At 52.4% G+C, this 115343-nt stretch carries 87 protein-coding genes, 1 tRNA gene, 1 pseudogene, 1 CRISPR repeat array and 1 riboswitch (2 of these 91 only partly in view); of the genes and pseudogenes, 46 read left to right on the top strand and 43 right to left on the bottom strand.

What is annotated here, in order from left to right:
- The 4 genes in view from cas3 to cas7c are tightly spaced (at most 57 nt apart) and all read left to right on the top strand, a layout consistent with a single transcriptional unit that may run on beyond the window.
- On the top strand, nucleotides 1-972 hold the 3' end of the coding sequence (gene cas3 / locus SH302x_RS00825) for a CRISPR-associated helicase Cas3' (protein WP_479366625.1). Its footprint begins 1326 nt before the window's first position; only the last 972 of its 2298 coding nucleotides appear in the window; its start codon lies off the left edge, out of view; it ends in the stop codon at nucleotides 970-972.
- A 48-nt stretch (nucleotides 973-1020) separates the two neighbouring features.
- Nucleotides 1021-1677, top strand: coding sequence for a type I-C CRISPR-associated protein Cas5c (cas5c, locus tag SH302x_RS00830; protein ID WP_479366626.1), 657 nt, complete (start codon nucleotides 1021-1023; stop codon nucleotides 1675-1677).
- On the top strand, nucleotides 1674-3449 hold the full coding sequence (gene cas8c / locus SH302x_RS00835) for a type I-C CRISPR-associated protein Cas8c/Csd1 (protein ID WP_479366627.1): 1776 nt from the start codon (nucleotides 1674-1676) through the stop codon (nucleotides 3447-3449). Before cas5c ends, cas8c begins: the two co-directional genes overlap by 4 nt.
- 57 nt (nucleotides 3450-3506) lie before the next feature.
- Nucleotides 3507-4385 (top strand): type I-C CRISPR-associated protein Cas7/Csd2, encoded by an 879-nt coding sequence (gene cas7c, locus SH302x_RS00840; RefSeq protein ID WP_479366628.1) that lies wholly within the window; start codon nucleotides 3507-3509, stop codon nucleotides 4383-4385.
- On the opposite strand, the gene SH302x_RS00845 is transcribed toward cas7c, so the two are convergent.
- Entirely contained in the window at nucleotides 4382-4639 is a 258-nt protein-coding gene (locus SH302x_RS00845) for a hypothetical protein (RefSeq protein WP_479366629.1), read from the bottom strand. The genes cas7c and SH302x_RS00845 overlap by 4 nt on opposite strands.
- Between SH302x_RS00845 and SH302x_RS00850 the strand changes: the two genes are divergently transcribed.
- From SH302x_RS00850 to cas2, 4 genes are read left to right on the top strand one after another with little or no spacing between them, the layout of a single operon-like run.
- Nucleotides 4638-5132 (top strand): hypothetical protein, encoded by a 495-nt coding sequence (locus SH302x_RS00850; protein ID WP_479366630.1) that lies wholly within the window; start codon nucleotides 4638-4640, stop codon nucleotides 5130-5132. The genes SH302x_RS00845 and SH302x_RS00850 overlap by 2 nt on opposite strands.
- Nucleotides 5133-5159: 27 nt before the next feature.
- Nucleotides 5160-5888: a CRISPR-associated protein Cas4 gene (cas4, locus tag SH302x_RS00855; protein WP_479366631.1), complete on the top strand. Its 729-nt coding sequence runs from the start codon at nucleotides 5160-5162 to the stop codon at nucleotides 5886-5888.
- Nucleotides 5888-6916 (top strand): type I-C CRISPR-associated endonuclease Cas1c, encoded by a 1029-nt coding sequence (gene cas1c / locus SH302x_RS00860; protein ID WP_479366632.1) that lies wholly within the window; start codon nucleotides 5888-5890, stop codon nucleotides 6914-6916. Before cas4 ends, cas1c begins: the two co-directional genes overlap by 1 nt.
- Before the next feature lie 3 nt (nucleotides 6917-6919).
- Nucleotides 6920-7210 (top strand): CRISPR-associated endonuclease Cas2, encoded by a 291-nt coding sequence (gene cas2, locus SH302x_RS00865; RefSeq protein ID WP_479366634.1) that lies wholly within the window; start codon nucleotides 6920-6922, stop codon nucleotides 7208-7210.
- Nucleotides 7211-7387: 177 nt separating this feature from the next.
- Nucleotides 7388-14724: direct repeats of the CRISPR family, unit length 33 nt; unit sequence GTCGCGGCTCGTACGAGCCGCGTGGATTGAAAC.
- Nucleotides 14725-14779: 55 nt separating this feature from the next.
- On the opposite strand, the gene SH302x_RS00870 is transcribed toward cas2, so the two are convergent.
- Both SH302x_RS00870 and arfB read right to left on the bottom strand, forming a co-directional pair.
- Nucleotides 14780-16345 carry a DUF4332 domain-containing protein gene (locus tag SH302x_RS00870; RefSeq protein ID WP_479366635.1) on the bottom strand — a complete coding sequence of 522 codons (1566 nt, stop codon included), beginning with the start codon at nucleotides 16343-16345 and terminating at the stop codon, nucleotides 14780-14782.
- Between the two features lie 16 nt (nucleotides 16346-16361).
- Complete coding sequence (gene arfB, locus SH302x_RS00875) at nucleotides 16362-16787, bottom strand: alternative ribosome rescue aminoacyl-tRNA hydrolase ArfB (RefSeq protein ID WP_479366637.1); 426 nt, start codon at nucleotides 16785-16787, stop codon at nucleotides 16362-16364.
- A gap of 169 nt (nucleotides 16788-16956) precedes the next feature.
- On the opposite strand from arfB, the gene SH302x_RS00880 reads away from it, so the two are divergent.
- Both SH302x_RS00880 and SH302x_RS00885 read left to right on the top strand, forming a co-directional pair.
- Nucleotides 16957-18204: an outer membrane protein assembly factor BamB family protein gene (locus SH302x_RS00880; RefSeq protein ID WP_479366639.1), complete on the top strand. Its 1248-nt coding sequence runs from the start codon at nucleotides 16957-16959 to the stop codon at nucleotides 18202-18204.
- 24 nt (nucleotides 18205-18228) lie between these two features.
- A complete protein-coding gene (locus SH302x_RS00885) occupies nucleotides 18229-19431 on the top strand; it encodes a hypothetical protein (RefSeq protein ID WP_479366640.1) in 1203 nt (400 codons plus the stop codon).
- A gap of 813 nt (nucleotides 19432-20244) precedes the next feature.
- On the opposite strand, the gene SH302x_RS00890 is transcribed toward SH302x_RS00885, so the two are convergent.
- Nucleotides 20245-20754: a glutathione peroxidase gene (locus SH302x_RS00890; protein ID WP_479366642.1), complete on the bottom strand. Its 510-nt coding sequence runs from the start codon at nucleotides 20752-20754 to the stop codon at nucleotides 20245-20247.
- A gap of 35 nt (nucleotides 20755-20789) precedes the next feature.
- Complete coding sequence (locus SH302x_RS00895) at nucleotides 20790-21701, bottom strand: sugar phosphate isomerase/epimerase family protein (protein WP_479366644.1); 912 nt, start codon at nucleotides 21699-21701, stop codon at nucleotides 20790-20792.
- Nucleotides 21702-22200: 499 nt separating this feature from the next.
- Here SH302x_RS00895 and SH302x_RS00900 point away from each other — a divergent pair, with 499 nt between their 5' ends.
- The 4 genes from SH302x_RS00900 (at nucleotide 22201) to SH302x_RS00915 (ending at nucleotide 28677) form a co-directional block, all read left to right on the top strand.
- Nucleotides 22201-23367 carry a DUF1573 domain-containing protein gene (locus SH302x_RS00900; protein ID WP_479366645.1) on the top strand — a complete coding sequence of 389 codons (1167 nt, stop codon included), beginning with the start codon at nucleotides 22201-22203 and terminating at the stop codon, nucleotides 23365-23367.
- 40 nt (nucleotides 23368-23407) lie between these two features.
- Complete coding sequence (locus SH302x_RS00905; protein ID WP_479366646.1) at nucleotides 23408-24328, top strand: hypothetical protein; 921 nt, start codon at nucleotides 23408-23410, stop codon at nucleotides 24326-24328.
- Between the two features lie 35 nt (nucleotides 24329-24363).
- Nucleotides 24364-25290 carry a hypothetical protein gene (locus SH302x_RS00910; RefSeq protein ID WP_479366647.1) on the top strand — a complete coding sequence of 309 codons (927 nt, stop codon included), beginning with the start codon at nucleotides 24364-24366 and terminating at the stop codon, nucleotides 25288-25290.
- Nucleotides 25291-25563: 273 nt separating this feature from the next.
- On the top strand, nucleotides 25564-28677 hold the full coding sequence (locus SH302x_RS00915; RefSeq protein ID WP_479366648.1) for a hypothetical protein: 3114 nt from the start codon (nucleotides 25564-25566) through the stop codon (nucleotides 28675-28677).
- 884 nt (nucleotides 28678-29561) lie between these two features.
- Here the strand turns inward: SH302x_RS00915 and SH302x_RS00920 are convergent.
- From SH302x_RS00920 to SH302x_RS00930, 3 genes are read right to left on the bottom strand one after another with little or no spacing between them, the layout of a single operon-like run.
- Nucleotides 29562-30629, bottom strand: coding sequence for a PfkB family carbohydrate kinase (locus SH302x_RS00920; protein ID WP_479366649.1), 1068 nt, complete (start codon nucleotides 30627-30629; stop codon nucleotides 29562-29564).
- A complete protein-coding gene (locus SH302x_RS00925; protein ID WP_479366650.1) occupies nucleotides 30622-31269 on the bottom strand; it encodes a bifunctional 4-hydroxy-2-oxoglutarate aldolase/2-dehydro-3-deoxy-phosphogluconate aldolase in 648 nt (215 codons plus the stop codon). The genes SH302x_RS00920 and SH302x_RS00925 overlap by 8 nt, the downstream gene beginning before the upstream one ends.
- Before the next feature lie 55 nt (nucleotides 31270-31324).
- A complete protein-coding gene (locus SH302x_RS00930) occupies nucleotides 31325-32302 on the bottom strand; it encodes an L-threonylcarbamoyladenylate synthase (protein ID WP_479366652.1) in 978 nt (325 codons plus the stop codon).
- A 106-nt stretch (nucleotides 32303-32408) separates the two neighbouring features.
- Between SH302x_RS00930 and SH302x_RS00935 the strand changes: the two genes are divergently transcribed.
- Nucleotides 32409-33494 (top strand): YihY/virulence factor BrkB family protein, encoded by a 1086-nt coding sequence (locus tag SH302x_RS00935; RefSeq protein WP_479366653.1) that lies wholly within the window; start codon nucleotides 32409-32411, stop codon nucleotides 33492-33494.
- Nucleotides 33495-33672: 178 nt separating this feature from the next.
- Here SH302x_RS00935 and SH302x_RS00940 read toward each other — a convergent pair whose 3' ends face one another.
- A complete protein-coding gene (locus SH302x_RS00940) occupies nucleotides 33673-34338 on the bottom strand; it encodes a Uma2 family endonuclease (protein ID WP_479366655.1) in 666 nt (221 codons plus the stop codon).
- Between the two features lie 242 nt (nucleotides 34339-34580).
- Between SH302x_RS00940 and SH302x_RS00945 the strand changes: the two genes are divergently transcribed.
- A complete protein-coding gene (locus SH302x_RS00945) occupies nucleotides 34581-35663 on the top strand; it encodes a DUF1559 domain-containing protein (RefSeq protein WP_479369227.1) in 1083 nt (360 codons plus the stop codon).
- Between the two features lie 3 nt (nucleotides 35664-35666).
- A complete protein-coding gene (locus tag SH302x_RS00950) occupies nucleotides 35667-36041 on the top strand; it encodes a hypothetical protein (RefSeq protein ID WP_479366656.1) in 375 nt (124 codons plus the stop codon).
- A 62-nt stretch (nucleotides 36042-36103) separates the two neighbouring features.
- On the opposite strand, the gene SH302x_RS00955 is transcribed toward SH302x_RS00950, so the two are convergent.
- Entirely contained in the window at nucleotides 36104-36310 is a 207-nt protein-coding gene (locus tag SH302x_RS00955) for a type II toxin-antitoxin system HicA family toxin (RefSeq protein ID WP_479366658.1), read from the bottom strand.
- Nucleotides 36307-36498, bottom strand: a complete 192-nt coding sequence (locus tag SH302x_RS00960) for a hypothetical protein (protein WP_479366659.1) — start codon at nucleotides 36496-36498, stop codon at nucleotides 36307-36309. Before SH302x_RS00960 ends, SH302x_RS00955 begins: the two co-directional genes overlap by 4 nt.
- A gap of 342 nt (nucleotides 36499-36840) precedes the next feature.
- Nucleotides 36841-36989, top strand: a riboswitch (glycine riboswitch).
- A gap of 88 nt (nucleotides 36990-37077) precedes the next feature.
- Between SH302x_RS00960 and gcvP the strand changes: the two genes are divergently transcribed.
- The gene (gene gcvP, locus SH302x_RS00965; protein ID WP_479366661.1) at nucleotides 37078-39924 is read left to right on the top strand and encodes an aminomethyl-transferring glycine dehydrogenase; all 2847 of its coding nucleotides are present in this window, start codon (nucleotides 37078-37080) and stop codon (nucleotides 39922-39924) included.
- A 158-nt stretch (nucleotides 39925-40082) separates the two neighbouring features.
- On the opposite strand, the gene SH302x_RS00970 is transcribed toward gcvP, so the two are convergent.
- A complete protein-coding gene (locus SH302x_RS00970) occupies nucleotides 40083-41258 on the bottom strand; it encodes a transglutaminase-like domain-containing protein (protein ID WP_479366663.1) in 1176 nt (391 codons plus the stop codon).
- 282 nt (nucleotides 41259-41540) lie between these two features.
- A complete protein-coding gene (locus tag SH302x_RS00975) occupies nucleotides 41541-42416 on the bottom strand; it encodes an NAD-dependent epimerase/dehydratase family protein (RefSeq protein ID WP_479366664.1) in 876 nt (291 codons plus the stop codon).
- A 387-nt stretch (nucleotides 42417-42803) separates the two neighbouring features.
- Here SH302x_RS00975 and SH302x_RS00980 point away from each other — a divergent pair, with 387 nt between their 5' ends.
- The 5 genes from SH302x_RS00980 (at nucleotide 42804) to SH302x_RS01000 (ending at nucleotide 49110) form a co-directional block, all read left to right on the top strand.
- Complete coding sequence (locus SH302x_RS00980; protein WP_479366665.1) at nucleotides 42804-43928, top strand: S1C family serine protease; 1125 nt, start codon at nucleotides 42804-42806, stop codon at nucleotides 43926-43928.
- Nucleotides 43929-44002: 74 nt separating this feature from the next.
- The gene (locus SH302x_RS00985) at nucleotides 44003-45217 is read left to right on the top strand and encodes a PDZ domain-containing protein (RefSeq protein ID WP_479366666.1); all 1215 of its coding nucleotides are present in this window, start codon (nucleotides 44003-44005) and stop codon (nucleotides 45215-45217) included.
- Nucleotides 45218-45461: 244 nt separating this feature from the next.
- Nucleotides 45462-46667 carry an ATP-binding protein gene (locus SH302x_RS00990; RefSeq protein ID WP_479366667.1) on the top strand — a complete coding sequence of 402 codons (1206 nt, stop codon included), beginning with the start codon at nucleotides 45462-45464 and terminating at the stop codon, nucleotides 46665-46667.
- A 134-nt stretch (nucleotides 46668-46801) separates the two neighbouring features.
- Nucleotides 46802-47770, top strand: a complete 969-nt coding sequence (locus SH302x_RS00995; protein WP_479366668.1) for an ABC transporter ATP-binding protein — start codon at nucleotides 46802-46804, stop codon at nucleotides 47768-47770.
- Nucleotides 47767-49110 carry an ABC transporter permease gene (locus tag SH302x_RS01000; protein WP_479366669.1) on the top strand — a complete coding sequence of 448 codons (1344 nt, stop codon included), beginning with the start codon at nucleotides 47767-47769 and terminating at the stop codon, nucleotides 49108-49110. The genes SH302x_RS00995 and SH302x_RS01000 overlap by 4 nt, the downstream gene beginning before the upstream one ends.
- Before the next feature lie 9 nt (nucleotides 49111-49119).
- On the opposite strand, the gene SH302x_RS01005 is transcribed toward SH302x_RS01000, so the two are convergent.
- The 5 genes and pseudogenes from SH302x_RS01005 to bioB all read right to left on the bottom strand — a co-directional run.
- Nucleotides 49120-50100, bottom strand: a complete 981-nt coding sequence (locus SH302x_RS01005) for a tetratricopeptide repeat protein (RefSeq protein ID WP_479366670.1) — start codon at nucleotides 50098-50100, stop codon at nucleotides 49120-49122.
- 130 nt (nucleotides 50101-50230) lie between these two features.
- On the bottom strand, nucleotides 50231-50800 hold the full coding sequence (locus tag SH302x_RS01010) for a hypothetical protein (protein ID WP_479366672.1): 570 nt from the start codon (nucleotides 50798-50800) through the stop codon (nucleotides 50231-50233).
- A 220-nt stretch (nucleotides 50801-51020) separates the two neighbouring features.
- Nucleotides 51021-53468 carry a fused MFS/spermidine synthase gene (locus SH302x_RS01015; protein WP_479366674.1) on the bottom strand — a complete coding sequence of 816 codons (2448 nt, stop codon included), beginning with the start codon at nucleotides 53466-53468 and terminating at the stop codon, nucleotides 51021-51023.
- Between the two features lie 290 nt (nucleotides 53469-53758).
- Nucleotides 53759-53833: transfer RNA gene (locus SH302x_RS01020), tRNA-Pro, on the bottom strand.
- A 333-nt stretch (nucleotides 53834-54166) separates the two neighbouring features.
- Nucleotides 54167-55171, bottom strand: a pseudogene (bioB, locus tag SH302x_RS01025) (biotin synthase BioB); the annotation flags it as partial.
- A 436-nt stretch (nucleotides 55172-55607) separates the two neighbouring features.
- On the opposite strand from bioB, the gene SH302x_RS01030 reads away from it, so the two are divergent.
- Nucleotides 55608-56432 (top strand): hypothetical protein, encoded by an 825-nt coding sequence (locus SH302x_RS01030; RefSeq protein ID WP_479366676.1) that lies wholly within the window; start codon nucleotides 55608-55610, stop codon nucleotides 56430-56432.
- Between the two features lie 324 nt (nucleotides 56433-56756).
- Here SH302x_RS01030 and SH302x_RS01035 read toward each other — a convergent pair whose 3' ends face one another.
- Nucleotides 56757-57851 (bottom strand): 3-oxoacyl-ACP synthase III, encoded by a 1095-nt coding sequence (locus SH302x_RS01035; RefSeq protein ID WP_479366678.1) that lies wholly within the window; start codon nucleotides 57849-57851, stop codon nucleotides 56757-56759.
- 529 nt (nucleotides 57852-58380) lie between these two features.
- Here SH302x_RS01035 and SH302x_RS01040 point away from each other — a divergent pair.
- Nucleotides 58381-59130, top strand: a complete 750-nt coding sequence (locus SH302x_RS01040; protein WP_479366679.1) for a gamma-glutamyl-gamma-aminobutyrate hydrolase family protein — start codon at nucleotides 58381-58383, stop codon at nucleotides 59128-59130.
- A gap of 93 nt (nucleotides 59131-59223) precedes the next feature.
- Here SH302x_RS01040 and SH302x_RS01045 read toward each other — a convergent pair whose 3' ends face one another.
- The 3 genes from SH302x_RS01045 to SH302x_RS01055 form a co-directional block, all read right to left on the bottom strand.
- Nucleotides 59224-60021, bottom strand: a complete 798-nt coding sequence (locus SH302x_RS01045) for a hypothetical protein (RefSeq protein ID WP_479366680.1) — start codon at nucleotides 60019-60021, stop codon at nucleotides 59224-59226.
- A 64-nt stretch (nucleotides 60022-60085) separates the two neighbouring features.
- Nucleotides 60086-60226 carry a hypothetical protein gene (locus tag SH302x_RS01050; RefSeq protein WP_479366681.1) on the bottom strand — a complete coding sequence of 47 codons (141 nt, stop codon included), beginning with the start codon at nucleotides 60224-60226 and terminating at the stop codon, nucleotides 60086-60088.
- Nucleotides 60223-61128, bottom strand: coding sequence for a DUF1559 family PulG-like putative transporter (locus tag SH302x_RS01055; RefSeq protein WP_479366682.1), 906 nt, complete (start codon nucleotides 61126-61128; stop codon nucleotides 60223-60225). The genes SH302x_RS01050 and SH302x_RS01055 overlap by 4 nt, the downstream gene beginning before the upstream one ends.
- Nucleotides 61129-61520: 392 nt before the next feature.
- Between SH302x_RS01055 and SH302x_RS01060 the strand changes: the two genes are divergently transcribed.
- From SH302x_RS01060 to SH302x_RS01075, 4 genes are all read left to right on the top strand, one after another.
- Entirely contained in the window at nucleotides 61521-62363 is an 843-nt protein-coding gene (locus SH302x_RS01060; protein ID WP_479366683.1) for a glycosyltransferase family 2 protein, read from the top strand.
- A 456-nt stretch (nucleotides 62364-62819) separates the two neighbouring features.
- Complete coding sequence (locus tag SH302x_RS01065; RefSeq protein ID WP_479366684.1) at nucleotides 62820-63734, top strand: hypothetical protein; 915 nt, start codon at nucleotides 62820-62822, stop codon at nucleotides 63732-63734.
- A 136-nt stretch (nucleotides 63735-63870) separates the two neighbouring features.
- Nucleotides 63871-65358, top strand: a complete 1488-nt coding sequence (locus SH302x_RS01070) for a hypothetical protein (protein ID WP_479366685.1) — start codon at nucleotides 63871-63873, stop codon at nucleotides 65356-65358.
- A 104-nt stretch (nucleotides 65359-65462) separates the two neighbouring features.
- Nucleotides 65463-66266, top strand: coding sequence for a DUF4058 family protein (locus SH302x_RS01075; protein ID WP_479366686.1), 804 nt, complete (start codon nucleotides 65463-65465; stop codon nucleotides 66264-66266).
- Nucleotides 66267-66314: 48 nt separating this feature from the next.
- On the opposite strand, the gene SH302x_RS01080 is transcribed toward SH302x_RS01075, so the two are convergent.
- A complete protein-coding gene (locus tag SH302x_RS01080) occupies nucleotides 66315-68426 on the bottom strand; it encodes an ATP-dependent DNA helicase (RefSeq protein WP_479366687.1) in 2112 nt (703 codons plus the stop codon).
- Nucleotides 68427-68559: 133 nt separating this feature from the next.
- Between SH302x_RS01080 and SH302x_RS01085 the strand changes: the two genes are divergently transcribed.
- On the top strand, nucleotides 68560-69144 hold the full coding sequence (locus SH302x_RS01085; RefSeq protein ID WP_479366688.1) for an HAD family hydrolase: 585 nt from the start codon (nucleotides 68560-68562) through the stop codon (nucleotides 69142-69144).
- Nucleotides 69145-69531: 387 nt separating this feature from the next.
- On the opposite strand, the gene SH302x_RS01090 is transcribed toward SH302x_RS01085, so the two are convergent.
- The 4 genes from SH302x_RS01090 to SH302x_RS01105 form a co-directional block, all read right to left on the bottom strand.
- Nucleotides 69532-70704 (bottom strand): RHS repeat domain-containing protein, encoded by a 1173-nt coding sequence (locus SH302x_RS01090; protein WP_479366689.1) that lies wholly within the window; start codon nucleotides 70702-70704, stop codon nucleotides 69532-69534.
- A gap of 118 nt (nucleotides 70705-70822) precedes the next feature.
- Complete coding sequence (locus tag SH302x_RS01095) at nucleotides 70823-71734, bottom strand: hypothetical protein (RefSeq protein ID WP_479366690.1); 912 nt, start codon at nucleotides 71732-71734, stop codon at nucleotides 70823-70825.
- A 24-nt stretch (nucleotides 71735-71758) separates the two neighbouring features.
- The gene (locus tag SH302x_RS01100) at nucleotides 71759-73657 is read right to left on the bottom strand and encodes an RHS repeat domain-containing protein (RefSeq protein WP_479366691.1); all 1899 of its coding nucleotides are present in this window, start codon (nucleotides 73655-73657) and stop codon (nucleotides 71759-71761) included.
- A gap of 6 nt (nucleotides 73658-73663) precedes the next feature.
- Nucleotides 73664-74488, bottom strand: a complete 825-nt coding sequence (locus SH302x_RS01105; protein WP_479366692.1) for a hypothetical protein — start codon at nucleotides 74486-74488, stop codon at nucleotides 73664-73666.
- Nucleotides 74489-74580: 92 nt separating this feature from the next.
- Between SH302x_RS01105 and SH302x_RS01110 the strand changes: the two genes are divergently transcribed.
- Nucleotides 74581-76044, top strand: coding sequence for an IS701 family transposase (locus SH302x_RS01110; protein ID WP_479363345.1), 1464 nt, complete (start codon nucleotides 74581-74583; stop codon nucleotides 76042-76044).
- 725 nt (nucleotides 76045-76769) lie between these two features.
- On the opposite strand, the gene SH302x_RS01115 is transcribed toward SH302x_RS01110, so the two are convergent.
- Nucleotides 76770-77303, bottom strand: coding sequence for a hypothetical protein (locus tag SH302x_RS01115; protein WP_479366693.1), 534 nt, complete (start codon nucleotides 77301-77303; stop codon nucleotides 76770-76772).
- Between the two features lie 217 nt (nucleotides 77304-77520).
- Here SH302x_RS01115 and SH302x_RS01120 point away from each other — a divergent pair, with 217 nt between their 5' ends.
- On the top strand, nucleotides 77521-78753 hold the full coding sequence (locus tag SH302x_RS01120) for an ISL3 family transposase (protein ID WP_479363897.1): 1233 nt from the start codon (nucleotides 77521-77523) through the stop codon (nucleotides 78751-78753).
- 21 nt (nucleotides 78754-78774) lie between these two features.
- On the opposite strand, the gene SH302x_RS01125 is transcribed toward SH302x_RS01120, so the two are convergent.
- Complete coding sequence (locus SH302x_RS01125; RefSeq protein WP_479366694.1) at nucleotides 78775-81009, bottom strand: RHS repeat domain-containing protein; 2235 nt, start codon at nucleotides 81007-81009, stop codon at nucleotides 78775-78777.
- Between the two features lie 168 nt (nucleotides 81010-81177).
- The gene (locus SH302x_RS01130) at nucleotides 81178-82560 is read right to left on the bottom strand and encodes an MATE family efflux transporter (protein WP_479366696.1); all 1383 of its coding nucleotides are present in this window, start codon (nucleotides 82558-82560) and stop codon (nucleotides 81178-81180) included.
- Between the two features lie 177 nt (nucleotides 82561-82737).
- Between SH302x_RS01130 and SH302x_RS01135 the strand changes: the two genes are divergently transcribed.
- Genes SH302x_RS01135 through SH302x_RS01145 form a run of 3 tightly spaced genes read left to right on the top strand, consistent with a single transcriptional unit; the run spans nucleotide 82738 to nucleotide 85549 of the window.
- Complete coding sequence (locus SH302x_RS01135) at nucleotides 82738-83997, top strand: hypothetical protein (RefSeq protein ID WP_479366697.1); 1260 nt, start codon at nucleotides 82738-82740, stop codon at nucleotides 83995-83997.
- Nucleotides 83998-84021: 24 nt separating this feature from the next.
- On the top strand, nucleotides 84022-84441 hold the full coding sequence (locus SH302x_RS01140; protein WP_479366698.1) for a hypothetical protein: 420 nt from the start codon (nucleotides 84022-84024) through the stop codon (nucleotides 84439-84441).
- A 52-nt stretch (nucleotides 84442-84493) separates the two neighbouring features.
- Complete coding sequence (locus SH302x_RS01145) at nucleotides 84494-85549, top strand: Rpn family recombination-promoting nuclease/putative transposase (protein ID WP_479366700.1); 1056 nt, start codon at nucleotides 84494-84496, stop codon at nucleotides 85547-85549.
- Nucleotides 85550-85598: 49 nt separating this feature from the next.
- Here the strand turns inward: SH302x_RS01145 and SH302x_RS01150 are convergent, their stop codons facing one another.
- Nucleotides 85599-86558 (bottom strand): alpha/beta fold hydrolase, encoded by a 960-nt coding sequence (locus SH302x_RS01150; RefSeq protein ID WP_479366702.1) that lies wholly within the window; start codon nucleotides 86556-86558, stop codon nucleotides 85599-85601.
- A gap of 211 nt (nucleotides 86559-86769) precedes the next feature.
- On the opposite strand from SH302x_RS01150, the gene ribA reads away from it, so the two are divergent.
- Entirely contained in the window at nucleotides 86770-87987 is a 1218-nt protein-coding gene (gene ribA, locus SH302x_RS01155) for a GTP cyclohydrolase II (protein WP_479366704.1), read from the top strand.
- 442 nt (nucleotides 87988-88429) lie between these two features.
- On the opposite strand, the gene fusA is transcribed toward ribA, so the two are convergent.
- A complete protein-coding gene (fusA, locus tag SH302x_RS01160) occupies nucleotides 88430-90520 on the bottom strand; it encodes an elongation factor G (protein WP_479366705.1) in 2091 nt (696 codons plus the stop codon).
- Between the two features lie 349 nt (nucleotides 90521-90869).
- Here fusA and SH302x_RS01165 point away from each other — a divergent pair, with 349 nt between their 5' ends.
- The 3 genes from SH302x_RS01165 (at nucleotide 90870) to aqpZ (ending at nucleotide 93508) form a co-directional block, all read left to right on the top strand.
- Nucleotides 90870-91724 carry a purine-nucleoside phosphorylase gene (locus tag SH302x_RS01165; protein ID WP_479366706.1) on the top strand — a complete coding sequence of 285 codons (855 nt, stop codon included), beginning with the start codon at nucleotides 90870-90872 and terminating at the stop codon, nucleotides 91722-91724.
- Between the two features lie 96 nt (nucleotides 91725-91820).
- Nucleotides 91821-92597 carry a TrmH family RNA methyltransferase gene (locus SH302x_RS01170; RefSeq protein ID WP_479366707.1) on the top strand — a complete coding sequence of 259 codons (777 nt, stop codon included), beginning with the start codon at nucleotides 91821-91823 and terminating at the stop codon, nucleotides 92595-92597.
- Between the two features lie 161 nt (nucleotides 92598-92758).
- The gene (gene aqpZ / locus SH302x_RS01175) at nucleotides 92759-93508 is read left to right on the top strand and encodes an aquaporin Z (RefSeq protein WP_479366708.1); all 750 of its coding nucleotides are present in this window, start codon (nucleotides 92759-92761) and stop codon (nucleotides 93506-93508) included.
- Nucleotides 93509-93547: 39 nt separating this feature from the next.
- Here the strand turns inward: aqpZ and SH302x_RS01180 are convergent, their stop codons facing one another.
- Nucleotides 93548-93994 carry a hypothetical protein gene (locus SH302x_RS01180; RefSeq protein ID WP_479366709.1) on the bottom strand — a complete coding sequence of 149 codons (447 nt, stop codon included), beginning with the start codon at nucleotides 93992-93994 and terminating at the stop codon, nucleotides 93548-93550.
- 429 nt (nucleotides 93995-94423) lie between these two features.
- Here SH302x_RS01180 and SH302x_RS01185 point away from each other — a divergent pair, with 429 nt between their 5' ends.
- Complete coding sequence (locus SH302x_RS01185; RefSeq protein ID WP_479366711.1) at nucleotides 94424-95014, top strand: response regulator; 591 nt, start codon at nucleotides 94424-94426, stop codon at nucleotides 95012-95014.
- Between the two features lie 331 nt (nucleotides 95015-95345).
- Complete coding sequence (locus SH302x_RS01190; RefSeq protein ID WP_479366712.1) at nucleotides 95346-96332, top strand: sensor histidine kinase; 987 nt, start codon at nucleotides 95346-95348, stop codon at nucleotides 96330-96332.
- Nucleotides 96333-96447: 115 nt separating this feature from the next.
- Here SH302x_RS01190 and SH302x_RS01195 read toward each other — a convergent pair whose 3' ends face one another.
- Together SH302x_RS01195 and SH302x_RS01200 are read right to left on the bottom strand one after the other, a co-directional pair.
- A complete protein-coding gene (locus SH302x_RS01195; RefSeq protein ID WP_479366714.1) occupies nucleotides 96448-97410 on the bottom strand; it encodes a tetratricopeptide repeat protein in 963 nt (320 codons plus the stop codon).
- Between the two features lie 267 nt (nucleotides 97411-97677).
- Nucleotides 97678-100320 carry a hypothetical protein gene (locus tag SH302x_RS01200; protein WP_479366715.1) on the bottom strand — a complete coding sequence of 881 codons (2643 nt, stop codon included), beginning with the start codon at nucleotides 100318-100320 and terminating at the stop codon, nucleotides 97678-97680.
- 111 nt (nucleotides 100321-100431) lie between these two features.
- On the opposite strand from SH302x_RS01200, the gene pdeM reads away from it, so the two are divergent.
- The 3 genes from pdeM (at nucleotide 100432) to SH302x_RS01215 (ending at nucleotide 103599) form a co-directional block, all read left to right on the top strand.
- On the top strand, nucleotides 100432-101121 hold the full coding sequence (gene pdeM, locus SH302x_RS01205; RefSeq protein ID WP_479366717.1) for a ligase-associated DNA damage response endonuclease PdeM: 690 nt from the start codon (nucleotides 100432-100434) through the stop codon (nucleotides 101119-101121).
- 83 nt (nucleotides 101122-101204) lie between these two features.
- The gene (locus tag SH302x_RS01210; protein WP_479366718.1) at nucleotides 101205-102620 is read left to right on the top strand and encodes a sulfatase family protein; all 1416 of its coding nucleotides are present in this window, start codon (nucleotides 101205-101207) and stop codon (nucleotides 102618-102620) included.
- Complete coding sequence (locus SH302x_RS01215) at nucleotides 102607-103599, top strand: DMT family transporter (protein ID WP_479366719.1); 993 nt, start codon at nucleotides 102607-102609, stop codon at nucleotides 103597-103599. The genes SH302x_RS01210 and SH302x_RS01215 overlap by 14 nt, the downstream gene beginning before the upstream one ends.
- A gap of 26 nt (nucleotides 103600-103625) precedes the next feature.
- Here the strand turns inward: SH302x_RS01215 and SH302x_RS01220 are convergent, their stop codons facing one another.
- Nucleotides 103626-104594, bottom strand: coding sequence for a glycosyltransferase (locus SH302x_RS01220; RefSeq protein ID WP_479366721.1), 969 nt, complete (start codon nucleotides 104592-104594; stop codon nucleotides 103626-103628).
- Nucleotides 104595-104647: 53 nt separating this feature from the next.
- Nucleotides 104648-104833 carry a hypothetical protein gene (locus tag SH302x_RS01225; protein ID WP_479366722.1) on the bottom strand — a complete coding sequence of 62 codons (186 nt, stop codon included), beginning with the start codon at nucleotides 104831-104833 and terminating at the stop codon, nucleotides 104648-104650.
- A gap of 77 nt (nucleotides 104834-104910) precedes the next feature.
- Here SH302x_RS01225 and SH302x_RS01230 point away from each other — a divergent pair, with 77 nt between their 5' ends.
- On the top strand, nucleotides 104911-105372 hold the full coding sequence (locus SH302x_RS01230; RefSeq protein WP_479366723.1) for a hypothetical protein: 462 nt from the start codon (nucleotides 104911-104913) through the stop codon (nucleotides 105370-105372).
- Between the two features lie 604 nt (nucleotides 105373-105976).
- On the opposite strand, the gene SH302x_RS01235 is transcribed toward SH302x_RS01230, so the two are convergent.
- From SH302x_RS01235 to SH302x_RS01255, 5 genes are all read right to left on the bottom strand, one after another.
- Nucleotides 105977-106915: an ABC transporter ATP-binding protein gene (locus SH302x_RS01235; protein WP_479366724.1), complete on the bottom strand. Its 939-nt coding sequence runs from the start codon at nucleotides 106913-106915 to the stop codon at nucleotides 105977-105979.
- Between the two features lie 8 nt (nucleotides 106916-106923).
- The gene (locus tag SH302x_RS01240; protein ID WP_479366725.1) at nucleotides 106924-109191 is read right to left on the bottom strand and encodes a hypothetical protein; all 2268 of its coding nucleotides are present in this window, start codon (nucleotides 109189-109191) and stop codon (nucleotides 106924-106926) included.
- A gap of 22 nt (nucleotides 109192-109213) precedes the next feature.
- The gene (locus SH302x_RS01245) at nucleotides 109214-109882 is read right to left on the bottom strand and encodes a 3-keto-disaccharide hydrolase (RefSeq protein ID WP_479366727.1); all 669 of its coding nucleotides are present in this window, start codon (nucleotides 109880-109882) and stop codon (nucleotides 109214-109216) included.
- A 120-nt stretch (nucleotides 109883-110002) separates the two neighbouring features.
- Nucleotides 110003-110407 carry a hypothetical protein gene (locus tag SH302x_RS01250; RefSeq protein ID WP_479366728.1) on the bottom strand — a complete coding sequence of 135 codons (405 nt, stop codon included), beginning with the start codon at nucleotides 110405-110407 and terminating at the stop codon, nucleotides 110003-110005.
- Nucleotides 110408-110664: 257 nt separating this feature from the next.
- Nucleotides 110665-113823: a serine/threonine-protein kinase gene (locus tag SH302x_RS01255; protein ID WP_479366729.1), complete on the bottom strand. Its 3159-nt coding sequence runs from the start codon at nucleotides 113821-113823 to the stop codon at nucleotides 110665-110667.
- A 125-nt stretch (nucleotides 113824-113948) separates the two neighbouring features.
- Here SH302x_RS01255 and SH302x_RS01260 point away from each other — a divergent pair, with 125 nt between their 5' ends.
- Nucleotides 113949-114275 (top strand): Rieske (2Fe-2S) protein, encoded by a 327-nt coding sequence (locus SH302x_RS01260; protein WP_479366730.1) that lies wholly within the window; start codon nucleotides 113949-113951, stop codon nucleotides 114273-114275.
- A 254-nt stretch (nucleotides 114276-114529) separates the two neighbouring features.
- On the opposite strand, the gene SH302x_RS01265 is transcribed toward SH302x_RS01260, so the two are convergent.
- Nucleotides 114530-115343: the 3' portion of an ArnT family glycosyltransferase gene (locus SH302x_RS01265; RefSeq protein ID WP_479366731.1), read on the bottom strand. The gene runs 674 nt beyond the window's last position; 814 of the gene's 1488 nt are visible here — the last part of the coding sequence; the start codon falls outside the window, past its right edge — the gene reads right to left on this strand; it ends in the stop codon at nucleotides 114530-114532.

Genomic DNA, 115343 nt, shown 5'->3' on the forward strand with positions numbered 1-115343 from the left:
GCCCAAGAGATCATCCCAAAGTCGATGAATTTGTTCGACCGAATGCGCCGCGTAAACGTGAGCTACATCGGGGAACGCACAATAGAATCACTTGCGTCCGAATTGTCAGAGAGTGAACAATTCCTTTGTATACAAAATACGCGACCAGATGCTACGAAGACCTATCGTGCTTTGCAAAATATTCAAGCTGACGACGGACTGTTCATGCTCAGTACGTTCATGTGCCCGCGTCATCGTACGCAAACCTTAAAGAAGATTCGCCGTCGGCTGAAAGAGGGAGAGTCATGTAGGGTTGTAAGCACGCAGTTGATCGAAGCCGGAGTTGATGTTGACTTCCCAATTGTCTATCGAGCTATCGCTGGCCTTGATTCAATCGCGCAAGCAGCAGGCCGATGCAACCGCGAGGGCAAACTATCAACTGGCCAAGTGCGAGTATTTAAATTACCGAACCGACTGCCGCCAGGAATGCTAACCAGCACAGCGGATACAACCCTCGGCTTGCTCGATCAATTTCAAAGCGACTTGATCTCCCCTGAAGCGGTCGAGTCATATTTTCGTATGCACTATTGGCGGAATGAATCGCTTTGGGATCGCTATGACATCCTTTCAATGCATAAGGATGCGAGGGTTGCTCATATTGAGTTCTCCGATATTGCGGAGGCCTACAAAATTATTCGCGACACAGCAGTTCGAGTCTTTGTTCCATATGGCAAAAAGGGGAAGTGGTTGCATGATCGCATTCGCAAGTCACATCCAATGGTTCATCCTCTGACTCGAGAAGAACGAAAAGAAATTGAGCGATATAGCATATCACTCTTCGAAAATATCGTCATACCGAACATCGGCAAGGACTTCGAATATGCCTACGACGGCCAATACATTCTGCTGTTAAATCCAAGTATGTATGACGATGAAGTCGGTTTCGACGGTAGCAAGCATGGCTTCATCGATTTTGGTACACTCGTCATTTAATACTCGAAATCGATGGCTTTAACACCAGTTTATTGAAAAGGTCTATCTATGTCACGAAAAATTCAATACTTCGCACTTCGGGCTTGGGGCGATTTCGCTTGCTTTACACGGCCAGAAATGAAGATCGAACGAGTCTCGTACGACGTAATCACGCCATCGGCTGCTCGTGGCATCTTCGAAGCAATCTATTGGAAACCGGAAATTCGTTGGTGCATCGATCGTATTCATGTCCTGACTCCCATTCGGTTTTCGAATATTCGGCGAAATGAAGTCGCCTCCAAAATTCCAGTTGGCTCAGTTTCGGCAGTTATGAAAAGTGGTGGGCCACTAGCCCTATATATCGAATCTGATCGACAGCAACGAGCTTCGATGGTCCTTCGGGATGTTGAATACGTCTTGGAAGCTCACTTTGAATTACGCTCGGGCACAGACAACTTGCAAAAGCATTCCGAGATGTTCAAGCGGCGTGCAGAGCGTGGGCAGTATTTTCATCATCCCTACCTCGGATGCCGCGAGTTCCCAGCCAATATCGAATTGGTTCAAGGCGAGATACCACCCTCCAGTTTGACCGGAGCTACCGACCTTGGCTGGATGCTTAACGACCTTGATTTTGAACATGGAATGCAGCCCATGTTTTTTCGTGCTTCCATGATCAATGGTGTTATTGACGTGCCACGTACCGAGATGCAAGGAGTCAAGGCATGATCCTTCAGTTACTGGAAGCCTACTATCAACGCCTTGCGAGTTCGGGTGATGAGTCACTGATTGTTCCCGGCTACAGTCGGCAAAATATCACGTTTTGCATCACACTGAAATCCAATGGCGAGTTGATTGGAATCTTTGATGAACGTGATGCGACTGGCAAGAAAGCGGTGCCTCGAAAACTGCAGGTGCTTGGGGCTGCCAAACCATCTGGAAGCGGAATCAATCCTTGTACGCTCTGGGATAACATGGCATATCTGCTTGGATTCAAGCCGGATGACGAAAAGCCCGAACGGACTCGACAAACCTTCGAAGCTTCACGCGAACATCACTTGAGCCTGCAAGCATCGATCAATGATCCGGAGTTCGATGCGGTTTGCAATTTTTTTAAGGCATGGCATCCCGAGGATTCGTCAAACCATCCGATTCTGGCGGATCTTTCAACCGGTTTTGGAGTCTTTCGGATCGTCGATCAAACGCACTTCGTACATGAGTCGACGGGTGTAAGCAAATGGTGGCAATCGCAACTTAGCAAAAAATCGGCAGAACCTGAAACGCCCGATTTTACAAACTCGATGCAGTGTCTCGTTTCTGGCGTGCCATCGATGATCGCACGCATACATGAACCCAAAATCCAGGGTGTCAACGGTGCGCAATCAGCCGGAGCATTGCTGGTGAGCTTCAACTTCGATGCTGCCGAATCGTATTCGCGAAAGCAGAGCTATGTAGCACCTGTTAGCGAGCAATCCGCGTTTCGTTATGCGGTGGCCTTGAATCGGTTGTTGGATCGCAACCTTGGCCAACGCATCCAAGTCGGCGACACAACCACCGTATTTTGGACAGCTCAGGCCGCTCCAATTGAGAACTTCTTCACTAGCTTGATTGATTCGGGGACCGTTGAAGACGAGCAACTGAAAGCTGACTTGCTCAAAACACTGAAGCGAATTAGCCGCGGCGAATATGTCAGTGAACTTGGAGATCCAGCCACAGAATTTTACGTGCTGGGACTTTCACCAAACGCGGCTCGTATTGCCATTCGTTATTGGTGGCAAGGAACCATTGGCGAAATTGTCAAGAATATTGGGCTGCACTTCGAAGATTTGGCAATTACAAAGCCGGTCAAAGCACCAGAGTTTCCGGCGGCGTGGCAAATACTTCGCGAGACAGCGAGAGAATCCAAAGACGTACCCCCGAATCTCACAGGGGCACTCATGCGTTCTATTCTTGAAGGCATCGCCTACCCTGCCATTCTGTTCCAATGTCTGATGCGACGTATCAAAGCAGATGCGAATGTTTCTCCAATTCGAGCTGCTGCAATCAAAGCGTGTCTCAACCGATCTTTCCGTCTCAATCCCAGTCGTTCTGTTTTAGCGAGGAGCTTAGAAATGTCACTCAATAAAGACCGTCCCGAAGTTGCCTACCAACTTGGTAGATTGTTTGCCCTGCTGGAAAAGACGCAGGAAGACGCTTCTGGCGGGAATCTGAATGCAACTATCAAGGACCGTTTCTTCAGTGCGGCTTCCGCCACGCCAGCAATGGTTTTCCCACGGTTGATTCGCATGAATCAGCATCACGTTGGCAAGCTCTCCTCTCCGGCATTTCAAGTGAATGCAGAGAAGCGGATGCAAGAAGTTTTCGATCGGATCGATACTTTTCCAAACCATCTCAACATGAACGACCAAGGCTTGTTTGCAATTGGTTATTACCATCAACGTCAGGACTTCTTTACCAAGAAGGATACGGAAACGCCCATCCAAGAAGTTGCTACAAATTAGTCACATACTCCTCAGAAATTTCACATCTCATTTTTCTTACACTGAAAGATTACTTCCATGAATCGATACGACTTTGTTTATTTATTTGATGTTCTTGATGGCAATCCAAACGGTGATCCAGATGCCGGTAACCTGCCTCGTGTGGATGCAGAAACAGGGCAAGGGTTGGTTACGGACGTTTGCTTGAAGCGAAAAGTCCGAAACTATGTCGGATTGACGCACGGAGAGAAGCCACCATATGAAATCTATGTCAAAGAACGAGCGATCCTCAATGGTCAGCATGACCGAGCATGGCAAGCGATAGAACCTAAAGCAGACGCAAAGACCAAAAAGAATCTCCCCAAAGATGCGGCCAAGGCCAAGCAGATTGTTGAATGGATGTGCAAGAACTTCTTTGACGTGCGCGCCTTTGGTGCTGTGATGACAACAGGAGTCAACTGCGGACAAGTGCGTGGCCCAATCCAGCTTTCCTTTTCTCGCAGCATTGATCCAATCGTGTCAGCAGAACATGCCGTTACTCGCTGCGCCGTGACGACCCAAGCTGAATCGGATGCGCAAGAAGGCGGCAACCGTACGATTGGTCGAAAGTTCACAGTGCCATACGCACTCTATCGCTGCCATGGATTCATCAATCCGCATTTGGCAAACCAAACGTCTTTCACAGACGAAGACCTAGCTTTGTTTTGGAAGGCTCTTGAGAACATGTTCGACACCGATCGTTCCGCGTCACGCGGACAAATGGCGGCTAGAAAACTCTATGTCTTTAAACACAAAGATGCCTTGGGTAACGCCCCTGCCCACCGACTCTTTGACCGCATCAAAGTTGGCCGATCTAACGGACAGATTGCTCCGCGAAGCTTTGAAGAATACCAGTCGGGAATTTCAATCGACCAATCACAGATGCCCGAAGGTGTTGAGTTGATCGAGATGTTTTAGCGGTTCGCTGAACGATTCGACTCAAAGGTAAATCGGCGAGTCTCGGATTTGTTATGATTCGTAATGCGGACGGGCCAACGGGATGACTCGCCGTCGATGATTGTTTCCAATTCCACGTTACAATCATGAATGACTTGAGGCTGGCGCAAGATCGCAAAATCAGGACCTAATTGGCCAAGCTCGATTACCTGTGTAGACGTGTGCAGTCGAAGCTTCACATCCGCAGAAAATGTCTTGTTGACGTTAGCAATCATGAGTATTCCTGTTATTGAATTACACGCTCAATTGTACGCCGAACGCGCTGGCGCGAAGATCGATTCATGCTTAGGGACTGGTACTCAAGGTACCGTTTTTGTCCTGAACAATCTATCCCAATCGCGGCGGACCGCTGTCAAATTCCACCAACACAAGATTGCATTCTACAGAGAAGTTGGCGTCTATGAACGATTATCCGATTTAGCGATTGATGAGGTTTGTGGATTAATGGTCCCACAACTAGTTGGCTATAACGAGGAATTCTTGGCCATCGAAATGACGATCGTGAGCCCTCCGTTTTGCCTGGATTTTGGTGGAGCTTACCTGGACCATCCTCCCGACTACAGCGAAGAAGTGTGGGACGATTGGCGTTCTATGAAAGCGGAACTGTTCGAAGGGAATTGGTCTACGGTCGAGGAAATCCTCGCGGAATTTCGTTCTTTTGGAATCTTCATTGCCGACATCAATCCAGGAAATATTCGTTTCAAGTAATCGCTACCAGGCTAGGTTCGACTCAATATGCAATTTACCGAAGACCGACTATTGCCGATTTCTGCCTTACAACACTTGGTCTACTGCAAACGCCAATGCGCTCTGATCCATATCGAACAAGTATGGAGCGAAAACTCTCTCACCGCCGAAGGTCAAATCCTTCACAAAAAGACCAATACTGCTGCCGATGAAACGCTTTCTGGCAATCGAATCGCGCGTAGTATGGACCTTGTCTCGCTGCGTTTGGGATTAGTTGGCATATCGGACGTGGTTGAATTCACCGCACCAACTGGCGCATCGCCTTATCGAGCCCTTCAAACTGCCTTGCACAGCGATGCTCCCGATCGATTCAAGGACTGGATCATCACGCCCGTCGAGTTCAAACGCGGCAAACCAAAGACCTCCAAAATCTGGGGCGATTGCGATCGAGTTCAATTGTGCGCCCAAGCTCTTTGCATCGAAGAGATGTTAAGCGTCTGCATCCCGTCAGGTCAGCTCTTCTATGGCACACAACGCAGACGATTCGATGTTGCGTTTGACGAAGCTTTGCGATCAAAGACAGAAGCACTCGCGAAAGAGTTACATGAGCTACTTTATCAGCCCGCTCTCCCGTCTCCAGTCAACGACAACCGGTGCAAACGCTGCTCGCTGATCGAACTCTGCATGCCCAAACATTCACAATCCTCTAGAATGGCCAGCCAATGGCTCCATCGGCAACTGAAATTCCAGCTTGATTCAGAAAACGACGATTTATAATGAAGCAGCATCTCAACACCTTGTTTGTCACTACCGAGGGAGCATACTTGGCCAAAGAGGGAGCCGCTGTCGCCGTGCGGATTGAAAAGAAAGTACGCCTAAGACTTCCGCTGCACAATCTAGATGGGATTGTGTGCTTTGGACGCGTGGGCGCAAGTCCAAGCTTACTAGCAGCATGTGCCAATGCCGGCGTGACGCTATCTTTCTTGACGACTTATGGAAAGTTTCAAGCAAGAGTGCTGGGCTTCACATCAGGAAATGTCATGTTGCGCCGCCAGCAATATCGCATGAGTGATAGCGAGCCAGCGTCTTTGTCGATTGCAAAATCCATTGTGTACGGCAAGATCGCCAACTGTCGACATGTGCTGATGCGAAGTGCTAGGGATGCTGACGATACTGTACGTGGGCAATCGCTCCGCAAGGCCTCCGATGATTTAAAGCACCGTCTGCGATATGCCAAAGAATCGACAAGTCTCGATCAGTTGCGTGGTGTCGAGGGTGAAGCCGCCTCAACCTACTTTTCCGTATTTAATCAGATGCTCTTTGGCGATCCGGCGTTGACGATGAATGGCCGCAGTCGTCGGCCACCGAGAGATCCGGTCAATGCCATGCTTTCGTTTTTATATGTAATTCTTGGCCACGATATTCGTAGTGCCTGTGAATCCGTAGGGCTCGACCCTCAAGTTGGCTTTCTGCATCGCGATCGCCCCGGGCGACCCAGTTTGGCATTAGACCTTATGGAGGAGTTTCGCCCGATTCTTGTCGATCGGTACGTTTTGACATTGATTAATCGTCGCCAAGTTACCGCTAGTGACTTTGAAACGCAGCCTTCTGGCGGAATTGTCATGAAGGATTCCGCAAGGAAGCTTCTCTTAAAAGGTTGGCAGGAACGGAAGCAGGAAAACTTGCTCCATGAGTTTGCTGACGAGAAAGTATCGGTGGGTTTCTTCCCACACTTGCAAGCTCGATTATTGGCCAGACATATTCGAGGCGATCTTGATGCTTATCCTCCTTGCTTTTGGAAGTGATCGATGTACATGCTAGTGACCTATGACGTTTCAACGGTAGACAAAGCAGGGCAAAAGCGGTTGCGAGCGGTCGCGAAGATTTGCTTGGAGTATGGGCAGCGAGTTCAGAATTCGGTATTCGAGATGAAGCTTGACCCGTCACAGTGGGCCGCTTGTTCTGCGAGGTTGAACGAGACGATTGATCCGACGCAGGATAGTCTGCGGTATTATCATCTTGGAAGTAACTGGAGCAATCGTGTGGAGCATATTGGATTGCGCCGCGATCTAGACATTGACGGATTTCTAAATATTTAGGGTGCGAACCTTCAGTGCAAGCTCAATCTATGCAGGTTTCGCGGAGCCGTAAAGTCTTCTGCGACGGCAGCTTACAGAAAAGTTCTTTACGGGAAAGCAATTTTGTGGGCAGATCTTTTAGCTTTCGCGGAAAAGGCGAGCTAACTCTATTCATGAGCACGGTTTACAATGTCCGCAGTCGCGGCTCGTACGAGCCGCGTGGATTGAAACATGAGATTACCTCGTACGATACGACTGATAGGGGTCGCGGCTCGTACGAGCCGCGTGGATTGAAACAGACGTTGGTCCTGCGTGATGGCTACAAGTGGTTTGTCGCGGCTCGTACGAGCCGCGTGGATTGAAACATCTACGTCAGGCTCCCAGCAGAACGCGTCACGAGTCGCGGCTCGTACGAGCCGCGTGGATTGAAACCGCAGCGGCCAGAGCACTTGCCACGGCCACCGTGTCGCGGCTCGTACGAGCCGCGTGGATTGAAACTGCTAGATCAACCAGCGGTTTGTCACTCATCCTGATGTCGCGGCTCGTACGAGCCGCGTGGATTGAAACAAATGCTCTACAACATAACCACGCTAAACTTTTCGTCGCGGCTCGTACGAGCCGCGTGGATTGAAACAGTCCTGCGAACACCGAACGCGTCAAGGCGATCCAGTCGCGGCTCGTACGAGCCGCGTGGATTGAAACCACCGGCCATTGAGCCGGTGACGCTGGACGAGATGTCGCGGCTCGTACGAGCCGCGTGGATTGAAACCTGCAGTCAATCATACGCCGGGGCTGATGGCGTGAGTCGCGGCTCGTACGAGCCGCGTGGATTGAAACAAACCGGGGATCGATGTACCTTTCGGTGGTCCGGTCGCGGCTCGTACGAGCCGCGTGGATTGAAACAACGCTTCGCAACATTCTTCGCAGTTGCATGGCGTCGCGGCTCGTACGAGCCGCGTGGATTGAAACGACATGGAGATTTTCGCAAAGGCTTGGCAGGACGTCGCGGCTCGTACGAGCCGCGTGGATTGAAACGGCATTCGGCACGGCAAACCGGCATCGCGCACCACGTCGCGGCTCGTACGAGCCGCGTGGATTGAAACAGTCTTGTCCATCCGGTTTGCGTCATCCTTGCCGAGTCGCGGCTCGTACGAGCCGCGTGGATTGAAACTGAACCAATTCATCAGCCGCCCTAACCGTCAACGTCGCGGCTCGTACGAGCCGCGTGGATTGAAACAGTGAATCAGTGGCTAAAAAAGCGTTGGTTGCTGCGTCGCGGCTCGTACGAGCCGCGTGGATTGAAACTGTCCTGAATGAGTGGGAGCGAAATTGCCTCAAGGTCGCGGCTCGTACGAGCCGCGTGGATTGAAACGCGTACCGTCCGTTTCATGGACCGCCGCTAGGGCGTCGCGGCTCGTACGAGCCGCGTGGATTGAAACACATTTGGCCAAAGTTACGGCTTTTTGCGTGGGAGTCGCGGCTCGTACGAGCCGCGTGGATTGAAACCTTAGTCACTAATCCATCCCCCAAGCAGTAAACAGTCGCGGCTCGTACGAGCCGCGTGGATTGAAACGATTTGTTTTCTTATTTGAACCAAGCCCCGAAGCGTCGCGGCTCGTACGAGCCGCGTGGATTGAAACATTTTCTGCGATCACTGACGGGCATACTCACGAGTCGCGGCTCGTACGAGCCGCGTGGATTGAAACAAACTTGGTCCCGACTCCGCAGCCATGGGGCTCGTCGCGGCTCGTACGAGCCGCGTGGATTGAAACTTTCTGCTGTTTGTGGCCATGCTGTGGTCATTTTGTCGCGGCTCGTACGAGCCGCGTGGATTGAAACGATATACTTAGCGCAAATTGGCGCTAGTTAGTCTGTCGCGGCTCGTACGAGCCGCGTGGATTGAAACATCGCAGGCTGTAAAACCGATTCAATCTGGACGAGTCGCGGCTCGTACGAGCCGCGTGGATTGAAACGACGTTAGCCGGGTGAGCCATGCGGGCTAGCCGGGTCGCGGCTCGTACGAGCCGCGTGGATTGAAACTTGGGCCGGGAGCCGATGGTGAGTGATCTGCAGCGGGGTCGCGGCTCGTACGAGCCGCGTGGATTGAAACTTTGTTGCGCGAGAAATCGACAATCATCTTCCCGTCGCGGCTCGTACGAGCCGCGTGGATTGAAACCTCGAGCTGCCTTCGAACGGATTTGATGCTATGTCGCGGCTCGTACGAGCCGCGTGGATTGAAACCGCTCAAGCTCGCGGTACGGCTCCAACTCCCGGTCGCGGCTCGTACGAGCCGCGTGGATTGAAACAAATATCGTGTCACCGCCTGCTGGGGATACTTGGGTCGCGGCTCGTACGAGCCGCGTGGATTGAAACGATCAGTGCTCTACGCATCGGACGAGCAGCTAGGTCGCGGCTCGTACGAGCCGCGTGGATTGAAACTTGTTAAAGAACTGACCAAGCTTGACGAAATCGGTCGCGGCTCGTACGAGCCGCGTGGATTGAAACCTGCTCCGGGCTCCGGATGCACCGTGCTTTAGCGTCGCGGCTCGTACGAGCCGCGTGGATTGAAACTGGTGGGCGTCGTATCATCCGGGGCACCCGGCGGGTCGCGGCTCGTACGAGCCGCGTGGATTGAAACATCGTTAAGGATGGCTGGCTTGTTCCGTACGCTGGTCGCGGCTCGTACGAGCCGCGTGGATTGAAACGTGGAAGGGGACCGAGGGGCAGGCGGTTCTGATGCGAGTCGCGGCTCGTACGAGCCGCGTGGATTGAAACAACATGAATAACCATGTGAAGATTGCGGCAGACGTCGCGGCTCGTACGAGCCGCGTGGATTGAAACGTTTTCAGGTCCTCAAGCGTTCGAACCGCCGGAGGTCGCGGCTCGTACGAGCCGCGTGGATTGAAACATAAAACCTCCGGGCAAGCGTGCGTGCACTTAGGTCGCGGCTCGTACGAGCCGCGTGGATTGAAACAGCAACCATCCGACCTCGTCGCATTCATCCAGCGGGTCGCGGCTCGTACGAGCCGCGTGGATTGAAACCATCTGCTGCTGCAACCGCGACTCCAACTGAGCCGTCGCGGCTCGTACGAGCCGCGTGGATTGAAACACTGTGGAGCGTGCGAGCTCGATTAAGCGGCTTGTCGCGGCTCGTACGAGCCGCGTGGATTGAAACCGCAGGAGCGGGATGTGATCAATCTGGTTGAGCTGTCGCGGCTCGTACGAGCCGCGTGGATTGAAACAAAGGTTGAGGCGGACTCGGCACGGGCAATTGAGGCGTCGCGGCTCGTACGAGCCGCGTGGATTGAAACAACTCGAACGGCACGACCTCCCAGGCCTCGAACCGTCGCGGCTCGTACGAGCCGCGTGGATTGAAACTCATCCTTAACCGGAGGATTGATCAGATCGCCCGTCGCGGCTCGTACGAGCCGCGTGGATTGAAACGATGTGGGTCGGTGCGTCGAGTATCGCTGGCTTGTCGCGGCTCGTACGAGCCGCGTGGATTGAAACGTGCAGTTGCGCGATGCTGGGAACGAGCGTGCTTGTCGCGGCTCGTACGAGCCGCGTGGATTGAAACGAGGGGTTGGTCGCGCTTACCAAGATGATGGAGGTCGCGGCTCGTACGAGCCGCGTGGATTGAAACCGTTTATGTGAGGTGCCGTGTGTTGCGTGCTTTGGTCGCGGCTCGTACGAGCCGCGTGGATTGAAACATTTTGCCCTCGCAGTACACTCGATCCCCAGCGCGTCGCGGCTCGTACGAGCCGCGTGGATTGAAACACACAGAGGCATAAGGCAAATCCCTAACTTTTAGGGTCGCGGCTCGTACGAGCCGCGTGGATTGAAACTAACCGCCTTCCCGCGTACTAGCAAATAGTCCTTGTCGCGGCTCGTACGAGCCGCGTGGATTGAAACTTTGTGCACGCGAACGGTGCGAGGCCTCACGGGTAGTCGCGGCTCGTACGAGCCGCGTGGATTGAAACCTGCTCCCCTAGCACCTCCATCGGCTCCAGCGACGTCGCGGCTCGTACGAGCCGCGTGGATTGAAACAACGCCGCCGGATCAAGCTTGCCCGCAGCCGAACTGTCGCGGCTCGTACGAGCCGCGTGGATTGAAACACGCCACAGCCCCGTCACCGACGTACCCGAGTACGTCGCGGCTCGTACGAGCCGCGTGGATTGAAACCGGATCGGCGGCGATGAGTTTGCTTACTGCGGGCGGGTCGCGGCTCGTACGAGCCGCGTGGATTGAAACAATGTTATTAGACGACAGGACCAGTCCGCTGGGCGTCGCGGCTCGTACGAGCCGCGTGGATTGAAACCTCAGCCATCCCCACCCCTCCGCAACACGCCAGCCGTCGCGGCTCGTACGAGCCGCGTGGATTGAAACCTGGTACGCAATATTTTCTGCGTGTTGGGTCGCGGGTCGCGGCTCGTACGAGCCGCGTGGATTGAAACCACGTATCGAGCAGGTTGTAGTTTTCAACCCAAGTCGCGGCTCGTACGAGCCGCGTGGATTGAAACCATTGTTTGGCAAAGGGCGTTCGAGTTAGTGAGGTCGCGGCTCGTACGAGCCGCGTGGATTGAAACATATCGCTTTCTAGCGCGCTGTTGCAACTGGACGTCGCGGCTCGTACGAGCCGCGTGGATTGAAACCCGCTGCCGTTGATCAGGATCCAGCACCGCCAAGTCGCGGCTCGTACGAGCCGCGTGGATTGAAACGTTCCGGCCGGAGGCTGGTGTGGTCCAGATGCCAGTCGCGGCTCGTACGAGCCGCGTGGATTGAAACGGTTATGTCGTGGTAGGTTGGGTCCAGATAAGTGTCGCGGCTCGTACGAGCCGCGTGGATTGAAACCACGTAAACGAGTATTCAAACGCCAATGCTGTATGTCGCGGCTCGTACGAGCCGCGTGGATTGAAACGGTCTATGTTTGCGATTCTGCTTGTTCTGATACTGTCGCGGCTCGTACGAGCCGCGTGGATTGAAACGCCGCGAGTGTGAAGCTTGGCAATGGAAGGTTGGGGTCGCGGCTCGTACGAGCCGCGTGGATTGAAACGATTTGATGCAACGGGTACTGTCACGAGTTACTCGTCGCGGCTCGTACGAGCCGCGTGGATTGAAACATCGCCTGATGGCGACGTTTGCGGGGAAGCTGCAGGTCGCGGCTCGTACGAGCCGCGTGGATTGAAACACAAGATCCAAACCCTGTGTCGCAAGTTTGGCAAGTCGCGGCTCGTACGAGCCGCGTGGATTGAAACCTTTGGCAAAGCTGTTGGCCTCCAGGGCCTCGTAGTCGCGGCTCGTACGAGCCGCGTGGATTGAAACCATCGAGCGTGGGAAACTGAGCGGCCGGAGGATGTCGCGGCTCGTACGAGCCGCGTGGATTGAAACTTTTCACCCGCACCGCTATCGTTGCTGATCACCGTCGCGGCTCGTACGAGCCGCGTGGATTGAAACCGGCTGCATCAAGGGGCGTGGTTGTGTTGGCCTTGGTCGCGGCTCGTACGAGCCGCGTGGATTGAAACTCACGCATATTGCCAGGCAGCGCGGTGGGACCGCGTCGCGGCTCGTACGAGCCGCGTGGATTGAAACGCCGAAAGTCATTTAGCGCCATCAATGCAGGAAGTCGCGGCTCGTACGAGCCGCGTGGATTGAAACCATCCGGATCCGGACGTGTTGCTCAAGGTCAGGGGTCGCGGCTCGTACGAGCCGCGTGGATTGAAACAGCGTAAAGCGCTCTGCCATCTGTCGATACTCGGTCGCGGCTCGTACGAGCCGCGTGGATTGAAACTGGTACGCACCAGCTCTTCGCCCCTAGAACTAAGTCGCGGCTCGTACGAGCCGCGTGGATTGAAACATTGCGACCGCTTCGCTGTTGCCGATCCAAGCGGGTCGCGGCTCGTACGAGCCGCGTGGATTGAAACTATGTGCCAAAGCCTTAGAAGCGTCGACGCTCACGTCGCGGCTCGTACGAGCCGCGTGGATTGAAACCAGTACCGAGGCAAGGCGATCTTCGGCCCGCATCATGTCGCGGCTCGTACGAGCCGCGTGGATTGAAACGCTAATTCAAAATCAAAACGAAGCCATGCGTAAGTCGCGGCTCGTACGAGCCGCGTGGATTGAAACGTCTTCAGCAAACGGCAAACGCTGCTGCGGGTCGTCGCGGCTCGTACGAGCCGCGTGGATTGAAACTTCGGCTATCATCCCCAACTGAATTTCCCTGGGTTGTCGCGGCTCGTACGAGCCGCGTGGATTGAAACATTTTGGGGTGGACCCCGGCAAGTCGGGGGCGAGTCGCGGCTCGTACGAGCCGCGTGGATTGAAACTCGTTATCGCGGCACACTAAGAATTGTTTTCGCGTGTCGCGGCTCGTACGAGCCGCGTGGATTGAAACCGCGCATTGCTAGAGCTAACCCGCCCAAGCCTGCGTCGCGGCTCGTACGAGCCGCGTGGATTGAAACCTTTGAACTTGCCGCTGGTGTTGTAGGTCGTTGGGTCGCGGCTCGTACGAGCCGCGTGGATTGAAACATCACTTTGTTCCGTGTCCTCTCCGCTGACGTTTGGGTCGCGGCTCGTACGAGCCGCGTGGATTGAAACTCTCGTAAAGCATCAGGCATCCTCCGACAGCCGCCGTCGCGGCTCGTACGAGCCGCGTGGATTGAAACTGAATACAACCTGATCGAGATCGACAAGCTTGTCCCGTCGCGGCTCGTACGAGCCGCGTGGATTGAAACGTCCATCATTGATAACCTCAAGCGGTTGGCAGGTTGTCGCGGCTCGTACGAGCCGCGTGGATTGAAACAGAGTGCAGGCAGTTGATTGAATCTGAATGGTATGTCGCGGCTCGTACGAGCCGCGTGGATTGAAACAGGGCAAGGCGCTCAGCAAGCTGTATCGCAAAATCTGTCGCGGCTCGTACGAGCCGCGTGGATTGAAACCTCTATACCTTCCATTGCCAATCGCTGCCGTTCAAGTCGCGGCTCGTACGAGCCGCGTGGATTGAAACCGAAAAGCGATCTTGCGACAGGCGACTTTGTTAGTCGCGGCTCGTACGAGCCGCGTGGATTGAAACATGTTTCGCCAGCCGCTGGTACTGCGTGATAAGCCGTCGCGGCTCGTACGAGCCGCGTGGATTGAAACTTTATGAACACAGAAAGCCGTCCACTTTGTCTAAAGTCGCGGCTCGTACGAGCCGCGTGGATTGAAACCATCATCACCGCGCACCGATCATCGACGGCGAAGTCGCGGCTCGTACGAGCCGCGTGGATTGAAACAATTTGGTGATGGGTCGCGGCGCTTAATCGATTGGTCGCGGCTCGTACGAGCCGCGTGGATTGAAACTCTTCAAGTCGTGATGGACGGTACTAGCCATTGGTCGCGGCTCGTACGAGCCGCGTGGATTGAAACGTTGACGCGGCCTGTCACGCTCGATAGCGGGATGTCGCGGCTCGTACGAGCCGCGTGGATTGAAACTTCAAGGGGCGTTAGGAAACGCTGGGCCTTTGGTCGCGGCTCGTACGAGCCGCGTGGATTGAAACGGTACGCTAGCACGCCACCGTGACGGCTAGGAGCGTACCTGGATCATCCGCCCGATTACAGCAGTTGAGTTTGGGCCGATTGGATCCAGCGGGCGATGGTGGCAAGGGGTGGGGGGGCTTTGTCTCGCAGAAGTCGCTTGGCTTCGGCGGTCTGGCTGATAGCGTGCAACTGCTGATATAACTCTTGAGGGTCTTGATTGGCCAGCGTTTCGATGGTCGTAATCCCTAGCATCACTAGCAGGCCTGAACCAACCGCCGATAGTCGCTCGACGCCTAACGCCAACTCCGCTTGTGCTTGCCATTGATCGATCAGCTTGGTGTTGATCCAAGTAGTCTTTAATCTCGCTACCAACTCCTCTGCATCACGGCTCAAAAAGTCTTGCACTGTAGATATGCCGATCGCGTGAAACCGGGCGGCTGTTTTAGGACCAATGGCCGGTGCATCAACGATTGGACTAGACAGAGTGAGCCCCGATCGGCGCTCGGTCGTTGGAACTAACTTGCGTACAGGTCGCTTGTCGCCAGCGATGGTCCGACGCGGCTCAGTATGCGGTTCGCTGTGTGGAATTGATGTTTGCGTTTTTGTAGGCAGGTCGACGATTGGCAGCGACGCAACCGCCTTTGGCTGCTGGTTGAGAATCGCATCGGGTAGAGGAAGAGTCGGCGCAAATAATTCTTGCGATTGAGCACGCTGGATCTCTTCACTGGAGGGACGCAGATTGGGTTGTTCCTCACGGATGCGTCGCACCGTTCGTTGCTCGATCGGCAAGTTACGAGTGACTTGGCCGGTCGCTAAGTACTCATCCAAGATGCGTTCGATTTCTTGACGCTGCTGTGAAGACTCGATCGATTTGAGCAATCGTTTGGTGGGGATTTGGATGCTGGCTATCAGAGTCGGCAGCTTTAAGGACATCTCAGGAATTACGATGCTAGCCTCTGCGGCGATGCGTTCCAAAACGCTTCCCCACGCGGTGATGACCCACGTGAAAATTTGAGCTAGCGTCTGTTTGGACTTATGGCCAAGGGCTTGCGCAGGAAATCGGCGCGAAGACTCCATGTCGTAATCGTCCATCAAGTGCTCATAATGCTGGTAACTCAGCCTCGCTCCACCATGGATCAGGTCGGTCAGCCAGTGTTGCGTGTTAGGCAATTCCAGCGGCTGAATGTCCGGTCGTTGACAGGCGATGTTGTAGATCTCCTGGTAGGCACAGCAGACGCTCCATTCCAGCGGTCGGTGCATCGTCGTTTCACGCGGCGACTGCGCGGTATGCAACGGCATGAAAGGATCGGTAACATAGTGGCTTAACACGCCGATCCCATAAGCTGCATCGCTCCATTTGGCCGCCTGCAGATCTTGGTAGATTTTTACAAGCCATTTGTTCGCGGCCTTAGCAGCTCCACCCCAATAATTGTCAGCGACATGAACGACGTGATTTTCGAAGTCTTTGAAGACCGTGTCGGGGTCTTTGGCTCCGCGCAAGTAGGGTTCATGGTTGGCCAGCAACATGTTGACCAGCAGTTGGCCTTCCGCCGTGAGAACTTCGCTGAGAGCGTCGATGGCAAAGAAATGGTGGACGCTTTTGCAATGCGCTGCCCGCAAGATCGCGACAATCGTGTTCATGGCAGCCTAAGTCTTTCTAGTCCCAGGATTTGGTTTGCCGAGCGGACTTTTTCTCGCTGACTTTTGACTTGGTTTCCAGGCGGCGACGCACCGAACCACGACTGGGTTTGGTCGCCAAACGTGGAGTTGGCCGAACGAACGCTTGGAGGATCAATTCTCGCAGACGTTTGAGTGCCAGCGTCAAATTGCGGTCAGCGCTGCGCGATTGTTGCGATATAATCTGTAGCTGGTTGTCCTTGTTGATTCGTTTACCGGCCAAGTTGCGCAGACGCGCTTCTACCATCGGTGAACCGATCAACGCTGAATCGATCGTCCAGGTTAAGATGATTTTGGTGGCGACCTTGTTGACGTTTTGACCGCCTGGGCCGCTGCTGCGTACCTGCTGGATATCAAGCTGCGAAGCTGGTATCGTCAGGCGTTCGTTGATTCGTAAATCGTTCATAACACTTAATCTACTCCATCTTTCCCGTTAGCTCAATTCAATGCATGCTGGCACTTACCTGAAACGGCGAAGCTTTCATCTTCGTTCCCTCGACAGGATTGCGGCGATCCTACTCGGTCTGATTGCAACCGGATTCGCGTCAACGAGCTCCGCTCAAGATTGGCCGCGTATGTTGGGGCCGGCCGATAACTCACAGATCACTGCGCCGCCGATCAGGTTCGATTGGAGTGGCGAATTAAAGGTACAGTGGCGAATCTCCGTCGGCGAAGGGTATGGTAATGCGGTCGCTAGCCAAGGTCGCATGTACCATTTTGATCGTTATGGCGATGCCGAACGGCTGACGTGTTACCAAGTGGCCGATGCGAAGGAAGTGTGGCGACTGGAGTTTCCGGTCTTCTACTCGGATAGTTTTGGGTACAACAACGGCCCACGCGCGATGCCAGTCACCGACGGCAAGTATGTGGCTGCGTTGGGAGCTGCCGGTCGCTTGATTGTCGCCGATGCACAAACGGGCGAGCTGAAGTGGCAGAGGGAAACTTCGAAAGAGTTCAATGTCGAGCCGAACTTTTTTGGAGTGGGCTCTACGCCGTGCTTCTATGAAGACAAACTCATCGTCATGATTGGTGGAGCGCCTGCGAATGCAGAAAAGATGCATCTAGGCCGATTGAGTCAACGTGTTGCTGGCGATAGTGCCGTGGTGGCCTTTGATGTGGAATCAGGCAAAGAGCAATACCGTGTCGGATCGTACTTGGCCAGCTATGCCGCACCACTGGTGAAGGCAATCGATGGACGCGATTGGGGATTCGCGTTTATGCGTGAGGGTTTGATGGTCTTTGATCCAAAAGCGGGGGCCGAGCAAGCGTTCTATCCGTGGCGAGCTTCCATCAATGAAAGCGTCAATGCGGCGTGGCCGGTGATCTTTGATGACCAAATCTTACTGTCAGAAACTTATGAGATTGGCTCCACGTTATTGGCCTTTGAGAATGGTCAGTTGCAGCCACTATGGGCTGATCCAGAAAGCCGAAAGGGGCAGTCGTTTCGCGCTCATTGGGCAACGCCGGTGGTGATTGATGGAGTTTTGTATGGCAGCAGCGGACGCAATGAACCCGATTCGGAACTGCGAGCGGTCCGCTGGCAAAATGGCAAGTTGCTGTGGAACAAACGCACGCACGCTAGAGCGAACGTGATCGTGATTAACGATATGCTGTTGTCACTGGACGAGTATGGACTGCTGCAACTGATCCGTCCTAATCCTGAAAAATTGGAGGTGGTTGCCCAGATGGAGTTGCTGCAAAGTTCGCAAGTCGCTGGCGGTGAATTGGTTGGTACACCGGTTTGGGCTCCGCCAGCTTATGCAGACGGCAAGTTGATTTTACGCGGCGGAAAAACGTTGGTTGCATTGCAGTTGGCAGAGTAAGGAGTACTAAAAATTAAAAATGATGTGTCGACATCCAAGCCAGCGTGGTTTGTTGTCTTGCTGGTCGTCTATCCGTTGATCTTGAGTTTTCTCGGATGGTCGCCTCGCTATGGCTTGTTGACTTTGCCGCGTTTTGGAGAACACTTTTATCCGCATGCACTGCCGGCGATCCAAGCGTTGGATCCACCTCGTAAAACCTACTACGGCTACGACGGTCAATTTTATGTGCAGATGGCTGTCGACCCGACGCTGAAGCATCCTGCTTTTCAGCAGGCGATTGACGACGTTGGCTATCGCGGCCAGCGGATTGGATTATCGGCGATGGCTTATGCCCTGGGCTTCGGTCAGCCTGCGTGGATTATCCAAATCTATAGCGGTTTGAATTTTGTGTTTTGGTGCTTGCTGTGCTGGCTTTTACTAAAGCAAATTCCGTATGACTCAATCGATAGACGGCTGGGAATCATTGCGATTGTGTGGACCGCTGGCTGTTTGGTTTCGTTGACGCGAGCATTGACCGATTTGCCTGCGGCAGCATTGGGACTGTTAGCGGTTTATCTAGCGAGTGTTCCTCAAAGCCCGCTATTGAGTAAAGCCGGTGTGGTGCTTGCAGGCGGTATGTCGGCTCTGTGCAAAGAGACCGGCGTGTTATCGATGTTTTCACTGTTGGACTTAAGGAGTAAACGTGCGGCGATCCTTTCCGGTCTGCTGACTGCGGTCATGGTCGTGCCGTTGTTTGCGTGGTTACTCTACGTCAAGCTGAGTATTGGCAGTGGCACGTCGGCGCTGGGTAATTTTCAATGGCCGCTGCGAGGGTTGTATGACAAGGGGTGGGTAGCGATTGGAAAGCTGTGGACGGAGTTTCCATCGATCCATGTGGTCGAACTGATTGGTCCGGTGTCGATCATGGTTCAAGTGGCTTATATGTTAAGCACGTTTGATTGGCGGTCGGCAGTTTGGCGCTTTGGAGCTGGATTTGCCGTCTTGGCGATCTTTTTAGCATTGCCAGTGTGGGAGACGCAAACGGCTTATTCTCGAGTGTTGTTGCCGATGACGATAGCGTTCAATTTGCATTTGATGCAGCGTAAGGCGGCGATGTCATGGCGGGCGTATTGGATTTGGTTTTGGGTGGGCAACGTTGGTTTGCTGGATAGGGCGCTGCCGATGATGTTGGTTTGGTTAGCGATCGAAGAAGTGCTGCGGCGGCGACGGGCGGTTATCTCCAATTGATGTTGCATCGTCTTCGTTTCACCGTCAGCCGCAGGCGTTCTTCTTCACCCTCCCGTTTCGGGAGGGTCGAACGCGAGTTCCACGAGTGGTCGGGGAGGAGGGGGCTGATTCGAACGCATTTTTGCCAGTCGATGTTGAATCGTTTTCGTTTAACCGTTAGCCGTAGGCGTACGTGCCAGCATCGCAGAAGACGCGTACGCCTATCGGCTAACGGTTAAACGATGCTTGCTTCGTAGGCCGGTAACAAGGTCGCTATGGTTCTTGCCGGAACTGCGCAAAGCCAAAGCATCTATGTCCGAATGGGTTGGTGACATTATGCAACTTAAGCGACCGAAGTTCCGGCGCTAGTCGGTGGCTTTGCATGTTCCGGCCTACATGACTACACCCTCCTGTTTCGGGAGGGTCGAACGCGAGTTCCACGAGTGGTCGGGGAGGAGGGGGCTGATTCGAACGCATTTTTGCCAGTCGATGTTGAATCGTTTTCGTTTAACCGTTAGCCGTAGGCGTACGTGCCAGCATCGCAGAAGACGCGTACGCCTATCGGCTAACGGTTAAACGATGCTTGCTTCGTAGGCCGGTAACAAGGTCGCTCTGGTTCTTGCCGGAACTGCGCAAAGCCAAAGCATCTATGTCCGAATGGATTGGTGATATTATGCAACTTAAGCGACCGAAGTTCCGGCGCTAGGCGATGGCTTTGCTTGTTACCGGCCTACAAGACTACACCCTCCCGCTGGGAGGGTCGAACGCGAGTTCCACGAGCGGTCGGGGAGGGGGGGCAAACGCGTACGCCTATCGGCTAACGGTTAAACGAAGTCATAGTAACTTCTCAATCGTTGCGCGCAGCTTGGAAGGGTTGGTTGCTGGTGCAAATCGAGCGACAACATCACCTTCGCGGGAGACAAGGAACTTCGTAAAATTCCATTTGATGGCACTGATGCCGAGAAATCCGCGTTGCTTCGACTTGAGATATTCGAACAAGGGATGGGCATCCGAGCCGTTAACGTCGACTTTGGCGAACATCGGGAAAGTGACGTTATAAGTGGTCGAGCAAAAACTGGCGATCTGAGCTTCGTCGCCGGGCTCTTGGAATCCAAACTGATTGCAGGGAAAGCCCAACACCGTGAACCCTTGATCGTGAAACTCTTCGTACAGCGATTGCAGCTCGCGGTACTGGCCAGTGAAACCGCATTTAGAAGCCACATTGACGATCAGCAACACTTGGCCGCGATATTTATCAAGCGATTCGCTGTCACCGCTGAGGCGTTTGGCTGTTATGGAGTAAATGTCGAGTGTGGATGTGGGTGTCATGATACCAGTGCTCATTCAGTGCGATATTGATCATGGATATGGTAGCAGACTTACAAGCGAGCCAAAGAGTCCAGGTAGTTTCTGGCCAGATTGATCTCGGCGGTGACGGCGGCGGTAGTTTCGAGAATGGGGATGCCGCGTGGGAAAGGATGCATAAAGATCTCGGTCCAGCCGCTGAATTGAATGTCGCGCAGGGCATCGACGATGGGGCGAAAGTCCAAATCACCCCTGCCTGGCATTTGCAGTAGCTCCTCTTCTTTGGGCATCGCTTGCATGCAGCCTTTGCCATGCTGCCACGCGTAGAAGAGCGCGATCTCGTTGCCCAGGTTGCGAATAAGCGTTGCAAGCAAGTCCGGCTGCTGCGGCAGATGATACGGTGCAAAGGCGATCTTCAAGTTGTCTGCTGGCCGCAACTCGATCAGATACTGCATCGACTCAGCGGACTCGATCAAATTATTGGCGTGGTTCTCGATCGCGATGTCCACTTGGTGCGTTTGAGCATACTCCAGATGCGGCTTCAACTGCTCGGCGAAATTTGCAACGGCCTTTTTCAGTTCACTGCCTTTCAGGCCTGTCGGTCCGCGGCCTTCGGTGACGATTAATCGGCAGTCAAATCGAGCAGCGAGTTCAACTTCGCCTTTGAGATCGAATGGCCCGCGTTTATAGTTGGTCAAACATCGTAGCTGCACGTCGTTGGCCGCGAGCAATTGTCGAAATGCATCTTCGCCCATTTCGTCCAGTTGTTCGCGCTGGTTACCGTGAACTTTGGGCCAGAGATCAATGGCACTCGCGCCAATCTTATGGACTTCGGGGAGAATTTCTGGCAACAAGCTGTAGCCATACATGCAGGAAGGCAGCATGTAACGGAACTGGAAGTTGGCGTGTTGAGCCGATGCGGATGACTGAGCGGCGAGGAACGCCGAGGAAGCCAATGTAGCGTAAAGGAAGTCGCGTCGTTGCATGATTGACTTAGGCGGGGAAGGGCAGGTGGGGGGAGGAACCAACTACATTATAATAGAATGCCACGGAGAAAGGCGATTTAAAAATGCGTACGCTGATGGTTGGTGAAATGCACTGAAGCGAGAAACGGAAAAATTCCCCAGCCACGCCTGGGAGCAATTTGTCCAAAAGGATTATGGTAGAATCTTAAGATCAAAGACTGTTGCGAAGGGCAATTCGGGCATGCCGTTGCATTGGTGTTTGGGCAATTGTTTCGGGGAAATTGGTCATCTGTTGGCACGTTCAACATGTAGTGATGACGCGTTTGGTTCTTACTGCGTGGGCATCGCCGCGCGTTTGTTGTAGCCTAACATCCACGCGGCCCGTTGGGCACGCGGTTAAACGACGTTTGCACCACCTTGCCTGCGATCAGCCGAGAAGTTGTGCAACTCAATACATCTGGACAGCAGTGGCGAGCCAAATCGGCTGTTAGATTGACCTTGTTTGATAGGCGGTATCAACATGATGAGCAATGGCCGGAGAGTTTGTAAGTGGTTCGAGGGCTCTTGGTTGCAGCGACTGCCCCGCAGCTTGCAAGCAGTGTTGATTCTGGCGTTGCTGGTTGTGCCTGCAATGGCGCAAGACCCCGCGAAATTGTCGATTGAGTGCAACGTCTTGGATCGCGGAGGCGAGGGCGACAGTCCGTTTGCGGGTGAGATCTTTGGCAAGAACTACTTTCAGTTTGATCTGGGTGCCATCCCGCCGGGAGTGTCGCACCAGATAGCGATCAAGATCAGGAATCTGACCAATCGTCCGATTAGTCTTGAGCAAGTCGAATCTGGATGCAAATGCACGGAGGTTGTGTTGCCCAAAGGGGATATCGCGCCAGGGCAAGCTGTGTCAGGTAGCATGACTTGGCAATTCGCTGACAAGTTGCGTGGTTGGGAAGATTCCACTAGCTTTGCAGTGCTCGACAAGACGGGAGCCACCGTACTTTCTTGCAGTTTAAAGGCGTCCTACAAGGATGCGGCGACATTCGCTGATACTTTGATTGCCATGAAGCTTCCGCAGGAGGAAAGCAAACTGCAGGTCAAGGTCCCCTTCTTTGTGTCTGACGGGGTGCGGGCTGATTCGATTTCGGTTGAGTTTTCTCCTTCGCTAACAGGAACTCGTCATGAATTGTCGGTGGCTGGCAGCAAAGGCGTTTTAAGTTTGTCGACGGAGTTTCCGGTAAGCCAATCGGCCATGTCGGGGGAAGTGTTGCTGTCTGCCAGTCGACAATCGCGACCATCGCGTTTGATGTTGATGGCCGATCGCCAGCAGAATATGCGCATCAGCCCAACGACGATTGAGTTTGCTGTGCCGCAGGTAGCCGAGCGGGCTTCAACCAAGCCTGAGTCGCGACCAGAAGTATGTTCAAGTACAGTTTTGGTGGATGTGCGACCTTGGCTGAAGGCATTGGCAAAGACTGAATCAGTGCCGGAGGAAGAAGTGCATATCAAGGTCGCTTTGAAAGAAGGTCGATCCTTGAAGGTAGCGCAAACGGAGATTGTCCGAGGGTTGTATCGAGTGAGCTTGTGTTTGCATCCAGAGTCAAAGGTCGAGCGAGGGCAGCAGGGCGAGTTGTTTATTGAAGTTTTCTGCGGCGGACAGCAAACGACCGCTATTCATCGTTTCGAGGTTCGGTAGTTTCGTTGTTTTGAGAGAGGTCACGCATATGCGTCTTGCGATGAAACTTCATACGAATCTCAATGTCGTATTGCTGTTCTTGATAGTGCCCAAATTGTTGTTTGCGGAAGAAAACTCTGACCCCCGTTTAATCGACGCGGTAAATTTTGCCGAAGCAAACGCTTTGAGTTATAAGAATTACGAAGTTCTTATCCAACTGGATATTGAAGAAGATGAACCGCAGGATGGACCTACTGGTGTCATAGCGGACATCAAGCATCGCATACGGTTGATGGTTGACACGGAATCGCAACGCGTGATGCTTGCTCGGTACAAGACGGTTGAGTCCATGAGGGGCCAGGAAATGCGGTCGGCTTTAACAGCCGATCTTTGGCAGTTCCAAAATGGCAAGGCGATTCGCAGCGACGTGGCAAGCCAGAAGTCATCCCGATTTGAGTTGGCTTATGGCGAGTTTATGGAGCGATGCGAATGTCCACAGCCAGAGGTTCTGCATTTCTCTTATCAGTTCCTTCCAGAGTTTTTCAAGTCCTTCGAGGCAGAGGCGGATTCATCCCGGGACTATTATGCTAAAGGTTGGGCTGTGCGGACGGTTGGAAACCAGATGTTCATTTCAAAGCAGATTCGTGATGCAGATGAGAATGCAACCTTGGATCTGGATTCCAATATGCTTGTGGCGCGAACGACCGATCTAATTCGTAGTGATGGCAGCAAAGTGCGATGGGCAGACGGCACTCGTAGCTTTGTGAAGAGGAAGGATATGTCTGTTTGCATATTCGCCGATGTGCGGCAGTACCGCACTGACCCGGTGTCGGATAAGTTGCACGTAAGTCAGCTCAACATCACCCGCCTGGACTGGCGGCAGTTGAATGAAGACCCACTAGCATTTCCAACAGAAGCCGAACTGGTGGCCGCCTGCAAGTCGATTGATGCTTTTCAAACGTTCTGCAGCGGGAAAGAGTAATTGTTGCTACACGTCGCTAATTTAGGTCCTCTGCCATGACGCCACTTAGAATCATTTTCAAGACATTGCTGGTTTTGCTTTATTGCTCTTTCTGGGCATTCGCTGAAGAAAGTGCATCGTCACAATTGCTCGAGTGCTTGAGCTTTACAGAAGCCAATACACTTGCGTGTAAGAACTACGAAGTTGTAATGCACATGGACGTAGATATCGATGAACCGCGTCGAGAAGGCGACGCTGTGATCGCTGAAGTCAAAAGCGTCGTTCGATTGTACGTCGACAATGAGCAGAAACGAGTCACGTTTGCACGTTACAAGTCAAATGAATCTATGCGGGGCGGGGAAATCCGTTCGGGCTTGTCTGCCGAGCTTTGGCAGTTTCAAAATGGCAAGGCGATGCGTACCGACGTTACCCGTCGAAACTCGGTTCAGACCGAGACTGGTTTTGAAGAGTTCATGGCGAGATCGGAGTGTCCTCAGCCAGAAATGTACAATCTTCATTATGAACAATTTCCAGAGTACATCGCGGATGTTGCTGGTCACTTTGCAAGGCTTCGTGACTACTACGCTGGCAAACAAGTCGTGAGTCGCACAGTCGGTCCCGTGAGTTATGCGGTTACTAGCGAAGGAACGCTACTGACCGAAAATCTCATGGATTCCAAACTGAAGCTGATTACCGCAACCAATGGCCTTTCGGAGGTCAGTGCCAATGAACGTCGACTATGGTCCAAGGGAGAGCGGGAATTTATAGAATTGAAAGGGTTGTACGTTTGTGGTTTCTGCAATTCGAAACGTTACTCGTTCAATAAAGAAACACAGCAGAACCAAGTCAGCGAACTGACGCTCACGCGATTCGATTGGCGGCAGTTGAATGAAGATCCGCTAGTGTTTCCAACAGAAGCCGAACTGACTGCCGCCTGCAAGTCGATTGATGCGTTTCAAGCGTTCTGTAGCGGAAAGGATTGAGGTAAGGATGGCGAGTGATTGCGAAGCCATGTAGAATCGTAACAGTTCAAACCTCAATCATGGTAGCCACAAAAACACGAGTTAATGAGCCGCTGGGCGATAGCCCCGGTTGGCAGGTGAACGGCTACAAAAACAGGGGCAAAGACCCTGTGGCTGATCGAAGTGTGAAATGTCATGTAGAATTTACTACTTGTGCGAACATGAAGATTCGATTGTTAGCCTAGCAAAGAGATTGCTTCTTTACCTGTAAGTGTAGTTCACAAGGATGCCGTGGTGGAAACATTGAAGCTCGCCAGCCGCCCGACTTTTCAAGTCTGGTGGGTGTTCATGTTGGCAACTCTCCTGCTCATCCCACTTAGCCATCTGGGACTCGACATCGGTGTTCTGAAAACGGGTCAATTGTTTGGTCTGTTCAATACTTCACTTTTTGCAGTCGCAATCTTAGTTCTGCGACATAATGTGTCGACACAAGAACTGGTCGCATTTGGTTCCATTCCAGTCACTGCGATGGTCGCACAAGCGGTGATACATTCCGGCACATGGTTTCAATTTGCGCCAATCTTCTTATTGCAGTGCGCCACGACCGCAGCGGTGGCTTGGTGTTTCTCTAAAGCAATTTCCTGCAGTGTTTGGTTTCGCGGCGAAAAGCGGGTCGTAAGTTCGTCGGAGTTGGCATTCCGGCATCTAGTGGCAGTCGGAGTCGTCGTATTGTTAGTGGGCGCGGTTCAGAAGTCGCTGGAAAGGGATCAGGGGAGTTCGGTTCAGCTTGCGATGTTGTTTGTGCTTAGCACCGTTCACAGTAGCGTTGCCTTGTTAAGTTGGTGGACTCTTTCCCTGGTTCAGGTTCGCGATCGACTATGGGTTTGCCTAAGCCTTTCACTGTTGAGCGTTTTATTGATGGCCATCCTGGTCAATGCGTATCTAATCTTGAACCGGTCTGGCGTATGGATGAATTCAGCCAATGCCGGCGAGATCTCCTTATTCAACACATCGGTGCAGATCTTGTTGAGCGTTGCACCTGGTAGCTTGATCGCATTGGCACTTGTGCAGACAGGGTTGCTCATGGACACGCCGCGTAAGACCTCCGGGGGCTCAGAAGTGAGAAATCGGAAGGTTATCATGTGGTTGCGAGGGCCAGCGCGGGTTCTTGTGAAATCGCTATTGACCATCGTCCTCATCGGACTGTTTTTCTGGCCGGTCGTGGAGTTCAATCGCTTCGACAAAACGACTAGTTTGGTCCAGCGACGCGTTGGCTGGCCATTGACGTTTTACCGCGAATCCCAGCAGACGGCTACTACTGCCCAGTTTGTTCGCTTCGACGATTGGAACTGGCAGAAGGCAGATCTAGTTGCACTTTTTATCTGCATAATTCTTGCCGCATGGTTTGTGTTTTTGGTCTGGCGTCATCGTAGCGATTCACATCGGCTAATGCGAAAGCTTGAATGGGTCAGCGTCGGCGCACTCTTGTTCTTCGTTGTGTTCGATGGTTGGTGGTTGCGACGACTGGATTATCTGTCGGAGCAAAAGTACGTCGATGCTGGCTATGTCGCAGACAAATCGCTAACGTACACTTGGAACCGATCACCTGTTTCGGCTGTGATGAATCAAATCACACTCAATTCCGCTTCCGCCTTTAATCCTCGCTACAGTTCATGGACACTGACAGACTCGGATCATCAGTTGCTGTCTGAGTTCATACGGGATGTTGAACCAGCTTGCTTAAAACTGGTGCGTGCAAAAATCGGAGAGCAAAGCTCAAAGGCTCTGCGGGATTACCAAGTTGGCATACTTACCATGCGGGATTGTGAATACAGTTCTAACGACATGCAGCTAGCACTTAGCCGACAATCCATGCTAAAGCAGTTGGTCGTTGAATCGAGCAAGATCTCGCTAGAGACTCAGTACAACGATAGCAACGTCGGCCGTCTAACGGTGTTGAATGTTCCCGTGGGGCCGGATGTCTTTATTCATGACATAGGGAGTCTTCAGTCAGTCAAACTTTTCGCAAGTTCGCCGGTTACGCAGGTGCGAATATCCGATTGCCCGGCGTTGGAATCGATCGAAGTTGTTACCGATGGCCAGGTAGGCGTTGTTGATATGCAGATTGATAATTTGCCACGAGTCAGGACATTGACCGGGGTAAGCCCCACAGCATCCTTTGCACTAGCCATTTCAAGATCGCCTAGCTTGAATTCAATTCAGTTGCTTTCGAATAGCGATTGGATAAGGACCGGCAATCGGACTTCGGGGCTCGCTCGGTTAGATCGGCTCGAGCTGGGTAATGTTAGAACGAGCCTGCAATTAGCTGCCGCGATTGATCATCATACAAGCTTCGAGCTTTCAAGTAATTCAATTGCACAAAGCTTTTTGAGTGTTGACTGCCAGCAGAAGGGCTTGCCAACTTGGCTGCCGTCGACGGGCGGGCCGTTTAGGTTCACGAGGTTTGTTGAATCTGGTTTTGATTTGCAAAATTGCGTTCTTGACGGGGACGGGTTTAAGCAATTGGAATTGATCGCGCCACAATCATTGAAGATTCTCAATAGCAACATAACCGATGAAGCAATCGATGGACTGCTGGCGTCACCAATGATCAAGGAACTAAGAATTCCTGAAGTGGCGCTTTCGGATGCACAACTTGAGATGGCTATTTCTGCTAATTCGACACTCAATGCCTTGTCTTTTGATGCCAGCAAGATTCAAAAGCTTCCGCTGTGCACAAAGAGGATGAGGCTTTATGCGATGAGCATCAACGCCGATTTAGAATTGTCAGAACGAGAATTGAATAGCTACGCAGTGCTTCATCTTGTTCAAGGGACCGGGACGGTCAATCACCGCTATGACCATCAAAACTACTTGAGTTCCTCGCTGGTGGGAAACATCCATTGGGATGCTCTGCGTTTCATGCCGAGCAACCAGAACCGCAGATTTCATCATTGTATTGTGAAAATGGAGCCTAACTACATTGTGCCAGTCGAAGCAGCGAATGGGTACGACTTTGAAGGGTCAGGAGTTCGGGATGAAGACTTGGAGCGTTTCTTGACAGCGGACGAAAAGGGTGAGGGCAGCTTGAGGCATATATATCATCTAAACTTCAAAGATTGCGCTGTTTCGATGGAAGCAGTAGGAAAGCTACTGCGAGCTTGCCCTCAGCTTCGCGAACTTTATCTTGACAATGTCGATATCCACGCCGAGCTATGTGAGCTAGAAAACTGGCCTAACTTCAGAGAGCTTTCTTTGCGAGGCAGGAATGTGACAGAGAACGACGTCGAGCGCTTGCGCGTTCTACCAGCGAGATCTAGAATCGATCTTCAGAGCTGTTCCGTCAGTAGTGAGGTGCGAGACAAGTTATACAACTTAGGAACTCGGATGGAATTGATTCTTCCGTAGCGTCGACGTAGCTAGCGATGACCGCAATACCGAAGAGAGGGTATCCGAATGCCGCGGTGACGTACGCTCTAAATTCGTCAAGCCTAAGCTTGTCTTGTAAACCGCGAAAATGATTCAACTTGATTGTCGCGTCGATCCTATAAATACCTCCTGTGACGTCAAGCCAGCAAGGGGCCCCATTGATAGCTCGGGCTGTCAATTGGCGCTTGAAACAGTACAGGTCGTTTGCGTTTCTCTTATCTTTAGCGGTGTGGATATGTTAAGGGAGTGGGCCGCATGGGGATACATTGCGGGAGCACAGCGCGAAGCGACCCGCGAAACTCGGTTGATAGGTTTACACCTCCAGAGATGGGAGTTACGCAAGAGTTGTCTTGAAAATAGTTGATCACAGATTCTCTTGCGGTTCTCTGATCTCTAGCGGTGCGAATATGTTAAGGGAGTGGGCCGCATGGGGACGCAGTGCGGGAGCACAGCGCGAAGCGACCCGCGAAACTCGGTTGATAGGTTTGCACCGCCAGAGATGGGAGTGACGCAAGAGTTGTCTTGAAAATAGTTGATTATTGTTCCTCTTGCGGTTCTCTGATCTCTAGCGGTGTGAATATATTGAGGGAGGGGACCGCATGGAGACACAGTGCGGCAGATTACCTGGGTGGTACTGAATTTTTCTTATGCGGGAAACGCATTGCTGCTCGTTTCTCCGCGTTTCAGTCAAACAGAGAGCTTTAGGGCGATCGATGAACGCTCGGTTACCGTTGGCCCCTCCAGCCCGATCTTGATCTGCGAGAAAGCGTTTTCAATTCGAGTGAATCGACCGAGTAGTTGGTATTGGGACGAACCCATTTTCTCCGGTAGCAATCATGGAACAGTCCGGTTAGGGGTGCTCATCACCGTCGAATACTGGTCGCGGCAGACTTATTGATGATTAGTCGTTCGGCTTGCGGGCGGTCGACCAAGGGAAGGTCGCCGGGAATGGTGTACTTTAAAGCCGCGACGCAGCAGCCCCACTCCAGGCACGACTGCAGTTGTTGAGCTGAAGGAGTAGCAGTCGCTGGCAAGCTTGGTCGTTGGATACTGTCGTTCGTTGGCCTTTGGCTATCCAAGTTCAGCTCAAGGTACCGCGACAAAAAGCCAGCGGAAAACGCATCGCCGCCACCTAAACGTTCCACCGGTTCAGTCGCAACAGCAGGCTGATAGATGACTTGATTCTCATACGAAGCCATCGCACCGTCGGGACCTAGTGTGAATACCAAGATCGCTTGTGGATAGCGGCTGGCCATTTGACGAATCGCTTGTTCGGGAGTGTCGTTACGATTCTCAAGAAAGCATTGCATGGCATCTCGGTAAGGCATAAAGATCACGTCGGCCAGCTTCATGATTGGCTCCAGCGCTTTACGGGCCGCTTCGACGTTCCACAGCCCTGCTCGATAATTCACGTCGAAACTAAAGCGCCATCCAGCCGCCTTGGCCAATTCGATTGCATGCTTGACCGTTGCTTCAGCGCTCTGGCTAATACCGACGGTAATGCCCGTCGAATGGAACAATCGAGCCTGATTAGGTTGAAAGAACGATGCAGGTAAATCTTCAGGCCGCATCTTTGCCATCGCGGAGCCTTTGCGATCATAGATGACTTGGCTACCACGTGGAGCCTTACCAACTTCTAAATAGTACAACCCTACGCGATCGTCGTTGGTCCATCGAACATGCGATGTGTCTACGTGATAGCGGTCGAGTGAATTCACTACATGCTTACCAAGCGGATTGTCAGTCATGCGGGATAACCAAGCGACCTTGCGTCCCAGCCGAGCCAGTCCCACGGCTGTATTGGATTCGCTGCCGCCCACATGCATATCGACTGCGGTAGTCTGCTCGAACCGCAACATCGATGGCGGGGTAAAACGTAGCATCGTTTCGCCCAGTGTAATCACGTCATACGCGGCTACTGAATCATTCATGAGCGGCGGCCTTTGCACAGCGAGCGGCGATTTCGGTCACTTGATCCCAGCGGCACTCTGCGATGGCTTGTTTGTTCAGCGCTCCGACGCCGATGCCGACAGCCACCGCGCCTGCCTTTAAATAAGCGGCGATGTTTTCCAAATCGACGCCGCCAGTGGGCATGAGTTTAATGTCGGGCAGGGGAGCGAGGACGTCGGAGATATACGTCGGTCCCATGGTGCGAGCAGGAAAGACCTTCACGGCGGCCGCTCCTAACTGCCATGCATGCGCGATCTCCGTGGGCGTTAAAGCGCCGGGCATACATGGCAATCCGTGTTGATGGCAAGCTTCGATGACACGCGGATCGGTGTTGGGTGCCACCACGAACTGAGCACCACTGCGAAGGGCCGCGACGACTTGATCGGCGGAACGAACCGATCCAACGCCGATGGTCGCAGTACCAGAAGCAAAGGCTGGGATGCGAGCGATGATTTGTTCGATCGCTTGGAGTGCATCAGGATTGGTCAACGTATATTCCTGTGCCACAATGCCGCCGTCCAGCAAGGCTTGAGACAGCTCAACAGCATGACTCAAGTCGTCCAAACGAATGATGGCGACCAAGCGTCGCGTAGTAATAATCTCAACGGCGGTAGCTGGCATAGGAGTCTCTTGGAGGGATAAATGCCGAATGGAAATTAATGATCGGGCCTTCATCTTAGCCGCGCTGGCTGGCGCGTCGCAAGCGGTCCATCAACGCGACGCCCAAACCTTGCTCAGGTACGCTTTGGCAAATAATATGCGCAAATCCATCGGCATCCGCAGCGCGAAAGAATTCGAATACGCGATGAGCATACGCTACTATGTCGGGGCAAACTTCGACGCGATGACGGCGAGCATCAACGCCCGGAAGCTGGCTGTTGTTTAGCCCAATCACAGCGACGGCCGCATCGTTCAAACTGGATACGACGGCTGCAATATCGCTGGTTAAGTGGACTTGAGCGGCCGGTTGATAGTGACGAAACCGAGTGCCGGGCGAACGGTGAGCTAAGTCGGACGCGGTGGTTTGCAAGATCGCTGAAGGTGCCACCGTTTGCAGTTGCTCCAAGGAGATCGCGCCAGCTCGCAAGATGATCGGCGTTTCGCTGGTGGCATCGACGACGGTCGACTCTAGGCCCCAGCGCGAGGGCGTATCGCACACGACGGCGTCGATCAAGCCATCGAGGTCGGCGAGAACAGCTTGCCATGTCGTGGCACTTGGTCGGCCCGATCGATTCGCCGAAGGGGCCGCGAGGGCCAGTTGCGAGTCCTGTAGGATTTGCAAGAAGGTCGGCTGGCTGGGAATGCGAACGGCGACGGTGCTTAAGCCCGCGGTCACGCTAGATGCGAGTCCGCCCAGATAAGGCAAGACAAACGAGATCGGGCCAGGGCTGAAGCGTTCCAGGCAATCCCAGATCCAAGTGTGCTCGATGGCGGCGAATGTTTGCAGAAGAGCCGTGGTGGCGACATGGACGATCAGCGGATTGTCCTGCGGCCGCTGTTTGGCTTGGAAGATGGCCGCGACGGCCGATGCGTTGCGAGCGTCGGCTGCCAGCCCATAGACGGTCTCGGTCGGCACGCCGACGATCCCGCCGCTGGCGAGCAAGTCGATGGCGGCCGCAAAGTTCTCCGGTGAGATCCGTCGGGTTTCCAGCATTGGGTTTGATTTCTTAGCGAAAAACAGGTCTGAAGTTTGCGCAAGGCAGGTGCAGCTTGCCTATCTTATCTCGACGTTGATTATGAAGAGTGCGTAGTATTCCGCCATGCCAATCTTGGAAAGAGTTGAATCGACGAAACGGAAGTTAGACGCGGCTAAGGATGTTGCGCTGGAGGTAATAGTACCTCATAAGACGCTGCGTCAGTGGCTGCGCGATTTGTTTCCGAATTTGCGTGACGCGGCGATTCGCTGGAGCGAAGACGACGCGGGTTCGATGGCGGCATCGGTCTCCTATTACCTCGCATTATCTCTATTTCCACTGGTGATCTTGATGATCAGTGGCCTGGGGCTGTTCCTGAAGTTTACTCGGATGGGCCAAGACGCTCATCAAAGGCTTTTCGATCTGGTCGCTCAGCAAACGTCACCTGCGATCGGCCAGACGTTTCGCCAAGTGGTTGAGCAACTGGAAAACCATAGCGTGGTCAGTGGTCCAACGGGTTTGCTGGCCGCGATCCTGACAGCAATTGGTGTTTTCGCGCAGCTTGATCGCGGTTTTGATCGAGTGTGGCGAGTCAAGCATGATCGGGCCAAGTCGCTTACGCATTCAGTGGCCAACGTGATTCATCATCGCATGTCGGCATTTATGATGTTCATGTCCTTGGGTGGTATGATCGCTGGGCTGTTCATCTTGGGTATGGTGTTTGGTCAAGTGCGATCCACGTTGAAGGGGACGAGTATCCCTTACTTTATTCACATCATCGCTTTGATTGATTTCTGCTTCATCATCGGTGCCAACACGTTGTTATTTGCGATGATTTACAAGTTCTTGCCCAAGCGTAAGGTGCCCTGGCGGTTTGCTTTGCGTGGTGGATTGCTAACGGCTGGAGTATGGGAGCTTGGAAGATATGTATTAAGCGCGTTCTTTATTGGGATGCGATATACCAGTGCCTACGGTGCGATAGGTTCGTTCATTGCACTTTTGTTGTGGTGTTATTACGCGATGTCGATCCTCTTTTTTGGTGCCGAATACGTGCAGGTCCTGCAGCGGCGTGAGGAAGAGCGACTGCGAGCAGAGGAGCAACCAAGCACCACAGTTCAAGAATTACTTGGCGATGCCGCTAGCTTATTAAAGAAAGAGCGCCCGGAACGAATCATGCAGCGACCAAGGCCAGTAGACAGTAGTAGTGCTTAACACGTACTGAAACGGCAACTGGCTCTATAGAGCGAGGCCGTGTTTGTAGTACCGCCCTTAGGCGGAAATGGATTGCATTTTTCACAGGCGTTGCTGCGAATGGCTGGTCTACTAATTAAAGATTGAATAGTTTCGATTTGCGATGCAACCGAAGGCTATCGCCTCATCAGACCAAATTTTAGGCGACCGGAAGTCCGATATCGAGATCGGTAAAGAATTCATTGACCAGGCAACTGAGGCCGGGCAGTGCGATACCGCCGTTGATAGTTTCCAATTCTCCTAACACAACATACTTGGCTGGCGCGGTGTAGACCGCCACGCTGCGGTTGAGGCAATCGACGATCCACACCAGTTGTACGCCCGCATGGAAGTACTCCAAGCATTTGCGGGCCATTTCGGATTTCGTATTTCCTGGGCTTAAGACTTCGACGACGAGATTCGGAGCGATGGCTGGGTAGGGATCCGTTGGCATTCGTCCGCTGGGTAAACGGTCTTTGTGGACGAAGGCGACATCGGGACCGCGGACAGAGGATAGCAGTTGAAAAAAACCGTCGGGACCGGACACCAAGCCAAGGCGATGCTGATTCACAAAAGATTTCAGGATATGCAAAACCATTGCCGCCACAATTGAAGCTTCGTATCCCATCGTTTTCTCCACTAAGGTTTCGTTGACTAATTCACACAAGCGTTGGCCGGAGGCGTTGGCTTTGGTGAGCGAATCTAGATTGGCAGTTCCAGGCGGCGGGTCTGCGAGAACTCGGCGGGCGTCAATTCCGCCCAACTCGGCAAGAAACTCTTCCATGTTGGCGGGCGTTGCCATATTGGTCGCAATCGTGGTTGTCATGCGGAAACCTGTGTTTTCCCAACGATGTTGGGTCCGGTGGAGTGATCGAGTGGCCGTTGAAACGGCTTTCCAAGTATAGCATGACGATCCCCGCCGGCAAACTTCGCTGTTACATGCAAATGGAATCTGGAAAACAAATCACTCTTGACGGAAGTTTAGCGTTAGCTACACTTTGCTCTGGTTTTGTAGCACGTGCTACAATTGGCGGCCGTCATTTTCACAAAAGTTGGATGGGGACAGTGATGCTATTGAAACGGACCAGTTGCAGAGGCGTAACGTTAGTCGAGTTGTTAGTGGTGGTTGCGATCATCGGGATCTTGGCCAGTTTGATCATGCCGTCGTTGCAGGGGGCGCGGGAAGCGGCTCGTCGTATGACGTGTGCCAGCAATATGCGACAGATCGGTTTGGCCATTACAAGTTACGAGACCTCGTTTAAACGCATGCCAGCGGGGTATGTCAGTGAAGCAACGCGAGATGGGACCGGACCAGCCAATGCCGCTATTGATCCAGAGACATGGGATGCAGGGCCAGGTTGGGGGTGGGCTGCGTTGATACTACCCTTCATGGATGAGATTCCGTTGTCGAAAGAATTGGATTCTCGGCGGCCAATTTGGGATCAGCAGAATCGCAAAGGCATTACAACTCAACTGCCCATCTATCTGTGTCCTTCGTCCAGTGGGCCGCGCAAATCATTCTTTCTCTTGGACGAGCAGGGTGATTTGCTTACGAGACATGGCGAGCCAATTGCGATGGGGCGATCGCATTATGTCGCTAACCATGGCCAGGAATCCTGTTGGGGGGATTGCAGTTCGGCCGAGACGGGGATTGTGTTCGACGATATTTACACTTTCCATACCAAAGAAGTTCAAATTGAAGGCGAGACCAAGCATGTGGCGGACGGTCCTTTTTATCGTAATTCTGATTTGAGTTTTAGCGCGGTCACTGATGGTCTAAGCAACACGATCTTTATCGGCGAGCATTCGTCGAAGCTGAGCGATAAAAGTTGGGCGGGCGTCGTGCCAGGCGCTTTTGTTCATCCCCAGTTTGCAACTTTGGAAAACGGTCCAGAGTCGGCGGCGACGTTGACTGTCATGCATGTGGGGCCTTCTGGTGGTGAAGTCGATGTGAGTGGCTTTCCCATCATCCACCCGGTCAACTTTCCGACCTACCATGTGTGTCAGATGTATGCCGAGCATCCGGGGGGTGGGAATGTCTTGTTCGGCGATGGTTCCATCAGGTTCATGTCCGAGACGATTCATTTGATTGTGGCGGCGGAGTTGGCCAGCATGAACGAGAACGATATCCGCATGAAGGGCGCGGAGTGAACGATGGCTAAGCAGTTGGCAAAGAAAAGCTCTGCGGCGATATGGCTATCGGCCGGGGCATTTACGCTCTTGATGGTTGTTGTGATCGGCTGGTGGCTCAGCAGCGGTCAGGTTCAGGTCAGCAAGCCTGGCTATGATTTCGCGATGGCGCTATTGTCGGCTTGCAATCAGCAAGATGAAGCTCGCGTGGCGAAGATCGCTGAGCAGATCCAACTCGATCGGGAAGCGGGGAATGTGCCGCGGCAGGATGCCGAGGTGTTATTGGGGATTGCTTCGCAGGCTCAAGCAGGTCGCTGGGCGGTCGCTGCCAAGTCGGTGCGGCGACTTCTGGACGCTCAAGTGAACTCTAGACTAGCGACATCCGGTTTGAGCAACTAATAAGAGTTGGTGCAAGGAATTCCAAACGCATTGTCGATAAATCTAAATCTTTCAAGGCTCTTCTACGAAAGCTGGTTTGCTCCTGGTTCATCATTATTGCTAAGCTTGCGGATAATGTGCCGAGCAAGATGTTCCTTGATTTCGCGGTGTCTTGGGACTGGTTGGGAGACACCTGTTTTCGGATTCTGATACCAATCGTGTTTTGCGCCGTGTCGAATGAGCTTGCATCCGATACCGTCCAGAATTCGGATTAGATCAACACGTTTCATGAAACAATCAGATCTTCAACGTGCCGAGCGCCTTGGATCGCGCCGCTTGAAAGGTCAGCGTAAAGGTCCGCGAGGTGTGCTCTCAAGTCCTCGAGGCTTTCGCCTTGCGTCCAGTAATCTGGATACTCTTGCAGATAGCCAAGCCATGTGTCGCCGTCTTGCCAAACTACAATCTTTACCACTTGCATCAGATAGCCTTTTTGCTGGTAAAACTGATCTAACGGATTTAGATCTGCCTTGATAACACCAATTATAGTCTGAATTGTCGCGATTGACTCTGGTCACGTCAAGATTTGCATTCGCTGGCGCGGGGGCGATTCAGATGCCAGAATCGGTTCGGTTCGCATAGTGACAACAGGTTTAATAGCATTCAAAATTTTTGTGTTTGTCGAAAACTTGCTCCGATACTACACTACAAGCGTGAATTGGATTTTGCGGGAGAGAATTAGACGGGCCAGTGCGTGCGTCTGATCGCCGAAGGCGCAATTGAAAGCCCAGAACCGCTCAGGTACCCCGAACTGCACAATCCGATATTCATCTCTGGAGAGCGATCCTCAAGCTAGGATCCACCGAAGGGGAAAGGCCAACGTAGGAACGCTTGCTTAAGTAGGAAACGCTTAAGCGACAAAACTTCTTGCCAACGCCGAGATCTCTCAGGTAAACGGACAGAGGGGCTGAAGCAATTGTTTGCCATAGCGTTCGCTATTGGGAACGAGTCTGCTTCGCACCTGTACGATCTTTGCCAATTTTCGCGTTGAGGTTTTTTCATGTCGAATGCTGCGCCCTTGTCGCCGTTTGTTGCTCGTCACATTGGTCCTCGCGATCATGAGATTCGAGAGATGCTCTCGTTGTTAGGATATGATTCCCTCGATCATTTAACCGACGCGGTCGTTCCCAATGCCATCGCATTGCGAGAGCGATTGCAGGTGGCGTCTGGCGTGAGCGAAGAGCAATCGCTGTCCGAATTGCGAGCGATTGCGGCCAAGAATCGTGTGCTCAAGAGTTTCATTGGCCAAGGATACTACGGCACTCACACGCCCAAAGTATTGTTGCGAAATGTACTGGAGAATCCAGCATGGTATACCGCTTACACGCCTTATCAGCCTGAGATCTCTCAAGGTCGATTGGAGGTTCTGTTTTACTTTCAAACGTTGGTTTGTGAGTTAACGGGCATGGAAATTTCTGGAGCGTCGCTGCTGGATGAAGGCACTGCGGCGGCCGAAGCGATGACCTTGTGTTTGCGATCTGCCAAGAAGAAGGCAAATATCTTTTATGTAGCCCAGCAGTGTCATCCGCAAACGATCGCATTGATTGAGACTCGAGCCAAACCGTTGGGTATTGAAGTGCAGCGTATCGACCAACGCCACGTGCCGACCGATTGGTCCGCAGCGTTTGGCGTGTTGCTGCAATATCCAGCCACCGATGGAGCGATCGATAGTCTTGGCGATGTTGCATCCAGTGCCAAGTCCCAGCAGTGTATGGTCGTGGTGGCGACAGACCTACTTGCATTGACGCTCTTGAAACCGCCAGGGCAATGGGGGGCTGATGTCGTGGTGGGGAATGCTCAGCGGTTCGGAGTGCCATTAGGTTTCGGTGGCCCGCATGCTGCATTTCTGGCGACCAAGGATGCTTATAAGCGCACGTTGCCTGGCCGTCTGGTTGGACAATCCGTGGATTCCCATGGCAAGAAGGCTTATCGATTAGCGCTGCAAACGCGCGAGCAGCATATCCGTCGTGAGAAAGCGACCTCCAATATTTGCACCGCGCAAGCTTTGCTGGCGATCATGTCAACTTTGTATGCGTGTTATCACGGACCGCAAGGTTTGCAGTCCATTGCAAGTCGCGTGCATAGCTTGACCATGCGGTTGGTGCGGTCGTTGAAGGCGGCGGGGTGGGAAGTGTTGAGCGAGCAAGTCTTTGATACCATTACCATTCGGACTGGCGAGCGAACGCAAGCGATTTGTCAGGCTGCCGAGTCGGCTGGATGTAATCTTCGACGATTCGATGAGCAGCACGTGGGGATCTCGATCGATGAGACTACTACACCCGAGGATTTAGTGATGCTCGCGGAAGTTTTTCAGGTGGCTTTGCTGACGGCGTCGGCTGATTCAGATAAAACCAGTTTAGATGAAGCTTGTTTTCGCACCGACGCATATCTTAGCCAGTCGGTCTTCCATCGTTATCGCAGCGAAACCGAGATGATGCGTTACTTGCGTCGACTCTCTGAGATGGATATCGCATTGGACAGAGCAATGATCCCACTGGGCTCTTGTACGATGAAGCTCAATGCGGCTTCGGAAATGACACCGGTGACATGGCCAGAGTTCAACAGCATTCACCCATTCGCACCAGCGGATCAATGCACTGGTTATCGGGAGATGATCGCATCGCTGGAAGCGATGTTGTGTGAGGTCACAGGCTACGATGCAGTCTCGTTGCAACCCAATGCAGGATCGCAGGGCGAGTACGCGGGGTTGCTGGCGATCAAGCAGTATCATGAATCTCGAGGCGATTTTGCACGCGACATTTGCTTGATTCCAAGCAGTGCGCATGGCACCAACCCAGCCAGTGCGCAGATGGCCAACATGCAAGTGGTCGTCACCAAATGCGACGAGTATGGGAACGTCGATGTCGCGGACTTAGAAGCGAAGATTGCGGCCTATCCGAATCGTATTGCCGCGATCATGATTACGTATCCATCCACACACGGTGTATTCGAAGAAGTCGTCACGGAGGTCTGTGAGAAGATTCACGCCGCGGGTGGCCAAGTTTACATTGACGGCGCGAACTTGAATGCGTTAGTTGGTGTTGCCAAACCAGGGAAATTTGGTGGCGACGTGTCGCACTTGAATTTGCATAAGACATTTTGTATTCCGCATGGTGGCGGAGGGCCGGGGGTGGGGCCGGTGGCGGTTCGCGAGCATCTGGCGCCTTTCTTGCCCAAAGATGGCGTGAATGCAGAGCGAACGGGGCCGATTGTCAGTTCTGCTCCGTTTGGCAGCGGCAGTATTTTGCCCATATCGTGGATGTACATTCGCATGATGGGAGGCGATGGTTTACGTCGAGCGACGCAAGTTGCGATCTTGAGCGCGAACTACATCGCTCATCGGTTGAAGGACAACTATCCTATTCTTTATACCGGGCATCGCGGCTTGATTGCTCACGAGTGCATCATTGATACGCGTCCGATGGCAGATCATCATGTAACGGCAGAAGACATTGCCAAGCGTTTGATCGACTTTGGTTTTCATGCACCGACGATGTCGTTCCCTGTGGCGGGGACGTTGATGATTGAGCCGACCGAAAGCGAGTCCTTGCAAGAGTTAGACCGTTTTTGTCGCGCGATGAATTTGATCTATGCCGAGTATGAGAAAGTGCGCGATGGGGTATGGCCGGCTGATGACAACCCGCTGCACAATGCGCCGCATACGTTAGATTCGATCCTAGATGGAGAATCGCTTGTTTACTCGCGACGCGAAGCGGTCTGTCCGGATGCGCAAATGGATTACAGCGTGAAGTACTGGCCGCCGGTGGGCCGAGTGGATAATGTTTACGGCGACCGCAACTTAGTATGCGCGTGCCCGCCGATGGAAAGCTATGCGGCTGCTGACTAGCCGCGAAGCAGAGAGAAGTGCGCTCAATCGTTGTTTGTAGTACCGGCTTTAGCCGGACATGCTTGCGGAAAACTCAAGCTAATTCCGGCTAAAGCCGGTACTGCGAACAATAGTTAAACAAACCTTGACCTCGTTGGCCTGCTTTGCAGGGGCATAGGTCATTCCTGAGCTTTTTGCTCAGCGCCGTCTTGGAGGTTTTTGATCTCTTCATGCAAGGGGCCAAGATCTTGGATTTGGCGAATCGAAGGAGGGACGCTGCCTGACGGGCGATACTTGCAGTTGAATGTTTCAGCGAGGTAGCGGACTTCTTTTTTCGATTCCGGTGTTTTGAAGCGATCGCCCTTTTGCAAGATGGGACGGTACTCGTTCATCTGTCCGAACTGGCGATCGCCAGCGACTTGGCAAGGATACCAAAAGCCATTGCCCTTAGCGTCTTCGAGATAAAACTCAGGGTAGCAGTGGTCAGGGATCCAAACGCAGCGGGCTGGGATGTTGCTGGCGCGGCAAATTGCGATAAAGACACTCGTCATCTCTTCGCAGTCGCCGGTGCCATCGCGCAGGGCTTGGGTGCTGGAACGAATTTCGCCCGGTTGGTACTGGATTTTTTCTCGCACATAATCGTAGATTGCTTCGACATGTTCCCAAGCCGTTTCATGCCCAGCATCTCGAATCTCGGCTGCTATCTGTCGAATTTGGCGTGTTTTCGTTTCAATGTAAGGGCTATCGCCTAGATAGATGGAAAGCTCTTTGTTGCGTTGCGGATTGCGAGGCAGCAGCAGCAGCGAAGGATCGGCAGGCGGTTTAATAAATGATTTTTTGATGCGAACTGTACCGATCACATCAAAGACATCGTTGGGGCTCATGCGTTCCATGTCGATGACGATTTCGCCAGCACCTTGCTTTTGTGGTCTGAGTTGATAGCGAGCGAACTGCGGCATGTCGAAGCCGACAAGTTCAACTTCTTGTTCAGGCCAAGTCATGGGGAAGGGCAGTGTTGCATGCAGCGCTGTGCAGTAGTTGTCGCCGGCACTGAAGGTTAGCCCAAACCGCATTTCCATAGTCCGCGTGGCCCAGTAGTTTGGTCCAGCGGCGGCCAGCGCCGCGCTGTCTGCGTCCTCCGGTGGGGTCGTTGAGTCGGCCTTTGAATCCGGTGCCGTTTCGTCGCTGGCGTCCGCGTCTGCGTCGAACTCCGCGGCTTGTTCGCTATCGCTGCTGATATCTGGCTCGGAATCAAGCGGCGATTGCTGAGCCATCGCGGTCGTGGAAAGCCAAGGTGCGGCACTGCCGAGCGAGAAAGCGATGAGTAGCAGGAGAGAGAGGTTGCGCGACGACATGGACTAAGCCTGTGTAAATACGAATGGCTACGGGTAAATGCAATCAGACCGGTACGATTCCATTCTAGTTCGATTCGGCTAGGAATACGAAATATTTAGGTCGCGAAGACATCTTGTTGAGGCAAAGCGATCGCCATTGCGGTGAACTTCGCTCGTTTGAGGCGGGACGTTTGGGGCTAATCGCTACGATATGCTTAATCGCTACAGAGTGGATCGTTGGGGTGCTATGACCGTTGGCGGCTTCTCGATTGAAGTTGTTTTGTGGACTAGCTGCGTTCTTGCTTAGAAGTTCAGCAGTGAGCGCAGTCCCGCTTGATAGTCGGCAAATTGGAGGTTCATGCCGAAGTCCGATCGCAGTCTTTGCGAGCAGATGCGTTTGCTGCCTTGGCTTCGCGAGCGAATTTTTGGTTGCGACGCGCCCTCGGACGGCTGATAGCGGGGCTTGGGAGCTTGGATAGCGTCGGCGAGGAACTCATAGTACTGGCGACGCAGTACGGGATTGCCGTCGGAGATGTTGTAAACCGAATGCGTTAGTGTGGTCGCGTTTGACACGTGCAGCAGAATGTTCGCTAGGTCATCGACATGGATAAGATTCAAATACGAGTCGGGGTCGGCAGCGATGGGGACATGGTCGCGAAGCGCTTGGAGATTGGGCACGCGCTCGGGGCCGTAGATGCCAGCGGGGCGAAGGATGACCGCCTGCGACGAGAAGTTCTGCCTCAGCCAATTCTCTGCGTCTAGTGCGTTTTGGGAACCGGGGCGATCAGGCGAGCAAGGCGAATCCTCTGTGGTCCACTGTCCAAGCGACGAGCTGGCGTAGACGCCGGTGGTCGATAAGTAGACGATTCGCTGTGGAATTCCGTTCAGTTGGCTTGTGATGCGGGCTAGACCATGCGTATGTCGATTGGTGTTGGAGTTTCCGCTCGCTTCTCCTGGTTTGTGAGATACGCAGCATACGAGAAGGTCGGCACGGGCATCTGGTGGCAGAGCGGCTTGGTCGTCGCACCAGTCCATCTCATAAACGTTTTGGACAACATTGGCCGCTTGGACCGCAGCGGCATTGCGGCTGACGACATCGACTTGGTGGCCGGCCGTTTGGGCTAACCGGGCGAAACGCGAACCAACGTAACCGCACCCTAGGAGAATAATTCTAGCCATCAGTTCGCTTGCATTGAGGGTGGATGTTGAGGGGGAATTCGTTGAAAGGACAGTTGGATTCTATGGATTGTGACGGTTAGCATGGCGTTGGCGGATATGCTGGAGTTGTGTTCTAACCTGAATATCCTTGGTGCCAAACAACAGAAATCGCAAGTCAAGAAATTCTGTGGACAAAAAGGGTGGTATTTCGGATGGAAGTTGCGAATAATCGTTTTGCGAGGCTAGCTACGTCAGAAGATCCAGCATTTGCCAGATTCTTGTTGACTGTGGTTTGACTATCATAGATCATAACCTAGTTGCCGAACGCGGTTGCAAATGAGTTGCACTGCTGCTGGGAAGGACCCCCTCATCCATTTCACTTGCATATCAGACAAGTAGGTGCGGGCCTTGAAACAACCAGTTAAGCTACCGAAGTTTCTGCGCGGATGTCTCATCTTGCTGGGGCTGGGAATCAGTCTTGAACCTGCCGCTGCGCAGCAATCGGTTTCTGTCGCCCCGCCTGAGTCTCAGACCGTTACTTCAATGAAGCTAGCGGTTCCAGCCCTGCGCTCTGGCGGAATTTATGAAGGCGTTACGGCTGTCGATTTGGAGCCCGGCTTAGAATCGATTCTGCGCGGGCAAGAGCCACGCACCATTACCGAATTGGTAGCGTTGGAAAAGCAGCAAGTCAAAGTTGCCAAGAAGATAGCCGATGTCACAGTGAATATTTTGCAAGGCTCCGCGCAGGGCAGCGGAGTCATTGTTACGCCGGAAGGTATCATCCTGACGGCCGCTCACGTCGCAGGTCGGCCAGGTCGCGACGCAAAGATCACTTTCTCTGACGGTCGTGTCGTTTACGGCAAGACGTTGGGCATGAACCGATCGGTGGACGCTGGGTTAGTAAAGATTGTCAGCACCAATCAAACGCCTTGGCCTCATGCGTCTCTGGGCGAGGTCAGTGATGCTCGGCTTGGGCAATGGGTTATCGCGGCCGGACACCCAGGTGGATACGATGAAAGTCGTCCGCCTGTAGTTCGCATTGGCCGATTGTTGGACGCGATGCCCACCACACTGGTCACCGACTGTGCGTTGATCGGCGGCGATAGCGGCGGTCCGCTGTTTGATATCAGCGGTCGGTTGATCGGGATCCACAGTCGAATTGGATCTCAAGTTGCTGACAATATGCATGTTCCCGTCTCCATGTATCGCAGTAGTTGGGATCGAATGGTGAAGGGAGAAAGCTGGGGGACGTTGCCTGGGCACAAGCCAATTATTGGAGTTCGAGGTTACGCGGATGGCCCTTCATCCAAGCAAGCGACGGTTGAAAAAGTCATTGAAGGTGGACCTGCAGATCGAGCTGGTATCAAGGTCGGTGACGTAATTACGAAGTTTGATGATATCGAAATCAAGACGTTTGAGGATTTGATTGTCGCCGTCGAAACGACGACACCTGGCGAGCGAGTCAAGGTTCGTTTGTTGCGTGACGGTTTGCCGATGGAGATCCGATTGATCGTGGGACTGGAGTCGAATTAGCCGTTCGGCTGGAAGAATTTTACTGTGCTTGAATACCATAATCGTGCCCCGAATGCCTAACTGTAATTGATCAGATGAAACGAAAACTAGTACGAACTTTCTTGATTGCTCTGGGTGCGGTTTGTCCGTGGATCGATGGAGCGTTTGGTCAAGAGACTGCTGGCGGCTTCATGTCTGCCGGTGAGGTGCGCAGTCCGTTTGCCGAGCGATTGGTACAAGAAGGAAACACCGCCACGCGTTATCGCTGGAGTTACGATCTGCCGGGCAAGAGTCCCTATCAACGCGGGCACTACACGATCTTGCGGACGTTCCGTGACGTAGTCGGCAAGCACTTTGAATCGACGGTGCGTGTCCTTCAAGACGAACATCAATTGAGTTTGGGTGTGGTCGTTGACCAACGGGGATGGCTGATCACGAAATCGAGTGAAGTCCCCGACGGGGAACTGGCGGTTAGGCTACCTGATGCCAGTCGCGCTGCTGGACGCGTTGTTTCAAGACGACCAGACTTGGACTTGGCATTGATGAAGGTTGATCGCGAAGGGTTGACGGTCATCCAGTGGGATCGAGAAAGTATCGCAGATGTAGGGTGCTTTATTGCGACTACCGACTCGCGGCCTTTGCCGTTGGCCATTGGAGTCGTCAGTGTGAAACCTCGCACCATCCGCGCCGGGCAACCGGTCCTCGGAATCCGTTTGGATGAGTCGGATGCTGGCGTAATCGCTGCTCGCGTTTTGGATAACGGGGGGGCTGCCAAAGCTGGGATTTTGGAGAACGACGTTATTGTTGCCATCAATGGAACTCCGTCAAAGTCCCTGCGTTCGATCCAAAGCATGATTAGCTCCAACCGGTCGGGCGATCGTATCAAGGTGTCGATTCTTAGGAACGATAAACAACTAGAGTTGGTCGCTCAGTTGACGGACATGAACGTCGTCTTAGGCGATCCCGAAGAGGCAGAAGTGAACGGGCAGATCAGTGCTCGGTCGACAGACTTCCCAACTGCGTTTCAGCACGACACGGTTTTGCTGCCGAACCAGTGCGGTGGACCGTTGGTGGACTTGCATGGGAAAGTCGTTGGATTGAACATCGCCCGCGGCGGTCGAGTGCATTCCTACGCCTTGCCAATGGACGTGGTCGTCCCAGCGGTAGAAGACATGCTCCGTTCGGCTTCCCTAGCCCTAGGCCGTCGCACCGATGGAGACAATGTCTTGGTCGACAGCAACCATGCGGACGCTTTCGCGAAATTTACAGGTAAGGACGAAGCGACCTTGTTACCAGCCTACACCAAGTAGTAGCTGGATCGGTCCGGACAACTTCGGCTGCATTTGCGGTCGCTTGGCAGGTCAAGCCTCTATGGGGTAGGATCTTAAGCAAGATTCACGGTCACTTTCCATGGCTTCGCAGGCTGGTGATGAGGTGAAAGGAACGTTGGTAAAGTGCAAGAATTCTCTTGCGCGGTCCGTCAGTAACGTTACTTTTGGATGTATAATCGGCAGTTCGCTGAAAGAGTATTTGCTTCGCAACGATTGAGTAGTTATGCCGACGACACTGACGATTGTGCTATCCACTGGACAAAGCCGAAATCCAGAAAAGCGGGCGTTGGAAGATTCCGTTGTCAAAGCGGCTAGTCAGCGAAGCGATGTCCGCGTCTTGGTGATCCCTCACTTGTATGACTTGGTTGCCGAAGGACCAAGTATGCAGCAATTGCGTCAAGTGACCGGACCGATTGTATTGCTGTCTTGGCTTTACGAACGAGCTGCTCACTGGGTGTTAGATCGATTAGGCGTCCAGGGGCAACTGACACCGACCGAACTGAGCGAGCAAGAAGAGGAGTCTGACGAGCAATCCGAAGATGACTCTGTGGAGGCTGCTTTGCCAGCGACCTCTGTTTTGCCAGACCGTCCGCAGCGCGCGATCCACTGCATTGACCTGCGGGTCAGTCAGAAGGAAAGCGACTACATCGAAGAACTGCGTCGGCTCGCAGATTTCTATCAGTCCAGTGACCAGTTTGCGCCGCTGCCGGCTGGGGTGGCTCAAATCAATGGGGCGGCTCAAATCAATGGCGCTGCTCAAATCAATGGCGCGGGCCATGCTCCAGCGGTTGGTGGTGCACAGACACTGACGCTGGCCAATCTCTTTATGGGTGATTTGGACAGTTTGGCTGCCCCCGCAGTTTCGCAGACCGAACTGCCAGCAGCGACTGTGCCAGCCAGCGAACTTGCGATTGGCAATCTGCAGCGAGTGGATGAGCATCCGACGCGGCGCTGGTATCCGGTGATTGACTTTTCTCGCTGCACCAACTGCATGGAGTGTATCGACTTCTGTTTGTTTGGGGTCTACGGAGTGGACGCGGGTGAAAAGATCTTGGTGGAACAGCCGGATAATTGTCGCAAAGGATGTCCGGCATGCAGCCGAGTTTGTCCCGCCAATGCGATCATGTTTCCGCAACATAAAACGCCAGCCATTGCAGGTTCGGCGGCTGGCGATGCGAGCTTCAAAATCGATTTGTCGAAATTGTTTGGAGCTCCAGAGACGGATGAAGACGCCATTGCCGTGGCTGCGCGAGAACGCGACGAGCAATTGATCCTGGCGGGGCGAGCGGCAGTGGGAATGCCAGCAAAAGACAACGGCGTGGTCCAGACGCGGACGACAGCGGTAATTCGTTCGCAATGGTCGGCAGAGGCGTCGGAGCGTGATGGGCTGGATAATTTATTGGACCAGTTGGACCAATCGGACATCTAGCCCTGCATTTGGGCAAGCTTTCATTCTGCGCTTCGTGCGGCAAGTCCGTTGGCAATATTTCTTGCGTTGGGTTGCTAATTCTGCTAACAGTTAACCTTCCAGCGGAAGTTGCGAAGCATCAGAAAAATACGCCCATGCAAAACCTATTTGATCCCGAGGAGTTCACCGAACCGGCAGCCAATGCTAGCAAACCGCCTGCGCTCAGTTTAGTCGATGTGCAGAAGAGTTTCGGAGGCCAGCAGGCGCTGCGTGGCATTACCATGTCCATTGTCGAGGGCGAGCAGGTAGCATTGCTGGGGCCTAACGGTGCAGGCAAGACAACGCTGGTGCGTTCCATCTGTGGGCGTTGCAGGATCGACTCTGGCAGCATCGAGCTTTTCGGCAACTCGATCGATCAGGCCGATGCGCTGAGCATGCTGGGCGTTGTTCCGCAGGACTTAGCGATCTACGGTGACTTGACCGCGAAAGAAAATCTTGAGATTTTCGGACGGCTGCATGGCATCCGTGGTCGGTCTCTAAGGCGGCGGGTTGAATGGGCGCTGGAATGGATTGGCTTAGCAGATCGCCGCCATCATCTTACCAAGACCTTTTCTGGCGGGATGAAGCGACGCGTGAATATCGCTTGTGGTGTGCTGCATGCGCCAAAGCTGTTGCTTTTGGATGAGCCCACTGTTGGAGTTGATCCGCAAAGTCGCCAACGCATCTTCGATATGTGTGATGAACTGGTTGCGGAAGGCACCACGATCGTGCTGACCACACATCATTTAGACGAAGCGGAAACGCGTTGCGACCGCATTGTCATTGTCGATCATGGCAAAGTCGTAGCCAACGGTTCCATCGAGGAATTGATTGCAGCGACCGTTGGTGATAGCACTCGTTTAGAGTTTGTGATTCAAGGCTTGTACGATCATGGGATTCCAGAGTTGACGTATGACCAAACGACGAATGTCTATCATACGTTGATTCGAACGGCAAGCGAAGAGATCCCCCGTTTGTTAGCCCAAATCCAAGCCTGTGGCGGAGAGATTTCAGACATGCAGATGCATCGGTCGGATCTCAATCAAGTATTCCTTCATCTTACGGGGCGTGATCTACGCGAATGATTTTTACTGTAGTTCGAATCAGTTTGTTGCGTCTTTGGCATAACCGCGCAGAACTCATGCTGACCTTCGTTGTGCCGTTGATCTTCTTCAGCATCTTTGCGTGGATCTTTGGCTCGCGAGATAGCGCGACAGGTACACCACGGATTAAGATTGCGATCGCTGATTTAGTGCAGTCGGAGCAGTCGCAACAGATCGTAGACAACTTAAGTGAATCGCAGTCGTTGAGAATTGTGGACGAAGTGGGCAAGAGTACGGCTGCAGCGAAGGATTCTCCCAACGAGTTTCGAGGCAGTAAGCTTGCCAAAGACCGACAGGCGGCCGACTGGGTACGACGCGGTATCGTGACGGCGGCGGTGGTGATTCGATCCAAGGCCACAGAGCAAGCTTCGCAAACGACACCAGCGGCTAAGAACGATCACCTGTTGAGTATCGAAGCGGAAGTGCTTGCAGACTCCTATGATCAAGTTGCATCTCAAATACTGGGAGCGCTGGTTCAAAAGGCATTACTTTCTTCGCAGCAGAAGCTGGCGGACGAGCTTATGGAACGGCAACGTTTACAAGCCTCGGCGCAGGCCGCCGTTTATCAACCGAATGTATCGCCGTCGTCGATTTCGCAATCGTCTATATCGCCGGCGTCTGTGGAGCTGGTTTCTGCCAATGTGACAAATGGCAAGCCTGCGGTCTCGATGGAAATCCCCGAAGTCACTGTCCGCGATGTGTTGGGTGAAAATAAAGTCAATCCAGTGATTGCCATGTATGCGGCTGGGATAGCCGTGATGTTTTCCTTGTTTAGTACAACAACATCCAGCGGTTCACTGCTAGAAGAGCGCGAGAACTCCACGTTGGAGCGATTGCTGTGCAGCAAGCTATCGGTTGACCAGTTGCTGATGGGCAAATGGCTTTACCTCAGTGCATTGGGCTTCATGCAGATTACGCTGATGTTCTTGTGGGGTTGGGCTGCGTTTGGAGTTGACTTGTTCAATCACTGGGATGGATTTTTAGTGATGACCATTTGCACCAGTGCAGCCGCAGCAAGTTTTGCCTTGATGATCGCTACAGCCTGTCGGACCCGTATGCAACTGGGCTGGCTGTCAACGATCATCATTTTGGTGATGAGTGCTTTGGGAGGCAGCATGGTGCCTAGGTACCTGATGAGCGAATCGGTACAGCGCGTTGGCATGTTCACGTTCAACGCATGGGCGTTGGAAGGGTACAACAAGGTCTTTTGGAGAGACCTGAAGATTAACGCCTTGAGCAATGAACTAGCGGTCCTGATGGCCAGCGCGTTCATGATGTTGGTGGTAGCGCGAGTCCTAATCAGTCGCTGGGAACGCGACTAAGTTCGTATGTTATCGATTGACCGACCCGGTTTGCGTTGGCGTTGTACTCATTACGGCGGTCGCTTGTTGATAAGCTTGGCCCGCCTGCTGATAGACGTTGCTCACGCCTTGATAAGCTTGTGTTGCTTGTTGATACGAACCATAGGCCTGTTGGGCAAACGCACTGTTTTGCAGTGAGCCCATCAGCTCGCGAGCAGGTTGCAAGTTTGGATCGATTTGCAGAGCTGTTTGAAGGTATTGCTGTGCGACGGGGATATTCTTGCGAGAAGCGTACAGGTAGGCAATTTGGTAGTTCGCCATGGCTGGTGTTTCGACTTGCTGCATTTCTTGCAAGGCCGCGGTGGCTTGCCCCTGGTCCAGCAGGACAGAGGCCAGTTTCTGGCGATGAGCGCGGCTCTCGGGCTCGAGGTTAACCGCTTTTTGCAACTGGGCCCGAGCTTGATTGAGGTTGCCACTATCGGCGTAGACCTGAGCAAGTTCCGTGTAAATGACGGTGTTCTTGGAGTCGACTTGTTCTGCCTTTTGGTAGAACTGGATCGCTTTTTCGGTATTCTTTTGACGATTGGCCAACCGCGCGCTACCGAGGATCGCGGCAATATTGTTCGGTTCAATCTCCAGGGCTTTGTTGTAAGCTTCTTCCGCTTTAGCCAAATTGTTGGCGAATTCGTAGTTGGCAGCGGAAGCGACGTACAGCTCAGGACCAATCACAGGCGGTTTGCCCGTCAGCGAAGTTGGATCGTTTTCGTCGGTCGTTCGCATGGGGTTAGAAAAAGCGGAAGTCACCATGGTTTTGGTTTTGGACATCGCAGACCCCGCCGCGGTACCCATGGTGCTGAACTGACTCTTGACTACACGACCTGTTTCGCCAGCCTTGGTGACAACCGCAGAAGTGCCCGAGGAAAGACTGCTCGTCAAGCCCGTGCCTGTGGTGGACATGCAGCCTATCGAAGAGGCAACCGCAAGAAGCAGCGTGAGTTGAGTGATTTTCATGTTCAAGCTACCAAGAGAAACCGTCGAACGACCGAAACACATGCAAAGTTATTTCGGTTGTTCGCGTCTTGAGGCTTGAAACGTTTCTGCGGATCAAATCAGATTGCGGATAACAGTCGTTGAGCCAGCATTAGTTGCTGATATTCATTTGCTGCTGGCTAGCTGGTGAGTTGAGCCCATTGAACTTGGGTAGTACCGGGGCTGGCATCGCGCGGTTCATACCGCGATTGATCAGCGTTTGGACTTCGCCGGAGACAGAAAGATTGTCTTGATCCGTCACAAGAATCTCCGGCAGCGGCCCGACGGGGATCATCTGCGAAACTGCGATCTGGACAGCTTCCACGCGGGAAGCGGTCTCGGCGGGCGACTCGCCTTTGAGCACGAACAGAACGCGGCGATTCGAAGGAGTCTTGTTCAGCGTGACGGCGATCTTTTGCAGACCTGCGTCGGTTAGTGCGCAAGATTCGTCGAAGAACGTTGAGCCGATCGTGTTGAACTGTCGCCAGCCGTTGTTCTTTTGAATCTCAAAAGGAGTTGAGACCGCTGCCGCATCCACTCCGCGAAATGGTTGCGGCCAAGCATTGTTTCGTAAGCGATCGACGTGCATCTCGTGGTGCAGCTCTGGCCAGCCAGCTTCCACTGCCGTCGCCGTGAGACTCGTTAAAGTCAGCGCGCAAGAAATCTTTGCAAGTATGTTCATTTAGCCAGCAATCCTTCGCAAATGGAAACGATTTCGAGCGACAACCGTTGGTCCGATGACCGGTCCGGAAAGTCATCGATATCATGTCTGTCATCGACCAGAAGAGTGGTCAGCTTGTTGTAAATGCAGTTGCCAAGAACAATTTGCAGAACCGTAACATTTTATCCTTCGAGCAGCGGGCGGGCTAAGTGCTTGCTCAAGTTCAACCGTTCACGAGTGTTCATGGTACTTGGTGCGTTAGTCTCAATGCGCGAATGAGACCTGCGCGTGTCTCAGCAGAGGATTGGAATAGATCTTCTGGGTATCGGCGATAGGATGCGAATTCGCGAAAGATCAAAATCTCCATCGATTGGCTGGAGTTAAAGCCTGCGAGATATTGCAGCCGTAGGTTTCGGTCGCGATTGATTTCCGCGTCAGCAAGCCAAGGCTTTATGCCATGGGCTTGTCCTGCATAGGTAGAAAGCAGGTCGAAAAGGCTCGCAAATCCAACCTCGGATAGGGACATGGCCACCGCAGCGTGGTCCTCGCGGCCAAGGGATTCCACTAGCTGGTCAATATTGATGGAGTTGGATTCGGAGTGTCCCAACAGCACAGTATCGTAACCATCCCCTTGTTGATCATTGCTCCAAATGGTGCTCTCTGGGAAAACTTCAAAGAAGGTCGCGAACTCACTTTTTACTACGGCAGGGCTACTTTCGTACAGAGGTACCCACTGAGTGACCAGCCCGCCTGCATTGAGTCTTGCTTTGCACATCTCGAAGTACTCGCGCGTATATAAACTTGCTGCGCCTTTCACCCAAGGATGAATGGGATCCGATGTGATGATGTCGAACTTCTCCTTGCCTGTAAGCATGTAGTGGCGAGCGTCGTCATAGATGATTTCTACTCGTTTGTCCGTCACCACGTGGTGGTTTTCGTATTGGAAGTATTCGCTGATCACTGGAGGGATCAGTGGTTCCAGTTCACAGATCACAATTCTTTCGATGCTGGGGTGAACGACAAAGCTACCTGCTGTAACGCCGGCTCCGCACCCGACGATCAATACCGACTTGGGGTGGGGATGAAACAGGGCAGGGATATGCCCCAGCATCCGCTGCAGACGCATGTCCTGAGGGAGGCTTGAAGCTTCCACTTTTCCACTCACATGGAAGCTGCATGAATCATCATCGCCAAGTGTAATAGCGATCGACGAGTTCATACCTTCGCCTGCATAGACCACATCGCGGGTTCCAGCATATTGTGGCAGATAGCGGCCATGTGCGATCAACTCGCCGGGGGTAGGAGCGACGCGATAGACAACAGCGGCCGCGATTGCCAGTGCGCAGCCGAATGCAACACTAGGGACCACCGCGCTAGCCATCGAGTTACCCTTATAGTTTCGTACGATCAGTGGTATCAGTGCAACGGCCGATGCAACGATCGCAAGACTCATCAAAAGTTGTTGTGCATGTTGGCTACCTAACAACGGCAGTAGCCAGACGCTGAAACCGGCAGCGCCGAAGATGGCACCGATGGTGTTGATCGCGTAAACTTTACCGACTAATTTGCCGGTGTCCCCGCCGGACGCTGCGGCTCCAAGTGCTAACGGAAAGCTCGCGCCCCACAAAATGGCGGGTGGCAAGATGGCCCACGCACATCGCACGATATCTAGCTGAAATAGATCCCAAGGGCTACGCGTGAGCAACGGGCTGATCGGCCAGTAAGGCACCGATTGGGTTAGTTGATAAGCCGTCCAAGCGATCGCAGGCACCAGCAACAATTGGCACAAGCCGAGTGCGGCACGAGGGTTCCGCAATCTGCCAATGGTCGCGCCCCAGCCGCTTCCAATTCCAAGCCCGATAAGGAACACTGCTAAAATGATTGAGAAGGCGTAAACGGTCCCGCCAATCATGAGGGACAACAATCGAGTCCATACCACTTCTGCGCCCAGTGCACAGGCGCCCGAAAGGGCAATCGCCAAGTACACTCCCCAGTGCCCAGCCGATGCCCCAGCCGTCGCTTCGCTGGCCGCAGCAACTCGTTTCTGCGAGTCCGATTCGCTTTGCCAGTAACGTCCGATGAAGAGAGCCAGAACTGCGACGGCCACGTTGATTCCGGCTGCGCAGAAGCTGGCTGTCGGCATGTCATATAATCGCAGCAGGTAATAACCCGCAAGTAGACATCCTCCGACAGCCCCTGCAATGTTGCCACCATAGAAGTAACCAAGCCACGCCACACCACTAGGACTGGATTCAACAGCTCTTGATACCGCCGGCAACGTCGCGCCCATCAGAATCGTCGGTGGCAGCAGAAACATTGCCGCGACCAAACTGCGCATAACAAGGTCGTTTCCGCCGCTGGTCATACTGGAATATACGCTATGAACATATGGCAAGCCAAATACGACGCCAATTCCCACCGCAGCAATTCCCAGCTCAAGCATGGCGTAAACATACAGAGGGTTTTGGCGAGGACTGATGACATAGGGCAGCAATAGGCTCCCCAGGCACATCCCTCCCATGAATGTCCCTAGCAGGACTCCTAATGAGATCGCTGAACTGCCGATGACAAACTGCAACAGTTGAAACCAAACAATTTCGTAGATTAAAGCAGCGCAACCGCTACCGACAAACAAAGCCAGCATCAACGGCAAAGCCGAAGCTGCCGCATTTTCTCGGCCAAGTGACATTATATTTTCCAAGAAGATAAGCGCGCCTAAGACCAATCACAAAGCCGTTTTAGCCGCTGAAGCAAGATTAGTAGGGGGATGGCAAACCCCGTAACGCGACAAAGGTTTCGACTATTGTCGGACCCGAAGCAGATGAAATCAGGTATGTACACAGATTGAAGCACCTGCCGCTTATAACGCAGTTGTAACTACTGCTGGGACAGACTGACGCCGGCAGATTCGCGGCTAATGATCATTTCAATGAGAACGCCCTCTGGCCTGACGACCAAAGGGCTTATTTTGAAGGAAAGTCGGGGTGATAGGATTCGAACCTACGACCCTCTGGTCCCAAACCAGATGCGCTAGCCAGACTGCGCTACACCCCGATTGTTTTGTGATCTAAACCGCAAAGGATTTCTTGTGCCGTCAATAATGACAACGCTACCGCAAAACAGGTTCGATGTTGTAACGGAAGGAACCTTTTGCTGCAACGTGAAATCATAGCGATTTGAAAGAGAATTCACCGGAATTCAGTTTCTGCAACCCGCATGCTCGCAACCAAGCAGCCAGATAGTGGGGGAATCGATACCCAAGCCTCGCTCGATGAGCTATCGAAATCGCTAGCTGCACGACGAGCAACCGCCGCCCGAAGTTTGACAAGTGGAGGACTCGCTGCCAGCCGGAGCACCAGCGGTCGCCGAGGCCATTTCCATGCCTAGCTCCGTTTGGCCTGTAATAACGAAGCCTAAATCGGCGATCATTTGATAGTCGGCTGAGGGGGCTTGCCCCTTGGTGGTGAGATAGTCGCCAACAAAAATGCTGTTGGCGGCGTACAAGCCCATCGGTTGGAGGCTGCGGAGATGCCGCTCTCGACCGCCAGCAATCCGCAATTCGCTCTTGGGATTCACGAATCGGAACATACATAAGGCTCGCATGCAATCTCGCGGCGACAAATACTCGTTCTTCTCCAACGGCGTACCATCAACGGCATGCAAGAAATTCAAGGGAATGCTCTCGGTTTGCAGTTCTCGCAAGTCAAATGCCATATCAATGATGTCTTCTAGCCGTTCCCCCATGCCGATAATGCCGCCACTGCACAGTTGCAGACCAGCTTCACGCACATTCTTAAGCGTTTCCTTCCGGTCAGCGTAAGTATGCGTGGTACAGATTTTTTCGTAGTAATTCTCGCTGGTATTCAGGTTATGGTTCACTTTGTCGACGCCAGCCGCTTTCAAGCGATCGGCTTGAGCTCGCGTCAAGAGTCCCAGGCAGGCGCAAACGTTTAAGCCATAAGTCTGCTTAATTTCCGGCACGATCGTTTCCACTGCCTTCAACTCGCGTTCGTTGGGAGCGCGGCCGCTGATCACGATGCAATAGGTCTTGGATTGTCGCTCGGCGGCTAATTTCGCCCCTTCCATCAACCGCTGACGGTCCAGAATCGTGTACTTGGGGACCGGAGCGTCGGATACCTTCGACTGCGAACAGTAATGGCAGTCCTCAGGACACAGTCCACTCTTGGCATTCATCAAGAAATACAATTGGACCGTGTTCCCAAAATATTCGCTGCGGATGCGGTAAGTAGCATTCAAAAGCGGCAGAAGCTCAGCATCCACGCTTTGTAAAATTCGCAGCGCTTCGCTGCGGCTGACGCTGTAACCATCGAGAACCGATGCCGCTAGTTGGTCAAAAAAGTGGATATCCGAAGTAATAGTAGAGTCCAGCATCGGTCTGAATCTTGAAAGAACGGGTGATGACAACGACAGAATGGAAAAACCAAAGCACGCTCGATCCGCCTGCGAAGCATGCTAAAGCTTACTTACTTCCGCGTTTCCAAGAAGGGTTCTTTTTCCTCACGAGGGTGGTTTGTCACCCGAAAAGGATCGCGACAAGTGGTAAAGCGACGAAAAATTCAAAAAGTTACCGATTTCGCGAAACTACTGGGCCACGAAATGGTTTGTCGAACTTAAGCCTATCCGAAGGCGAAAGTTTTCGGGATGGTGTGTGAAAGATAAGCTAAATACCCTAAAATCGACGCTGTGGTGTTTTGACGTTCCTTGGCATAAGGGGCTCAGGTAGTTAGTTATCGTAATTGGCCAAGCTGTCGACGGTTGGTCGCGGGTCTTTTCAAGTTATCGGACGCTTTTCGCGGGGAGTAAGAAAATGAGTAAAATTTCCAAGTTTTGGGCACTGCTAGCAATCGCTCTTGTGAGCACGACGTGGGTAGCCGACTGTTTTGCGCAGCCCCCAGGCGGCGGGCGTGGTGGTTTCGGGGGTCGCGGCCAAGGTGGCGGCATGGGTGGTTTCGGTCGCGGCGGTATCGCTGGCCTGCTACGCATGGAAGAAGTCAAAGCAGAACTAAAGGTCACCGAAGAGCAGGCCGCCGAGATTCAAAAGCACTCGGACGATGCTCGCGCTTCCATGAATTTCGAGGGCATGCGGGAAGCCAGCGAAGAACAGCGCGAAAAAATGATGCGTGAATTCCAAGAGTCCATGGAAAAAGTCGACGATCAGTTGGCCTTGGTGCTCGATCCTGACCAGTTCGATCGTTTGTTAGGTCTGTACGCGCAGCAAACAGGCGCTGAATCATTGACCAACCGACATATTGCCGGGGCATTGGGTCTGAGCGAAGAAACCGTGGCTAAGCTGAAAGCCAAGCAAGAAGAACTGCGTCCCCAAGGCTTCGGTCGCGGTGGTCGTGGTGAAGGTGGCCGTGGTGAAGGTGGCCGTGGTGAAGGTGGCCGTGGTGAAGGTGGCCGTGGCGGTCGTGGTGAAGGCGGCCGTGGTGCTGGCGGACCTGGCGGCGGTGGATTTGACTTCGAAGCGATGCGTGAGCAAGCCGAAAAAGCGCGTCAAGAACGCGATGACGCTCTGCTGGCCATCCTGAGCCCAGAAGAAAAAGAGAAATTCGAAAAACTCAAAGGTGAGAAGTTCGATTTCCCACAATTCGGTGGCTTCGGCGGCGGCCGCGGTGGTCGCGGGAACTAAGCGATTCAGCTAACGCCTTCAAAGGCAAATGCCAAAAATTCTACAGCCTTCGTGATACCCACGAAGGCTGTTTTCGTTGCTAGCCCGCAAGTGTGGCAAAGGTTGTTTAACCGCGTGCCCAACGGGCCGCGCTGATGACTTTAGACTACGACGCGGGGCGATGCCCAACGCGGTTAAACGCTATACCGTTCAATATTGTTCGTAGTACCGGCTTTAGCCGGACGTGCCTGCGGAAAACTCAAACGAATTCCGCCTAAAGGCGCTACTACGAACTACTGAGCCCGCATCGTCGAACGGTATTGCCGCTAAACGAAACCTGCAGGCTTACCTGGCAATTTGTGCGTTAGCTGCCAGATCGATCACCTTAGCTCGTACATTCTGCAGATCAGCGGCCAGCATCACGGAATTGATGCCCGAACCGATGCCCAACAGCGCTGTCGGAGCCGCATAACTCAACGCCTGACGTTCGATCCCTATCGCTACCGCCGTCGGCAAAGCGACCGAACCGGTATTGCCCATGATCGGATAGGTCGCGAAATCGGATTCAATCGGCAAACCCAAACGCTCCAGGATCTTCCGCTGATGTGCTTGCCCGACTTGATGACTTACGCTGCCACCAAAATCAGACGCTTGGAGCCCCGACTCTTGCAGAAGTGCTTCAAACGTCGCCGCCCCGGTCTCAACGCCCATCTCCAGCAGTTTCTCCGAATCAGTGTCCATCAACGGCTGCATCGCCGAGCCTGCTTGGTCGGTGTCGGAGACGCACAGATCACAGTGCTCGGTATGCGACCTGGCGACCGCACAACGCAAGTCACCGCCGCCCAACTTGCGACGATCTCCGATCAGCCATGCGCAAGCCCCCGAGCCGATGGTGAGCGACGCAAACGCGGACTTGATCGAGCTGCGCGTGATGCTGGGATCATCGCACAGCATCGCAATCGTGGATTCCATCAGGCCCAGCGAATTTTCTGTTCCCACGGCAATTCCCGCCGTGATGACCCCTTGTTCAACCAAGTTCGCTATTTGGACGGTCGCGTTCAGCAAGCCCAAGCACGCGTTGGAGACGTCATAGACCCACGCACTCCGGGCCAAGCCCAACTTGTGATGCACTCGGCAAGCCGTCGCGGGCTCCAGGAACTCGCGGCAGACACTCGCATGAATCAAAGCTTCTATCGTGCTTGGCGCAAGCCCAGCGGCATCGATCGCGGCCTGTGCGGCTTGGATGCTGCAATCGCTTAATCGCGTTCCAGGCAACCACACGCGACGCTCGCGGATGCCACTGGCGAACTCCAAACGTCCTTCAGGCAAGCGTAATCGCTGATAAACAGGGGCCAGACGCTGCTCGATCTCTGCAGAAGTCACAACGCGGGGGGGGAGAACGCATCCGACGGAAACGAGGGACGCAAACTGGAATTTCATAAGCGTTTGGATCGAGCTAACGTAAAAACATAAGAATGCTGCTACCACATCTCGTGTGGCAACAACAATTCTGGACGAAATATTGATTATTTATGGACATCGAAAATCGAGTCGCTAGTTTATCGCTCATCGTGATTTCGCCAATTGTGACACAACGAAGACCGCTGTGGATTGGTGAATTAGCTTCGGCTGGACACACGTGCTCAGAGCAGTGAAGCTCGGCAATACGATTCAAAAGCGACTTTGAATTGTATCGTGGAAAGATCAGATGAGGATGGCCAATAATGCCTGGGATACCCCAACGTTATTTTATCACTCTTCCCCGCCATATTCTTCAGAAGATCAATTCTTCCCACCCTCGATTCTCTCAGGGGCCCTGTTTCTTGAATCAACCTTGGCTGCGAGATCGCCTGCAGTACCAACTCGATTCCGACACTCTGAAATTGGCAAACGGCTTTTCGCTGCTAGTTGATATGCACGCCACTTCCAGTGCAAGCTGATCGTTTTTTTCTTTCGAGGGATCGTCTACATGCAATCTAAACCACTGATCGGGCTGAACGCAGATTTTCGTGATGCTAGTTCTGGAAAGCCAGCATTCAGTTTCTTAGCGGCAGGGTACTACGACGCAATCATGGCTGTTGGTGGAATTCCGGTGATTGTTCCACCGATGGCCGATGAAGAGATGGTTGTTAGCGTATTGGACCGACTGGACGGATTCGTGTTGACGGGCGGACCAGATTTGGACGCACGCAACGATGGTTTTCATCTCCATTCATCCGCCAAACTGATGTCGTCTCGTCGTGAAAACTTCGACCGACTATTGGCTATGGAGATTCGCGAACGACGTATGAGCGTATTTGGTATCGGTGTTGGTTTCCAATTGCTCAACCTGATCAACGGTGGTGAACTGCACTACCACATTCCTGTCGATGTGCCTGGCGCATTGCCTCACTTTGATGTCCATGATCAATTCCATCGCCACTCGTTGGTGGTTGAAAGCAACTCGATCGTTGGCCGTGCTTACGGGGAAGGCGAAATTCGCGTCACCTCCCAGCACCACATGGGTATCGCTCGACTGGCCGATGGTTTCCGCGCCACGGCCACTTGCCAAGACGGCATCATCGAAGCCTATGAAAGTGAAATGATGGATTGGTTTGCTATCGGAACGCAATTCCATCCTGAATCCAAGGCAGCCAGTGCTTTAGATATCAGCATCTTTGAAGAGTTTGTTGAAGGCGTCAAGCAGCGCTGCGGCGAGAAGCTGCGTTTGGTCGCTTAATCTGATCTGAATCAACCGCGGAACGGAGTCTGCGGGCTGAACCATGACTTGGTAGTACGATTGCTCGTTGATACACATCAACGAGCCGGCCAGTCACGATGATTTGCGGCGGCGCTTGATGGTAACAGCCAACAGCGCCAGCACGACCAGAATATTGCCAGCGACGATGATTCGCTGCCACGTCCAAAAGCTGGGCTGGCGTTCTAGATACGATTTAAACGAACCAGCATCGATCGTTAAGCGTTTCAGCAGCATCTTTGCCGGCGTGTTGCCACTGTCTTGACGTGTACTCCACACGTCGATGCCTCTTATGTTGTGCTTTGGGCAATTATCGATGCGATAGACTTCACGCAGGCCTGCTTTGTCTTGAATCGAAAAGATCGCTGTGCTGCCCTGCCGCTCAATAACAAGACTTCCTTCTTGTTGTACTCGATCGTTGAAGACTTGATATTTGGGCGGCATACCTTGAGCCATATGGTCCACCGAAGTCAACGTCGCTTTACCGCCTTGAAAGACAATCTGATTTAGCTTGATCTGCGTTTGTTTGGGATCATCCAAGTGAACGGTAAAGATTAGCCCTTGGCCCCAACCGGAGGCCGGTGCATTCAACTGGTCAATGCGAAAATCCAGTGACGCACGGAAGTCGCCGCAGCAGGCCAACAGCATCTTAAACCCCGCGACGCCCGTCGGTCGATCTGCTACATCCGCTTGTTGTTCAATCAACATGCCTGCGGGAGTAAAGCTGATTCGATCGACACTCCCTCCTGGTGGGGAAACGACTTCGACAATCGGTTCACGCTGGGCCGTCGCCAAATTGATCACCAGTTGCTCCGCCAAGCTAGTACTGGTCAACAGCACGCAAGCAACCACAGCAACAATAAAACGGTACATGATAAAACTCAAATCTTGCTCGTTAAAAAATCGCAAACCTTTACAGGCCTATCTCGTTTAGCCGTCAGCCGTCAGGCGTACGCTCTTTCGGAGCAGTAAGCAGTAAGCAGTAAGCAGTAAGCAGTAAGCAGTAAGCAGTAAGCAGTAAGCAGTAAGCAGTAAGCAGTAAGAACTCGCCACTCGCCACTCGCCACTCGCCACTCATTCTTCATACCTCTCAAACTCCCCCCCATCGGGGCTTAAGCTTGCTCGCATCACTTGCCAATCGATGCTATGGCTAACAAACTGCGTCCGGCCATCAGCGGCGGCAAAGACAGCGCCGTCGCGATGGGCCGATCCCCAGTTCTCTTTGTAAGCGACCCCAACTCCATCCGAGACGATCGTGATGCCGGCTCGAGCGGTTCCTTTAGAACCACCCGAAAAGATAGGTTCATCCCAGTACCAATTCGTGCTGCGCTGGACGCTAGGATCATGCGCTTTCTCACCGATGAGGAAGGTACGTGACAAGCCATCGGTGACGCTGGCGGCATGCAAGATGAACGGGAAATTAGTTGCAATACGAGCGTTCGCACAGTAGTCGGTTTTCGTCCAAGCCCAACCGCCGGATTCATAATTACCGAACTCGTCGTTGATGGGGACTGCTACATTTCGGCGGCTGCGTGAGGGGCATTGGAACAGCGGCTGAGGTCTGCGGAATTCGACGTTCTGATAAGCGGTTGCTTCTTCGATAAAAGGCAAGATCGAATAAGCCCAGGAGCCGGTTTGGTTCATGGGCAGCGTGGCAGGTTTGCCGACTCCCCAGCGGTACAGAAAACCTGCATCGAAATCATCGGTGGAGATGACGACGTCTTGACCGGTGGTTGATTTGATCGTGTTGCCTGGCAAGAAGCCACCGTTGCTGGGAAAGTATTGATACGTATCGACGTGTTGAGTCACGGCTAGGGCTAGTTGGCGCATATTGCTTTGGCACGAGATGCGTCGCGCGGTTTCACGAGCGTTGTTGACTGCTGGAGATAGCAAGCTGACCAGCAAAGAAATGATTGCGAGCACGGTTAGAAGCTCGATCAAGGTAAATCCAGAACGCGAAACTGCACCGGAGTCTTTCATGGTGTCACCTGAGGAGAGATTGACAAGCGATAGTCTTAGCATAGCAACCGCTAGCGACGCATGCTAGTTCGTAGTACCGCCTTCAGGCGGAATTCAATCAGCATAGCAAGCGAGCGTTATTGTTTAGAAACGATACCACATGGGTTGGAACAACAAGCAAGCTTGATAGCACCAGCAGGCCCTCTGATCGCACTATGTCATTGCTTTTTATTATGCGACGCTCTCTTGGATTAGCTTTCGCGAATCGATCCATTAGTTCGTCGATCGTCGAGTCGTTCGGAATCTGAAAAAAACCGGCACGTTGAGTAAGAATTGCTAGAAGTCGCTTGACTCTTCAATTTGTTCCGGAAAGAATCGTGTCGTTGGGCCTGTCTTGTTGGGCAGAGGTAGTTATGGCTGTAGCACTCTCCGAGTCTATTAAGGTTGACGGCCCTTCTTTGGTCGATCCAGTCGGCGTCGATCTTTCCGTCATTGTGCCGTGTTTCAACGAATGCAATACCGTTGAAGTCCTGCTGCGACGTGTGCGCCAAGCATTGCCGCAATCTCAAGTCATCGTGGTTGATGACGGCAGCACGGACGGATCGACCGAGAAGATTGCAAGCTTGGTGGAAGAGCTGAGCTTGTGTTATGTTCGCAGTGAGGCCAACCAAGGCAAGGGTGCTGCCGTGCGACTGGGGTTGTGCAAGGCGGATCGGGATTGGGTTGTAATTCAAGACGCGGATTTGGAGTACGATCCGAATGATCTGCGTCGTATGTTGGCTGTTGCGTGGCGGTGTTTTTTAGGCGGCTTTAGATTTTTCCTGGTTTTGTTTTCTTGTCTAGCAAGCGTCGGTTGTCAGCCATGTTCTGTCAATGTTGTTCAACTGCGCGCGTCTTCTCCGGTAGTTGTCCTGCCGGAGGTAATTGAAGTGCCGCTTGTTGGCGATGAAGTTATTCGGGTGAATGTTTGCCTTTTGAATATGACCGGGACAAAGATCTCCATTTCAGGCTCGCGGTTCCCGTGTGGTTGCATGCAACTCTTAGGCCTACCAGCAGACCTGTCGCCGGGCGAACCGACAATTTTCACGGTTGAAGTTCAATCTGGGGGCATCTTAGAATTGCACGAGGAAAAAGAAGTTCCTGTTGAAATATACACGTCTGTCGGTGAAGTAATTGGCGGCCTAAGGCTGCGTATGCAACGGTTTGATGTTAAGCGGGATGGAGGAGTAGTCCCGGAACCAGATCCTAATGCTTGACTTCTTACTGTATTCGGCCGAATGGTTTTTGCGCGATGCGTTGTTTTAATTTAAGTTGCCGAGGTCCACCTGTTTTCAAATGCCCCGGTCTGTTTTGTGTGTTTTGCTTCTATTAGGAGTTTTATTATGAAATTGTTTTTGGTTACTGGCTTGGCTGGCGTATTCATGTTGTTTGCGGCGGGGCAATTGGGGGCAGGTTGCAAATGCTACTCTGATTGTGCTGGCAGTTGCTATACGACAGATTGGAGTATTTTGACGTGCAAGAAAGAGTGCAGACTCCAAGGTCTCAAACCTTGTAAGTGCCAATAGTTTTGAAGAGCTGGCACGCTTCAGCGTTCACGCGGTAGGCTTGAACGCTGATTGCTGCTTTGTTGTGATTTTGGAAAAGGTGTTACTTCGCTCATGTATGCTTCTGCTGTACTCCGATGCTGTTGCTCGATGTTTGTGCTGTGTGCCATGTTGCTGCCATTATCTGCTACAGAAGTGCCTGCTGAGATCGCCGGTGCATGGGGAGAAGGTCTTCAGTCTCAGCCTAGTGAGTTTCATCACGTCACGTTTCTCCAGCAAACACTCTTCAGCGAACGTCAGCAAAAATACCAGGATTTTGAAGATATTGGCGACACATTTTTTAGTAGAGATCGTATTTTTCAGACGTTCAAGGAAAGGTCCAGCGAGGCAGTAAATGGTACTCTTGTAAATCGTGACGGAGTCTTCCAATTGGAAAAGCCTAACGAATCGAGTAGATGGGTCTTGGTTGATGTGCCAGATCGCGATCCCGCTCAAGCAAAGAGGCAGATTGATTCATGTCTCGCATTCATAAATGGAGACTTTCTCAGGTTGAGCGGTAATGGGACGAGGCTAGATGAGTTGGTGAAGTCAGGGCAAAACACTTTTGATTGGTCGAGGCTAGATGATCCAGCAGTTGATGAGGTCCAAGTTTCGATAGGGTGGTCCGACACGAACTCACCTCCCTTAGATCAGCGACCTTTTAAATCCATCAATGTAAATTTGGACAAGAATTCAAATTATAGAGTGCTCCGATCTGAGGTGGTGTTCGTTCGACCGGGTGAAGAGCGAATTGAAAGATACTCTGCAACATACTTTAATCCAAATGAACCGTTGCGACTCAAGTCGTACCAATCCAAGTTAGAAACAGATTCCGGTAAGCTCATAAGAAATATGAATTTTACGGTTACAAAGTTTGAGGAAATTCCGATTGACGAAGCGATTTTTGATTTGAAGACACACGGCATAGATTTTTCCACGCACGAATCTAAGTCGTCTTCTACCAATCGTTGGTTACTAGCGCTAGTAGCATTGATGGTGGTTATTGCTTTTTGGCGTTACCGTTTCAATGGAAAGACGGTTTAGCCTTGCTTGCGACTCGAATTCGTTTGGACTCTGTAATCAACTGTTTTGGTAAGCGCAGTGCCAGAGTGACTTATTAGGTTCATTGATCTCTATCGGTTCTTGGTTTGCGCTCGCTGTACGGTTTACGGACATTCTCATGAGTTTTCTAACGCGAACCAGAGTCAGCTTCGTAAGCCTAATGTTTCCATTGCTGGGTTACACTGCGTCCATAGTCTTGAACGACCGACTTGAACGGTGTGGATGGCTGCAACCGAATGCGTTAGGACACTTGGGGGGCGAATACAACAACATTGCTCGGCAGATCTTTATCGGTCAGGGCTTCAGTGATCCTTTCGGCGCTGGTTCTGGACCAACTGCTTGGATGCCGCCGGCGTTGCCATATTTGCTTGCTACGGCTTACTGGCTCTTCAACGGCAACCAGACTGCGGTCATCGTGGTAGCCACCGCTCTTCAAGCCATCGCTATGGCCCTGGCGATGTTCTGGCTATTCCAACTTGGCGAGCGATGGAAGGCCTTCTGGTCCGCAGTTTTGATCGGGGCAGGGGGCTTGGCGGCGAACCTCTTCATGCTTTTCCAAATGACGCATGATACGGGCCTCCTGCTCTTGATGAATTGCCTATTGTGGTGGGGGATCACCAAACGGTGGAACGGTCCGGTTAGCTGGAGGAGTACTGTTGCGTGGGGATTGTTTGGAGGATTGTCGGCGCTTTGCAGTCCGGTCTTGGGACTGGTGTGGGCGGTGCTGACGGCGTGGCGGTTTGCAACGACAGATAGAGCTTTTGCTGATCCGAATGCCAAAAGCGACACGAGTCGTTTAACCGCGTGCCCAACGGGCCGCGTCACCGCTGCTGGACGCAAGAAACGCGGGGCGTTGCCCGCGCGGTTAAACGAAGCGCTGCAACATTGGCTGGCGAAACCAACTAATGTTGCTCACGCACGCCCCATGCCTTGCGTAGATACCAATGCAATGGATAGGCGTGGGGGTACGTTGCATCTGGCCTTGGCGGCGGTTGTCTCGATCTTAATCGTGACACCCTGGACGATTCGCAACTACGTGGTCTTGGATCGCTGGGTGCCGATCAAGTCCAATGGCATGTTCGAACTGTGGCTATCACAATGCAGGGATGATGACGGGATTTTGGATCAGTACTCTGCGTTGAGTCCACCGTATCTGGTAGAGTCAGCTAGCGATAATTTCATTGAGCTTGGAGAAATCGCTTTCATCGAAGCTAAAGGAGAGACCGTCAAACAAGCGATCAAAGACAATCCGCTGGACTATCTAAATCGAATCGGTAACCGTTTCATCGCAGCCTTTGTGTACTACAGCCCGTTCAATCGATTGGATGACTTCAATCGCAAGTGGCCAGTGTACTTAAAGCGGTTGGTGTTTCCGTTGCCGCTGATCAGTCTGTATGTCATCTTGCTGCTGGGGCCGCGGCCGCTGCCACCTCAAGTCTCCGCAGCCCTTGCGATTTGGATTCTGACGCTGCTGCCCTATGTGCTGGTGAGTTACTACGAACGCTACGCAACGCCAGTCTTGCTGTGTAAGCTGATCGTGATTCTGTACGCGTGGAGCTTGATTGCGAAGCTTCTTTTTGGGAAGCGAAGGGCACGAGCGGCATGATTTGGACTCTGGGACCAAGCGATGCTATACTGTCGTTACTGTCCTGCTTCGATTCAAGCGAAGCTGGTGACGATCAAACTACGACTTGAACGAGTCAAACCGAGATGTCGAAAAAAAGCCCTTTTCCTGGTATGGATCCATGGTTGGAAGATTACTGGGGCGACCTGCATGCAAGCATGACGGCCTATGCTCGCGATCGCTTGCAACCAGACTTGCCGTCAGGCCTACGAGCTCGAATCGAGGAATATGTCACCATTGAATCGAAAGACGACAGCGGTGATCGTTTCTACTTTGTACCGGACGTCATGATCACCGACGTTTATCAGCCTACTGACGATTCGTTGAAGATGTCTGTATCGACTATGGTTGCGACAGAGTCACTGCGACTGACACGTATAGTGGAACCACCCACGATGCGGCGGATACAGATAGTTGATGCCAAAGCAGGAAACCGGGTGGTCACGTCGATTGAATTCTTAAGCCCAGCAAACAAGATTGGTCGAGGTCTCAATTTTTTTCGCAGGAAGCAGAGAGAGTTTCTGGATGGCGGAGTCAATACGGTAGAAATAGATCTAATTCGGACTGGAAGTTGGGCCATTTCGATAGATATGCAATCGGTCCCGGAAGAGCAACGTGGTCTGTACCGTGCTCTTGTAATCCGTGCGGCGGCTCCGCTGGATTGCGACTACTACCCTATCAGCCTCGTGAAGCCGCTCCCCAACATCAACGTTCCGCTGCGGCCCGACGATACTGATGTAGTGTTGGAACTGCAGCCAATTCTTGATATGGCGTATAACAATGGCGGATACGCAACTGAGATTGACTACTCGCTACCTCCTAAGTCTCCACTTCCAGAAATCATCGCCACCTGGGCGGCAAACTATCTAGAAGATCAGAAGACTAGGTAACGATGCGTTCATCGCCGTATTGCGGTTAAACAACCAAAACAAATGCCGTTACTTTGATACGATGCCTTGGATACTTTTGAACGTCACCGAGCATTTGGGCAGCGACTCCAAAAACATCTTGCCGTAAGGCTTGGTATGAATGCGACTGTCAAGGATTACGACCATCCCCGAATCGGTGGCTGTTCTAATCAATCGACCAAAACCTTGACGCAAACGAATGATCGCTTCAGGGATTTGATAATCGCGAAACGGGTTCCCGCCGCGCTCTTTGATTCGCTCGAGCCTCGCCTCCAATAGTGGGTGGTCCGGCACGGCAAAAGGCAGCTTGGTAATAATCACATTTCGCAAAGCATCCCCTGGGACGTCGACGCCTTGCCAGAAACTATCAGCACCAAACAAAATACCGCGAGGCGACTCTTTAAAAGAATCTAGCAACTGCTGTCGTGGGACGCCGTCGGCTTGGCTGTAAATTGCCAATTGGTTCCGGGTGGCCCAAGGACTGATCGCAGTGGCGGTCTTTTTCAGTAACCCAAATGCAGTGAACAGCGCGAACGAGTGGCCATCATGCAACCCCGCAAAATGTTCAATCAACCTGGGCAGTATGTTTTCAAAGGCCTCTTTGTGCGTGCTGGGATCTGGCGCGTCACGCAAGATCACCAGTTCCACTTGTTTGTCATATCGGAACGGGCTGGAGACCTGCAGTGTCTTGCCATTCTTTAGTCCGATCCGCGACTGGAAAAAAGTAAACGGACTGCCCGATGTATTGCCCGATGTATTGCCAGATGTATTGCCAGATGCGTTGCTCGTTTGCTTGATCGATACCGATTTGTTCTCAGAGGTCGCAATGGTTGCTGAGGTAAGTATAACGGTCGGCCCGTTGGTGAAGAGTAATTTCTTCAACGTCTCGCTGGGATCGATCGGCGCGGATTTCAATAAGATGCGCAGGCCCGCGCGCGTCGTTTGTTGTTCCATCCAGTACACGTCATCGGTCTGCGATTGAGTCAACCACTGGTGCAGCGTGTCGGCTAAAGTTGCCAGTCGATTGGACGCTGACGTCAAATCCTGCTTCACATTAGGTTGTTCATGATTGCTGCCGTAGCGCAACAGTTGTTTGGATAGCTCCATGAGCGGTTCACTCAAACGGTTGGCAACGATGTTCTTGTCAAAGATGCGACCGTTGCCGCCTGGGCGACGATCCATGTAGCCCTTGAGGTCAGCAACTATATCATCGACATGCTCCATGCACTGGAATGATAGCTTCGTTAGTGTGTCTAAACCTAGCGAAATCAACAGGCCCTTGTTGGTGCGAGGGTTGTAGAGTTTATTCAACGCATAATCGATTTGCCCGGTTGAGATCTGTAAGCCGAGGTGTTCGCTGGCCACTGATTCGACAGTGTGGCATTCGTCAAAGATGACGGCATCGTAATTGGGAAGCAAGTTAGCGCCTTGCTGTCGTAGTGCCAGGTCGCTGAAGAATAACGCGTGATTGACGATGATGATCTGCGCGTTTTGAATTCGGCGACGTGCTTTGAAGTAAAAGCATTTGTCGTAAGTCTTACAACTGCGTCCCAGGCAGTTCCCAGAATCGCTGCCGACTTCATCCCAAACCGATACGAGCGGACGAAAGGGCAGGTCGCTGCGCGAGCCATCTCCGGTCGCTTGGGTCCACTTCGATATTTGGGCAAGTTGTTCGTGTTCGTTCTCGGCCGAGAACAAGCCGATCGCTCGCTGCCTGGCCAGAGCCAACCGGCGCAAGGAAACGTAGTTCGATCGGCCTTTGCCCAGCACAGCGGTAAACTCGCGTGGGATCACTGCGTTGAGCAACGGGATGTCTTTGGCGATGAGTTGTTCTTGCAGGTTGATTGTATGCGTGCTGATCACAACACGTCGAATTTGTGGCTCTTCGTCGTCTTTGTCAGATTTCTCCTGCAATTTAGCTTCGCCAGCGGTGACGTGCAAAATGGCGGGGACCAGATACGCGAAACTCTTTCCCGTCCCGGTACCTGCTTCGACGATCAAATGTTGTTTGGTTTGTAAAGCTTTCTCGACCGCGTGAGCCATTTCCATTTGGCCGGTGCGGGCTTCGTAGTTCTTGATCCGCCGCGCGATGCTCCCACCAGATCCGAGGATGGAGTTAAGGCTGATGACGTCGGAATCCATGAGCGTGGCAGCGGGAGGAAATGGCAGCAGCGAAAAAAGTCGCTTGTGCTTTTGGCTGGTTGAGTAAAACTAGTTGCCAAACGCTGGTTTGACGCCAGTACTGTACCCGTTTTTGGCTTCTTTCCCACGTCCAATGCCCAAACTCAACCCAGAAGATTACGCCGGAGTCATCTTTGACTGCGATGGAACCCTGACAGATTCGATGGAAACCCATTATTTGGCTTGGTTTGATACGATGTTGCGGCATGGGATCCAGTTTCACCGCGATCGCTTTTATGCGCTGGGCGGGATGCCGACCAGCAAGATTATCGAGTTGTTGGCATCCGAAGCGAACTTGGTGCTAGATGTGGGCGTGGTTACGCAGCAAAAGGAAGCCGCGTTTCTGGACCGTCTGCCGGCGGTTCAAGCGAATCTGCCGGTGTTTGAAATTGCGGAACGATTGCGGGGGCGGATTCCGATAGCGGTTGCCAGTGGTGGTTATCGTGATTCGATATTGCAGCAGTTGCGGCATCTTCAATGTGAGGCATGGTTTGATGCGATCGTAACGGCCGAGGATACGGAGCGACACAAGCCCCATCCCGACGTGTTCTTGACGGCGGCGGAACGAATGAAGGTTCCTCCGAATCGCTGTTTGGTTTTTGAAGATGCAGATCTTGGTGTGCAAGCTGCTCAAGCAGCCGGCATGGATGTGGTCGACGTCCGCATCGCGTTTGTGTAGAGCTGACGCGATGGCCATTGATGAATCAACTTGATCGGTGAATGGTCGGTGTCCGAAGCTCTCGCGGGTCTGGCAGGTTTTTTCGCTCGTTGGCTAACCTCAAAACTCTCGCTCATGTCGGCAAGCCAACATGGGGCGGCGTTCCGGAATGCCAATGGATTGGTAAAATCCGCTGCGTGGGCCCCTTGCTGGCTCGTCCAGCAGGAGCCAAAGTTTTGTGGTTAGCAGCGCGTTGCTCCATCGCCGCCTCCCCGGTTGGCTTGTCCACCCGGAAGGGAAGTTTCCTTCGATGCCAGGTCCAGTTTACACTTCCGAACACATTCGGCCTTCCTTTCACCTGTGCGCTACACTTGGACCGGATGTCCGACGGAGGGAACGGAATTCCCCTCACAACCCAACGACCTGTTCTTCCAAGAACTCGATAATAGGTGGGTGGGAACTCGATAATAGGTGGGTGGCACCTTTTGTTCTTTTGTTTCTAAGATTCTCATCGCCAGCTTCAAAGCTCAGTGGATCTTCACTGAGCCATTGTCCGAGGGCTGCGTCGTACCAGCGGTAAAGGTTGTGCTGTAAATGCGTGGCGTGATCTAGCTGCTTGCCGGTGAAGCCGTAAATCAGATCTACTGCAGAGTTCGTCTCGCTGATCAAGGCTCCAAAAGCGTTGTACTTGCGATGATTGGCAATGGCTGTGATACCGGTAGATTCATCGAAGTCAGCAATGTCGCGGATCGTGCCTAAATGATCCGACAATGCCCATAAAACGTTGCCGCCACTGCCTAAGCTGGTGACTTGCTCGTCAGAGAGCAACTGGTCTACACGATTGCTCCACAAATATCGATGCGCAAGATCGCTGGCCGCACTACCATCAAACTGCAACACGGCGCTGATGCCCTCATCGTAAACCCAGTACTGGCTGGTCGGCGAACCAGAGCCAGCGCCGTCAGCATCATAGGTTCGCTTCACCAAGCGGTTATAAGCGTCATATTCATAGTCAACTTGTTTGGTGATTGAGCCACCGACGGAATTACGGAATTTGACCGATGTCAATCGATTGCGATGATCCCACTCGTAATCCTGCACGTGACCGTTGGAAGTCTGCGTCTTCCGTGTACGATTGCCTTCATCATCGTAAGCCAATGTAAATCCTGGCATCGCCGTCGTACGATTGTTACTGCTGGTAGTGTAACCGGTCATCGAACGGGAACCATTCGCATTATACGAATAAGTCTCATCGGTCTGCGACGCATGATCGGCTTCTGTCAACTGCCCTTTGGCATCATAAACGAACTCCGAAAGACCCTCGATCGATGAGTCAATGCTGGTGAAGCGTGAAAGGCCGTCGTAAGTGTAATCATACTCAGCAAGAATCGTGGTACCTTGCTTATGCTCCAGGTTGCTCAAGCGATTAATGGTGTCAAAGCTAAACGTTGTAGTTGCCACGGGATTGGAGGTGCCTGTACTTTGGTAACGCTGGATCGAAGTCTGCTGGCCCAGCCCATTATATCCGATCGTGACATGTTTTGCTGTGACAGCGTTACCGCCCGATTGGCTTTGTTGCAAAGTATTGCCCCTCACATTACTTGGACGGCCCCTTTTGTTATCGCACCTTTTGTTATCCTGTCCCCATGCTTCTAAAGCCCCGTATAGATGATCGGGAGCAAAAGCTGATGGTATGCCGCTACTTAAACAAATCTTTTGGCCGCATAAATTTAAAAAAGAAAGGTTGATATTTTGGATAGAGAGTTTGCTTTTCGATCTCCAGCTCAATCCTTGGGATGTCAGACTCTTCAATTTTGTAGTAAAGGTGGCTTTTGACGAACTTGCTGCGTTCAATCGCGAGCTTGATTGAATCTAGTTTGACAGCAAACAAATGAGACATCAACAATATCTGGATCTTAATCTCGTGATGCTCTTTGTTTGTGTCACTGATCTTAAATAAACTTGAAATATCTGTTTCCGTAAATCTTAGATTCAGCAGATAATTCCGGATGATCGCATCTGCCGAAAGATGGGTGGGTTGCTGATCCTTTATTTCGTAGAACGGAATGTTGTGGACGTAATTACCCAGCTTACCATTAGCAGAATAAATCATTATCACACCGGTTTTTGTTAGCGAGGAGGAATAATAGTCGATAGGCTCTGCTCGCGGGAAAGTCGATTCATGAACAGTCAATGGCTCTTTAAGCTGAAAGGAAGCGATCTTATACAAGGGTACCGATTGGCGAATCTTGTTTTTAAGCACAATCCAATCGGAGTTCGAATTATGAAAAAACGGGGCGTTGTCAATCTCTAAATGAACCATGTTAACCCCAATATCAAATTCGTTGAACGATATATATAATTGTTCTTCCAGTCGAATACCAGTGCTCGCTTTTGTATCAAGTTCAAGGGGCCAGCAGAATGCCCATTTAAGTTCTGGAATTGTTTCCACAAACTGTTCTGCAGTGTGTTTCCCTGACAGCCTACTTAGGAATAATGGCTTGCTGTCTTCAACACGATAAATGACTGCATCCCTCGCGGGCTCTTCGGAAAAGCTATTGGAAGTACTGATAGCGATCAGCAATGCAAGGGCATAAGTAATGTTCTTCATCGGAGCTACCTAAATCAACACGGGTTATGGAATGTAGATATCGGGACGACCTGATCTTTGCAGCCAGTGCCTATTGTACTGCTCCCAGAATGTCTTATCGCGTTTGAAATATTCCCGCCAGTATTCGGGTGGCAGTTTATGGTTAAGATAAGAGGCATCAGTAATTGGACTTAAATTGTCTCTGTAATGCCGAAGGGAATCTGGATTACCTCTATATAGCTCACTGTTTGAAAGGCCTCCGCCTTGGGAGTAGGTGACATCGTCCACGGCGCCACCATATCCGTCTACGGCTAAATCTGAAAGAGTGCTTTCAAGGTTAATCGACTCTTGATAGGGAGATATCCATCCGGTTTGTGGGTCGTAAATAAATCCACCACCATACCCGTCTGTATACAAGAGAGTCGCGTGAGATGAGCCCGCGTTTTGATTGTCTTCGGACCGCTCGCCAGAATACTGAGGGGAAGTACCGATCACAATGATATTGTCTGCTATTCCCGGGTGATAATTATGCAGATAGAGAAGCGCTGCATACGCCGTGTCTGCGCAATCAGCGATATTGGGGTCGTAAAAATCGACCTTTTTGCCCTCAGGATTAGGATTTGTGTGCAGCCCTGAGTCCCTCATATATCCTTCCATGTTTTTTTGGGCTTCACGCGCTCGTTCTCTTGCATACTTTTCGGGATCATCCGAATTATCACTTCCTTGCAGCCCAAATAAGTCGAGCTTATGAAGGCTTTGATTACCTACATACCTCCGCAGGTTCTCATCTCCTGCGGCGAAGCTGAGGGGATCTTCACTCAGCCATTGGCCGAGGGCAGAGTCGTACCAGCGGTAAAGGTTGTGCTGTAAATGGGTCACGTCATCTAACTGCTTGCCGGTGAAACCATAGATGAGATCTACTGCAGCGTTCGTCTCGCTGATCAAGGCTCCAAAGGCGTTGTACTTGCGATGGTTGGCAATGGCGGTGATACCGGTCGATTCATCCAAGTCGGCTATGTCGCGGATCGTACCTAAATGATCGGACAACGCCCATAGCACGTTGCCTCCACTGCCAAGACTGGTGACTTGCTCGTCAGCAAGCAACTGGTCTACACGATTGCTCCACAAATATCGATGCGCAAGATCGCTGGCCGCACTACCATCAAACTGCAACACGGCATTGATGCCTTCATCGTAAACCCAGTACTGGCTGGTCGGCGAGCCACCGCCAGCGCCGTCGGCATCATACGTTCGCTTCACCAGTCGATTATTGGCATCGTATTCGTAATCCACTTGTTTGGTGATCGAGCCACCGACCGAGTTACGAAATTTTACCGATGTCAATCGATTGCGATGATCCCATTCGTAATCCTGCACGTGACCGTTGGAAGTCTGCGTCGTCCGCGTGCGATTGCCTTCATCGTCGTACGCAAAAGTAAATCCTGGCATGGCCGTCGTACGATTGTTACTGCTGGTAGTGTAACCGGTCATCGAACGGGAACCATTCGCATTATACGAATAAGTCTCATCGGTCTGCGACGCATGATCGGCTTCTGTCAACTGCCCTTTGGCATCATAAACGAACTCCGAAAGACCTTCGATCGATGAGTCAATGCTGGTGAAGCGTGAAAGGCCGTCATACGTGTAATCGTATTCGGCTAGCACGGTACTACCTTGCTTATGCTCCAAATTGCTTAAGCGACTGATCGTATCAAAGGTAAAGGTCGTAGTTGCCACGGCGTTGGAGGTGCCTGTACTTTGGTAACGCTGGATCGAAGTCTGCTGGGCAAGTCCATTATAGCCGATCGTGACATGTTTTGCCGTCACGGCATTACCGCCCGACTGAGATTGTTGCATAATATCGATCAGCTTTTTACCGCGTTGAAATGGCGGGTTTACTAACTTCGGATTTTTTGCGGATATAAAGTAGGCAAGTTGGCTCATTTGGAATCATTTTGTCAGCGACTTTAGTCGGTGCTTGCACAACTCATAAACTCCAGAGCGATCTAGGATCACGAGTGGACTAACATTTTCCTTCAAATCTAGGGCAGTTGAGCAAATGCCAAGAAAAATATCCTTTTCCTGACCTTCTGAGAGCAAGCTCTTAGCCATGCATACACCTCCGATTTCGAATGGTTCAGGCTTGCTGTCAAACTCCATGTAAAAGATCGGTTTCCGGACGATTAGGCTCGGGATATCCGATTTTTTCTTTAAACCCAGCGTCACTCGTCTCGATTTTTTAAGAATATCACGACTTGGCCCTAGCCTGTAGGAGTGCAACCAAGCCGTATTGTCAACGATAGGTTGTTCTTCCATATCATCCAGTTGAACCGACCTTTTGCGCATTATTTCCCAAAGACGCTGAGCGTCCGCTTGAATTGGGGCCGATGCGAGCAGTTGCAGTATGCACAACCCACCTTCACTATTATCTAGCATGAATTGTAGAGGATTGTCAGCTAAGTTCCTCTCTTGCTCTAATAAATCCCCTAAGCTAGCCCAAAGATAGTTGTCAGTATCTAGTTGCAGTCCGATCCTACTATCAATCGTTATGCCTCTTGTTATGGGCGTGCAAATCAAAAATGTATCTTTGACGACGATTGGCACAAAGCAGCATGTAGTTAGTGGACGTACAGGCCCTCGATGAATAGTGATGATGCCACACGGCAGCGTTTCCTGCGCCGCAGCCCTTAGTCCAAACCCGGAAAGCATGTAGGTTGTCGCAATTAAAGTTAAAGCAAGCACTTTAGTATATATCTGCACTTTAGGGAATCTCATCAATCAAGTCGAGGATTGATCTTGCCACGAAAAAGGCCCTTCGGGAAATTGGAGGTTACCACACCAAACCAATCATCCACAAAGGGCCAAGGATGGCTAAGCGTAAACACTCCGGCAGACCTCCACAAGCTCAACATGCTGCGAAATCCACGTCGTCTCAACACGACAAACGGCAGAGGTTGGTTACGGCCAATCCGAATCGTCAATCCACTGAAGCTGCCAGCGTGCCACTGCTGGGCGGTATAGCCACACTCACTACCGCCATGAGCAGCTTGCTGGACAAGCGAATCGCGTTCCGGCTGCCGATTGTTGTTGCCGGAGCTTTGCTGGCCGGAGGTCGCCGGACGGCCGCCAGTTGGTTTCGATGTGCGGGTGTCAAAGACGATTGGGATCGCTTTTATGAACTGCTTCAATCCGTCGGCAAGAACGCCGCTGCGTTGGCGTTTGCGGTTCTTGGGGTAATCCTCAGAAAGTTTGATCCTGGTGAAAAAGGTTACTGGACGATGGCCATCGACGATTCGCCAACCAGACGATTTGGGCCATGCGTGGAGGCGGCCAACATTCACCACAATCCGACTCCTGGCCCGGGTGATGGAGACTGGCTCTACGGACACAACTGGGTCTGCTTGGCGATGCTGATAAGCCGTCCGCTGTTTGGCATAATCGCGCTGCCCATATTGTCGATGTTGTACGTTCGCGAAGTTGACATCACCAAGCTGAAACAGCGATATGAATGGGAATTTCGCACTAAACACGAACTCGCCTTGGAGCTCTGCCGAAAAGTGATGCGGACCCTTAGAGCCCTGGGAAGCAAGGCTGGGTTCATCGTCGTGTTCGACGGAGCGTATGCAGCGATGGTGTTGATCCGACCGCTGATTGCCGAAGGGGCGATCATAGTGACGAGGCTGCGTAGTGACGCCAAGCTGTTTGAGCTTCCCGTGAACAAAACCGGACAGCGTGGTCGGCCTCGCAAATACGGCAAGAACCGTATCAGCCTCAAAAAGCGAGCGACTAATCGTCGAGGTTGGAAAACGATTAGCTACTGTTGTCGCGGCGTTATGGTCGAGCGTCGCTACAAGACATTTTTGGCGACAAGCCAAGTTGTGGGTGGGACAGTTCGAGTGGTACTGCTGGAATACACCAGGGGTAATTGGGCGGCGTACGTTAGCACTGACGCTTTGATGAGCGTCGAGATGATTCTGAAGACAGCGTCGGATCGGTGGGCGATCGAAGAGCATTTTCATGACGTCAAAGAAATCTGGGGTGCAGGTGAGCAACAAGTTCGTAACGTGTGGTCGAGCATTGGCTGCTGGAACCTGTGCGGATGGTTGTATACACTGGTTGAATTGGAGTGTTGGGATCACACGAGTGAACAACTGGTGGACCGAAGCGATCGTCCATGGGACAATCCAACTCGCCGTCCTTCGCACAATGACCGCCGGCGAGGAATAGCCCGGAAAATGCTGCGCGAAGTATTTTTGAGAGATCTCCAATCTGCCGCCGATCCATCAAAAATACGCGACCGATTCGAAAGACTCTTGGCCCTAGCGGCATAAGCCTAGCACGCTATTCCAACAATCCCCTAAAGTGCAGTATATATGGCGTTCATAATTCAAAGTCCATGGGAAAAGTGCCATTCGTGGGTGCACCTTTTGTTCGCTGAAAAGGAATTTTTCAAAACCCGGAGCCAAAGCGGGGTTTTATGCCATGTCAATTTTCATACAATTTCTCAAGGCCACCGTAGACGTTGATTCTTCAATCTAGATGCTTCCTCACGCGTTATCAGTCGATAGTGAGTCATATCGTCAACATCGGAACTGACCACTTGCCAACGACGCCTCCCATTAATATCTGATTTTAATACGAAAGTCAGGCTTCTAGGACTCGCAACCCCCCCAAAATCAACTTCATATTTTAGTTGATTCGAACTAGTAGCCTCAAAATTCCGCTTCAGCGTGAACGATTTCGCATCATTTGGGAGTTTAATGTTGAAATTTTCAGTCTCTTCAAACAACCGCTTTTTCGTAGATTCCCAAACTTCGTCCGCGTCCCGCTCGCCATCGTCTGAATCACGTGCCAATAAAATAACAACTCCGTCAACACTAACATGAGTGAATGTTGGTCTTGCGCCGTATCCTGACGATGAAATTAATGCAACACAGACTGCGACGAGCACAATTCTCTTGCACTTGCATGACTCGCAGAAGTCCAACGAGACGAAGCAGCGAACGCTTGTCACCATTTTGCCAAAAAGTGTAGGTGCGAATAACATATTAGATTCCTATCTCAAGTTAAGGCTCTCCGAATAAGCATCACCACGGGCTTTTTCCCACTCAATCATTTCCATTTCAGCTTGCAACTTTGAATCAATATCAATCTGTTTTTTGATACTATCTTTGGAGTAGTACTTATTCTTAATCTCATCGGGTAGGTAGCGTCCAAAGTTTGGCCCTAACACGTCTGCAACGTGGTATAGCATATGCAGACCATTGTAGTATGTCACGTTCGAGCCGAATGGTGAAACATTAACATGGTGTTCCTTCTGGACCTCTACAGCGCCTGTATAAACCGTAGGGAATATAGCCCTTATGCCAGCCTCCCAGTCGTCGTTGTAGTCTTCCATGCTGTTTAATCCACCCGTTTGTATATCAACAATAAAATTTTCGCCGTCATACTCAATTGCGTTTACCGCATGTCTAAAATCTTGCTTCTTACCAGATGAATCCAAGTATTTGAACGTCATCGTTCCAATATAATTTTTGGTAAGCTTTGGATCGCTGTGACTGTCTAGGTAGTTTTGGAACATATTTGCCATGTCAGCACAAACGATTTGCGGAGGTTGCTCTTGTTCTGGGTCTGTCCTATACACCTCCTTTCTAAGTTTTCTGCTGTTTTCTGGAATATTCGAATCGTTTATGTATTTCTGTAGCTGTTCTTTCGCAGATCTGCTATTGTTTGGGTTGTATTCCTGGGTTCTTCGTGGAATTTAGTGGGTAGGTGCGTAGATTTGGCCGTTAGCGTATTCTTTGTCTATGAAAGAAGCAACTACTACTCACTATCATGCGTTACTTGGTTTGGACGACAACTGGAGCGTGCAATCGGTTGATTTTCGCCCTGCTGAGAAGGCCGTAGACATTCACATCAATCATACCGGAACAACTCTGCGTTGTCCTCGCTGTGATGCCGCCTGCTCACAAGCCGATCTTGCCCCTGAGCGAACTTGGAGGCATTTGGATACGATGCAATTTGTGACTCGCATCCACGCCTTGGTTCCCAGAAGCAAATGCTCTCAGTGCGGCGTGTTGACCATAGCGATTCCATGGGCCCAAAGGCACGGACGTTTTACGCTTATGTTTGAACAAGTTGCCATTGAAGTCATTCAAGCTTGCTCATCGCTCTCAGCGGCCGCTAAGCTACTGGGAATAGATTGGGCGGCAACTAATGGCATCATGCAGCGTGCGGTGGAGCGTGGGCTCCAACGCCGAAACATGGACGAAATTGAGCATGTTGGTATCGATGAAAAGAACTTTGGTAAAGGGCAGGATTACGTTTCGGTCTTGACCGACTTGGATCAGCACCGCGTGCTAGAAGTTGTTCCTCAGCGGACGCAGCAGTCTGCAGAAAAGCTATTAAAAACCTTGCCCGAACCACAAAGAGCGAAGATCAAAGCGGTTGCCGCTGATATGTGGAAGGCATTCCTAGCTGCCATCAGGGAAGTGTATCCAAACGCTGCTATTGTGCACGACAAATTCCACGTCAGTAAGTACCTTGGAGAAGCAGTTGATCTTGTCCGCCGCCAGGAGAGTCGATTGCTTGCCGAGAGAGGTGATGAGCGACTCAAGGGCACTAGGCAACTACTGCTATTTGCACGTGAGAAATTGTCGGAGGCGGATCGAAACTATCTCTACCAGTTGCAGCATTCGGACATCAAAACAGGTCGAGCATGGTCGCTTAAGGAGAATTTCAGGCACTTCTGGGAATGTACCGATCGAGACACTGCTGAGATGACGTTCGCTGGCTGGTACGGATGGGCCACACGCTGCCAAATCAAACCGATGGTGAAAGTCGCCAAGATGCTCAAGAGGCACTATGAGGGTCTTATGGCCTACATAGACCATCGAATAACCAACGCGATCAGCGAAGGCTTCAACAGTCGTATCCAATCCATCAAAAGTTCAGCTCGCGGATTTCGCAACTTCGACAACTACCGTACTCGGATCCTGTTCTTTTGCGGTAAACTCAACCTCGACTTGGAAATCCCTTAATCACTAAATTCCACGAAGAACCTATTCCTGTAGTCCGGAAATGTCTGTCAACTGCATTGACCGATTCCCCACATACCTCCTCAGATTCTCATCACCGGCGGCGAAACTGAGTGGATCTTCCGAGAGCCATTGGCCGAGGGCGGCGTCGTACCAGCGGTAAAGATTGTGCTGTAATTGCGTGACGTCATCTAACTGCTTGCCGGTGAATCCGTAAATGAGATCTACTGCAGAGTTGGTCTCGCTGATCAGTGCTCCAAAGGCGTTGTACTTGCGATGATTGGCAATGGCTGTGATACCCGTGGATTCATCGAAGTCGGCTATGTCGCGGATCGTGCCAAGATGATCGGACAACGCCCATAACACATTACCGCCACTGCCCAGGCTGGTGACTTGTTCGTCAGCAAGCAACTGGTCTACGCGATCGCTCCACAAATATCGATGCGCAAGATCGCTGGCTGCACTACCATCAAACTGCAGCACGGCGTTGATACCCTCATCGTAAACCCAGTACTGGCTGGTCGGTGACCCGCCACCCGCACCGTCGGCATCATATGTCCGCTTCACCAAGCGATTGTAAGCATCGTATTCGTAATCGAACTGTTTGGTGATCGAGCCACCGACGGAATTACGAAATTTGACCGATGTCAATCGATTGCGATGATCCCATTCGTAATCCTCAACCTTGCTGGTCGCCGTTTCTGTCTTCCGCGTGCGATTGCCTTCATCATCGTATGCAAAAGTAAATCCTGGCATCGCTGTCGTACGATTGTTACTGCTGGTAGTGTAACCGGTCATAGACCGGGAACCATTCGCATTGTAGGTGTAGGTCTCATCGGTTTGGGACGAATGGTCCGCTTCTTTAAGCTGCCCCTGAGCATCGTATTCGAACTCCGAAAGCCCTTCGATCGATGAATCAATGCTGGTGAAACGTGACAGGCCGTCGTAAATATAATCATACTCGGCCAGAATGGTGCTACCTTGCTTATGCTCTAGATTGCTTAAGCGATTGATCGTATCAAAGCTAAACGTTGTAGCTGCCACGGGATTTGACGTGCCTGTACTTTGGTAACGCTGGATCGCAGTCTGCTGACCATGCCCATTATAGCCGATCGTGACATGTTTTGCCGTCACGGCATTACCGCCCGACTGGGATTGTTGCACAATATCTACAAGTCGGTTGACTGCATCGAACTGGTAGGTGTTCTTAAAGTCCGCCGTGCTGCCAATAGTCGCGCTCAGTTGCGTGCGATTGTTGGCCGCATCGAATACTTGAGCCAACGTTACCACGGGCGATAAACCTGCGATGACATTCTCGATGCTGGTCGCTCGACCCAACGCATCGCGTGTGAACTCGATTGTGCTGCTGGGATCGCCGATACTGACCAATTCACTTGCGACGTTGTACTCTTTGGTGATCGTTCGATTCAGAGTGCCATTGGTAGCATTGGCAGCATCGCCAAAGATCTGTTCCATGGGCAGATTGGAATGGGAGCCTGCAAAGGTGACCGTAAAGCTGCCGCTGGAACCGGTGACGGTCACTTGGTCGATACCGTTCAGTGATTCCAACGCTGATTCGACAGCCGCTGCATTGGCGTTGTGTGCCAGCGGTGCGGTCACTTCACCCCGGTATGCCAATCGCCACGTTCCGCCGCTAGCGCCCGCGGAAACGATGGAAGATACGAACAGGTTATTACTATCGAGATTCTGTTTGGCCAGTAGTCTTGTGCCCACGGCGATTTGAACGGTGGCCAAGCCGCTGTCACTGGTGCCATCGTTGACTTTGTACGTGAAACTATCGATGCCTGTGAAGCTGGTATTGGGTCGATAGGTGAAGGTGCCGTTGCTATTGAAGCTAATTAGAGAACCGGAGCTTGGATTGGTGACAACAGAGGCTGCAAGTGACCCGCCATCGACATCGGCGTCATTGGCCAGCAGGTGGGCTGGTGATGAGGACGTTGTCACTACTAGATCGGTATTCATCGCGGTGAAGTAAGCATTGTCATCTTGGACAATCGGTGCTGCATTGAGCAGGTCCCGACGCTCGAGCCCTTCGAGTAAGGTTTTTCGCAGGACGGTTCTAATTGGAGATTGCCGCTGCGAGAAAGGACGCTTGGCACGTTTCTTGAAGAGAGAGAGAGAGAGAGAGAGAGAGAGAGAGAGTAGGTAGCCGCATAGTGGAAGTTCCGAGTGAGAGAGGTGGATCGGTAACGCACACGTGTGATAGCATTGCGGCGAATTCGATCCCTTAATCGGCACGACGAAGTGGAACGAAGCGTCGTTGACGTTTGGTTCTAAAGGTCGCAAAACCGCGTGTCAACAAAATTCTAGAAAGTTTTCGGTAAATGCACCGGCACGTTTCTTCGGTGCAGCAAACTATGTGGAGAAGTCGGGCTAACGGGGGCTCTAGTCGTTAGTCCTTAGCTTTCACGCTTCACATTTATCGATCATGCGCATTTCACGCCACTTGCCGCTGCGGTATCTCAAGAAGAGCGTAAAGCCTAGCGACCAAATCCAAACACACATCACGACCCACCAGTAATGCAGCGGACTGATCAGATCGCGACTGGTAATCGGCTGATACAACACGCCCCCCAGCGTGATGACGACTAAGCTTGCAGTAACGACCGCCATTAGCACAAACCAAGTATCGCCCGCACCACGCAATGCACCCGACAAGATGACCTGAATCGCATCGAAGAACAGATACGCGGTCACGATCAATAACAATTTTTTCGCCATCGCGATCGTTTCGATATTGGCTGTGTCCCCAGGCGTGCCGCGATAGATCGACAAGAGTAAGTCAGGTGTCAGTACGTAAAGGAATGCCCAAAAGCTGCAGTAAGCAAAACCAACCATTAACGAGGCACGCACCGCTTCGGCCGCGCGGTCCGCGCCAAACTCGGTAAGCCTTCTGCCCACGACGACGCTTGTCCCAATCTGCAAACCGACCAGCGGTATGAATGCAACCATGTTGAAGTTGATCGCCATGGTGGTCGCCTGCATGGGGGAAACTCCCAGGCTGCCAATCTGCAGCAAGATCCACGAAAAACTTCCCGCTTCCGCCAAGCTATGCAGACCGGCCGGGAAGCCAAAGTAAACAAGCTTGGTCAGTTCCTTCCAGCTAAAACAAAACCCGCGTCGAATATGATAGGTCGCTTCCCAACGCGGTGAACTGAGCAAGATCACGTAGACAATGGCTTTGAACCAAAAGGCAATCACACTGGCGATCGCCGCGCCCTCCAAACCCATGGCTGGAATGCCCAAGCCGCCGAAGATCAGCCATACATCCAATACGATGTTCAGAATCGCCGACGCGATGCTATTCCACATAATGACCGAAGTGCGTTCGGTGCCACTGAAAAACCCGCTGAGCCCTGCGTCCAAGATAATGCCCGCTGCACCGAGCATGAGGATGCGTAAATAGGTTGTTTCCATCGCCAGCAGTTCCGGCGGCTGGCCCGTCAGACGGAAGATCGCTGGTGCAAAATAAGCTGCGAGTGCTAGAAAGGGGATCAAGCAAATGGTCAGCCAAACCGCTTGCCACAGCAGCCGGCCTACTTCATGCGTTTGTTTGGCACCCACATGCTGAGCGATAATGGCGCCAGTCATCGACGCGATCCCCATCGGTAAGCAGATCGATGACCAGAATACATTGCCACCGGTCATCGAAGCACTCATCGCGGTCCGATTGTATTCGTACAGCAAGGTTCGGTCGGTGAAGAGTACCAGCGAAAACATCGCCGTGCTGACTAGCAGAGGGAACGCGACCTTGAGAACTTCAGAGATATTGGTCAACAGTCCGTGCATTGAAAGTTTCCTGCGGTGCCTGCCGGATCACAGCAGGTCGGTTTAGAATGGAGAGGGAATCGAAATCGCTGTCGACGACAGTGGGCGGGTGGGGAGGGAACTAAAATCGATCGCTTAAACATACGATGGACAGTTTTTGCAGCGCACTACAGACACGTGCTGGCCCGATTGGTTCTCGTGCTGCTGTCGATATTCTGTTCATCTGCGGGTTTCACTCAGGAATCTCCCGGTGGATTTCACCGATTTGAGGGGAAGCATATTCTACTGATAACCGATGTCTCTCCAACACCTGAAGTGGAAAGCTTAACGAAAGCTTTCGATGCGGCCGTCCAGCAATGGACCAGACTGTTTGGTGCCGACGCTCAAGCGGTCGAGCAGTGGAAAGTTGCGGCCTTCATCATGACCGATCGCCAGCGGTTCGAACAAGCTGGCCTTATCTCGTCAGCGATCGGCGCGTTTCGCGAAGGGCATCAGGTAGGCGACCTGATTTTGTGCAAGGAGCAGCCGTCGAGCTATTATCGCCGGCATTTGCTGCTGCATGAAGGCGTACACTGGTTTATGGAGAAAGCTCTGGGCGGCTATGGTCCAGGCTGGTGGATGGAAGGCATCGCCGAATGGCAGGCGACGCATCGTTGGGACGGGCAAGAATTGGTTTGTGGTGTTGTTCCTAAAACCGCGGAAGAATTACCTTACTGGGGACGCTTGCGTTGGATCGCTCAAGATCTCGATGCAGGGCAGGGGCCATCGCTGGTGACGCTGTTCCGACAAGCCAAAGAGTTGCATCGCGTGGATAGCACGTATGCCTGGAGCTGGATGGCGGCAACTTTTTTTGCCAATCACCCGCGCTATCAAGAGCGATTCTATCAGCGACTTAAGCAGCCAACCGATTTCAGTAACGCACTGAACCAAGACGTACTGAGTTGGATCGGCGCAGATATGCACGTTGTCCAAGCGGAATTCAATCTCTTTGTAACCGAGCTGGACTATGGAGTGGAACCTTCGTATGCGGTCGTTGATCTCAAGCAAGCGATTGAGCAACTGCAAATCAAGGAGCTTGGTGGAACAAACAAGTCCAACTTCATGATTGATGCAAGTCGGGGTTGGCAACTGGCGCCAATCAAGCTTCCCGTGAATCGAGCGCTGCGGATGGAAGCTAGCGGTAAGGTTGCTTTTCAAGATGATGCGTTTGGGAAGCTAGAAAGCGAGCCGCAAGGTATCACTTTAAAATACGTCGATGGCAAGCCGATGTCACAACTGATGGCCGTCATGCTGCCGACAGATGGGGGATTGGAATCTACCATGCGTTTAAAAAAGATATCGATTGGCCGCAGCGCTGACATAAGCGTGCCATCGGAGTGCTGGCTGCTACTGCGTGTAAACTTGCAAGCGACGTCGCAGGCTGCCGCAAAAGGTAGCTTTCAGTTGCAGATTGAATAAGCCTTTCATTTTTTGCAGAATTTCATGCGAAGGCGCGAAGCCCGCAAAACGCCAACAGATCTGGACTTAGCGAGCTTTGCGCCTTTGCGTGATTATCGTTCGTTCTTTGACTTTACATTGACTTTTGATCCACGGTATATCCCACCTGTGAAAGAAACGCGAGTGTACGAAATGGACAATCCTGACAAGAAACGCGTGATCGAAGTGGAACGCAGATTGGAAGAAGTCAAAGGTGTCTTCCGGTTGACCGGCATCACAACGTCGCAAGATAGCGTGGAGTTTGTGTCCGCTTATTCCGAAGAGCGAGTTCCGGTGGTGCATCTGGAAACGGTGCAGTTTCAATGGCATCAATTCAACGAAGACGACTTTACTTTTCCAGACGTGGCTGAGCTGATGAAGTCGCCTAAAGCACTCAACGAGTTTCTCGACCATTCCGAGAAGTAGTTTGGCTGTTGATTGCATGCGGACGGTTTCGGCATCGAGTACAATCGTGCTCATGACATCTTCCGAAAATGAACCGACGCCTCCGTCACCTGACTTGCCACCCCGAGATGAAGCGATCCAATCGCCTCATGATCGCTTGTTGAATCAGACGCTCCAACAGGTTGATGCAGCACGAACTTTATTAGAAAAGCATCTGCCACCCGAAGTGGTCGAGCACTTGAAACTGGCAACGTTGGCACATGTTGATACCAGTTTGATTGACCGCAGCCTGAGACGCCGTTTCGCTGATCGGCTTTTTTCGGTTGAAGTGTCTGACGCAATCGTGGATAGCTTGGGAATGAAGTCCAAGTATGCTTGCTTGCTGGTGCTGATCGACCACAAAAGTACGGACCAGCCGAGCACACTGATTCAAATGCTGGGCTACATCGTTCGCATTTGGGAGAATGCGTTAGAGAACGGCAAGCCATTGGTTCCGATCATTCCATGGGTAATTTATAACGGAGTGCGTCCATGGCGGTCCGCCCGCAGTATCGACCAGTTAATTCCGGTCCCGGCCAGTTGGAAACGCTTTATTCCAGGACTAGAATTACCGATCTTCGACGTTAGTCGGATGAACGATTTGGCGATGGAGGGCGAACCGTTTTTGCAAATTGCCCTGACGCTGCTAAAATATGGAAGAGATCGCGACCTGGAGGGGGCGTTAAGGCCTCTATTTCAGATGCTATCGCGTACGCTGACTTCTCTACAAGCTCGAAATGTGCTTGATACAATTAGGATCTATGTGATGTCGGTTAATCCCGTCCTTGGTGAGGAAAGTATGAACGAAATTGTAGCAGAATTTTGGCCTGTCCAACCTGAACCCGGTTCCGTGGCGGATCAACTGATTGCGAAAGGAGAAGCACGTGGAGAAGCACGTGGGGAAGCACGTGGAGAAGCACGCGGTGAAATCAAAGGTAAGGCACAAGAGAAAGCCAATACGATTCGCACGCTTCAGGACATTCTCGGACTGACGCATTCCACCGACGAGCAGTTGTCGGGGAAGAGTTTAGATGAATTACAAGCGATCATTGCATCACTGCAGCAACAGATCGTGCAACGTTTGAGTTAACCTTACTTGTGTTTTCGCAACGCAATTCGTCATGGATTTTGCCTCTCCTCTAAGGCTTTACCGTAACTCTTTGATCGTCAAGCTGTGCCTGCAAATGCTTTCGCACAAACTCAATCGCAGCATCGACGGCGTAGGGATTTAAAAACGTGGCCATGTGCCCTTGATGCTTGGCAATGTATCGTTCCGTGGGAACTTCGAACTCCAATAGCTTGGCAAACAACGTTTCCGAGTTCGATTGCGGGACCAACAAATCGCTGTCGCCATGAATGAAAAACGTCGGTGGATCATCTTGACTGGCATGCGTGGTGGGAGACGCTTCTTTATACACCGCTGGCAAATCAAGTTTGCTTCCGCCCAAGAAGGGGGCGAGTATTTGGTTGTCGCCGGGCAAGTTCGTAAAGTCGCATGGAGCGCCGCCAGCAACGCAGACTTTAGGACGTGCTAATTCCTCCGCAGGATGGACCGCGGCCAGCGCCGCAAGATGTCCACCGGCAGAATAGCCCCACACGACTAGCTGGTTGATATCGATCTGGAGCTGGTCTGCGTTTTGTTCCAAGTAGCTGATCGCGGCGCGGACGTCGTCCAGTTGAGCTGGAAACTTGAAACGGGGAGCCAAGCGGTACTCGATATTGAATACAGCAAAGCCCGCGGTCGTTAATCGATTCGCATGGATCAATATTTGATGCCTAGTACCAGCGATCCAGCCGCCGCCATGAATCAGCAACACCACGGGCAGTGGACCTTGAATCGACGGCCGGTGAAAGTCGGCAATCAAATCGACGCCATCCACGCTGTGATAGACGATGTTGGACTTGGACGAAGGGGCGATCGGCGCAGCAGGGCTAGGAGTGTCAGTCTTCCCGTCTGCTGAAAAGCTTGCCGGTTCGCCAGCTAAAGCTGAAAGAGGCAAGCTTTGCACCATCGCCCAGAAGAATGCTGCAAGTCCAACAAGCCTCAGTTTAAAGGAGCTCTGCAGGCAATTGCACTGAAATTTTCGTTGGTTTTGCATAGTTTAGATCGGCCATCGACCGACAACGGTTATGAATCCGCGGTAGATCGCAGTGATTAGGGTTTCCGATTTTGTACGATTCTTATCATAATGGGGCCCGCAATCGAAATGGGGATCATCACTAAAGGATTCCGTAATAGTTCATTGCGAATCACATTTTGGCGTGGATGATGACTTCAGCAATGCGTGCTCAGCATGCAGTAGGCACCAATTGGACGAAAGAAACTTTAGCACGGTTCAATCCGCAGTCGATGCGATCCGTGATGGCAAAATCGTGATTGTCGTGGATGCGGAGGATCGCGAAAACGAGGGCGATTATGTGTGTGCGGCCGAACTGGCCACACCCGCCATGATTAATTTTATGCTGGGCGGACACGGGCAGCTATGTGCGCCAGTTTTGCCGTCCGTGTGTGACCGGTTGGATCTCAAGCCGGTTGTGCAGAACAATACTTCGCCACTTACCACTGCGTTCATGACTCCGGTCGATCACGCGGGATGCAAGACGGGGATCACGGCTGGTGAACGCGCCGAAACGATTCGCCGATTGGCCAATCCCAACTCCCAGAAATCGGACTTTGTTCAGCCAGGTCACGTTTACCCATTGCTGGCGATGGAAGGCGGCGTGCTGCGGCGCGCTGGGCATACGGAGGCCGCCGTCGATCTGGCGCGGATGGCGGGCTTGGCACCGGCTGGCGTGTTATGCGAGATCCTTAACGACGAAGGGGATCGTGCGTCGCGAGATGATCTCTGGGCACTGGCCAGCAAGCACCAATTGGAGATCATCACCGTCGAGCAAATCATCGCCCATCGCCGCATCAATGAAAAGCTGGTCTCGCGAGTGGCTTCGGCTTTGCTACCCACTCGCTTTGGCGACTTCACGATTCACGTTTACAGTGTCCAATTTGAAGCTCAAGAACCGATTGCAATTGTCAAAGGAGATCTGTCGGTGGCTGGTGACAAAGCGCCCTTGGTGCGGATGCACAGCAGTTGTTTCACCGGTGACTTGATTCAATCGCTACGTTGTGACTGCGGTGATCAGTTGATGACTGCTCTACAGGCCATCGCGGCCGAAGGGCAGGGGGCTTTGGTTTACTTGCCGCAAGAAGGCCGAGGGATTGGGCTGGCCCAAAAGATTCGCGCCTATGCGTTGCAAGAGCAGGGGATGGACACCGTGGAAGCCAATCATGCGCTGGGCTTTAAAGCCGATATGCGTGATTACGGCGTTGGGATTCAGATCCTGAAGGATTTGGGGCTGCGTGAGATTCGTTTGTTGACCAACAATCCCAAGAAGCTGGAAGCGTTTAACTTGCGTGGGTTTGATCTGCAAGTCGTCGATCAGATTCCACTGATCGTGCCGTCCAACGCTCACAATCAAAATTATCTTGCTACCAAACGCGATAAGCTAGGTCATAGTTTGCCCAAAGAGTGAAACGTAGCTCAGCGGCTCTGTCCGCTGAGCGAAAATGTTCTTGGTTCTTGGTTCTTGGTTCGTAGTACCGCCTTTAGGCGGAATGGATCGTCATACCCAGCTAGCACCGCTTGAAGGTGGAACTGCAAGCAAAGCTCGCAGGGGATCTCGTTTAACCGCGTGCCCAGCGGGCCGCGTCACTGTTGCCGAGCACTCCAAACGTGGGGCGATGCCCAACGCGGTTAAACGAAGCAGCCCACGAGACGCGTACGCCTGGCGGCTAACGGTTAAACGAAGCAGCCCACGAGACGCGTACGCCTAGCGGCTAACGGTTAAACGAAGAGACAACAGACTAAACAGCCGCAATGCTTTGTGCACAAAAAAATCGGCGAGCTGTTGTCAACTCGCCGATTGAGGTGTTCAGGTGATCGACCAATCGCGGGGCGACTGGCGGACGTGCATACTACGCCGAAGCCACCGCTGCCAAATACTTCTTGCGTTCAGCAATAATGCCTTCTTGCAAGTTGCGAGGGACTTCACGATAAGCGGACAGCTCCATCGAGAAAGTACCTTGGCCCTTGGTCATCGAACGCAAGTCGGTTGCATAGCCGAACGTCTCGGACAACGGAACTTCAGCCGAAATGTAGCTGACGCCATCACGAGCATCGGTCTGGCTAATCAAACCACGGCGGCTGATCAAGTTACCTACCACCGTACCCTGGTCGTTCTCAGGGCATTCGATATCGCACTTCATGATCGGCTCGAGCAACGTTGGGTTCGATTCCTTCATGCTTTGTCGGAAGCAATCGCAAGCAGCGATGTAAAACGCTCGTTCGCTAGAGTCGACGTCATGGTAGGAACCATCGCGAAGGTCCATGCGAACGCCCACGACTGGGAATTCAGCCAACGGACCTTTGTGCATGGAATCGCGGAAGCCTTTTTCCACAGGCGGAATGAACTGCTTGGGAATACGACCGCCGACCACGTGTTCTTCGAAAATGAAGTTCTCGGTGCCTTCGGTAATTGGAGTCAATTCACCTACGATATGAGCGTACTGTCCGGAACCACCCGTTTGCTTCTTGTGCTTGTAGTTAAATTCTACTTTTCCACCAGGAGCTTCGCGATAGCTAACCTTCGGTGCACCCACGTTGACTTCGACCTTATATTCGCGTCGCATGCGTTCGACATAGATGTCCAAGTGCAATTCACCCATCCCGCACAGAATCGTCTCGCTCGTTTCTTCGTCGTTGTAGACTTGGAACGTCGGATCTTCTTTGCGGAAGCGGTTAAGTGCCTTACTCATCTTGTCGGCATCGGCTCGGCTAGCAGGCGTCACGGCGACCTTGATCACCGGCTCAGGCACATACATGCTTTCCAGTGAACAGTAATCCTTCTCGGTTGAGAAAGTATCCCCAGTCGCGCAATCGATGCCCATGATGGCCACGATGTCACCAGGACCAGCCTCGTCGACTTCGCTGCGTTCATCGGCATGCATGCGCACGATACGGCTGAAGCGTTCTTTCTTGCCAGTACGCTGATTGATGTACATTTCGCCCTTCTTCACGGTACCTTGATAGATACGCGTAAAGGTCAACTGGCCGTACGGATCGTCCACGATTTTGAAAGCCATGCCGACGAACGGTAGAGTTGGATCAGGCTTGAGCTCGAACTTCTCTTCTTGGTTATCGATGCGTCGTGCTTTGATTTCGCGTTCCATCGGATTGGGCAAGTAGCGAATGACCGCATCCAGCAATAACTGCACGCCTTTGTTCTTATAAGCCGAACCGCAGAAGACCGGCGTGATGCGCAGGCCTTGAACAGCTTCTTTAGTCGTCTTGTAGATCAAGTCCGTGGATACCTCTTGCTCGTTGAGCAGCAGTTCCATCATCTCGTCACTGTACATGCTCAAGCTTTCGAGCATCATTTGACGATACTCTTGGGCTTGGTCCACATAGTCCTCAGGAATCTCTTCTTCGCGGACCTTTTCGCCTTGTTCGCCATCAAAGAAGTAAGCCTTCATGGTGATCAGGTCGATCACGCCGCCAAACGTTTCGCCGGCACCAATCGGGATTTGCATCATGACCGATTCGGCGTTGAGCTTATCCTTGATCATCTTCGCAACGCGATAAGCGTCCGCACCGGTACGGTCCATCTTGTTGACGAACGCCAAACGAGGCACACCGTAACGTCGCATCTGTCGGTCAACCGTCAGCGATTGGCTTTGCACGCCACCGACGCTGCACAAGACAAGTACAGCTCCGTCCAAGACCCGCAATGAACGTTCGACTTCGATCGTAAAGTCTACGTGGCCCGGGGTGTCAATCAAGTTGATCGTGTGATCTTTCCAATGGACTTGGGTGCAAGCACTGGTGATCGTGATCCCGCGCTCTTGTTCCAATTCCATATAGTCCATCGTCGCGCCGTCACCGCCACCTTTGACTTCTTCAATCTTGTGAATGCGGCCAGCGTAGAACAGAACTCGTTCCGACAAAGTGGTTTTGCCAGAGTCGATGTGGGCACTAATACCGATATTTCGGAGTGTTTTGAGATCCATATGTGTATACAAACCGACGATTGTCGCCGCCGGAACTGGTTTAGAGGAAAAAAGGGTACGGACGAACCGATATTTCTATAGTTGCCATTTTGTGCCGCGTGGTTCATCCTGAACGGGGCGGAGCAACCGATTTGACAATTCACCGTAGAACTTGCAAGGACCGAAAAGTTTACAGATTTTGCTTGATGCCGAAAGTCCAATTTTCCGTGCGGCCCCGCTTTCTGAACCGCTTGGCATACCGCGTGCCGCAGCGGCGCGGGCCTGCCAAATGCTTACTATCCCGTAAACTTTCGGCTCGACATGGACCTCAGGCGCTGACAACCGGCTTCAACTAACCCATACTGCCACCATGCAGAATTTGAATCAACAAACCGAAATGGACCTGATTTCCCAATCACTTGAGCGGATCGGTCAGCGCACTTCCTTACGTCCAAAAGTCGCCATCATCCTGGGCAGTGGGCTAGGAGGCTTGGCTGATCAAGTCCAGCACCCCGTGCCAATTTCTTATGCAGATCTGCCCGCATTGCCGACACCATCGGCGCATGGCCACGCTGGAAAACTAATTTTGGGCTACTTGAGCGAGGTGCCCGTCGTGGTCTTTGCCGGACGGTCTCATCTGTATGAAGGCCACTCCGCTCAGACCTCCGTCGCGTCCGTGCGTCTAGCGGCAGCTTTGGGAGCCGAGTTGTGCATTGCGTCCAACGCTGCAGGTGGAGTCAACCCAAGGTTCAATACTGGCGATCTTGTGATGGTCGATTCGCACATCAATTTGTTCTATGAATATTTGAAGAAGTCCGGCGGCGAGGCGGCAGAAACGCTGGCGATGGGGAATCTCCAGCGGTCGGCAGTTCCGCTGTACGATCGCGATCTCATGGCCACCTGTGGGCAGATCGCTACTGAGCTTGGCTTCAGCCTGCAGCGTGGAACATATCTGGGCACGCTGGGGCCGACTTATGAAACGCGAGCGGAGTATCGGGCGTTTCGTGTTATGGGGGCCGACATGGTGGGTATGAGCACCGTGCTAGAGATGATCGCCGCCAGCCAGTTAGGCATGAAGACTTTAGCGTTCTCCGTCATCACCAACGTTGCCAATCCCGATTGTCCAACCGAAACCACGCATGACGAAGTGCTGGACGTTGCCAAAGTCGCTCAGAAGCGGATGCTGCCCTTGGTGACGGAATTGCTGAAGCAGTTGGACAGGTGATCGCCCCATGTCGGCTAGCCGAAATGATGGGGACTTCTCTTCCGGTTGGTCGTGCTGGCAATTGCGGAAGCAGCCTGTTCGATGCATACTGAAGTGATGTTATCGAAGAACCAAATCAAAGAATTCCGTTTGTTGCGCTCAAAAAAGTATCGCTCGCAGTATCAGAAGTACATTGCAGAAGGCGAAAAGATTGTGGGCGAACTGATCGAGTCGTGTCCGCCGACGTTGTTGTGGGTGTTGGCTACGCCAGACTATGCGGCCGGTTTGTCGGAAACTCAATTGACGCAGTTGGGATCTAAGCTGCTGCAATGTGATCAAAAGACGTTGGACTCGATCAGCGCTCTGAATACGCCATCACCGGTCATGGCCGTCATGCAGTTGCCGACGACAAGTGAGTCAAAGCCGATCGGCAGCGGTTTGAGCTTGTATCTGGACGGCATTGGCGATCCAGGGAACCTGGGCACGATCCTGCGTATTGCGGATTGGTTTGGATTGCCCGTTTACTTATCAGAAGATTGCGTGGACATATACAACCCCAAGACGATTCAAGCGAGCATGGGGGCTTTCATGCGCGTGCAAGTGAGTACCTCTGGTCTAGCGGAACTGGTGTCGGCCGATGCGCACGTACAAGTGATCGGTACCACGATTGATCGTGGTGAAGATGCGTTGGATTTTCAGTGGCCAGAGTGTTCGCTGTTAGTAATTGGCAGTGAGAGCCATGGCATACGGCAGTTGAGCACTCAGCATATCTCACGTTGGATTTCGATCCCTCGTGGTCATGACGGTTTGGGCAGTGAGTCGCTGAACGCTGCGGTCGCGACTGGGATCCTGTGCGCGGGGCATTTGCGATATGACCGAGCGCGCGGCCGTTAGCTTTTGGTTGCGGTGAAGAACTTTACGAAGTGAACGATCGTGCATTCCCAAAAAGCAAACGGAGTGTAGTATCTTGCCGTAATCCACGGTGCCAAACGTGCCGTCGACTTAGCTATCGGTGCTGGTCGTTTTCATTTTGGCTCTAGTTACGAGGTCGTTTCATGAATCCACTTGGGAAGAAGTTGTTGGCTGAGTTTATCGGCACGTTTTGGCTGGTCTTTGGTGGCTGTGGAAGCGCCGTCTTGGCTGCGAAGTTTATTACTCCTGAAGAGAGTACACCGATCAATATCGGCATTGGCTTGGTCGGTGTTTCTTTCGCATTCGGATTGACCGTGTTGACAATGGCGTATGCGATAGGCCATATATCAGGCTGCCATCTGAATCCAGCGGTCAGTGTTGGGTTAGTCGCGGGAGGTCGCTTCAAGTCCTCTGAGTTGGTGCCCTATATTATTGCGCAAACGGTGGGTGGCATAGCAGGCGCGTTTGTGCTGTATTTTATTGCCAGCGGTAAAGAAGGCTTTGCGATTGATGCGACGGCCGCGGGAGCTTTTGCAACGAATGGTTATGCCGCGATGTCGCCTGGGGGGTACACTTTAATCGCCTGCTTCTTGGCCGAAGTGGTGCTAACGGCGTTTTTCCTGATCATTATCTTAGGAGCCACCGATCGTCTAGCGCCTAGCGGGTTTGCTCCAATCGCGATCGGATTGGGACTGACATTAATTCATTTGATTGGTATTCCTGTGACCAATCTATCGGTGAATCCGGCTCGCAGTTTAGGCCCAGCCTTAGTTGCTGGAGGTGCTGCGTTAACGCAAGTTTGGTTGTTCTGGCTGGCTCCGATCGCCGGCGCCATTATCGGAGCACTCATTTATCGCGGTATCAGCCAGCCGGCCGTTGAAGCAAACGCATAGACGGTGCGCGGGCGTCTGGCCCGCAAGGCACCAGGCTAACTAAAGATTGACGCCGCGCTGCTTGGCCAGCTCGCGCATGACGAATTCGAAATAAGGGAACGGTACTTTGGGATTGCGGCGCTGCGCCCAGAGGTAAATCACGTTCACCATAGATCGGGAGATGCGTTTGTTGTTGACTTCGACCAGAACACGGTCAATGAACTGTTCCTGTTCTGGTAGGAAGACACGTAAGCCGCGTTTGAGTTGAATGCCCAACTCAACCGTGTTGACGTCCAGCATACGCTCCGCTTCGTTGAACAAGCTGGAGTCAAATAGCGAAGAGTCCTGGGCCAATAGCTGGGGAGTGGAAAAAATGGCTGTCAGGAAAGTCATCGATCCGCATAAGGCCATGGCGGCCAATCGGCGATGTATCTGCTGGCGCGATTGGCCAACGGATCGCTTCCAAGCTTTCATGAAATTTTTTTTGTTGGGGTTGTCATGACGCATGCCAGTATTCCTTTACTGTTGGCGAACTGTGCCAATCGCAATGAGCAATAGCAGAAAGCGCTACCTTAAAGCAAGAGTGCTGCGGGGTATTGGGTTGGAAATGCGAAATCGCCAGGGATTTTTAAGAAAACAGGACTCGTCGCAGCTTTGAGCGATGTCAAAGCATCGGCGGCGAACGTCGCTTGCCGCGGTCGTCAAAGTCGCCGTCAATTACTTTTTTTGCCTATTGCGTCTCTTTCGCCAAGTCGTCTTGACTTGCGGTTTACAAGATCGATATGTTGCGAGGTGTCGGAAAGCTTGGTAAGCCGGGCAGGTGTGGCTGACACCGCAGGAGCTACCAGCAACGACTGATACGTATTGAAGACGACGTGTCGGTTCGCCTTTCCAAGTCTTCATTCAAGCCATCAAAAGGAAGGATGGTTCGCGGCTATGTCCAGCACAAAAACTGTTTTTACAACCGGTGAAGCGGCGAAGATTTGCAAGGTCAGCCAACAGACCATCATTCGTTGCTTCGATAATGGCACGTTGAAAGGATTTCGCGTACCAGGTTCCCGTTTCCGTCGTATCCCTCGTGACCAATTGTTTGTGTTCATGAAGGATAACGGTATCCCAACTGATGCACTGGAAAGTGGTCAGAAGAAGCTTTTGATCGTGGATGACGATCAAGACCTCGTCGACTTGATGGTGGATTGCTTTCAACGCGATGGCCGTTTCGAGATTCGCACTGCAAACAATGGCTTTGATGCTGGTATGCAAGTGAAAGAGTTCCGTCCGGATTGCGTCGTGTTAGACGTGATGTTGCCTGATATCAATGGTAAAGAAGTTTGCCAACGTGTGCGGTCCGACCGTACCATGGATTCGGTCAAGATCCTTTGCATCTCCGGTATGGTTGAACCTGACAAGGTGAACGATCTGAGGAATGCGGGAGCCAACGACTTCATGCAGAAGCCATTCACCACGGAACGACTGCTCGAACGAGTTTGCGACTTGATCGAACTTGAGCGACCAGTTGGCGTTTAACTTATGTAAATCAAACTGCTAACTGCATCGCGCGATGCGGTTGCAACGCTTATGGAATTTAACAAAGCCGCTTCAAGCCGCTTTGGTCAAACTTTCGAATAACCCGTGCACCGCAAACGTAATGCGACACGGGTTTTTTCGTATAATCGATGGTGGTGGACTTCAGCACCGTTCAATATTGTTCGTATTCCCTGCCTTCAGGGGGGGCTGTTTGTAGTCCCGCCTTTAGGCGGTGGGGCTCGCTATAACTTACGGTAGATCCGCCTAAAGGTGGTACTACGAACGGCGGTGCAAAGAACTGTCAATGTAAATGAAGTGGTCTTGGATTAGTATGTCAGCGAACTTTCCTTGCGATGTATGGCGATTAAGCGCGTGGCTCTTTCATGCGGCAAACGTTCCATTGGGGAATTCGTTGCCTGAATTTTTAGTGAAGCAAATCAATGCTGCGCTGAAGTGCGATGGCTCCGGCCACTGGGCCAACTCTGCGATGCTATTAGTTCAGCAGGCCGCTGGTGCGGAGCAAGATGAGCTGGTAGAAGCTGGCCAACTGTTGCAGCAAGCGACCCAAGCTTGGGCACGCCGCCATCAACAGGGGTTGCGATTTGAACAAGCCGTTGAAGCTCGTGTGGCGGAGACGATGTATGGGTTTTGTTATGGCTTAACGCACGAAATCAATAACCCACTGGCGAATATATCCGCTAGAGCCCAAGGCCTGCGAGCGCGATCCAAGGATACAGCGACTCAGCAATCCCTCGAGAACATTATTTTGCAAGCCAGTCGAGCGCATGAGATGCTCGCGGAAATGATGTTGGCGGTTCGACCGCCGCAGATATCGCTGGAAAAGGTTGACCTGCGAGAGTTGGCAGAGCAGGTTGCCGTCAGTTTTGAGGGTCAAGCCAATGAGGCTCAGGTTCAGTTCTCGCAGGATATCGATATTCGGCGTTTGCCTGCGATGGTCGATCAGACCGCGCTGACCGAAATGTTGCAAGCGATCTTCCGGAACAGTTTGGAAGCTTGTGAGGTGGGGGGCCAGATTGAGCTGTGTTGTCAACGCGTAGAGCCCGCGGATGATGAAGCGCGAAACGGCGGTCTGCCCGAAATACGGCTAGCGATTTGTGATAATGGAAAAGGATTGACTCCAGGGCAAATGCGTCAAGCGTTCGATTTGTATTATTGCGGCCGCGAAGCAGGCCGTTCGCTGGGGATTGGATTAGCCAAATCTCGTCGAATCGCAGAAGCTCATTGTGGTCGCCTATGGTTGGCTTCGCAACCAGGGTTGGGAACGGCCGCTGAGATCCGATTGCCTTGGGCCGTGTAGTGTTTTGTCAACATTTAGTTTTAGGGTACGACGACCTTCACCCCTAAGTTTTAAGTCTTGACGAAGCACTAGAGATAAACGCGCCGCCGCTCGACGCACGGTCTGTTGCAAGTGCTTAGCGAATGATCGACTCAGCGTCTTGATCGATTACTTCCAGTGGCAGTGTCGCCAAATGGTTGTAGCTCATTTCAAAGACGCCTGCCAAGCGATTGGCTTCGGCATGTTCAGGATGATCTCGCAAGATAGCGGCGAGGGCTTGTTTCGCCTCGGTCTGCTGGCCAATCTGGTGCAGGGCTGCGGCAAGTCGTAGTTGTTGTTGGGTATCTTCAGCGGGCAGGTAGCGTGCGGCGGCGGTGTAAGCAGCGATCGCTTCGCTTTGACGTCCCAAGTCAGCTAACGCTTGGCCTTTGGAAAGGTGCATCCGTCCATCGACATTCATGCTTGGACGGTGATCGACCATGCGGTCTAGCGTAGCCAGTGCGCGGTGCGGCCGGTTCATTTGACGATAGATCTCTGCGATCGACATCTGGACTGGAGGGTTGTCGGCTTGGATCAGCAGGGAACGGTGGTAGGCCTGCAATGCAGCTTCCCATTGACGGTTGCGGGCAAGCGAGTCACCTCGCAATTGCCAAGCGGCGGCGTTGTTATGCCAACGCGACAGCATTTTGTCTGAGATTTGCATCGCTTCGGCAACTTGGTTTTGCTGCAGATACATTTCGCCCAATCGGATCAGATATTCAGGGTTATCGCCCGACAACCGAACGGCCTCTTGCATATGCACGATGGCTTCCAAGCGGCGGTTGGAATCCCATAACGTTTGGCTTATTCCCCAATGCGCTCGTTCGTCGGCTGGGCATTGGGCAATGGCTTGAGAGAAGTACTGTTCTGCTGCCTGTGGTTGGTTACGCGAGAGCAGTTCAACGCCTTGCAGGGACAGTTGCCTTGCTTCGACCAGGTTTTTGTCTGGTCTTCGTCCGGTGATGGCGCGGCATCCGCAAGGCAGTACGCTGGCGGTGATCATGCAGCCGATCAGGGCGTTGCGAAGGTAAAGCGGCGGATGTACGGCTTGGTTGTGCATTGAAGTGGTCGGTTCAGCACTGATCGCAGCGGTTCATAGTGGAACGCACAATCAAGATGGCTGTAAGGTCATAGCAAAACTTGCTGTCGAATCTCAATAGCGTTCTCAAGGTAGTAGGCACACTCCGCTGTGCCGTAACAGGGTAGTAGGCACACTCCGCTGTGCCGTAACAAGGTAGTAGGCGCTCTCCGAGTGCCGCAACGAAATCTAATTTTGCGAACGGACCACGGAGTGTGCTTGCTACTTTGGCAGTCTAGGTAAACACGGTTATCTGCGATGCCAAATGCGAACGCTACGTGGCGGCAATTCGCGCTGGCTGTCACCACCAAGCAATTTTGCTTCAACTGCGATCAGCCCTGAATTCAGATCGACCGATTGGTTGTCTACAATCAATTGCCAATTCGATTTTGTTAATGGAAAGCGAAATTTTAGGGCGTTTGGGGACGTATTGAGCAGTACCAAAATCGAGTTGTCGATGACATAGCCCAACCCTCGCTGGTCCTCTGGCAAAATCCATTGAAAATAGTCCGCCGCCGGAGCTTTTCCAACGCGGAACACGCGACCAAGTTCGCTGCGGCGCAGAGCGATCATACCCTGCCACCAAGCGAGCATGTTGGCGTAATTGCATGACGCCCCATCGGTCTTGTTGGCTCCTATATTTTCCCAGACAAATTGATTGGCTGCTCGCAGGTTGTAGGTGTCTCTTTTTCCATGAAAGTACAAGGCCCCGTTGGAATAGAGCACTGTCCGATCTTCCATATCCGCCAATCCTTTGCTGCGGAGAATCTCCGTTCCGCCATGCAGTACGATAGGTCCCAGCGACGTGAAGAGGAGTGCGACAGCAATTTTGAGTTGGTCTTCGTCGACACCTTTGCGGCCATCCCAGCCCAGCGTCGCGAATCGATCGGCGAGAGCCCAGTTATCGTGGATGTCCAAGTAATTGATGCCACGATCGGGGTCGACTTCGTCAGGGAAGCTATTCAGCAAGGCCTGCATGACTTGTTTGCGCAGTGCGCCATTGCCGCCGGGGAAGCCGCGCGAGGAAAGCTTATCAATTGGGTCTTGGGGGGGGCTGCCAAATGCGTCGCGAGCTTCATTTTGAAAGTAGGTGATTGGCGCATCGGCCTTGTACCAACCCCAACTGGGATTGCGAGCCACGTCGGGGTCGCTGGGCGGTATCCAAGGCTCACCATACAGGATAATATCCTCGCCCAATTCCGCTCGCAATCGCAGCAAGCTTTGTTTGTCGATTTGTCCAGCAAGGTCAATTCGGAAGCCATCGATACCAAACTCCGCGATCAAAGATTTGCATTGGTCGATCAGCCATCGCTGGACCATGGGACGATCTTCCGTTTTCACTTCGTTGCCGAATGGTCCGATGTGGTTTAAATCTTCGTCTGTGCGATAGTAATAAGGTTTATCTAACACGTTGAAATGAAATAGATAATTGCGGCCATCCATGTTTTCGCCGGTATGGTTAGGCACGAGATCGATGATGACAGCCATGTTGTGGTCGTGGAACGCTTGCACCAAGTCGCGGAACTCATCACGCTCGGTTCCATAGTCGGTGCCCTTGGTTCGATATCGCGATTCAATCGCAAAAGCATGAGTCGTGCGATAGCCCCATTGGTAATTTTCCTCGCTAATGCCTTGTTCGATCATGTAAGGATCATCGCCGAAGGCCTCTTGCCAGGGCTGACTGGGGTAATGCAAGAACTCTTGCACCGGCATCAGATGCACGACATTGATGCCTAAGCGGACCAAATGGTCGAACCCGATGGGTTCACCGCGGCCATTGCGCAAGTTGCGAATGGTCATGGCGGGGAAAGTGCCTTGTAAGCTTGCATCGACGGGCAATCGGTCGGTGAAGTCTTGGACGTGGACTTCGTAAGCGATGACATCTTTCATTTCAGGGCGACCGTTCACCAGTGGCTTGGCCGGAGTCGTTGGATGCCATACGCGACATCGTCCAAAACTGTCGACACTGACGCGTCCGTAAGGATCGCTGATGTGGACTGGATGCGTGTCGTAAAAGAAGTTGCCCGGACCGCTGGGGCCATGGACGGTGAAGTCATAGTATACGCCATGAAGGTCACGATCCACCGTGTGCTCCCAAACTCCGACCTCATCGCGTTGCATTTCGAACTGGGTGGTTGCGACGGCTTGCGGCTGTGGTGAATCGTACAGATATAAAGTCAGGCTCGTAGCGCGCGGGGCAAAGATCCGAAACGTGGTTTGAGTTCGCGCCGTGTTGACTTCGGCTCCGAGAGTCTTGTCGCTATACAGCGAGCGGAACCAGCCATCGAAGCGGCAGAGTGTGCGTAGCTTTTGTTCTGGCTGGCTTAAGTAGTAGACGGCACTTGGGTTGATTGGTTCTGCGGGTACCACAAGTGCTTCGGTGGCCGTGCGAGGGATAATACAAGCCAACGGGACTGGGTTGCCAGATGCATGGTGTAATTCATAGCTCTGAGGATCTACGGGTCTTTGTGTTTTGTCGCCTGTGATTTCAAACCAGATCGCGCGGGCGTGATGGATCTCTGCCCGCATGCGGGGCAAGGGGACTTCGTGAGCGAAAACGAGGTTGCCTGATTGTACGTTGCGAGCCGCCCCGGGCGCGTCTAACCAACGTCCATCATCCACTCGGAATTTGAAAGGCGAACCTGCCGGGATCTGCGTATAGTCTACGTTGGGAATGTCCAGATGCCAGAGTTGACCATGGTGCGTAAGCTGCCATGCTGCATCGGTCATGTCATCCTTCCAATGGCGAAACGCTCCGGTGACGACGACGCGCGTTACATCGACCAATCGGTAGAGCGTGGGGTCGAAGACAAAAGACGTAACGCCATCTCGATGGCGATAACCTTGCAGGCATTCAGTTTCAGTAAAACTTTCGATGATATGTTCTTTCAAGTGGTAGTCGTAAAGAACTCCGGTCCCGCAATCTCCGGTTGGAAGAGTGGACCGCCAAACAAGACTTAATTGAGTCTTCTCGACCAGGCGAATCTACGTAAAATCATGGGCATGAATACAACAACACGGAAGGGGCATATTAGCGTAAATCTCGCGGGACAGTCGATTGACTTGTTGGCTAGCTCTGGCGCGCACTGGTTAGACCAAGAGACATTGTTTGTTGCGGATCTGCATTTGGGCAAAACAACAACGTTTCGTCGAGGGGGATTACCACTGCCCGGCGGTGTCACACAAGGAACAATTCGCCGACTGATTGAGATCGTTGCAGAACTCTCGCCAGTTCGAATCATTGTCCTAGGTGATCTTATTCATGCGCGATGTAGTTGGGATTACGAATTGCAAGAAAGTTTGTCCATGCTGTTTGATCAACTCAAGGCAGTGGAAGTGATCTTGGTGGAGGGGAATCATGACCGCAGTTCCAAAAGCAAGCTTGCTCAATTCCCGATCCAGATTGTGACGGCTCCTTATCGTTGTTTTCCTTTTACGCTGCTTCATGACGAAGTCGCCGAACGTCCGCAACCGGACTGTGACGGCGATTTTTATCTTGCTGGGCACGTTCATCCTGGTGTGCGAATTGGCCAGGTGGCTGGCGAAAGCATGCGTTTAAAGTGCTTTCACGTGGCCAACCGCTGTTTGACGTTGCCAGCCTTTGGCGAGTTCACGGGCGCGAAGTCCATCGACCGAAAATCGAAAGATCAAGTTTATGCCATTGCAGGTGATGAAGTTGTCAAGATTTCGTAGCATAATTGGAAAACCGATCCTTGTTGCCTAAACTATTACGGCTAGAACTTGTTAAAAGTCTCGTCCAAGTGGAACATCACACTATGCGTTTTTGCCAGTCGTACTCCGTTTTTCTGCAACCGCTCATTCTAATTGCGGCTCTTGCTTGGTTGCCGCAGCGTACGTTGCTGGCACAAGAAAAAGTGGTACCGCCGAATATCGTCGTGATCTTTTGCGATGATTTGGGGTACGGCGATCTGGGATGCTTTGGTCATCCTTCGATCGTGACACCCAATATTGATCGGATGGCCGCTGAAGGCCAGAAGTGGACTCAGTTTTATGTGGCTGCCAGTGTGTGTACGCCCAGCCGCGCTGGGTTACAAACGGGGCGTTATCCCATTCGCAGTGGTATGTGCAGTTCAAAGCGACGCGTATTGTTCCCTGACTCCCAAGGTGGGTTGCCTGCGTCCGAACTGACGATAGCCGAGGTCTTGAAACAACAAGGCTACGCTACGCACGCGATTGGAAAATGGCACTTGGGGCATTTGCCGGAGTACCTGCCAACGCGGCATGGATACGATTCATATTTCGGTATCCCTTATTCTAATGACATGGATGCGGCAGCGGATGCACCGCAGGGGCGAGCAAAGTTTAATGCACCCAAGTCAGAATACTTCAATGTACCGCTGATGCGAAACGAAGAAATCGTCGAACGCCCGGCTGATCAAGTCACCATCACGCGCCGTTATACCGAAGAAGCTGTGAAGCTGATCAAGGAGTCCGGCGAGCAACCATTCTTTATTTATTTAGCACATAACTTGCCGCATGTGCCGCTGTTTGCATCCGATGATTTTCGCGGCACCAGTAAGCGTGGTTTGTATGGTGACGTGGTCGAAGAGATTGATTGGTCGGTAGGTCAAGTGATGGGTGCGCTGCGCGAGAAGGAGATTGCCGAGCGGACGCTGGTCGTGTTCACATCGGACAATGGGCCTTGGAAGAGCTATGAATTGCAAGGAGGTTCAGCGGGCTTGCTGCGTGATGGCAAAGGATCGACTTGGGAAGGTGGCATGCGCACGCCGACGGTCTTTTGGTGGCCGGGAACTGTGCAGCCCAATGTCATCACCGGTTTAGGTTCCACTTTGGATTTGCTGCCAACTGCGGCCGCAGTAAGTGGTGCGGCTTTACCCGAAGATTTAGTGTTGGACGGCTACGACTTGAGTGGTGTGTTGCGGGAAGGTTCGCCAAGTCCGCGCCGAGAAATGATCTACTATTTTGGTACAGAAATTTTTGCGGTACGTCTCGGACCGCACAAAGCGCATTTTAAAACCAAGACCGAGTATGTTGGCCAGCGTCAGCCACTTATCCACAATCCGCCGTTGCTTTACAATCTGGAGTTTGATCCCTCCGAGCAACATGATATTCATTCGGATAACGCTGAGATAATAGCAGCACTGACGAAGATGAAAGAGGACCACGAGGCCACTGTGCAGCCCGTGGAAAATCAACTTGAGAAGCAATGATTCTGCCGATAGCGTAAGTCTCCAGACAGCTTCACCTGCCAGTATTGCACCCGCGAGTTTTGGTTGGGCAGGGCGTCTTCAGATCGCTCTGGCGGGAGTTCTGTGGAGCACCAGCGGTTTTTTTGTGAAGTCGACTTGGTTCACCGGTTGGTCGCCTGAGATTCGCGGGCTGGAAATCGCGTTCTGGCGCGCGGCTTTTGCGATCCTGCTGCTGCTGCCATTTGTGCGTCGGTGGCAGTGGCATTGGATGTTGATTCCGATGTCGCTAAGTTTCGCATTGATGGTTTGGACGTTTATGACCGCAATGGTTCATGGTCCGGCGGCCAATGCCATCTGGTTGCAGTACTTATGCCCAGCGTGGGTTGTATTCTATAGCGCAATGGTACTGCGGCAGCGGCCGAATCGCACTGATCTACTGATGCTTGGTTGGTGCCTCTCGGGCGTGTTGCTGATCTTGACGATGGAAATGAGCAGCGGAGCCAATTTGCTGGCCACTTGCTTGGGAATAGTATCAGGAATGGCGTTTGCGAGTGTGGTGATCACCATGCGATCGGTCCAGCACCTTGATCCTGCGATGTTGATCACGATCAACCACGGCGCGACGATATTGCTGCTTGCTCCATGGGCGCTGCAGGCCAACTGGGTGCAGCCCTCGGCCTACATTGCGTTGGCCTTCTTCGGGCTTGTTCAGATGTCGATACCCTATGTGCTCTTCGCACGAGGCCTCCGATCGGTCACTTCGGCAGAGGCCTCGATCTTGACATTGATCGAACCGGTGTTGCTTCCGATTTGGGTTTACTTAGCCTGGGGGGCACATCCGACGTACGAGCCACCGCGCTGGTGGACGGTGGTCGGAGGCGTATTGATTTTCACCGGTTTAGTCAGTCGCTATGCGCCTGCATTGTATCGCGAATGGAAACTGAAGCGGCAATCACAACTGTCGCGCAGCGGTTCTCAAACAGTTGAGGTCGACTCGTAAGGTACTGTTCATTGCTACGCTGGTGGTTATAGGCTGTTCTCCAAGTCGATGGTTGAGCTTGGTTTTGTGATTCCGTGAACGCATCGTTTTGATTGAAGTGCCACTTGGTCTTTCCAAATTTGGAGATTGGTTTGGCGTCTATCGCGAGAGGCTGGCGGATGATGTAGATGAAATTGCAACGCTCGACCGATCAGCAGTTTCTTTCGACGACCGCTGTTGTAAAGCCTTAACGCAATCTCGCGGTCATCATAACCCCAGCCAACAAGGTCCTCGTTAAATCCATTGACCGCCAACAGATCTTCTCGCCAAAAAGCCATATTACTACCTAGAGATCTCATCCGCAATTTACTGTTCTGTTTCCATACGATAGGGACGAGCCACCGAACACCAAAATAAAACCGCTCAAGTTTTCCTTGCAGGCCAAGCCATAATCCACCACGGTCAATATCTCGCAAGGTAATACCTTCCGTTGCCTTTTCAGTAACATGGGCTCGGCACCCTTGCGCCCAGTAGCCTTCTTCAGCATATCGAATGTGGTCGGCAATAAACTTTCGCGATGGTAAGCAATCTCCGTCAGTAACCACGACATAGTCGCCGCTGCTGGCACAGATCGCTTGGTTCAGGATGCGGGCTCGGCGAAATCCCACATGCGCCTGACGAATATGGACGAGTTGAAAATCGCTGATAGTCTGGTACTTCACGACAACATCAGCGGTAGCCATATCTTCGCCATCTTCTGCGATGATGATCTCGCTCGGTTTAGCCAATTGTGCCCCATAACCCGCAAGCACTCGATCCAAAGCCGTCGGCGAATTATGCGTCGTGATGATAACGCTGACGAGCATATCGAACGGCCCAAAGAGATACGAAAAAATGGATCGCCACAGCTTTACTCTTATAGTCCCAAAGGAATGCAGACTCAAGCAAATACTGGCAAGCAAGCTTTCGAGCTTGTCGATACCACTGACCTGTCGCAAACCTAATTTCGACGTCAATGTTTTACGCCGCCAAGCATTTGTCGGAACAGTCTCGGTCGGAATCAATGACGCTACTTCAGATCGCTAAGTTGCTTTTCGGAAATCTTCTCGCCACCAGGGATTGATAAGAGAACCAGCGCCAGTTCAGGAGCGATGGTTCCGTTCATCAACCGCAACGAGCCTGTGACAAAGCCAGCCCAAAATCTGAAAAAGCAGCCTTTTGCCGTGACCTCCCGTGCACCTTGAAAGATACGCATGTTGCCAGGATAATGCACCGCTTCCAAACCAACTTCGACTTAGCTTCAACGTGCTTTCCACTACCTGAAATATTATCATGCTATCTACTTATCAAGGACACGGAGTTTCATGCGCTTACCCAGAGACCTGGAAAGTTCAAGAATCGCAAGAGGATGATGACAACCAAGGGTTCCTGATTGAAAGCCCCGAGGCGGCCTTCTTTGCCGTCAGCAAGTACCCCTGGACATGCGCACCACGCGAGATCTTGGAACAAGCGGCGAAGGCCCTACAAGCCGAATACGATGATTGCGAAGTCGAATGGGTTGAGTCCGATCTTTCCATGGCAGATAGCCGCGCAGTCGAAGTTCGCTTCTTTGTCCTGGACATGCTGGTCGTTTCCAAATTGCGAGCATTCAGCTTGAATCACGAAAGCTATCTCGTCGAGCAACAAGCGGAGGATCGAGAGTATCAACGGATCGACACTGTGTTTGACGCAATGGTCGAAACACTCATTCAGTCGCTTGACAAATCGCAAGGATTAAAACGATTACACTCCTAGCGACGGTTGTAAATTTCAATTGCCGGTAGATTTCCGACAAGTTTTGTAAGATTGGATGATTGCAAATTGCAATTTTTACAAAACCATTTGACAGCACCGACGCTCTTCGCGACTCAAACTTGATAAGCTGCGAGGTGTGGGCAGAATGTGGTGGGCTTCACTAGCGTAAAATCACTTATCCTCGTCTTTGGCACGGCGAGTGCATATAGTTGTTTTGTCCAAACGCGATAGTAGCATCTCGAAATTGAGATGAGTGCGGCAAACAAAGCTAACGGTTTGCAATTTGCAAATCAGGCTCACCGCCAGCATCGTGATCGGATGGTTTTCCGACGGGACATTAGTAGGAACGGGGTTGCCAAGGATGGATTTTGCTCTGCAAGCCATGGAGGCACCGTGATCTTAGAGGCGTCGAACGCTCGACTTGAGCACACCGACAGACCCATGCCACAAGGGTTAGGCCCGCTTTCACGGTAATAATGGATTGTAGAACATAGCCTGACAGCAACTCCGTTGCACAGAACCCTCTTCCCCACGACAATCAATTGTCTTTCGCGCAAGACATGCCCTTCATCTGATTGTCGTGGGCGAGCGGGTTTCGGGTTAGTTAGATCTTTCCGCCGCTACCTTTGGTCAGTGCCATAAACGCGGATTCCAGATTGATCTCTTCTTCGGCAAAATGTTTGATTGCGATTCCTTGCCCGACCAAGGTCGTAACAAGCTCCGAAGGGTCTTCCACGCCCTTCTTCAAATGAACGCGAAAGCGCGATGCAACACCTTCGATTTGTTCGACGCAATCCAACGACTCCAACAGTTTGCCGGTCCGATCGAAATCGCTGTCTTTACTGGGCTGGACCAGCATTACCATTTGCGAGCGCACTTCCTTAATCACATCGCTGACCAAGGCATTCTTCTTGAGAACGCCAGCGTCGATGATGCCGACTTTGTTGCAAACGTCAGCCAGTTCAGGCAGGATGTGGCTAGAGACAATAATTGTTTTGCCCATCGCTCCCAACCGACGCATTAGCGCTCGCATTTCAATGCGCGCTCGTGGATCAAGTCCGCTGAGCGGCTCGTCCAGTAGCAACACTTTAGGGTCGTGCAATAGAACACGAGCGAGCCCCAGTCGTTGAGTCTGCCCCCGCGATAAAGTATTCGCGTAAGCATCTCGTTTGAAATCCAAATCGACGACATCCAACATTTCGTCGCAGCGTTTTCGGCGCTCGGGACCGTTGATCTTGTAAGCGGCCGCAAAAAACTCCAGATACTCGATCACGGTCATGTCATCGTAGACGCCGAAAAAGTCAGGCATATAGCCGACCAAGCGACGGATTTCCTTTGGATGGCTGGCCACGGAGTACCCTCCCACAAACGCTTCGCCCGTCGTCGGTTGCAGCAATGTGGCGATGATTCGCATGGTGGTGGTTTTGCCCGCTCCGTTGGGGCCAATGAAACCAAACAGATCGCCAGCCGCTAGATCGAGATCAATATCTCGGATGGCGTACATGTCGTCGTACTTCTTGGTCAGTCCAGTCGCTTTGATCACAGTTGCCTCTATCGATCTTCGATCGGTAATAGGAATCGGACGGTAGTCGTTCGATATCCCTCTTCGCTTACTTCCGTCTTTTCGTCATTGTTGGCTTTCCATTTGACCGCAGGTTTTTCGACTTGAGCGATCACTACGGCGCGATTCAACTGTAAGCGTTTTGAAAAGTCAAATTCGTGCAGATAGCCAAGCTCTAGTCCGACATATCGCTTGCCGCCACAAGCTTCATACATGGACAGCAGCTCGATCAAGCGCGGGGCTGCCCGCCGCGCTGTGCGATCCCAGGGGATCGCTTGTTCGCGATCATCGACCAAGCGACGTTGTTGAAGTTGTCGCGCCAAATCACGTGGTGCGTTCGCGATTGAAAGCGTAATGGTTTCACCAGGGCTAATGCGTTCCTTTAAGGGATAAGCCCAGCTTTCATAATAAATCACTGTATTGACCAAGTCGTAGCTGAGCGGGTTAGTAAACGCACCTTGCAGAAGATCTGAGCCAGGGAAATTCGACAACTGATTGCTGGTCACCATCTCGCTGCAATCGTCGACCCAAGAGATCCGAGTGGCGTAGGTGCCCGCAGTAGGAATACCCACCCCCCGAATCTCGGTCGCCGTGGTGTCGCTCGCATCGCCTTGCTTGCGAACAATCTTGTAAGTAGGCATGCCAACATCGGTGCGGACATCGGAATCAAAGCCACCCAAGCCACTGCCTGGCTTACCGCTCCAGCGTAAATAGGTGGAGGCACCGGTCGCGGATTGACCGTTGACGTTTTGCGTTGGATCGTCTGCTAATGACTGAGCAACGGCAGAAAGGTGGAATCGATTCGCCTGCCCACTGTACTGATGCAAGAATGCGTTGCCTATCAAGCGACCGGTATCAAAATGATAGTCGACAACCTCGATCGAATTGATAATGACTGCTTCCGGTTTCCATGAGCGGGTTAACAGTTGCGTGAAAATCAGCAACCCCAGGCAAGAGGCCAGCAGTGTCAGCCAAGTCCAAGTCGATCGGCGAATCGCTTTGTTGAAAAAAAAGTAATCGACCGGACCGATCAACGCCAAAAAGAAGATCGCTAACACCGACAGCAGTGTAATGGACCCCGACTGCACGCGGTCAAAGAGGTCTAGGGTCGCTCGAATTTGCCCCGCCAAATCATTGTAGCCAACAAACTGCGCCGTGTTGTCCTTGCCAGCTTCTTTCATTCGCTGCAAAGACTGCACATCAACCAAACGTTCCAGCAAGTGAACGCGGTCTTTCCAACCCAATAGAGACTCGCTGTTAATGTCAGTCGTTATCAGATCGACCGTGCCAGCACCATAGGCGGAATGGACTAGAAAAGGTAAAGCAGTCCGGTCTGCAGATATCAACGACAGCTCGGTGCGAGCATCGCGAACGTCCAGTTGAGCACAAGTCAACGCATCCAAACGCGTGGTTTGACTCGATGAGACAAAGGACTCCAGTACCGATGGATCGACATTGCGCTTGGCTCCCAAAATCCTACCCGGTAGAAGCTTGTTGAGCCATTCGAGCGATTGGACTAGATCCGCGTTTTCACCAACCCATATTTGCAATCGCCCGCCGGACTCGACCCAGTTGGCCAGTGCAAGGCCTTGCTGTGGCTTGATTGCCTTCAGGAAATCGGAATCATTCGTGCCTAAGATAACCAGGTTTACGGCCGAGTAGGCAAAACGATCATTGGGAAGTTGGCTGGCCTGCTCCAGCGACGTCAGCGATACCGATGGCAGACCTCCGCGGGCTGATCGGACCGACAGCACGTCCAATTGCAAATCGCGACCTAAGCCCACCACCCAGGGCTGTGTCAGTGGCAAAATGGTGCCGCGTTCCTCTACGGTCAATTCTCGCTGCAGCAGCAGTTCGTCTTGGTCGTAGACCTTAAGAACCATGGAACGATTCGCGCGTCCATGTCGCACGACCATCTGCGCGATGGCATTTTCGCTCTCGCTGTCTGTAGCAAAATCACTGCGATGAACTACCGATACGCCGTCGCCGTCAGTGGTCACGAGCTCGGCAATCAGTTGGCGATTGTCACTTACCGGCGCGACGACGGTCAGTGGTGTTTCATAGCCAACTTTCCAGATGCCCCCAAGGCCTTGGCGGACGACGAAGGATGGTTGGTTGGCTTCCTGTGCGAAAACCCAACCTTCATCTGTCGCCGGTCCCATAAGGAAAACGGCGACCAGCGAAGTCATCAGGAGGGAGAACAATCGACGGCCAAAGTGAAAATGCTTTGGTTCAGGTACACATCGGCAGTGATACATCGGGGAGTAGTCAGGAAGGATACTAATCGAGGCTCTTGACGCGGATATTCTTAAAGAAGACCTTGCTATCTGGGTCATGAGCTTGCAGTGCGAACGTACCTTCACTCAACCGGCGTTCGAAGTCAGCCGAGTCAGCCTCTTTGCCTTCTGGTTCGGTGTAATCGACGATTGTTTTGCCGTTCACTTTGGTAATGATATGGCGACCTTGGACGATGATCTCTTGCGTGTACCATTCGTTGTCTTTGGCAGGCGCTTCGAAGACATCTTGCACCGAGTATAGCCCTGAGGATTTCTTAGGATCGCTTTGTGTGATGTTCACTTGGCATTCATATCCATACTTCGGCCAACCGTCCGGTTGGAACTTGGTGTGAAAATAAACGCCCGAATTACTGCCGGGTGTCGTCTTCACATCGATCTTCAAATGGAAGTTCTTAAAGGGCTGACCTTCACCAACGTAGAACAAATGACTGCGGGAACCGTGAGCCACAATCGAACCGTCCTCGATGTGCCAAGATTCTGGCGACTCATTGATCTTCCAGCCTTCAAGCGACTTGCCATCAAAGATGGAGCGAAAACCGGCTTCAGTGTCGGCCACTGCAGTTGATTCTTGAGCGAAACAAGGGGAAGGTACGCCGATGCCAGAGACCATAAGAGCGGAGGCAAGACAAAAGCCAAGACTTCGTTTTTTCATGAGTTCAAACTTTGGTTCAGAGGGAAATCAGGTGGGATGAAAGGAAAAACGCTAGCGGGTGGTGACTCGCTAGCGTCGATTATAACTGTACGTCGTGGATCGAAACAAAGTTACAAAAAACTATTTGCCGTCTTTGTCGCCACCTGGCAACAAGTGAGCATCGATTCGCTCTTTGAATGTCTTGCCATCCTTCGCTTTTTCGGATTCCACTTTCTTGAATGCAGCTTCCAGCTCTTCTTTGACCTTCTCGGGTTCAGCCTTCAGTCGATCGTTGCCGTAATTCTTCTTGTCCAGTAATTTCTTTAGTGGCTCACCGTACGAATTGTGGACTTTCTTGGCTTCACCCTGGACATGGCAAACGTTGCATTTAGCTTCACCTACCAAGGCTTTGAATTCTTCGTTATCGGACTTTTCAACGTAGTACGCATTCCACGCTTCACCGAATGGCTTGATTGCCATGGCAGGTTGCGAGACGCTTGCAACGCACATTGCAGCAATAACCCAAACAGGAATAAACTTCTTCATAGACACGAACGCTCCAAAGGTGGGGAAAATACCAACAGGTAGAAGAATACAACACCGCAGCGGCAATGCAAGCCGCCCTAGGCGACTCGTTAAGCTATTCTAATAAGCTTTGCCGGTCCAAAATCTGGACCGCCTTATCATATACAGCCAATCGAAGTCGATCTACTAACATTTAGCTAAGTTTCTGAGTGAAATTGGACGCCAAAAGGCCAACAAAGCCCAGATTACAAGCCACCAAACCACAGCAACGGTTAGCTCTAACCTTTGGTGCCACTGGAAGTTTCGGCATTTTTCAGTTTGGGCAACCGCGACGGGTCCATCCCCGACTCAAACATCCCAGGCCGTTGCAAAAATGCTTCCGGAGTCTGACGATAGGGGGCCGTCAAAGTTCCCGGCTGCGACAACCAGCGAATGTTGGGCTCCGGCGACCGTTCGGTCAATATGTGCCGAATCGCCGACTCAAAGTCGAACCGAGCAACGATTCGACCGCTGGACCTCAGCCGGATCAGTTCCTGGACCGCTGCATCAAACGCATTGTCAACACCTCGAATGTCCAGCCATTTGGTCCAAGCCGGAAGGTCCTGCGCCGATGCACGCAACGCATTCAATTCATCGACCCCGTCGAACTCGAAAAACGCAGCATCCGCGTCGGTCAAAAACGCACAGTTCTCCATCGAGCATGAAAGACATACAGGATGATCGGTCAACATGTTATACCGCAGCCTGGAAAAACCTCGCTGCGTCATCGCCGTGACCCGATCCAACTGCACACGAATATTCAAGGGAACGCGGCCAGCAAAACGAGCTCCACTGTACTCGATAAAACGACCATCGATCGCGAGCAAGCCATTGCTCCAGTAAACCTCCGATTTCTGAGCTGTCTTTTCATGCAGAAACTCGCCCGTGCCACGTACGATACAATCTTTTAACGAAATGCGCACAGGGTCAATGATTCGATCATCGCGGGCCACGCCACCCAGTGGCAACGGCGATTGCGTCGCTCCTGCAAAGGCATCCGCATCCGCCGCGATACTAGCATCCGCCGCAGACTGCCGAGTAGAAAAAGCCGCCGCTCGCCAACCCGATATGGAAGGCATCATCGTAAGAGAGCAGTGCACTAGCTCAATCGATGAGCCAGTGCCCAATCGAAAGCAAGTTGTCAGTCCCGCACTAGACTCTGGGCTGTACAATTCGATATCAACATCCAGCAACTGCAAACTCTGGTTGCCTAATTTAAAACCGCTCGTTAGCTCTTCAGTATCCGCGTTAAAAGTGGGCATGCTTTCGGCGCGCGGTGCTATTTCGATCTTCGCTCGCTGCTGCCCGCCACTGCGAATCGTTATCGCTGGGTGGCTCCACGCATGCTCGCCAGTGACACGAATTGAACTCATCAAAACAATTTGATCGCGTTGCGGTTCCGCAGATGCAACCATCAAGGCTTCTTGAAGTGTGCGCGAAATTCGCCAGCCTTGCGTTTCAGGAATGGTTCCCGACGCGTCAAGAAGAATCACTTTGTCGACATTCAAGTAATTGCTGGATGACTCGGGTTTCAAGACATTGACGTCGCGAGGGTTTCCAGGCTTGCTTTCGGTCGTCAACAGCGATCGCATCCACTGCTCAGCAGCCGATCGGTTGCCCAGCGAACCGGCCTCTGGCGAACTGGCAACATTCGGCGGCAGCAAGACTTCTTTTCCACCTGCTAGATAAGGCTGCAGCGGGCCTGGCGCATAACGATTTCCGCTGGCAGTCGCGCTGGCATCTAATACCGAAGTCGAGATCGGCCCTAGAGTTGTAGCAGGGGGGGGCTTGTCCAGGCTGGAGGCGTCGTTGCTGTTGGCCAGCGGGCCGAGTGCCGAGGTTGTTTTCTGGCCGGCGGTCGCGGCCGAAGTACTGCTCGACGTGCCGCTCACCGCTGGCTGCGAGCCCACCAAATCGCGATTCGAACCGCCAAAAGATCCGCTGGCAGATTCCGCCAAGCCTGCACCTGGATTCGCTGCGATCGCTGCGTCACTACCTCTTGGCAGATTCGCTCGTTGACCGATGTCGCCCCGCGTTGCAGAAGTGGGCGTCACCGTAAAAGCGACCTTCTCGCGTGGCAAACGAATTAGCGATTTGACGCGATGCACGTTTTGCATCCACAAAACAATGCCGCACAATAATCCGACCGCGACCATCCACGGCAGCATGGATTCGAATACCGTTTTCCCTTCGATCGATGGTGTAATCGACACCGTGCCCGCTTGGCGACTCTTCGGAAGATTCTCAAACTCCGCCAGCAAATAGAGATCATTGATCAGTTCAATAGGTTGTTGATACCGCTGGCTTGGATTCTTCTCCATCAGCTTGTTGACAATCGCTGCTAATTCGTCCGTGGCATCAATGCGCAAACGGCGAATATCCGTCGGCTTGACGTTGCCATGCATCATCAGCTTTTGGATCGCTGTGCCATCAGGAAAAGGCGGCTTGCCTGATAATAAAAAGTACAGCGTACAACCCAGCGAATACAAATCACTGCGTACATCTGCCGCGCGCGGGTCACGAGCTTGCTCAGGAGAAATATAATCAAAGGTTCCCAGCGTAATGTTGCTTGCAGTCAAATCATTGGTCGTCTTTTCCATCGCCGTCGTTCTGGCCAAACCCATATCGACCAGCTTGACCAACCCACGTTTGGTTACCAACACATTCGACGGCTTGATGTCGCGATGCACGACGAATCTAGCCGAGGCGTGCGTCAGAGCCTCAGCGACCTGCCGCGTAAACCATACCGCTTCATCTAAGCTTAATGGACCTTTGGAGATAACGAGATCACGCAGGTTGATACCGTCGACATATTCGAAGACGATATAGCTCCACTCACCAACTTCCCCGACGTAGTAGACACGAGCAATATTAGGATGATCCAAGCGAGCGGCACTTTGGGCTTCGACTTTGAAACGTTTGGCCATATCGGCATCTTGTCCGGCCGCCGGAATGACCTTCACAGCCACAATCCGATCTAGCCGCGTGTCGCGAGCTCGAAAGACCGCGCCCATGCCGCCGCCGCCAATGAACTCAAGCAATTCAAAATGATCCAGCGACCTGCCCAACAGCACTTGTGCAGCCGCCATCACCGCCGTCACGCCGGTAATTGGACCGGACCGGGCCTTCTTGGGGGGCTCAGCGCCAGCGATTGCCAAGTCAGAATCTGAGCGTTTCGAAATGATGGTCGCTTCGGAATTGTCGATTTCTTGAACGGGTAAATCGATCGCGATAGCCTCTTTCGCACTCAACGGCTCTGGCTTTTGCGGCGCAGCGGGCACCACGCCCTCCCCAGTGCCTCCAGACACCAAGTCTGGGACAGAAGACTGTTCCTCAGCGGCCCCTGACGCTTGACGGTCGCTATCTAGCCGATATTTTGAATCCGACGACGTTTCCATACCCGACATTATAGCTTGGCGGGACCGGCGTGGCGAATCAGAACTGGCCGCCGTGGCTGCAGTTAAGGCAAGTTTCACGCCCATCGAACCCCTCACAACCTATCCACTTAGCAGAACTGACACCCATGAACACCAGCGAAAATGAGTATCGCGTGGCGAGTACCGAAGATATTCCCAACGGGGAAGGGCGGGTCTTTGAAGCTGGCGGCAGGATGGTCGCGGTTTTCAACAATGCCGGAAGTTTCCAAGCGATCGACGACATGTGCCCGCACGCTGGCGCTTCGTTGGCAGAAGGCTGGCTGGATGATGGATGTGTGACCTGCCCTTGGCACGCGTGGCAATTTCGTTTGGACGATGGCGCATACATTCAGAATCCACGCATGAAGGTTGACACCTTTGCCGTGCGAGTTGAAGGTGCCGATATCTTTGTGACGGTTCCTCCGCGAACATAGGGTCAAAAGCTAAAACGCGATCCTTGAGCGACGCCTAACCTTGGTTTAACCGTCAGCCGCAGTCGTACGTGTTCTACGTTTGACCGCGCGCCCAGCGGGCCGCGTCACTTCCGCACAACACAACCAACGCGGGGCGATGCCCAACGCGGTTAAACGACAGAGCAGCCTTCGCGTTTAACCGTTAGCCGCAAGTTTACGTGAGCACGCTCGTAAATAACGCGTTTGCCTAACGGCTAAACAAGACTCGGACTGCTTTACTTGTTCCGGCCTACGCCTACGGCAGAGATGCAGGCCGCCAACCAATGCACGCAGCCCATCGTGCACAGCACGTACATGACTCCATACAACGGAACAAAAAATCGACCGCCAACGCTGTAAAGACACGCGACCACGGCCGCATTGATCGCGACCAAGCCCACCAACAAGATTCCTTCTCTAGGCAACTTCCAGACCAGTACGACGCCACCGATCAACGCAAACAATTTGACCAGCCCGCTCAATCCTCGATAAGGATTAAAGTGCGAATACAATCGCAGCCCAGCCAGCTTAGGTATCTTACGCCAATTGTTTTTGATCCAAGCATTGACTTCACGTTTCGCGATATACACCAACTCCAACTCGAACTGCAGGTTGGCTTGTGTTGATGTAGCCAATTCTTCGCCAAAACTTTTTTGCAACACAGCTCGCCAGTAACGCTCGGGCTCATTGCTCCAATTGCCTTCCAGTTCCTCATACGCTTGATCACAGTATCCACCCAACAGAGTAACTGGGCCTTTAGTGCCCAGCGGATGGAACGCTTGCAACACCAAGCAATTGCGTATGCACCAGGGAGCGATGACCAATAAGCCCACTGCGATCACGCTGCTAGCTTCCAGCATAGACCATCGCAATCGGTGCCAGCGACTTGGGGCCGGGCAAGCTGCGGAGCTTCGAAAATAACGCAACGCCCATAACAGCAAGAACAACCCGGGCACCCAAGCGATGAACAAAGAGCGAGCATAGATCATCAACCCAAAGATCACGCCCGCGGAGATAAACCATTTCCAAGGGCGATCGCAGGAGATGCCG

The sequence above is a fragment of the Njordella calcicola genome (assembly GCF_056494125.1).

Coding starts and splice junctions, on each gene's coding strand:
- arfB (WP_479366637.1), bottom strand. CDS start 16,787: ATGAACGATTTACGAATCAACGAACGCCTGACGATACCAGCTTCGCAG.
- SH302x_RS00900 (WP_479366645.1), top strand. CDS start 22,201: ATGATGAGCAATGGCCGGAGAGTTTGTAAGTGGTTCGAGGGCTCTTGG.
- cas1c (WP_479366632.1), top strand. CDS start 5,888: ATGAAGCAGCATCTCAACACCTTGTTTGTCACTACCGAGGGAGCATAC.
- SH302x_RS00890 (WP_479366642.1), bottom strand. CDS start 20,754: ATGAGCACTGGTATCATGACACCCACATCCACACTCGACATTTACTCC.
- SH302x_RS00955 (WP_479366658.1), bottom strand. CDS start 36,310: ATGAAACGTGTTGATCTAATCCGAATTCTGGACGGTATCGGATGCAAG.
- SH302x_RS00995 (WP_479366668.1), top strand. CDS start 46,802: ATGCAAAACCTATTTGATCCCGAGGAGTTCACCGAACCGGCAGCCAAT.
- SH302x_RS01140 (WP_479366698.1), top strand. CDS start 84,022: ATGCGAAGGCGCGAAGCCCGCAAAACGCCAACAGATCTGGACTTAGCG.
- SH302x_RS00905 (WP_479366646.1), top strand. CDS start 23,408: ATGAAACTTCATACGAATCTCAATGTCGTATTGCTGTTCTTGATAGTG.
- SH302x_RS00960 (WP_479366659.1), bottom strand. CDS start 36,498: ATGCAAGTGGTAAAGATTGTAGTTTGGCAAGACGGCGACACATGGCTT.
- SH302x_RS00930 (WP_479366652.1), bottom strand. CDS start 32,302: ATGCTGGAAACCCGACGGATCTCACCGGAGAACTTTGCGGCCGCCATC.
- SH302x_RS00910 (WP_479366647.1), top strand. CDS start 24,364: ATGACGCCACTTAGAATCATTTTCAAGACATTGCTGGTTTTGCTTTAT.
- SH302x_RS01165 (WP_479366706.1), top strand. CDS start 90,870: ATGCAGAATTTGAATCAACAAACCGAAATGGACCTGATTTCCCAATCA.
- SH302x_RS00870 (WP_479366635.1), bottom strand. CDS start 16,345: ATGAACACGATTGTCGCGATCTTGCGGGCAGCGCATTGCAAAAGCGTC.
- SH302x_RS00990 (WP_479366667.1), top strand. CDS start 45,462: ATGCCGACGACACTGACGATTGTGCTATCCACTGGACAAAGCCGAAAT.
- SH302x_RS01245 (WP_479366727.1), bottom strand. CDS start 109,882: ATGAAAAAACGAAGTCTTGGCTTTTGTCTTGCCTCCGCTCTTATGGTC.
- SH302x_RS01075 (WP_479366686.1), top strand. CDS start 65,463: ATGTCGAAAAAAAGCCCTTTTCCTGGTATGGATCCATGGTTGGAAGAT.
- cas2 (WP_479366634.1), top strand. CDS start 6,920: ATGTACATGCTAGTGACCTATGACGTTTCAACGGTAGACAAAGCAGGG.
- SH302x_RS00970 (WP_479366663.1), bottom strand. CDS start 41,258: ATGTCGTCGCGCAACCTCTCTCTCCTGCTACTCATCGCTTTCTCGCTC.
- SH302x_RS01185 (WP_479366711.1), top strand. CDS start 94,424: ATGTCCAGCACAAAAACTGTTTTTACAACCGGTGAAGCGGCGAAGATT.
- SH302x_RS01005 (WP_479366670.1), bottom strand. CDS start 50,100: ATGAAAATCACTCAACTCACGCTGCTTCTTGCGGTTGCCTCTTCGATA.
- SH302x_RS01230 (WP_479366723.1), top strand. CDS start 104,911: ATGCTATCTACTTATCAAGGACACGGAGTTTCATGCGCTTACCCAGAG.
- SH302x_RS01040 (WP_479366679.1), top strand. CDS start 58,381: ATGCAATCTAAACCACTGATCGGGCTGAACGCAGATTTTCGTGATGCT.
- cas8c (WP_479366627.1), top strand. CDS start 1,674: ATGATCCTTCAGTTACTGGAAGCCTACTATCAACGCCTTGCGAGTTCG.
- SH302x_RS01170 (WP_479366707.1), top strand. CDS start 91,821: ATGTTATCGAAGAACCAAATCAAAGAATTCCGTTTGTTGCGCTCAAAA.
- SH302x_RS00945 (WP_479369227.1), top strand. CDS start 34,581: ATGCTATTGAAACGGACCAGTTGCAGAGGCGTAACGTTAGTCGAGTTG.
- SH302x_RS01000 (WP_479366669.1), top strand. CDS start 47,767: ATGATTTTTACTGTAGTTCGAATCAGTTTGTTGCGTCTTTGGCATAAC.
- SH302x_RS01120 (WP_479363897.1), top strand. CDS start 77,521: ATGAAAGAAGCAACTACTACTCACTATCATGCGTTACTTGGTTTGGAC.
- fusA (WP_479366705.1), bottom strand. CDS start 90,520: ATGGATCTCAAAACACTCCGAAATATCGGTATTAGTGCCCACATCGAC.
- SH302x_RS01260 (WP_479366730.1), top strand. CDS start 113,949: ATGAACACCAGCGAAAATGAGTATCGCGTGGCGAGTACCGAAGATATT.
- SH302x_RS01035 (WP_479366678.1), bottom strand. CDS start 57,851: ATGAAATTCCAGTTTGCGTCCCTCGTTTCCGTCGGATGCGTTCTCCCC.
- SH302x_RS00975 (WP_479366664.1), bottom strand. CDS start 42,416: ATGGCTAGAATTATTCTCCTAGGGTGCGGTTACGTTGGTTCGCGTTTC.
- SH302x_RS00920 (WP_479366649.1), bottom strand. CDS start 30,629: ATGAATGATTCAGTAGCCGCGTATGACGTGATTACACTGGGCGAAACG.
- SH302x_RS01055 (WP_479366682.1), bottom strand. CDS start 61,128: ATGAAAGACTCCGGTGCAGTTTCGCGTTCTGGATTTACCTTGATCGAG.
- SH302x_RS01115 (WP_479366693.1), bottom strand. CDS start 77,303: ATGGCAAATATGTTCCAAAACTACCTAGACAGTCACAGCGATCCAAAG.
- SH302x_RS00925 (WP_479366650.1), bottom strand. CDS start 31,269: ATGCCAGCTACCGCCGTTGAGATTATTACTACGCGACGCTTGGTCGCC.
- SH302x_RS00985 (WP_479366666.1), top strand. CDS start 44,003: ATGAAACGAAAACTAGTACGAACTTTCTTGATTGCTCTGGGTGCGGTT.
- SH302x_RS01240 (WP_479366725.1), bottom strand. CDS start 109,191: ATGTATCACTGCCGATGTGTACCTGAACCAAAGCATTTTCACTTTGGC.
- SH302x_RS01100 (WP_479366691.1), bottom strand. CDS start 73,657: ATGAGCCAACTTGCCTACTTTATATCCGCAAAAAATCCGAAGTTAGTA.
- SH302x_RS01180 (WP_479366709.1), bottom strand. CDS start 93,994: ATGCGTCATGACAACCCCAACAAAAAAAATTTCATGAAAGCTTGGAAG.
- SH302x_RS00850 (WP_479366630.1), top strand. CDS start 4,638: ATGAGTATTCCTGTTATTGAATTACACGCTCAATTGTACGCCGAACGC.
- SH302x_RS01130 (WP_479366696.1), bottom strand. CDS start 82,560: ATGCACGGACTGTTGACCAATATCTCTGAAGTTCTCAAGGTCGCGTTC.
- SH302x_RS00880 (WP_479366639.1), top strand. CDS start 16,957: ATGTTGGGGCCGGCCGATAACTCACAGATCACTGCGCCGCCGATCAGG.
- cas5c (WP_479366626.1), top strand. CDS start 1,021: ATGTCACGAAAAATTCAATACTTCGCACTTCGGGCTTGGGGCGATTTC.
- SH302x_RS01050 (WP_479366681.1), bottom strand. CDS start 60,226: ATGAGTGGCGAGTGGCGAGTGGCGAGTGGCGAGTTCTTACTGCTTACT.
- SH302x_RS01190 (WP_479366712.1), top strand. CDS start 95,346: ATGTCAGCGAACTTTCCTTGCGATGTATGGCGATTAAGCGCGTGGCTC.
- SH302x_RS01030 (WP_479366676.1), top strand. CDS start 55,608: ATGAGTAAAATTTCCAAGTTTTGGGCACTGCTAGCAATCGCTCTTGTG.
- SH302x_RS01225 (WP_479366722.1), bottom strand. CDS start 104,833: ATGCGTATCTTTCAAGGTGCACGGGAGGTCACGGCAAAAGGCTGCTTT.
- SH302x_RS01060 (WP_479366683.1), top strand. CDS start 61,521: ATGGCTGTAGCACTCTCCGAGTCTATTAAGGTTGACGGCCCTTCTTTG.
- SH302x_RS01150 (WP_479366702.1), bottom strand. CDS start 86,558: ATGCAAAACCAACGAAAATTTCAGTGCAATTGCCTGCAGAGCTCCTTT.
- SH302x_RS01070 (WP_479366685.1), top strand. CDS start 63,871: ATGAGTTTTCTAACGCGAACCAGAGTCAGCTTCGTAAGCCTAATGTTT.
- SH302x_RS01095 (WP_479366690.1), bottom strand. CDS start 71,734: ATGAAGAACATTACTTATGCCCTTGCATTGCTGATCGCTATCAGTACT.
- SH302x_RS00895 (WP_479366644.1), bottom strand. CDS start 21,701: ATGCAACGACGCGACTTCCTTTACGCTACATTGGCTTCCTCGGCGTTC.
- aqpZ (WP_479366708.1), top strand. CDS start 92,759: ATGAATCCACTTGGGAAGAAGTTGTTGGCTGAGTTTATCGGCACGTTT.
- cas4 (WP_479366631.1), top strand. CDS start 5,160: ATGCAATTTACCGAAGACCGACTATTGCCGATTTCTGCCTTACAACAC.
- SH302x_RS01250 (WP_479366728.1), bottom strand. CDS start 110,407: ATGAAGAAGTTTATTCCTGTTTGGGTTATTGCTGCAATGTGCGTTGCA.
- cas7c (WP_479366628.1), top strand. CDS start 3,507: ATGAATCGATACGACTTTGTTTATTTATTTGATGTTCTTGATGGCAAT.
- gcvP (WP_479366661.1), top strand. CDS start 37,078: ATGTCGAATGCTGCGCCCTTGTCGCCGTTTGTTGCTCGTCACATTGGT.
- SH302x_RS00845 (WP_479366629.1), bottom strand. CDS start 4,639: ATGATTGCTAACGTCAACAAGACATTTTCTGCGGATGTGAAGCTTCGA.
- SH302x_RS00950 (WP_479366656.1), top strand. CDS start 35,667: ATGGCTAAGCAGTTGGCAAAGAAAAGCTCTGCGGCGATATGGCTATCG.
- SH302x_RS01110 (WP_479363345.1), top strand. CDS start 74,581: ATGGCTAAGCGTAAACACTCCGGCAGACCTCCACAAGCTCAACATGCT.
- SH302x_RS01210 (WP_479366718.1), top strand. CDS start 101,205: ATGCGTTTTTGCCAGTCGTACTCCGTTTTTCTGCAACCGCTCATTCTA.
- SH302x_RS01010 (WP_479366672.1), bottom strand. CDS start 50,800: ATGAACATACTTGCAAAGATTTCTTGCGCGCTGACTTTAACGAGTCTC.
- SH302x_RS01195 (WP_479366714.1), bottom strand. CDS start 97,410: ATGCACAACCAAGCCGTACATCCGCCGCTTTACCTTCGCAACGCCCTG.
- SH302x_RS01065 (WP_479366684.1), top strand. CDS start 62,820: ATGTTGCTGCCATTATCTGCTACAGAAGTGCCTGCTGAGATCGCCGGT.
- SH302x_RS01080 (WP_479366687.1), bottom strand. CDS start 68,426: ATGGATTCCGACGTCATCAGCCTTAACTCCATCCTCGGATCTGGTGGG.
- SH302x_RS01105 (WP_479366692.1), bottom strand. CDS start 74,488: ATGAGATTCCCTAAAGTGCAGATATATACTAAAGTGCTTGCTTTAACT.
- SH302x_RS00940 (WP_479366655.1), bottom strand. CDS start 34,338: ATGACAACCACGATTGCGACCAATATGGCAACGCCCGCCAACATGGAA.
- SH302x_RS01145 (WP_479366700.1), top strand. CDS start 84,494: ATGACATCTTCCGAAAATGAACCGACGCCTCCGTCACCTGACTTGCCA.
- SH302x_RS01255 (WP_479366729.1), bottom strand. CDS start 113,823: ATGGAAACGTCGTCGGATTCAAAATATCGGCTAGATAGCGACCGTCAA.
- SH302x_RS01015 (WP_479366674.1), bottom strand. CDS start 53,468: ATGTCACTTGGCCGAGAAAATGCGGCAGCTTCGGCTTTGCCGTTGATG.
- SH302x_RS00935 (WP_479366653.1), top strand. CDS start 32,409: ATGCCAATCTTGGAAAGAGTTGAATCGACGAAACGGAAGTTAGACGCG.
- SH302x_RS01085 (WP_479366688.1), top strand. CDS start 68,560: ATGCCCAAACTCAACCCAGAAGATTACGCCGGAGTCATCTTTGACTGC.
- pdeM (WP_479366717.1), top strand. CDS start 100,432: ATGAATACAACAACACGGAAGGGGCATATTAGCGTAAATCTCGCGGGA.
- SH302x_RS01045 (WP_479366680.1), bottom strand. CDS start 60,021: ATGTACCGTTTTATTGTTGCTGTGGTTGCTTGCGTGCTGTTGACCAGT.